The following is a 111,305-nucleotide window of genomic DNA, read 5'->3' as shown; positions in this document are numbered from 1 at the left end:
ACAGCACCGTCACCGGCAGTTTCTGCGGATCGGTGGTGGCAAGCAGGAACTTGACGTGGGGCGGCGGCTCTTCCAGCGTCTTCAGCAGCGCGTTGAAGCTGTGAGTCGAGAGCATGTGTACCTCATCGATGAGATACACCTTGAAACGCCCCTGGGTCGGCGCGTATTGCACGTTGTCGAGTAGCTCGCGGGTGTCCTCGACCTTGGTGCGCGAGGCGGCGTCGACCTCGATCAGATCGACGAAGCGGCCGCTGTCGATAGCGCGGCAGGTCTGGCATTCACCGCACGGCTTGGAAGTCACGCCCTGTTCGCAATTCAGGCACTTGGCCAGGATCCGCGCCAGCGTGGTCTTGCCAACGCCACGGGTACCGGTGAACAGATAGGCGTGATGCAGCCGCCCTTGATCGAGCGCATTGACCAGTGCACGGCTGACATGTTCCTGACCGACCAATTCATGGAAGGTACGCGGGCGCCATTTACGGGCCAGAACCTGATAACTCATGCGGCGCGGCACTCCTCGCAAATAGGCTCGCGGCTGAACTTGATCGATGGCTCCCGGCACGCGCTTGGACGAGACGACCGGAGCGGCAAGACCATAATGATCGGACCATTCTAGCAGGGTCGGGAGAAAGGTGACGAGGCAGAAAGCGGCGATCTCGGCCACCCGACGCTGGAATGTAGAGGGGAAAGGCCAAGAAGGTCAGAGATCAGTCTACAATCTCGCGAGCTAGAGCCAAACGAGGCGAAAACACTTGAGAAAGCGGAGTTTACATGGAGTTAAATGAGCATTCCGAAAATGTTTTCAACAAAGTTTTGCCGACGCGCAGCAGATCGTAGACGGGTTCTGAAATGGAGGCGGCCCTCACCAGCCACATCCCGGCACACGCGGCCACCACTACCGTTGCTCCCTTCCGGGCCTGGCGGGGTTTGCGGTTTAGCGTTGCGGGAGGACCGGCAAGGGCCACCATAAACGCGACATGTCATCGTCAGGCGACATATCGGCTTGCCGACAAAGTCCGTGCCATCAAGGCGTTGTCGAGCGAGGCGGCACTATACCAATGTCACCGAAGCCGGGCAACCGGCGTATCGGCAGAAAGACACAAAACGAGAGGTGCGGCGGCAAACGGCCCTGCCGACGTCCAGGCCCCTCACGATGTGCTCGGGAATCCGTCAAATCGGAGGCGAAACCTGCCGGCTCGGCATCAGCAAGACAGGCAGTCGTGCCGAGAAGAGAGTCCCCAAGCAGCACACACCACGCACCATTTTCCGGGAACTAGCTCTTGTCCTTGGTGCCGAAGAACTGCGCGCTGACCTTTTCCGGATCGGGGCCGCCGCGCTCGCCCGTGTCCAGGGCAGAGATGGCCGCCACCTCGTCGGCGGAGAGGCTGAAGTCGAAGATGTCGACGTTCTCGGCGATGCGCGCCGGCTTGACCGACTTGGGAATGGCGGAAACGCCGAGTTCGATGTGCCAGCGCAGCACGATCTGCGCCGGGGTCTTGGCGTACTTCTGCGCCAGCGCGGTGATCACCGGATGGCTCAGCGGCTCCTGCCGCACTTGCTCGCCCTTCCAGTAGCGGCGAATGCTACCGATGGGCGACCAGGCCTGGGTCACGATGCCGCGTTCCGCATCGACCTGGCGCAGTTGCGGCTGCGCGAAGAACGGGTGCAGCTCGATCTGGTTCACCGCTGGCACCACCGTCGCCCGCGCGGCAAGTCGCTCCAGATGGCTCGGACTGAAGTTGCTGACGCCGATGGCGTGCGCACGCCCTTCAGACAGCAGTTTCTCCAGCGCCCGCCAGGCCGCGACGGTGTCGTCGAAGGCGCTGGGAACCGGCCAATGCAGCAGGTACAGGTCCAGGTATTCCAGGCCGAGCAGCGTCAGGCTCTGCTCGAAGGCACGCAGCGCCGCGTCGTAGCCGTAGTCGGTGAACCACAACTTGGTGGTGACGAAGACCTGGCTGCGATCGATGCCACTGCGGCGGATGCCCTCGCCCACTTCGCGCTCGTTGGCATATCTGGCTGCGGTGTCGATCAGGCGATAACCGTCGGCAATGGCCGTAGAGACCGCGCCAGTGGTTTCCTCGGGAGAACTCTGGAAAACGCCGAGCCCCAGAGCTGGCATCTGCACGCCGTTATTCAGGGTATAGGACGGACTTTGACTCATATCTATCGCTCCGAATGTTTGTCTGTGGATCGACAGCCGTTGCATCGATCCCCTCGGGGAGTTCATTTTATTGACGAATCGAGATGCGATATATGCGGAAAAAATCGCAACAGAGTTGACTCCAATTCGTCAGTAGGTGCCCATGAATACGACAGATCCTTTCCGCGGCATCGCCATCTTCCTGCAGGTCGTCCAGGCCGGCAGCTTCACGCACGCGGCCGAACGGCTGGACATGAGCAAATCGGGCGTCGCCAAGAGCATTAGCTGCCTGGAAGACAGACTGGGGATTCAACTGTTCCAACGTACCACACGCCGGCTGAGCCTGACCGACGAAGGCCACCGATTCAGCGATGGTTGCCTGCGGGCCTTGGCGGAGCTGGAAGGCGCGCAGGCACAGATGACGACTCAGCGGCATGAGTTGGCCGGGCGTCTGCGCATCGCTCTGCCGATGGTCTTCGGCCGACGCTGGGTACTGCCAGCGTTGCTGGACATTGCCTCGATGCATCCCAGGCTCGAGCTGGACGTCAACCTGACCGACCGCCATAGCGATCTCGTCGAGGATGGTATCGATCTGGTGATCCGTATCGGACCGCTACAAGACAGCGCCACCCTGGTCGCCAAACCCTTGGGCGTGCAGCAGACGGTACTGGTCGCCCATCCGGACTACTTGACCCGGCACGGCGCGCCACACACCCAGGACGACCTGCAACGGCACGCTTGCATCACCCTCGGCAGCGGCGGACAGGCTCGCCCCTGGTACTTCCGCGATCGCCACGGCCGCAGTCAGCCGCTGGCGGTACGTGGGCGCCTGGGCCTGAATCACAGCGAGGCCATCCTGGACGCGGCGCTGGCCGGGCACGGGATCGCGCTACTACCGGACTGGCTGGTCGCCAAACATTTGAGTTCAGGGCATCTGAAACGTGTGCTGCCCAGGATCAGAACACAGGGATTTCCCATCTATGCGGTGTGGCAGAAGAACCAACACCTGTCGGCCAAGATCCGGCATGTCGTCGACCTGCTCACCGAGCGGTTCGTGCCGAAAGCTCCGTGGGATCAGTAAAGCGTGGTAGATGATCGGAATGCCCGGACACCATACGTTAGGCAGACACCATCTTCTGGTTCCAACTGACGCGTTGGGTTGCCAGGCCGGGGGCCGTGGCCAACTCGTGGAAGAGTACGAAGGTCAAGCCGCCAAAGGGAGGCAAGACAAACCAAGCGCCCGGCCCAATGATCGTCGAAGCGGGAACGGGAATATCGTTGTAGTTGATCGGATCGTAGAACAGGCTCTGCAGGCGATCCCTTTCCTCGGCCTTCCAGTTCACAAAATCACCGTCGTCCCAATTTGCTGAGCAGCTAAGGCAAGCCAGAACACCGCGTAGAGCCCCAGAACAGCGAGCTTAATCTCACCCCGGTCCGCTGCTGCACTGTGCAGCGGTTCCAGTGTTGCTTCAGTTGCTCGGGTAGATAGGCCCAATGTTTCAATCTATTGGCCGTTCGAGAAAATCGGCAGGTCTGAGTATCTCGATCCCATGGAAGGGATGCAGTTCCAGCAGATCCTGATCTCCCGCCAGGAGAAGTTGTGCTTCGCCGTTCAGAGCGACATCGAGGAATTTGTCGTCCTTCGGGTCCCGACACGCGGAGATTCGCTGCGTGATCGGGATGAGTCTGACGATGCCTCCTAGCAATCGCAGGAAGTTTTGCCTGTCGTCGCGGGAAACATAGCGGTCGAACTTGGGCCGGGACAGCACGTCGCTCAATTCTGTCAGCGTCTCCTCGGACAACAGCGCAATACCCCACGTCAAGCCATGATCCACAGCCCTGGCCGCTGGCCCATACGGCACCAACAGACGGCTGATCCAGAGGTTGGTGTCGATCACCAGCTTGCGATCAGTCCTCACTGGAGAGCAATCCTTCCAGCACCTCTTCAGTCATGCCTGTTTCTTGCGCCTTGGCTCCGACGCGGTTGCAGAAGCGCTGGAACTCCGCCACATTCAGATTGACCAGGCGCTCGTATTCATCCATCGACATGACAACCGCCACGTCTCGCCGTTGCCGCTGGATGACGACGGGTTCGTGCCGAGCTGCCTCCAGCACTTCTGCCCAGCCTTGCCGTGCCTCGCTTGCTGACACAGTACGCATACGCGCCTCAATGTACGTTTTGTACGAATTGTACTCATAAACCTGTGACAGCCCTATCCCCTCGAATAGACAGTCTAGAAGCGGTTCCTCCGCGCAGGTCAGGCATGCCCACGCCTTGCGCGGATGAGTATCCGAATGGCCGATATCCCACCTTGATGAGATCCGTGCCCCGATAGCCGCGTGGGCACCAGCTCCGTGCCCGACCTATGCGATCAGCAGCCCGATGGATATCGCATAGACCAGCGCGCCACCAACTTCGGCGCAACCTGCTCTGGCTGCTGTTCACCGACCCGGCGCTGCACGCCCGCATGGATGCCTGGGAAGAACAAGCCCCACTGATGCTGTCGAGTTTCCGCCGCGACTTCGCCCGCGCCACGCAGGAAGCCGACATTCACACACTGGTGGACGAGCTGGAACGGGTGTCGCCGGAGTTCAAGGCATGATGTCGACGGCACGACGTGCATGCGCCCTGCAACGGCGTGCGCAAGCTGGTCATCGACGGCCAGGCCGAGCCGTTCGAACACACCTCGTTGACCCTCGACGGCGACCGCCACCTGCGGCTGGAGGTGTATGCGCGGTGGCAGAATAGCGCCAACCTGGAGCGGTAATCGGAACGGTCGTGGCCCGTGAATATGAAACGTCATGCTGAAAACTGGACAAATAGTGGTTCATATCGCTAATCACCTGCCGGAAGCCGGTTGGAGCGCAGGATCAGCAGCCCCAAGGTTGCCAGTGCCGCCCCAACCCAAAGCAAGGCCACGAACGGCGTTATCGCTGTCAGCAAACCGCCGACCATCGCTCCAGCACCAATGCCAATGTTGAAAGCCGCGACATAGAACGCGGACGCCATGTCCGCATGGTCTGGCACGCTGTCGATGGCCGCGCCCTGCAGGCCGACGACCAGCGCGGCGCTCGATGCTCCCCACAATGCAAGGATGGGCCCCAGTGTTGGCATCCATCCGCCAGCAAAGCCGAAGCACGCCTGGCTCACTGCGATTCCCGCCGTTGCCGCCATCGCCAAACGGATGGCCGGCCAGGATAGCCAACCCGATAGCAACACGCCGAGAGCGCCCGCCATGCCGAACACGAAAAGGAGCGCCGGCATCCACCTGCCCGGCATGCCTGCTGTCTGCTCGAGCAGCGGCACGATGTAGGTATAGGCGCAGAAATGGCCTGCCACGACGATCGTCGTGGCAGCCACGACCCGGCGCAGACGCTGATCGCGCAGAGACGCAATGGGCGGCTGTTCATCCATGCGCCGGGAAGGCACGCCTGGAAGCGCGAGGAGGCCAGCCAGCGACAGCGCCGCTGCCATGGAGGCAAAGCCGGCGAAAGCCCAGCGCCATCCCACCGTCTGCGCGATGAAGGCGCAAAGTGGCACCCCGGCCACGCCCGCCAGCGAGATGCCGGCGAAGACAACGGCCAGCACTTGCGTTCTTGGCATGCGGGGCGCCAGGCGGACGGCGAGGACCGCCAGCATCGCCCAGAAAACGCCGTGCGCGAGCGCCATGAGTACGCGCGAAGCGGCTAACAGTTCATAACTTGGCGCCACCGCACCGAGGCTACCGGCTACGGCTATGGTGCCAAGCAAGGACAGGAACAGGGTCTTGCGATCCCACCGTGCCGTCAGCATCGTCAACGGCGTCGCGGACAACGCTGCGATCCAGGCATAGCCGGTGACGAGACCACCGACGGCCGCTTCCGATATCGACAGGTCATCCTGGATCGCAGGCATGACGCTGATCGGCAGATACTCGCTGGTCTGGGCAACGAAGGCACCTACGGAGAGCAGAACCAAACGCCACATCACCGTTCCTGCGCTCGCGCCTGCTCGCGCAAGAACGGGACGATCAGATTCATGAACGCCTGCGGTTGTTCCATTGGCGCCAGGTGGCCCGTCGGCAGTTCTACATAGCGCGCGGAAGGGATTGCCGCCGCCAATGCCTTCGCGTGCGAGGGCGGTACCATCTGGTCGTGCGTGCAGCCAATGACCAGCGTCGGCGCGGCGATGCGGGCGATACTCTCGGTCACATCGATCGACAGATCCAATTCGACCTGTCGCGCCATGCCCTCCCAATCGGTACCCGTGAGCGTCCCTGCCATCGCTTGCCTGACGCCTTCGGTGCCGAGCACCACCAGCGCGTCCGGGCTGAACCCCGTCAACAGGATCAGGCGGGCCATCGCGTTCCGATCCATGGCGATTAGGTCACGCCACAGCTCGAACTGGAGCTTCTGACGTGGGTCCTTCGAGGAGGCGAAGCCTGCCATCAGAATCAGCGAGCGCACGCACTCAGGGTAATCGCCCGCAATCTTGGCGGCCAGCGCCGCACCGAGCGAGAAACCCAGAAGGTGAAAAGTCTGTGCACCCGCCGCATCGGCGGCTGCAAGAATCTGCCTGGTCAGGTCCTCAGCGGCAAGCGCATGACCATCGTCCGTGGTCGCCCCGGAACCCGAATAGTCGGGCCGGATCAGCGTCCATTCCCGCCCAAGCGGTTCGACGAATGCGCCCCAATTCGATTCCGCATCGCCCCCTGTGCCATGTACCAACACCAGTGGCGACCCGCTTCCATCGACCTTGTACGCAACCCTTGCCTCTTGAAGATCGGCATATGGCATTCGGCAACTCCTTACTGTTCCAACCGTTGCCACATGCTAAAGTCTGACAGCACTGTCAGAGTCAAGGATCAGGACATGCGAATTGGCGAACTCTCGAAACGCACCGGCGTCAGCGTACGCATGCTGCGCTACTACGAGCAGGAGGGGCTGCTGCATCCGCCGCGCAGCGAATCCGGCTACCGCGACTACCGCGAAGCCGAGGTTCAGGCCGCCGGACGCATCCGCATGCTGAGCGCGGCGGGGCTGAAGATCGACACCATCCGCATCCTGCTGCCTTGTATCCTCGACAACCAGCCACGCTTTCATCCCTGCCGGGAAGTCCGAGCCGCCTTGCGGCGGGAAGTCGAGAAGCTGGACGAAAAGCTGCACGACCTGGGCGAGAGCCGGAGAATCGTCGCCGGTTTTCTGGATGGCGTCGATGGCGATCGCACCGGCGCTTGACGGTTCGGAACCAGGAGCGCACCGCGTAAATCACGGTCATCGCCGCGTACCGTGGCGGCGAGTTGCCCCAGCTTCGGTCCGATTACCGGCTTCCACGGCACCAGCGAGAACCCCATGCCGTCATCGAGCATCGCGTAGCGCCCACTGGCGAGCATGACGCTGTGCAGGTAGATCGGCCCGTCCGTGACGGGCCGATGGGCCAGTCCGGTTTCGGCGGCAATGTCCTTGGCGACCTGCGGATGGGCTTTGCCACAATGCCGAACAGGAATCATCGTAAGATACAAAAAAAGATGCCCCGTCAGGCCGATAAAGACCCGACGAGGCATTCGTCGCCACCATCGGTTCCTAGCCAACCTTCTCCTTGGCCGCCTGCATTCGACGTCGCAGGATCGGCCCCACGATCACCGGCAACACCAGTCCGATGATCGCCACCAACCATAGACCGATCGACAGCGGGCTGCTCCACAGGATCGACCAGTCGCCGTCGGAGATCTGCATCGCATGGCGCAGGTTCTTCTCCATCTCCGGCCCCAGCAGCAGTCCGAGAATCACCGGTACCAGCGGAATCTCCAGCTTGCGTAGGATGTACCCGGCAACCCCGAAGGCGATCATGAAGTCAAGATCGAAGGTCGAGTGGCTGATCGAGTAGATGCCCACGAACGCGACCATGGTCACGATCGGCAGCAGATACATCGGTGGTACCGAGAGGATCTTCACGAACACCCCGACCAGTGGGATGTTGAGCAGCAGAAGGATGAAATTACCGACCAGCAGTGCGGCGATCACGCCCCACACCAGTTCGGCGTTCTGGGTGAACATCAGCGGTCCGGGGGTGATGTTGAGCGACACCAGCATTGCCAGCAGCACCGCCGTGGTGCCACTACCCGGCACACCCAGCGTCAGCATCGGCACCAGTGCCCCGCTGGAAGCCCCGTTGTTGCCGGACTCCGGCGCGGCGACACCGCGCGGATCACCCTCGCCGAAATAGCCCTTCTGGCCGACGATCTTCTTCTCCAGCGTGTAGGTGATGAAACTACCCAGTGATGCCCCGGCCCCCGGCAGGACGCCGGCGATGAACCCGAGCACGCCACCGCGGATCGAGGTCGGGAAGATCGACAGGATCTCGCGCCACTTCAGTTTGAGCGGATTGACCTTGATCATCTCGCGGCCCTTGCCTGCTTTCTCCTCGATGAAGAACAGCAGTTCCGACACCGCAAACAGGCCGACGATCGCAATAATGAAATCGACACCCTCGTAAAGCTCCAGCACGCCGAAGGTGTAGCGCTGCGTACCGGTGGAGAGATCGATGCCGACAGTCGCAATGATCAGGCCGATGGCCGCGGCCATCAGCGTCTTCATCGGATTCTTGCCGGTAATGCCACCCAGGGTGGCAAAGGCCAGCACGAACAACGCGAAATATTCCGCCGGACCGAAGGTCAGCGCGAACCGGGCCAGCAGCGGCGCCAGCAGAATCAGGCCGACGGTGGCGATCAAACTGCCCATGAAGGAGGCGATGGCGGAGATTGCCAGTGCCTCGGCGGCCTTGCCGTTGCGCGCCATGGGATAGCCGTCGAGGCAGGTCATCATCGCCGGCTCATCGCCGGGAATATTGAGCAGAATCGACGAGATACGCCCGCCATACATGGCGCCGGCATAGACGGCGGTCAGCATGATCAGCGCGGTTTCCGGCTTGAGCCCGAGGGTGAAGGCGAGCGGGATCAGAATCGCCACGCCATTGGCCGGTCCCAGGCCGGGCAGTGCGCCGATCAGCGTGCCGATGAAACAGCCCATCAGCGCGAACATCAGGTTCTCGGGCTGCAGCGCCACGCCGAAGCCGAGCGCAAGATAGTGAAGCGTTTCCATCAGCTCATCTCCAGCAGGCCGAGCGGCAGCGGCAATTCCAGGCCATAGGTGAACAGCACGAAGACCACGATGCCGCTGATCAAGCCGGTCAGATAGGCACGCAGCGGTTTCGCTCCCATGCGCCAGCACAGCGTGCCGATCGCCAGGGTGGTGGCGATGATGAAACCGAGCGGCTCGAGTAACAGTGCGTAGAGAATCAGCACGACGACCGCAACGCCCAGTTCGACGAAGGTTCGCGCCGCCGGCCAAGGATTGTCCGGGTCGGGTTTGACGATCATGTACAGACTGCAAATGGCCAGCACGACGCCAAGGATCTTGGGAAACGTCTCCGGCCCAACGGCTTCCGATCCCCCGAAGGGGACCGGAAACTGGGTGGCGCCATAGTAGTAGGCAACGGCCACCGCCAACATGACCAGGCCGAAGACGCGGTCATTGAGTTTGCTCATTGAATCAGCCCGATTTCCTGCGACAGTGAATGGATATCCTCGATCTGCTGCTGGACGAAGGCATCGAACTCACCGGATTCCGGATGGAACGGCATCAATCCGTTGCTCTTCATGACCTTCTTCCACTGGTCACTGTTATAGAGCTTGTCCATGGCGTCGACCCAGTATTGCTTGGCGTCGTCGTCGATGTCCGCCGGCATGTAGAAACCACGCCAGTTCGGGCCGACGGCGTCGATCCCTTGCTCCTTGGCGGTCGGGATGTCGGAGAGATCGCCAGGCAGACGCTCATCGGAGAGCACCGCCAGCACACGCAGATCGCCAGACTCCATGAAACCCTGGGCTTCGGAAATGTCGCCGGTAAACGCATCGACGTGACCGCCGATGACCTGGGTCATCGCTTCGCCACCGTTGTTGTAGGAAAGATAGGGGATGCGTGGTAGGTTCTCGACGCCAGCGGCCTTGGCAGCGATCAAGACTTTGAGATGATCCCAGCCGCCATTGGCGCTACCACCAGCGAACTTGACCGCGCGAGGATCGTCCTTCATCGCGTCCATCAGTTCGTTGAGATTGTGGTAGGGCGAATCCTTGGCGACACCGATGATGCCGTAGTCGGCACCGACGGCCCCGATCCAGTTGACCATGTCAGCATCCATGCCGGGGAACTGGTCCTGTGCCAGGCGTGTAGTGGTCGCCGTGGAAGCCGCCACCAGCAGTTGGTCATCACCGGCACGTTTGCTCACGGTATGCGCGAACGCCACCCCGCCACCGGCCCCCGCCATGTTGATGGTCTGAACGCTGGCCGGAACCAAATCCAACTCTTCCAGGACATTACCCACGCTACGGCAGGTAAAATCCCAGCCGCCGCCCGGATCGGAGGGCGCGATACACTCGACTTTGCCGGACGGCTCGAAGGCCATGGCACTCGATGCTGTCAGCGTTAGCGCTGCGGCGGCTACCCATTTCAGCGTCTTGGCGGAAATCATGGGTTTCTCCTTGTTGATCGAAGCAGGATGATCGAAGCTGACACCAACCTTACAGTTTCGTAAGGTAGAACTTTGTTCCTGTGTGCGGAAATTAGGGTTAGCGCCTGTAACGGTCAACGGCCCGAGCGCAAAAGTCGACTAAAGTTCAATGCGCCCGTATCGCTTTCGTTTACAATTCCCTGCCTCGCGATGATTGGAGCCTGCCGCAATGGGAACGAAGCTGCTGCTGGTCGAGGACGACCCCTTGCTGGCCAGTACTCTCACCGAGACGCTGACGCTCGAGAACCAGGTCGTCGAAGGTATCGGCGACGGCGGCGAGGCCGACAGCCGGCTGTCACAGGAACATGGCTATGATCTGATCCTGCTCGATCTCAACCTGCCCACCCGCAGCGGTCTCGACGTGTTGGCCACGCTGCGCGCTCATGATCGCCAAACCCCGGTGCTCATCCTGACCGCCCGCGCGGCGATCGAAGATCGCGTCAGGGGACTCGATTTCGGTGCCGACGACTATCTCGCCAAGCCCTTCGCGCTCGACGAACTGGAAGCCCGTGTGCGGGCGCTGCTGCGCCGGCGCCAGAACGACCGGGACGATCCGCTCTCGCTGGGTTCGCTACGCCTGGACCCACAGCGCCAACGCTTTACCCTGGGCAGCCAAACGCTGTCGCTGCCGCCGCGTGAACACCGCCTGCTGGCGTGCCTGATCCGTTATGCCAACGAGCCGGTCGACAAGGCACGCCTGCTCGACGAAGCCTTCGCCGGCGAAGCGATGGGCGACAACGCCATCGAAGTCTACGTCCATCGCCTGCGCCGGCGGCTGTCGGGCTCCGATGTCGGTTTGCGCACGGTGCGCGGCATTGGTTACCTGCTGGAGGCACAGTGAGCGTTGCGCGACGCCTGCGCCTATCGCATCTGAGCCTCTATCGGCGGCTGATGATCTGGCTGCTCTGTCCGCTGCTGATACTGGTGGCGATCATGCTGCTCCAGGCCTGGTTCGCCTCGCGCGAGGCCGCCGATCGCGCCTTCGACCGCCTGCTCGACGCCGCATCGCTGTCGATCGCCGAACAGGTTCGCTGGCAGCAGAGCCGGCTATGGATGGACCTGCCGCCTTCCGCCCTCGAGATGCTGGCCACCGACGCCCGGGAGCGCGTGTTCTATGCCCTTTACGATGCCCGGGGGCAATTCGTCACCGGCAATCGCTCGCTCCCTTCTCTGCCCCCCGGCGACAGCGGCCAGATGAGCTATGGCGATGTCGACTCCCGGGGCATGTCGGTACGCCTGGGCGTGCTGCGCTCGCGGCTCGAGGGCTGGGATCGCAGCGATCGCTTCGAAGTCCGGGTGGCGCAGACCCGGGAAGGTCGCGAGGCGCTGGCCAACCAGCTGTTCCTGTCCAGCTTCGTCAATATCGCGCTCATCGCCCTGCTCGCCATGGTCGTGGTGCTGCTGTCGGCACGTTTCGCCCTCGAACCGCTGACCCGACTGCGCCGGGCGATCCGTCAACGCGACCCGCGCACCTTGGCCCCGCTCGAGCTGAAGCTGCCGCGGGAACTCGCGGAATTGCGCCAGGCCCTCAACGAGTTGCTGGCACGCATGCGCCGCGTGCGCGCCAACCAGGAGCGCTTCATCGGCGATGCCTCCCACCAGTTGCGCACGCCGCTGGCCGGGCTGTCCGCGCGGGCCGAGCTGGCGCTGCGCCAGGACGACCCCAAGGCCTGGCGCGAAGCGCTCGACACCATGCATGACAGCGCGGCCAAGACCGCACGCCTGGCAGGTCAGCTGCTGTCGCTGACGCGCCTCAACAACCCGGAAGCGACGCCGGCCAGTCAGTCGGTGGATCTGGTCGCCCTCGCCCAGCGCTGCGTGCGCGAGGCGTTTTCCCGCTGCCACCGGCGCGGCATCGACCTGGGCGTGGAAGTGCCCGATGGCAACCTCCGGGTAGCGGCGACGGAGTGGCAACTGGAAGAGGCGCTAAACAATCTGATCGAGAATGCCTCGCTCTATGGCGCCAGCCGAATCACCGTGCGCGTGACCGCCGATCCGCTGTGCCTGATGGTCGAGGACGATGGCCCGGGCATTCCAGAATCCCAGCGCCTGCTGGTACTGCGCCCCTTCCATCGCGGCCAGGAAAGCGGCTCGGGCACCGGTCTCGGCCTGGCCATCGTCGATGGCATCGCCCGCGCCCACGATATTCGACTGAGTCTTCATGACACCCATCCCGATCATCCCGAGCGTCCCGGCCTATGCATCGTTCTGACGTTTCCCTCCGGCGGCTGAAAATGCCGCGTGCCGCTGGCACACTTGGCTTCGCGCTGTGGTCGCTGATCACGGGGCTACTGGCACTGATGCCGGTCGGCGCGAGCGCGACCACGCTGCATTTCGGGGCCCAGGGTGACACTGCACGCCCACTGAGCATTTACGGTGTGCTCGATCCGCCGCAGATGCGTCCGCTACTCGAGGACTTCCATCGTCGCAATCCGGATATCGCGATCGACTATCACAACCTCGAAACCCTCGCGCTGCATACCCGGGTGCTGCAGGAGCGCGACGCACCGCAAGCGGACGTGATCATGTCACCGGCCATGCCATGGCAGTACCAGTTGGCCAACGAAGGGCTCTCCGCGGGGGTGGATTCCGTGGCCGCCGAAGCCTGGCCGAGTTGGGCACGCTGGCGCCATGAACTCTTCGGCGTCACCTTCGAGCCGATCGTGATGGTCTACCGTCGTGATCTGGCCGAACGAATGGCGCCGCCGCAAAGCCACGCCGACCTGCTCGCCCGGTTGAACGACCATTCCGACACACTGCACGGCCGTGTAGTCACCTACGATCCCCGCTTGAGCGGTGCCGGCTATACCTATGCCATCGAGGATGCACGCATCTCGGCACGCTATTGGGATCTGGTCGAGGCGCTGGGGCGCAGCGACGCCGCCCTGGAGACCACGACACAGGCGATGCTCGAAGGGCTCAGCGACGGACGCTACTGGATCGGCTACAACCTGATCGGCTCTTATGTGCAGAATTACGTTGCCACCCACCCGGAACTCGTCATGGTGGTACCGCAGGATTACGCGTTGGTTCTCCAGCGCCTGGTCATGATGATGCGCAACGCCCCGCATCCGGACACCGCCGCACGCTTCATCGACTATCTGCTGAGCAGCGCGGCGCAAACGTTGCTGGCCACCCGGACAACGCTCGGTGCCGTGCACCCACGGGTCGACGGCGAAGGGACCGCCCAGGCGCTGCGAGCGCGCCTGGGCGATGCCATCCGTCCGGTCGAGATCGGCCCCGGGTTGCTGGCGACCCTGGACACGCTCAAGCGCCAGACCTTGCTCGAACAGTGGCAACAGGCGTTCGAGAACCGCGCAACCTTTTCCGACGGCCCGCTGGGTGATCCCGCACCTCTGCCGGCTCCCTTGCCCGCTTCGCCACAGGAACCTTCGAACCCATGAAACGCCTCGACCAACTGGTCGCCGCGCATGTGCGCTCGCGCACGCGCGCCCAACGCCTGATTCGCCAGGGTTATGTCCGTATCCGCGACGGCGAACGCTGGCGAGTCGCCAGCAAACCGGGAGAGAAACTGCCGGAAACGATCGAGCTCGATATCACCGAGGCGCCCGAGGAGCGCTACGTGTCCCGCGCCGGACTCAAGCTCGAGGCAATGCTCAGCGCACTGGAACGTCGTCTCGATGGGCGGGTCGTACTCGATATCGGACAATCCACCGGCGGTTTCACCGACTGCGCCCTGCGCTTCGGCGCCCGGCGAGTCATCGGCATCGAGGTGGGCCACGATCAGCTGGATGCGTCACTGCGCAAGGATGAGCGGGTCTGTTGTCTGGAAGGCGTGAACGCGCGCCAGCTGCCATATGCGCGATTCCAGGCGCTCACGCCCGACGGCATCGACGCGGTGGTGATGGATGTCTCGTTCATTTCGCAGACGCTGATTCTGCCCGAGATCGCCCGGCTGCTGCGTCCCGGCGGCGAGCTGTTTTCGCTGGTCAAGCCGCAGTTCGAGGTCGGCCCCGGCAAGGTCGATGCTCGCGGCATCGTCCGCGACAGCGCGCTCTACGACACCGTCGCCGACACGCTGCGGCAGACCTGCCAGTCGCTCGGCCTCGAAATCGACCACTGGCAGGAAAGCCCGATCCAGGGCGGCGACGGCAATCGCGAATTTCTGCTCCACGCGATCAGGCATTGAGTCGCTTTTTACAGCGCCCCGAAGCCGGCGCAAGGGCCGGTCAACGCCCGGCGTCTCCGCCACCGTCGCCGTCCGGCCCGGCGCCGCCCACGTCGCTGTCGCCCAGATGGCCGTCATCGCCGCTGCGGGCCTCGCGCGCGGACGGCGTACCCAACTCCACCGACCGGCCCGTCGACCGTTGCACCCGCGCCGACTGACCACTGTCGTTGTGCAGCCAGACATCCATCTGGTTGAACGCCACCCGAATGCCGTGTTCGCGGAACAACTGGTCCAGGCGGCGATTGATCTCGTCGCTGGCGTAGAGCCGGTCGAGCAGATCGTTGACGAAAATGCGCAGCTCGAAATTGAACGCCGTCGGGCCATAGCTGATGCAGAACACTTGCGGCTCGGGGTCGCGAAGCACGCGTCGATTTTCGTCGGCCGCCTGGCGTAGCAAGCGGTGGACCTCGTCGAGGTCGGAGCCGTGGGCGACGCCATAGGTCAACACCACCCGCGTCACATTGTCCGACAGCGACCAGTTGATCAGTTGATCGGTGACGAAGGTCTTGTTGGGGATGATGATCTCCTTGCGGTCGAAGTCGGTCACCGTGGTGGCACGGATACGGATCCGGCTGACCGAGCCGTGGAGCTGGCCCAGCGTGATGGTGTCGCCGATGCGCATCGGGCGCTCGAACAGGATGATCAGACCGGAGATGAAGTTGGCGAAGATCTCCTGCAGACCGAAGCCCAGCCCCACGCCGAGGGCCGCCACCAGCCATTGCAGCTTGTCCCACGACACCCCGAGCGTCCCCAGCGATACCACGATCCCGGTGCCGATGATGGTGTAGGAGAGCAGCGAAGAGATGGCGTAGGCACTGCCCTGCTTGAGCTTGAGCCGGGAGAGCACCATGACCTCGAGCAGGCCCGGCAGGTTGCGTGCCATCACCAGGGTCAGCGCCACGGTCACCAACGCAATGAGGACGTCGGCGATGGTGATCGGATCGAGGGTCATCGCCTCGCCCTGACCATGTTCGATCTCCCAGACGCTGACGTGATCGAGATACGAGAACACCTCGAGCAGGTCCGACCAGATCAGATAGAAGGTAAAGGTGAAGCCGATGAACAGAATCAGCTTGGACAGTCTCAGCGATTGCTGATTGACCTGCTCCATGTCGAGCGGCGGTTCCTCGATGACTTCGAGCCCGCCCTCGGCGCCCTCCTGAATCTGGGCTCGCCGACGCGCCACCGCACGCCGGTAGGCCAGCCGACGCTGAGCCACGGCGAGACCGCGAACCACAGTCGCCTCGACCAGAATCCACAGCCCGAACACGTATAGCGAGTTGATGAAGCGTCCGATCAGGCGCAACGCCGCGTACTCGTAGCCCAGCGCAATCAATCCGCCGAGGATCAGCGGCACCAGCGCCAGTCCGAGTCCCAGCAACAAACGAAACAGCTTGAGGCCGAAATAGGGAACATGCGCCAGGATCAGACGCACCAGAATCCAGCTCATCGCCAGCAGGCCCGCCAGCAACAGCAACATCGACAGCGGCCGGCTGGAGAGTTCGGCCTGGCTCCCCGGCGAGACACCGCTGATCAGGATGACCGGGATCAATGCAATACCGAGCCAGAACAGCAGCCGGCGCAACCGCGCCACATAGCCCATGGACCAGTGAAAATGGCGCGTCGCCACGCCATCCGGGACCAACAGCCGACGCGCCCAGCCCAGCACGCCCCAGGCCAGCGCCAATCGCAGCAGGGTGTCGCCGAACCGTTCGGCGAAATCGCCCTCTCCCAACCGCAGCAGACCGCCCACCACCGCCAGCAGTAGCGGCCCATGCGCCGCCAGCAGCGCATTGTAGAAAATCGCCCGCGGCGTGTGCATCTGGGTGTCGCGCTTGAGACGACCGATCTGCTCGTGCAGGTTGAGCAGCCGGACCTTGATCCGGCGCCTCAACAGCAGCAGCACCACCGGAATCAGGAGCCCCGGAATGACAGCCAGAGCGCGCAGGTCGGGCACCCGCCATAGACTCATCACGGCCCGCTGCCACGCACCGTCGCTGACCTGGTGCGCCAGGTTGACGGGCACGTCGCGCCACCAGCTCAGCGTCAGCGGCCGGGCACTGGCGACCCAGAACAGCTGCTCCTCGATGGCCGCGCGCAGCGACGTCGTGATCTCCGCCAGCTGCTCCTGATTGAGATGCAGATCGATCGCCACGGTCAGCAGGTTGCCGTACTCCTTGTCGAGCTGTTCGAGGATCTCGCTGCGCGACTGGAACAGCTTGACCAGCGCATCGACCAGCGACGGCGTCACCGCGATGTCGGTGTCGGCCAGGCTCTTCTCGGCGAGTTCGCGCGGATGACTCAGGGCGTCGCGCTGATCCACCAGATCGAACTGGCTCAGTCGCGTCTGGGCGATCTCTTCCTGCAGGCCTCCCAGCGTATCGAGTTCCGGCAGCGAACGGCGCTGCTCATTGAGAATTCGCGAGAACAGCGGGCTGCCGCGAACGGCCTCGATCTGCTCATCCAGGGTGCGTTTGATCTGGCGCACCTGGTCGAGTTGCGAGCGGGTATCGATCGCCTGACGAATCAGAACGTTGGTGCGGTCGGTGACTTCCAGCAAGCGGTCGCTCAACTCGCGATTGGTTTGCTGGATGTCGCGCAGCACCGGGTGCTCGGCAAGCGTCTCGGCGTCCTCCTTGCTGATGTCGGCGACGGCGCGCTCCGACTCAGCGCGCCGGGCGCGGTCGAGCGCCGCCTGCAGCGCATCGAGCTGGGCCTCTTCCATCGCCACCTGGCGCGCCAGCAAGTCGCGCCGCTGGACGTTGAGCTCACGCAGTTGGGTGTTGTTCGCCAACTCGCGACGATGGTATTCGGCCTGCAGTTCGGCCAACGCCAGCTCTAGCTGGTAGCGCGCCTGCTCGGGATCGAAGGTCGCGCTGTCGTCCTCGCTGGGAGATTGCAACCGGGAGCGGGCCTGCTCGGCCCGTGTCATGGCGTCGGCCATGGCCGACTGCGCGCGCTCCGGAAGCGTCTCGGCGCTGATCAGGCGGGCGTTGACGGAAGCGAGCTGATTCTGCAACGTCTCCAGCTGATCGAGCGACTCGCTGGTGCGCTTGGCCAGCGTCTCGACCGAGAGCCGGTCGAGGGCATCGGCTTCGGGAGGATGCTCGTCACTCAGCGCCGCCAGCTGGCGCTCGAGCTCGCGAATCTGCTGCGGAGCCTGCTGCACGTTGCGTTCGAGCGCCTGCAGGTCCTTGCGGGTCGCCTCGAGCGTGTCCATCGTCTGTAGCGCGATCCTGAGTTGCTCGAGATCGGACTGCTGTTGCTCATCGGGCGAATCGATCTGCTCGAGCTTCTCCTGCTCGGCCTGAAGCGTGCCGCGGCTGGGGAGTTCGTCCTGCGACTGCGCCAGTGCCAGGGCGCTTGTCATCAGTATGCACAATGCCAATGCAGGGAAAATGATACGCTGAGCCACTTTGCCAAGGGTCGTGCCGAGGACCACATCATTCAATGATTGCAACACCCCGCGAAATCGTGGACCTTGCTGCCCGAAAGGCGTTTCCCCGGCCGGGTAATCCGACATGCAGACTCCTCGTTACTGTATCCATCCACACGGCTGCTGCCTTTCGGAGCGGCGCGATTCCCTATCGGCTTCGGAGTTTACCGCCGGAGCGAACGGATTCCGAGTTGTCGCCTATCGGCCGGCTCAGGCATCCGCCGACGCCTTGGCCTCAGTTTGATTTAATCCGACGACATGCTAGAAATCGTCGCTAACTCATCGGAAACCTGTCGCACCGAGTCCGACCCGGTTTCCCACTACAGGATCATTCCGACAGGATAGTCTTATGACGCCAACTCGTTCGCTGCGCTATATCGGCCTTTCACTGCTTGGAATGTTCACCATACCCGTGGCAACCGCGCAGTCGACCACTGACGATAACGATCCCGTACAGAAGGCGAACGAGCAGGCGGAAGTGCGTCGCGATCTCGAAGCGGAGACGGTGGAGAATCCTCTCGCCATCACTGCCTATCGTCGCAATTACCTCATGCCGTGGACCTACAATACCGATCCGGACGAAGCCGACTTCCGTGAAATCTCCTCGGAAGGCGATGTCGACAATGCCGAGATGAAATTCCAGATCAGCTTCAAGGTGAAGCTGATCGAGGACATCTTCGGCGACAATGGCGATCTCTTTTTTGCCTACACCCAGCGCAGCTGGTGGCAGGCCTACAATTCGGAAGCCTCCTCGCCCTTCCGCGAGACCAACTATGAACCGGAAGCCTTCGTCAGTTTCGACAACAACCGGACGCTGTGGGGCTGGATCAACACCATCAACCGGGTCGGCTTCGCGCATCAATCCAACGGCCGCTCGGATCCGCTGTCACGCAGCTGGAACCGGATATATGCCGAGTCGATCTTTCAGCGTGGAGACTGGGCGTTCAGCATCATGCCGCACTGGCGCATTCCGGAAAACGATGAAGACGACGACAACCCCGATCTGGAAAATTACATCGGCTATGGCGATCTGACCTTGGTGCGCGCATTCGGTGACCAGGAAGTCTCGTTGATGGTACGCGGCAATCCGGGCAAGGCCCATTACGGCGGTCAGCTCGACTACTCCTTTCCGCTGTTCGGCAAGGTCCGCGGTTATGTGCAGTATTACAAGGGCTATGGCGAAAGCCTGATCGATTACGACCACGACGTTCAGCGCATCGGGCTGGGCTTCAGCATCAACACCTTTCTCGCCGGCATTCCCGGCACGCGTTGATCCCTGCAGATAGCCTGTCTATGCTGATTCATGTTAATTGACTGTCAAAGGAAGACACCATGACCATGCAACCCGTCGGTGACAATCACTCCGAGCGCGAGCGCGAAGCCTCGACCGAGCAGCTCAAGGAAGACCTTCGCAACCTGTCGCATACGGTGGAGGAGCTGATTCAAGCCACTGCGGACGACTCCCGCGGCAATGTCGCAGAGATGCGCAAGCGAGCCCAGCAGCGTCTGCAGGCGACACGGGAGCGCTTCGAAGCGCGCGGTGAAAAGCTCTATGCCAGCGCCAGGGAGCAGATGGATGCCACCGACCGCTATGTACATGAAAACCCGTGGGCCAGTATCGGCATCGGTGCGGCTGTCGGCGTCGTGTTGGGGCTGCTGCTGGGGCGTCGTTGATGGCGGGGCCGGCGGAAAATGTGATCAACGCCGCGCGGCGCCTGATCGCCAATCTCATTGCCAGCGGCGAGACGCGTTTGCGTCTCGCCGTGGTGGAATGGGAAGCGGAACGCGACCGCATGCTGACGCTGCTGCTGCTGGCCGGCGCAGGGCTGATCATGCTCTCCTTCGCCGTCGGCATGTTGTTGTTGCTGATCGTGGTGGTGTATTGGGAGCAGCACCGTCTCCAGGCGATTGCCATCTGCTCGGGGATCCTGTTCGTGGTATCGGCCATTCTGCTGCTGGCAGCCAAGCGCATCGCCAAGCGCCGCAAACTGATGGCCGCCACGCTGCATCATCTCGAGCGTGATCGCCAGGCCCTGGAGCCGTCCCATGACTGAGCGCAGCCGCCAACAGCAGATCGACGACCTCGAAGACGAGATCCTGCAGCAGCGTCTGGACATGACGGCGGCGATGCGGGAGTGGCGCGAGGCCACGGCCCCGATCGACGCGGGATGGAACAAGCTGATGCAGTGGCGCATTCCATTGATGGCCGTCGGCGGCCTCTTCGCTATGCGCGGCGCGCGCAAGCCGCGTTCGACCGGGCGCTGGCTCAAGCGCGCCCTCACCGGCCTGATGATGGTCAACCGCGGGAAAGCGCTCTATCGCGCGATGCGCGGGCGCTGATCTTCGCACAGGCCACCGATCGGTGGCCTGTGCTCGATGGCGAACTTCATTTGCCGGACGCAGCCGTGGGAACTTTACAGATCTTTTACCAACCGCAGCGAATCATAGATCGCCGCATGCGTGTTTCTATGAGAAATCGCATCGCCGACTCTGAATAACTGAAACTTGCCGTCCGGGTTGGTATCGAGCGATTGCGGGCTGCCGACGATCAGGTTGTCGTAGTCGACCGCGCCCAGATTGCTCGATAACGGCTTCAGCTCTTCGTAGAGGTCCGCCATGGGCAGAGTGCCGAAGTTCACGATCACTTGATCGACTCGCCGTTCCTTCTCGACCTGGGTGTAGTCGCTGCTGACTGAGGCCACCAGATCGTTACCATCGCGGCGAATGCCCTTTAACCGGAAGGTGGGCGTGAAGGTAACGTCTCGCACCTGCAGAGAGCGCATGTACGGCACCAGATTCATGGCCATGACTTCCGACGCCAGCGTCCGGTCAGCGGTCATGTACTCGACCTTCCCGCCCGCCTTGGCGACGATTTCCGCCGCCTGCAGTGCGGTATGATCGCCGGCGTCATCGTAAACGAGCACGTTGCTGCCCGGTTTAGCGTGACCGGAGAGAATATCCCAGCCCGTCACCGCCAGTTCGTTGCCTTCCGCCAGCGCCTGCTCGTTGGGCAGGCCGCCGGTCGCCACGATGACGACATCCGGCGATTCCGCGAGCACCTCGTCCTGTTCCGCGAAGACATTGAAATGGAAGGTAACGCCCATCTTCTGGCAGCGCTCGTAACGCCAGTCGACGATACCCATCATTTCACGACGACGTTCGCTCTGTGCCGTCAGGCGAATCTGGCCACCGGGCGCGTCGGCGGCTTCGAATACGACCACTTCGTGTCCGCGCTCGGCCGCCACTCGCGCCGCTTCCAGGCCGCCAGGCCCGGTGCCGATCACCACGACTTTCCGCCGGGTGTCGGCCGGTACAATGGTATGCGGCATGGTGGTCTCGCGGCCGGTCGCCGCGTTGTGGATGCAGTAGGCCGCCCCGCCCTGGTAGATGCGGTCGAGACAGTAGTTGGCACCGACACAGGGGCGAATTTCCTCTTCGCGCCCCTCCATGACCCTCTTCATCAGGTGCGGGTCGGCCATATGGGCACGCGTCATGCCGATCATGTCCACCTTGCCGGAGGCGATCGCGTGACGCGCCGTGGCGACATCCTGAATCTTGGCGCCGTGGAAGGTGGGAAAGTCGACTTCGCGCTTGATCTCGCCGGCGAAATCCAGATGCGGCGCACTGGGCATGCCCTGGATCGGAATGACATCCGTCAGGCCCGGGTCGGTATCGATATGTCCCTTCACGACGTTGAGGAAATCCACCAGGCCGCTGTCCTTCAGCCGGTGCGATATCTCCATGCCATCGCGCGCGTCGAAGCCTCCCGGCAGGCATTCGTCGCCGGTGTAGCGCACGCCCAGCAGGAACCTCTCGCCGACCCGCTCGCGGATGCTCGCCAGCACCTCGAAGGTAAAGCGCAGCCGATTTTCCAGACTGCCGCCGTAAGGCCCGTCGAGTTCATTGGTCAGCGGCGACCAGAACTGATCCATCAGATGCCCATAGGCCTGGATCTCGAGTCCATCCAGGCCGGCGGCATGCATGCGCTCGGCGGCATCGGTGTAATCCCGGATCAGGCGCTCGATATCCCAGAGTTCCGCCTTCTTGGGGTAGGCGCGGTGGGCGGCCTCACGGTGATTCGAAGCCGAAATGACCGGCAACCAATCCGCTTTGTCCCAGCGGGTGCGGCGCCCCAGGTGTGTCAGCTGGATCATGACCGCCGTGCCGTGCTCATGACAGGCTTCGGTCAGCTCACGCATCCACGGCACCACCTCGTCCTTGTAGGCGAGAATGTTGTTGAAGACCGGTGGGCTGTCCTTGGAGACCGATGCGGAGCCCGCAGTCATGGTCAACGCCACGCCGGCCTTGGCACGCTCGACATGATAGGCCCGGTACAGCGCCTTGGGCATGCCGTCTTCCGGGTAGGCAGGTTCGTGCGAGGTAAGCATGACCCGATTTTTCAGCGTCAGGTGCTTGAGTTGCAGGGGCTGCAACAACGGATCGTTTTTCACGGTGAGACTCCCTTGTTGTTTTAGTGTTGACTCAAGCTAGCCTTCGCTGTACATCCTTGTCAATAAACATGACATCGATGTACAGAACGACGACAAGGCTTCCTGATATCATCCGCGTCGTGCCCAATGACTTAGAGAGAACTGCGTGAAAAATGACCATTCCAATATCAACCGGATGGCCTGGATCGATGCGGCATACGACCTGCTGATTAGCGCGGGTATCAGCGCGGTCAAGATCGTGCCGCTGGCCAAGAAGCTGGGGACGTCGCGCACCAGTTTCTACTGGTTGTTCAAGGACCGTGAAGAGGTGCTTGCAGCTCTACTGGAGCGCTGGGAAAGCCAGAATACCAACGCCTTGGTCCTGCAGACCGAAAAGTATGCTTCATCGATTGTTGAGGCCACACTGAATGTCTTCGACTGCTGGTTTGACTCCTCCCTTTTCGACTCGGAGTTCGAGTACGCCATTAGAAGTTGGAGCCTGCAGGATAGCGCGGTGGCCGAGCGGGTTCGCCGCGCCGATGAACGGCGCCTCGAAGCGCTAAGGGCGATGTTCATCCGTTACGGTTACGACATCCTGGAGGCTGACACTCGCGCCAGAACCGTCTATCTGCTTCAGATCGGCTACATCTCGATGCATACCCAGGAGACCAAGGACACCCGGATCAGCCGGGTTGCACAGTACGTCGATATATTCACCGGGCAACCTTGCACCCCCGCTGACCTGGAGCGTTTCGCCTCACGGCACGCGGCCAGTTCTCTTCCGAAGAACTGGCCGCTGCTCAACAGGAGATGACGAATGAAACAGGCTCCGCTGCTCGGCATCCTGGGTGGTCATAGCCCGTAGCCGCTTTTACAGCCCCTGAATCCGGCGCAAGTCCGTAGCTCAAACAGCCTGGCCGCAAGCCACGCCCGATGCCCAGGCCCATTGGAAGTTGAAACCGCCCAACTGGCCGGTGACATCCAATACTTCCCCGATGAAACGAAGCTGTGGCAACGCATTGACGGCAAACGTCTTCGAAGAAATTGCCGCCGTATCGACACCGCCCATGGTGACTTCGGCGGTACGCCAGCCCTCGGTGCCCGCCGGCTTGAACCGCCAGGCCTTCAGCACGGCTTCGATCGCGGCGATGTCCGAATTCGACAACTCGGCCAAGGGGCGATCCCGCCATTCCTGCCAGGTCATCAGCGCCTGAGCCAGCCGCTTGGGCAGATTCTCGCCCAGCCAGGTTGCCAGCCGCCGTTTGGGCGAAGCGCGGCGTAATGCCGTCAGCGTCTCGCCAACCGAGACCGCGGGCAGCCAGTCGATCTCCACCGCCATGCCCGGCTGCCAGTGACTGGAAGCCTGCAGCATCGCCGGTCCCGAGAGCCCCCGGTGGGTGAACAGCAGCGGCTCACGGTAGTGGCCATCGCCGCAGCTCACCGCCACCGGACAAGACAGCCCCGACAGCTCCGCCAGCGCCGCCTTCCATCGGGAGGTCACCGTAAACGGCACCAGCGCAGCGCGGGTCTCGGTCACCGCCAGCCCAAACTGGCGGGCCAGATCATAACCGAAGCCACTGGCGCCAAGGGTCGGGATCGACAATCCACCGCTGGCGACCACCACAACGCCGGCTTCGAGCCGACCGTCGGCCGTCGCCAATTGCATGCTCTCGCCCAACCGCTTGACGCCTGTCACCGGTGTGGAGAGCGAAACCTCCACACCGGCCCATTCACACTCCGTCAGCAGCATGGCGACGATCTCTTTGGCAGAGTGAGCGCAAAACAACTGCCCGGGCGCCTTCTCGACGTAATCGATCCCATGGCGTTCGACCAACTCGACGAAATGCTGGGGTGTATAACGCTTCAGGGCCGAGATCGCGAAGCGGGGATTGCCGGAAAAGAAGTGTGCGGGCGAAGTCGCCAGGTTAGTGAAATTGCAGCGGCCGCCGCCGGACATCAGGATCTTCTTCCCGGCTTTATTGGCATGATCGATGACGTGTACCCGTAGGCCGCGGTAGCCAGCGGTGAGCGCGCACATCAAGCCAGCCGCGCCGGCGCCGATAATAACGACGTCGTAGGTTTTCATGTCCGCCTCGACCCAGCCTTGGAAAGTGGCCGGGCATTCTAACAGAGCCGTTTATCCAGACGGTCTTTTCATTCATCCAACGTTCAGGTAGTAACGAATAGCCGGAGCCAACCCACCGTGACGCTGCCAAGACGCCAACTCGACCATGACAATGAAATCGGCCACCCGCTTATCGTTCACGATTCGGCTGCGACACTGCCTATCGGCGACAATCCGACTGGGTCTGTGCGTCCTCTCCCTGCTGCTGGGCGATGGCACCGCCGCAACCGCCCAGGAAGCCGCCCCCATTGCCGTCATTGGCGCCAGCGTCAAGCAATCGACATGGCAGGATCCGGTCGAGGCACTGGGAACGCTGCGGGCGGATGAGAGCGTCACGCTCTCGTCGACGCTGACCGCCACCATCGACGCCATCAATTTCGAAGACGGCGCCACGGTCGAGGCGGGCCAGTGGCTGATCCAACTCGACGACGATCAGGCCCAGGCGGAGCTACGCGCGGCCCAGGCGTTGCTCGGTCAGCGTCAGAGCGCGCTCGACCGGGCCCAGCAACTCCAGGACAGGAATCTCGGCGTGCGCGCCACGCTCGAGGACAACGCGGCGCTGGTCAAGCAAAGCGAGGCCGAGATCGACGCCATTCGGGCCAGTATCGCCGATCATCGCCTCACGGCGCCCTTTGCCGGCACCGTCGGCCTTCGCGAGATCAGCGTCGGCGCATTGGTCACCCCCGGCACCGAGCTGGTCACGCTCGACAAGCTCGACACGATGAAGCTCGACTTCACGGTACCGGCGACGCTGCTTTCCGTGCTGCATCCCGGCCTGACACTCAGCGCCACCACACCCAGCTACCCCGGCGAGACCTTCCGCGCCGAGGTCGCCACGCTGGGTACCCGCATCGATCCGGTGTCGCGCAGCCTGGTGGTACGCGCCAACCTCGACAATGCCGATGGCAGGCTGCTGTCGGGCATGTTGATGGAGGTACAGTTGAATCGACCGCCGCGCCATGCCCTGACGGTTCCGGAGAGCGCCCTGGTGCCCGATGGCGAGCGCCAGACGGTATGGCTGATCGAAGGCGACGAACCCGCTCGCGTGACCCAGCGCGAAGTGACGATAGGCGAGCGTCGCGAAGGCGAGGTCGAAGTCACGCAGGGGCTCGCCAGCGGCGACCGCATCGTCACCCACGGCACGCTCAAGGTTCGCGAGGGCGACACCGTCGAGCTGATCACCGAGAACGTCGGCGAAGGAGACATCGAAGGCGTTCTCGAGCGCCAGCGCAAAGCCACCCAGTCCCAGGCGGATGACTGATGCGGATTTCCGACCTTTCCATTCGCCGTCCGGTCTTCGCCACGGTCGTCTCGCTGCTGCTGATCGCTTTCGGCCTGCTCGCCATGGAGCGCCTGCCATTGCAGGAATACCCGGCGATCGATCCGCCGATCGTCAGCATCGAGACCAACTATCCGGGCGCCTCCGCCAACGTGGTCGAGACGCGCATCACCCAGTTGCTGGAGGACCGCATCGCCGGCATCGAAGGTATCGTCTCGATCGAGTCGAGCAGCGCCGACGGCGAATCGGAAATCGATGTCGAATTCTCGCTGGACCGCGACATCGACGGCGCCGCCAACGATATTCGCGACCGCATTTCGTCGGTGGCCGACAACTTGCCCGATCAGGCGGAGCCGCCGGAGATCGAGAAGAGCGATAGCAGCGACGATGTCATCATCTGGCTGTCGCTCTCCGGCGAGGGCTATACCATTCCCGAACTCACCGACTACGCCAACCGCTATCTGGTCGACCGCTTCTCGACCCAAAATGGCGTGGCCCGGGTCCGACTCAGCGGCGGCAAGGAGTATGCCATGCGGGTCTGGCTCGACCGCAACGCGCTGGCCGCGCGGCAACTGACCGTGGATGACGTCGCCGATGCCCTGGAGTCCGAGAACGTCGAGCTCCCGGCCGGTTTTCTGGAGTCCCGCGACCGCCAGTTCACGCTGCGCCTGCCACGCAGCTTCACCACCGCCGAAGACTTCCGGAACCTGGTCATCGCCCGCGGCAGCGACGGCTATCTGGTAAGACTCGCCGATGTCGCGCGAGTCGAAGTGGGCTCGGTGGAAGAGCGCTCGCTCTATCGCGGCAACGAAGTGCCCATGGTCGGCTTGGGCATGATCAAGCAGTCGACCGCCAGCGTGCTCGAAGTGGCCAATGGCGCCAAGGCGGAGATGGCGAGGCTGCAGTCGACGCTGCCCGACGGCATGCGGCTCTCGCTCAACTTCGACTCGTCGGTGTTCGTCTCCGGTGCGCTTCACGAAGTGGTATCGACGCTGTTCATCGCCATGGCGCTGGTGGTGATGGTGATCTTTCTGTTCCTCGGCAACTTCCGCACAACCCTGGTGCCGGCGGTGACGGTCCCCATTTCGCTGATCGGCACCTTCATCTTTCTGGCGCTGTTCGGTTTCACCCTCAATCTGCTGACCCTGCTGGCCCTGGTGCTGGCGATCGGGCTGGTGGTGGACGACGCCATCGTGGTGATCGAGAACGTCCACCGGCGCATGGTGGTCCATGCAGAGACGCCACTGGTCGCCGCCTTTCGCGGTACCCGGCAGATCGGTTTCGCCGTCATCGCCACGACCCTGGTACTGATCACCGTCTTCATCCCGCTGAGCTTGTTGCAGGGCGACATCGGGCGGCTGTTTTCCGAGTTCGCGCTGACGCTCGCTGCCGCGGTCGGTCTGTCGTGCCTCGTCGCCCTGTCGCTGGCCCCGATGCTGTGCTCCAAGCTGCTCAGCGCCCGAATGCACGAAAGCCGGATCAGCCATGGCGTGCACTGGCTGCTGGACCGATCCCAGGCGATCTATCGGCGCTGCCTGCTCGGCGCACTGCGCTGGCGCTGGGCCGTCGTCGGCCTGTTCGCGGCCATGCTGGCGCTGACCGCGTGGCTGTTCCAGCAGTTGCCCAACGAGTACACGCCCCAGGAGGATCGCGGCGCTTTCTTCGTGCTGATCGAGGGGCCGCCCGGTGCCACCTTCCGCTATATGCAGGATTACTACGACGAGATCGAAGCTCGCCTGATGACGCTGGTCGATGCCGGCGACATCAAGCAGGTCTCGATTCGAGGACCGCGCGGCTTCGGCAACGTCGAGAACTTCAACGACGGCATGGCCGTCGTCACCCTCAACGACTGGGGCGAGCGGCGCTCGGCCTGGGACATCATGGCCGATGTCAGGCGCGAGCTCTCGGACCTCCCCGGCGTGACCGCCACGCCGGTGATGCGCCAGGGCTTCGGCGGGCGGGTGGAGAAGCCGATCCAGTTCGTCATCGGCGGCAGCACCTACGAACAGCTGGTCGACTGGCGCGATCGCATGCTGACGCGCATTCGCGATGATGGCGATATCGGGCTCGAGGCCGTCGACAGCGACTACAAGGAGACGCAGCCACAGCTGCGCATCGAGATCGACTACAATCGCGCCGCCACGCTCGGCGTCACCGTCAGCACGATCGGCAATACCCTGGAGACACTGTTCGGTGGCCGCAATGTCACCACCTATGTCGACGAAGGCGAGGAGTACGACGTAGTCCTGGAAGGCGAGCGCGAGCGTCAGCGCAGCCCGAGCGCCTTGGACAACGTCCAGGTGCGCTCCGCCACCAGCGGGGCCTTGATTCCACTGGCAAGCCTGGTCTCGATCTCGGAATTCGCCGGCGCCAGCGAACTCAACCGCTTCAATCGAATGCGCGCGATCACGCTGGAGGCCAATCTCGCCGACGGCGTCGCAATCGGCGATGCCCTCGCCTACCTGCAGCGGATTGCCGACGAGGAACTCCCCAGCGAAGCGGTCATCGACTACAAGGGACCGTCGCGGGACTACCAGGAAGCCAGTGGCGCCACGACCTTTCTATTGCTCCTCGGCTTCGTCGTGGTGTTCCTGGTGCTGGCGGCCCAGTTCGAGAGCTTCGTGCATCCGTTGGTGATCATGCTGACGGTACCGCTGGCGATCAGCGGCGCCCTGCTCGGCCTCTGGGCCAGCGGACAGTCGCTCAACATCTACAGCCAGGTAGGCCTGGTCATGCTGGTCGGCCTCGCCGCCAAGAACGGGATACTGATCGTCGAATTCGCCAACCAGTTGCGCGACGAGGGCCATGACTTCCATACGGCGCTGGTCGACGCAGCCGTCACCCGGCTACGTCCGATACTGATGACCACGGTCACCACCATGGCGGGTGCCGTACCGTTGATCCTAGCGTTCGGTCCCGGCGCGGAGTCGCGCGTGGTGATCGGCACCGTGATCTTCTGCGGCGTCGCCATGGCGACGCTACTGACGCTATTCATCGTGCCGGTGGCCTACGATCTCATTGCCCGGCGCACCGGCTCTCCCGGTGACGTGAGCCGCCGCCTCGAGCATGAAATACGCCATAGCGACAACGCTGACGATGCGGCTCGCGAGTAACGGGAATACGGCTACACTGAAGAAATGACCTTCACCACGTCGAAGCCAATACAGGAGTGTGTGCCGTGAGTCTTTTTCATCGCGATGACAAGGAACCTCAGGTCAACCGCATCGACGAGGACATGGCGGCCGCGGCGGATGCCGGCAGCCGCTTGAGCGATGACGCCCCGGCCATTCCGTCCTCTTCCATGGAAGAACCGTTGGAGGAGAGCATCGATGAGCCGCCGGCGTACGCGACCCGCTACCTGGCACAGACGGATGACTGGGCCGCGCGCTCGCGCCGGCGCCTGAACGACCAGATCGCCGATACTTGCGAAAGCTGCGACGCTTTCGTACAACGCAAGCCATGGCAGAGCGTCGGTATCGCGGCGCTCGGCGGCGCCTTCCTGACGCTATTGCTGAGACGCCGTTGACACGCCATGTTGTCACCATCCATCTCGTTCAACACCATCACCTCGATTAAGGATGATCCATGAGCCGAAACTATCGAGACGACGCCCGTCATTATTATCGGGATGCCAAACGCCGTGGCAGCCGGAGCTTCAAGCGCGCACGCCAGCGCGCCGACGATGTCGGTCAGGATCTGGTGGAACAGGCCGAGGAAGCGTGGCGCGAAACCGATGACTACGTCCACCGTAATGCCTGGAGCGGCATGGGTATTGCCGCGTTGGCCGGATTTGCCATTGGCTTTCTCGTCGGCCGGCGTTGATATCGCTCCCACGCACGACATCGGCCCCGCCATCGAGCGGGGCCGATGTCGTATAGCGTTGTGCTAGAGAGAATCGCTTCGGTAAGCGTCATACGCGGACGGCAATTAGCTCGGATCGCGGTCGCTACCCAGTTGGCCTCCCCTGGCCCAGTCTTCCTTCGAGGTTTCCTGGAAGAAGATCTGCACCGAATCCGGCGCCGCGCCATAGGCCTCGACGAAGGCATCGGTTACCTTCTCGGCGAGAAGGCGCTTCTGTTCGAGGCTGCGCGGAAATTGCTGAATGGTGACGATAGGCATGGAAGCACTCGCTACGGTGTGTGGGATGGAATGGCGGCCTGTTCGCCGAGAACTTCCCGCAAGCGCCGCATTGATTGGGCATCGCTGCTGTCCGGCCAGAGCCAGATGCGGCGGCCATCGATCTCGATGGCCGAAAGCTGCGGCGCCAGCCGCACCAGACGGCACGTCACGCCACGCCAGGTTCCGGCGTCTTCGGCAACTTCCCAGATTGCATGTTCGTTCTCGAAGCGACAGCGAAGATGCCAACGCCTGGGCGTCGCTCTGTGCTGCAACACGACCAGCACAAGGGTCGAGCAGACCAGGGCCACGGCGACCAGGAAGCTGACGAAGAACGCCGCATAGGCCGCCAGCCCGAAGGCGACGACCATCTGCGCGACGCAGGCCAGGCTAGAGCGCCTGACGACGACTGCGATCAGTGGTTTCGGCATGCTCGACGATCATCTTGACGATGCGACGCAATTCCGGATCCTCGGGCCACTCGCGACGCATCAGCCAGACGAATAGATCCTGATCCTCGCCGGCGATCAATTCGCGATAGCGAGCCTGATCCTCGACCGACAACTGGTCGTAACGGGCCTCGAGAAACGGCACCAGCAGCAGGTCCAGCTCCCACATCCCGCGACGGGAATGCCAGTAAAGACGTTTGCGCGCGATGGCTTCGTTGTCGGACACGGGCTTTCCTCGATTGGGGGCGTTGCGCGGCATTATAACCAAGGCGCTGAGCGGCCACTATTCACAATCCGCCTTCATCCGGCTAATGCGTTGTTTTCTCGAAAGTTGCGAAGTATGCTGAATCGACAACAACTGAGGTCGGACGTCAATTGCAGCGTCCCTCACCGCCAGGCTCTCGCCTCACGGAGAATGTCGATGACCAAGTCTGAACTGATCGAGCAGATTGCCACCCGCCGTCCCGAATTGTCGGCGAAAGAGGTCGAAGCTGCGGTGCGTGTCATTCTTGACGACATCACCAATGCGCTGGCCGGGGGCGGACGCGTGGAAATACGGGGCTTCGGCAGCTTTTCGCTGCACTTTCGCGAACCCCGTACCGGTCGCAATCCCAAAACCGGCGATCCCGTCGACCTCGACGGCAAGTACGTGCCGCATTTCAAGCCGGGAAAGGAGTTGCGCGAACAGGTCAATGCCAGCCGTGCGCTGGGTTATTGACCCCTCAGTCACCGTGCCTGGCGATCGTCGTTGGGCACACCGTCGGTAGGAACGGCTGAGGGAGTCGCCACCACGGTCCATCATCGGGAATTGCTATGCGCTGGTTAAAAGGCGTCATCCTCGCCATTATCTTGATCGTCGTGCTGCTACTCGGCATTTTGTTCGCAGTCAACAACCAGCAGCCGCTGCCATTGGATCTGATCTGGGTTGAACTGCCGCCCGCCTCGCTCTCCTTATGGCTGTTGGTAGCCCTCGCCTGTGGCGTGATTCTGGGCATGCTGGCCATGACCGGCATGTACTTGCGCCTGCGCACGCTGCTCACTCGTGCCCAGCGACACAATCAGCAACAGCGCAAGGAACTCGATCGTCTGCGGACGCAGGAGTTCAAGGAAAGCACCTGATATGACCGATGTTCTGCTACTGGCCTTGCTGGTGGCAGCCATCGCCATCGGCTGGTGGCTGGGACGCTGGGAGGGAAGCCGCCGCCGTACGCGCACTCACGGCGTTCCGGGCTCACTGCCTCGCGACTATTTCGTCGGCCTCAATTATCTGCTCAATGAGCAACCCGACCGAGCCATCGAGACTTTTACGCAAGCGCTCGAGGTCAACAGCGATACGGTGGAAACTCATATCGCGCTGGGCAATCTCTATCGTTCCCGCGGAGAGGCCGATCGCGCCGTTCGCATTCATCAGAACTTGCTGGCGCGCCCGGCACTGACCGCCGCCCAGAGCGGTCAGGTCCAACTCGAGCTGTCCCGAGACTTTCTCAACCTGGGATTGCTGGATCGTGCCGAGCGGCTGCTGCTGTCGCTGCAGAAAGCCAACGTCGACGATACGCAGAAATTGGCGGCAAAACGGCTATTGGTCGATCTGTTCCAGCGCGAGAAGGAGTGGGCTCGGGCTCTCGAAGTCGCCCAGCCGCACTTGGTTCGCCAGGATCCGGACATGCGCCGCGCCGCCGCCCACTGGCACTGCGAAATGGCGCTCATGCACCGCCGCAATGCGAGTCCATCGCTGGCACGCAAGGCACTGCGCCAAGCCCTTCACATCGATGAGCAGTGCGTCCGTGCCAACTGGATTCTTGGCCAGCTCGAATGGGACATTGGCCAGTATCGCGATGCGGCCCGCTACTGGGAGCGCATCCCGGAACAGGACGGGAGTTTCACCACGATCGTTCTCGAGCCCCTGCGCAACGCCTATCGGCTACTCGACGACGAGGCCGGTTGGTGGCAGTTTCTCGAAACGCAGCTTCAGCAAAATCCCCAAACCACCGTCGTCATCATGGCGGCGGATACGCTGAAACGACGCCAAGGCGCGGAGATCGCCTGCGCGTTCGTCAGCGATCAGCTGCGCGAGCATCCTAGCCTGCGCGGCGTCGACTACCTGATGGATCTCTATCTCGAAGACAGCGATCCCGGGGAGCGCGATCGCCTGGAACTGCTCAAGCAGCATACCCATCAGCTATTGAGCGTACGCCCTCGCTACCGCTGTCAGCGCTGCGGTTTCGGCGCCGAGCAGCTACATTGGCAGTGCCCCCGCTGCCACAGTTGGGGCACCAGCAAGCCGATCACCGGCCTCGAGGGCGAATGAGTCGCGCGCCTACTCGTCACGTCCCTGGGCAAGTGAATGTTCGATGGCCGCCAGCGCCGCCATCGGTTCCGGTGCCTGAGTCACCGCCCGCCCGACGACCAGATGGGTGCTGCCGGCGGCCATGGCGGCTTCGGGCGTCATCACCCGATGCTGATCGCCGACATCGGCCGCCGCCGGACGGATCCCAGGCGTCACCTTGAGAAAGGCATCCCCGCACAGTTCGCGTAGCCGAGCGCTCTCTCTCGCCGAGCACACCACGCCATCGAGTCCGCTCTCCTGGGTCAGGCGCGCCAGGCGCTCGACCTGGGTTGCGGCATTCGCGGCGACGCCGGTTTCCTGGAGCGCCGCATCCGACATGCTGGTCAGTACCGTCACTGCGATCAGATGGGTTTTCAGGCCGAGCTTGGCGAGGCGCTCGACGCTCGCCTCCATCATCCGCCGCCCCCCCGCAGCGTGGACGTTGACCATCCATACCCCTTGGTCGGCGGCCGCCTCGACGGCGCCGGCCACCGTGTTGGGAATGTCGTGGAATTTCAGATCGAGGAAGACCTCGAAGCCGCGACGATGCATTGCCTCGATCGCTGCTGGCCCCACTCGGGTAAACAGCTCCTTGCCGATCTTGACGCGACAACGGGTCGGATCCAGCGCATCGGCCAGCGCCAGTGCCGAGGACAGGTCGGCATAATCGAGAGCGATGATGAGCGGCGAGCGAGTGGCGGCCATGAGATGTCTCCGAGGTCGAGTTCGCGCCGGAGTATACCGAAGTTGTTCACACGACGGAGTCTTCGCCGGGGAAAATGCGTTCACGGCTATTGTAAGCTTTTTCCTACAATAATCGTCGCGTTTTTTCCAATCAACAGGGCGACTGACCCGCCGATAAAGATGCTGGAGGCCGAACAAGTCAACTCGGTCAAAAAACTCGACTCGTTGAGGAAACATCCATGCGCAGTATCATTCAAACAATCGCACTGCTCTCGATTCTGTTGATCACCCTGCCCGCCGTCGCCCAGGATCCGGTCAATATCAATAGCGCCTCGGCAGAAGAACTGACAACACTTCCTGGCATTGGCGAAGTGAAGGCGCAAGCGATCATCGACGACCGGGAGGCCAACGGACCCTATGCCAGCGTCGAAGACCTCACCCGTGTTGACGGCATCGGCGAGACCACCGTCGCCAACCTGGGCGATGACGCTACGTTGTAAACCAGCGCCCCGAAGTCGAAACCGGCTTCGGGGTAGCTGCTTGTAATCCCGTAAAACGTCTCCATCTTGCCTAGTCAGGCAGAGTGAACTATGGAGACGTCATGCCCCTGCTTTTTCTGCTGGCCCTATTCACGATCGCGGACTTCGCCATGCTGTTTGCGATCGGTGCCAAGATCGGCCTGCTAGCGACCCTGGTCTGGATGGTCGTCAGCGCCGCCTTCGGTCTGCACCTCATCCGCCGTGAAAGTTTCCTCACCTTGCAGCGTGCCCGCGAACGCTTGGCCCTTGGAGAGATTCCCTCCGACGAACTGATGGCCGGCGCTTCGTTCGTACTCGCTGGCGTGTTGTTGATGGCACCCGGTTTTCTCTCGGACATCGTTGGGCTATTGTGCCTGCTCCCGGGCAGCGGCCAGTTGATGCGTCGCTGGTTTGGTAATGGCTCTAAATCTCGTGTTTACGACGCTCGCGTCGCCGGCGAAGGCGCCGGGTGGCAGAGCAACCAACGCACCGCGGAACGCGCATCAACGGGTCATCAGCGTGGTCGTGGTGGCGACTCGCCTATCGAGGGCGATTATCTGGGCAAGGACGACAGCTACCGCCACTGAAAGTTGCTGGAGCGATTTTTAGCGCCGCGCAGCGGCGGCCGACAGCGATCCATCATGGATGGAAAATATAAAAAAAATTTTTCGCTAACCCCTTGAAACCGGCCCTCACGACCCAATCAAGGCAGCAGCGATAGCTTTAGGCCATCAGGCCCATTAACCGGAAGGCTTTAGCCTTCGCCCCTTGAGCCTCGCTCATGAGGGGAACGTGCATTTGCAACATGCAACCATCAGGAGAACGTGAGCAATGAAAATCCGTCCCTTGCACGATCGCGTCATCGTACGTCGCAAAGAAGAAGAGCAGAAAACTGCCGGCGGCATCGTGCTTCCGGGCAACGCCCAGGAAAAGCCGACTCGCGGTGAAGTCTTGGCAGTGGGCAACGGCCGAATCCTCGACAGCGGCGAAGTGCGCGCCTTGGATGTCAAGGTCGGCGATACCGTCATCTTCAAGGAAGGCTTCGGCGTCGAGAAGCAGAAAGTCGACGGCGAAGAGGTCCTGATCATGAGCGAGAGCGACATCCTGGCCGTCGTCGAAGGCTGAGTCGCTTAAGTACGCACAGATCCATCACGTTTCCACGCATTAGATTAGGAAGATCGGACAATGGCAGCTAAACAAGTCAAGTTCTCTGATGATGCCCGCAAGCGCATGGCGCGCGGTGTTAACGTTCTCGCCGATGCCGTCAAGGCGACTCTGGGGCCGAAGGGCCGCAACGTCGTTCTCGAAAAGTCCTTCGGTTCACCGACCGTAACCAAGGACGGCGTATCCGTCGCCAAGGAAATCGAACTGAAGGACAAGTTCGAAAACATGGGCGCGCAAATGGTCAAGGAAGTCGCATCCAAGACTTCCGACGCCGCCGGTGACGGCACCACTACCGCTACCGTTCTGGCACAGTCCATCGTCAACGAAGGCCTGAAAGGCGTTGCCGCCGGCATGAACCCGATGGATCTGAAGCGCGGCATCGATAAGGCCGTCGCCGAAGCCGTCAAGCATATCCAGGCCCTTTCCGTACCGTGCACCGACTCCAAGGCTATCGCGCAGGTCGGCACCATCTCCGCCAACGGCGACGCACGCATCGGTGAAATCATCGCCGAAGCGATGGAGAAAGTCGGCAAGGAAGGCGTCATCACCGTCGACGAAGGTCGCGGTTTCGAAGACGAACTGGAAGTCGTCGAAGGCATGCAGTTCGATCGCGGCTACCTGTCTCCTTACTTCGTCACCAACCAGGACACCATGGCGGTCGAACTCGAAGACCCCTACCTGCTGCTGGTCGACAAGAAGGTCTCCAACATTCGCGAACTGCTGCCGGTGCTGGAAGCCGTCGCGAAAGCCGGCAAGCCGCTGGTGATCATCGCCGAAGACATCGAAGGCGAAGCGCTGGCGACCCTGGTCGTCAACAACATGCGCGGTATCGTCAAGGTCGCGTCCGCCAAGGCGCCTGGCTTCGGTGACCGCCGCAAGGCCATGCTGCAGGATATCGCCATCCTCACCGGCGGTACCGTGATCTCCGAAGAGGTCGGTCTGACCCTCGAGCAGGCCAACCTGGACCACCTGGGAAGCGCCAAGCGCGTCACCATGTCCAAGGAAAACACCACCATCATCGATGGTGCCGGCGTCGAGTCCGACATCGAAGCGCGCGTCAACCAGATCCGCGCCCAGATCGAAGAGACCTCTTCCGACTACGACCGCGAGAAGCTGCAGGAGCGCGTCGCCAAACTGGCCGGCGGCGTGGCCGTCATCCGTGTCGGTGCTGCCACCGAAGTCGAGATGAAGGAGAAGAAGGCCCGCGTCGAAGATGCGCTGCATTCTACCCGTGCAGCCGTCGAAGAAGGCGTCGTCCCCGGCGGCGGCACCGCTCTGGTCCGCGTGCTGACCATGGTCAGCGGTCTGACCGGCGACAACGAAGATCAGACCCACGGTATCGCCATCGCGCTGCGTGCCATGGAATCTCCGTTGCGCCAGATCGTCACCAACGCCGGTGAAGAGGCTTCGGTCATCATCAACCGCGTGAAGGAAGGCGAAGGCAACTTCGGCTACAACGCGCAGACCGGCGAGTACGGCGATCTGTTCGAAATGGGCGTGCTCGATCCGGCCAAGGTGACCCGTACTGCGCTGCAGTCCGCCGCTTCCGTGGGTGGCCTGATGATCACCACCGAAGCGATGGTCGCCGAGGATCCGGAAGAGAAACCGGCTGGCGGCGCTCCGGACATGGGTGGCATGGGCGGCATGGGCGGTATGATGTGATAGCCCCCGCCATCACCTGATTTTTTTCAGACTATCGAAAGGTTCAGGTATCATGGAAAGCCCCGCCATTGGCGGGGCTTTTTTTGTGATCGTCACGATGGTCACCGCCGCCGCGCGGCGACAAAATCGTTCCGGACGATTGATTGTTTGCATCTGGATGGCATCGCTTCCAGGCTTTTTCATTTCTGCTACAGGCGACGCTCACCGTCATGACCGTTACCATCCGCCCCGCCGAACGCCCTGATGCTCCTTTGTTGCTCGATTTCATTCAGCAACTGGCCGACTACGAGAAGGCCAGCGACCAGGTCGAGGCCACATTAGCCGACATTCATCAGACACTCTTTGCCGATCGCCCTCAGGTACATGCCCTGATCGCCGAACAGGCAGGCAAGCCGGTCGGTTTTGCCGCCTATTTCTTCAATTACTCGACCTGGCTGGGTCGCCATGGCATCTATCTCGAGGATCTGTTCGTCGAGCCTCAAGCTCGCGGTGCCGGTGCCGGCCTGGCCCTGCTGCGCGGCGTGGCCAGAGTCGCCATTGCCAAGGGTTGCCGACGCGTCGATTGGCAGGTGCTCGACTGGAACCAGCCGGCGATCGATTTCTATCGTTCGCTCGGCGCCCGGCATCAGGAGACCTGGCTACCCTATCGATTGGAGGGCGAGGCGCTCGAGCGCTTCGCCGGGGAGAGTTGAGCATGCTGGATCGACTTCGTATTGTGCTGGTCCAGACCTTTCATCCCGGCAACATTGGCGCCAGCGCCCGGGCAATGAAAACCATGGGCTTGAGCGATCTGGTACTGGTATCGCCACGCCGGTTTCCCGATGAGGAGGCGACACGCCTCGCCGCAGGGGCCAGCGATCTCGTCGAGAACTGTCGCGTCGTGGACTCGCTGCCCGACGCAATCGGCGATTGTGTCCAGGTGATCGGCGCCAGCGCCCGCCTGCGCAGCCTGCCGCTGCCCTGCTATCACGCTCCCGATGTCATGCTCCGGGAGGCATGGAAACGCCTGCCCGACGGCCCGGTAGCAATCGTCTTCGGCCGTGAGCGCTACGGCCTCACCAACGAGGAGATCGGCCACTGCACCCATCAGTTGCAGATTCCGGCCAATCCCGAATATGGCGTGCTCAATCTCTCCCAAGCCGTCCAGATCGTGGCTTACGAGGCGTTCCGACAATCTCGTCGGCCCCTGGAGCCAATGCCCAGGGCAAGCGCGCCCTATCCGACCGTCGAACAGCTCGAGCATTTCTATGCGCACCTGCACCGTGCGCTCGACAGCGCCGGTTTCCTGACCCAACCGCATGCCAAGACCGAAGCCCACCTGCGCGCCCTGTTCGCCCGCGCCGAACCCAGCCGCAAGGAGTTATCGATTCTACGTGGCGTACTCAACGCCCTGAAAAACCCAGACTTGGAAACCCAAAGGCACGACGGCTAGTTCCGCGAGCCAGACCCGAGACGGTTTGACCTCGAAGCGGTTTTGACAAAGCACAGCGCAGGAAAGAGAATGGGAATCTCTCTCATCAAAGGAGTCGAGACCGGTGACTTCGGAGCGCTCGCAACTCTATTACACCTGCGTTTTTCTACACGTCTCTTTTCAGGCCGTGCAGAACTCGATCCCCACTGTCTCACCCACCGCGACCAGTCCCTGCTGGCTGGATGCACGGATGCTGAAAATGCTGCTGCGTGAGCTCAAGCGCTGCCGGCAGGTCGCTTCGCCTTTCGCCGATGTCCACGCCGCGCTCGATACCGCCACCTACCATTGCGGCCTGCTCATGGCGCAATGTCCGGGAGCATTGGATTGCCAGCTCTGCCACTATCATCTGGAAGCGATCATTCTGCCGTTGCGCGAGGCCGTCGCACGGCTGTCCGGGCATGAGCCCGCCACGGCACCTCCCAGCTCGGCGGGCCGGCGCTTGAGAAACTGGTTCAGACGTTGAATTTCCTTCGCTGATGCCGGGAACGATCAACGTCATATTTCATATCAGAAGGTAGATGGATATAAAAAAACAACGCCCGGAGGCGCTGTTTTTCATAGGGAGAAGAAGATCTTATAGAATCAGATCACTCTTGGCCCATCTGCTGCTTGATCAGATCACCAATGGTGGTCGGACCGCTGGTCTCGACTTCCTGCTCGCGCAGCTTGTTCAGGTTGCGGCGCGTATCGCCCTGCTCCTTGGCCTTGATGGAGAGGTTGATGGCACGGCTCTTGCGATCGACGTTGACGATCTTGGCTTCGACGCTATCGCCTTCGTTCAGCACGTTACGCGCGTCTTCGACACGGTCGGCACTGATTTCGGAGGCCTTGAGCACGCCGATGACATCGGTCGCCAGCTCGACGTGAGCTTCCTTGGCGTCGACTTCGACGACGCGACCGGTAACGATCGAACCCTTGTCGTTGACCGCCAGGAACTCGGAAACCGGGTCGGTTTCGAGCTGCTTGATACCCAGCGAGATACGCTCGCGCTCGGGGTCGATCGACAGGATGACGGCTTCCGCTTCGTCGCCCTTCTTGAACTGGCGCACGGCCTCTTCGCCGGTTTCGCTCCAGGAGATGTCCGAGAGGTGAACCAGTCCGTCGATGCCGCCTTCCAGACCGATGAAGATACCGAAATCAGTGATCGACTTGATGGTGCCGGAAACGCGATCGCCCTTGTTGTAGCGTGCGCTGAAGTCTTCCCACGGGTTGGTGGTGCACTGCTTGATACCCAGGGAGATACGACGACGCTCTTCGTCGATGTCGAGAACCATGACTTCGACTTCGTCACCGACCTGAACCACCTTGGACGGATGGATATTCTTGTTGGTCCAGTCCATTTCGGAGACGTGAACCAGACCTTCGACACCCTCTTCCAGCTCGGCGAAGCAGCCGTAGTCGGTCAGATTGGTAACGCGGGCCTTGACCTTGGTGCCTTCCGGATAACGGTCGACGATGTTGACCCACGGGTCTTCGCCCAACTGCTTCAGGCCCAGAGAGACGCGGTTGCGCTCGCGGTCGAACTTGAGCACCTTGACGTTGATCTCGTCGCCAACGGCCACGATCTCGCTCGGATGCTTGATGCGCTTCCAGGCCATGTCGGTGATGTGCAGCAGGCCGTCGACGCCACCGAGGTCGACGAAGGCACCGTAGTCGGTCAGGTTCTTGACGATACCGTTGATCTGCTGGCCTTCCTGCAGGGTGGCGAGCAGCGCTTCACGCTCGGCGCTGTTCTCGGCTTCGAGCACGGCACGACGGGAAACGACGACGTTGTTGCGCTTCGGATCGAGCTTGATGACCTTGAAGTCGAGTTCTTTGTGCTCCAGGTGCGCGGTATCGCGAACCGGGCGCACGTCGACCAGGGAGCCCGGCAGGAAGGCACGAATGGAGGAAACGTCGACGGTAAAGCCGCCCTTGACCTTGCCGTTGATCACGCCCTTGACGATCTCGTCCTTCTCGAAGGCCGCTTCCAGTTCCTTCCACGCTTCGGCGCGCTTGGCCTTCTCGCGTGACAGGCGGGTTTCGCCGAAACCATCTTCGACGGCCTCCAGCGCGACCTTGACTTCGTCACCGACCGCGATGGTCATTTCACCGTTATCGTCGCGGAACTGCGCCGCGGGGATCTGCCCTTCGGACTTCAGGCCGGCGTTGACGGTAATCCAGTCGCCTTCGATGTCGACCACGGTTGCCATGACGATGGCACCGGGCTCCATGTTGATGTCCTGGAGAGATTGTTCAAACAGTTCAGCAAAGCTTTCGCTCATGTGATTCCTACGTGATCAACGTTGATGACGGTCGGACCGCCTTCCTCCGCACCACCAGCGAGTGCGGGCCTTATCGACATATCCCTGGGGATGTTGGCGCTGGTTCGACCTGCAACGACTAGCCAGTCGGGTCATCGCACGTCATGACATCTTGCCAGGGGCCCCGGGAGCGGAAGTGTGTCGTCGGCCAGTGCCGTGAACCGGGCCTCAGGCCAGGTTGCGCTCGGCGAGCAGCGTTTCGATACGCTCCACGACTTCCGGTATATCCAACTGCGTGGTGTCCAGCTCGATGGCATCTTCAGCCGGTTTGAGCGGGGCCACGGCACGCTGCATATCGCGCGCATCGCGCGCTTGGATTTCTTCCAAAAGGGTCGAAAGTCTAGCATCTTCGCCCCCTTGACGCAATTGTAGCTGCCGACGCTTCGCCCGTTCCTCGGCCGAGGCGGTCAGATAGATCTTGAGCGGCGCCTCGGGGAAGACGACCGTTCCCATGTCGCGGCCATCGGCGACCAGGCCCGGCGAGCGGCAGAAGTCGCGCTGGCGCTGCAGCAACGCATCGCGTACCGGCGGTAGCGCCGCCACCTGGGAAGCGGCGTTGCCGACCGCCTCGCGACGAATCGCGGCGGTCACGTCATCGCCCTCGAGCAGGATGCGCGCCGTGCCGTCGTCGACCGCGAACACCACGTCCAGCGTCTGCGCCTGCTTCGAGAGCGCCTCGGCATCGTCGATCGCCACGCCCTTGCGCAACGCCGCCAGTGCCGTCAGCCGATAGAGTGCGCCGGAATCCAGCAGGTGCCAACCGAGACGTTCGGCGATCATCCGGCTGATGGTGCCCTTGCCGGCCCCACCGGGGCCATCGATGGTCAGAATCGGCGCTGTCCGGCTCATATCGAGGTCTCCATCAGCTCGAGCCCCACCTTGTTGGCCAGCGCGACAAAACCCGGGAAGGATGTCGCCACGTTGGCGCAGTCATCGATCACGATCGGCTCGCGTGCGCGCAGCGCCGCCACCGCGAAGGCCATGGCGATACGGTGATCGCCCAGACTATCGACCTGACCGCCCGCATAGCTCGTGGCACGATTCTGTGTATCGTTCGGTTCGCCGCCACCGCGCCCCACCACATCGATACCGTCGTCGTAGACGGTAGTCTCGACGCCGAGCACGCTCAGGCCATCGGCCATCGCCTGGATGCGGTCGGACTCCTTGACCCGCAGCTCCTCCGCCCCGCGCAGACGCGTCGTGCCCTCGGCGTTGGCGGCGGCGACGAACAATACCGGGAATTCATCGATCGCCAGCGGTACCTGGTCGATGGGAATGTCGATGCCCTTGAGCGGCGCGTAACGGATGTGCAGATCGGCGACCGGTTCTCCACCGACTTCGCGCGAATTCTCCAAGCGCAGATCGGCCCCCATCGCCTTGAGGATATTGATCACGCCGATGCGCGTCGGGTTGACGCCGACATGCTCCAGCACCAGGTCCGAGCCCGGCGTGATCGCCGCGGCGACCAGGAAGAAGGCGGCCGAGGAGATATCGGAGGGCACGTCGATCGGCGCGCTGGTCAACTTGCCGCCGCCCCGCAGGCGTGCCACGTCGCCGTCGCGCTCGACCGCGTAGCCGAAGCCGTTGAGCATGCGCTCGGTATGGTCGCGGGTCGGCGCCGGCTCGCGAACACGGGTTTCACCTTCGGCGTAGAGCCCGGCCAACAACAGGCAGGACTTGACCTGAGCGCTGGCCATCGGCATGTCGTAGTCGATGCCCTTGAGCTTCTGGCCGCCATGCATCCTGAGCGGCGGACGTCCGCCCTCGGCGGTGTCGATCCTCGCGCCCATCAATCTCAGCGGATCGGCCACCCGCGCCATGGGCCGCTTGGTCAACGACGCGTCGCCGGTCAGTTCGGTATCGAACGCCTGCCCCGCCAGCAGGCCGGCGAACAACCGCATCGCCGTCCCGGAATTACCCACGTAAAGCGGTCCAGCCGGCTTCTTCAGTCCATGCAAGCCGACGCCATGGATCGTCACCCGGCCCTGGTACGGGCCCTCGATCGCCACGCCCATGTCGCGAAACGCCTGCAGTGTCGCCAGACTGTCCTCGCCCTCGAGAAAGCCCTTGACCTCAGTAACGCCGTCGGCAAGCGCGCCGAGCATGATCGAGCGATGCGAGATGGACTTGTCGCCGGGCACGCGAATCCGGCCACTGACCGAACCGCCGGGCGATACCCGGTACTGAACCTGTCGTGCTTCCATGGTTTGATAACTCGTCTGATTCAACAACGTTTCGAAATAGTGTCGCGCGTGGCTGGCACGATCGAAAGTCCCCAGCATGGCGTCGCTATCGCCCTTCGCCACCGCAGCCCGCAGCCGCGCCAGCCCGTTTTCGAAATCATCCAACGCCGCCAGCAGTGCATCGCGATTGGCGGTGAAGATGTCACGCCACATCACCGGATCGCTGCCGGCGATGCGGGTGAAATCGCGAAAACCGCCAGCGGCGTAGCGAAAGATCTCCAGGCGTTCGTCCTGACGCGCCAGTGTGTCGACCAGCGAGAACGCCAGCAGATGCGGCAGATGACTGGTACGCGCCAGCACCTGATCGTGACGATCCACCGGCATCTCGAGCACTTCCGCGCCGCAGCGCTGCCAGAGCGCCCGCACCCGGCCGAGTGCGCCAGGGTCGGTATCAGCCTCGGGGGTGAGAATGACCTTATGATGACGGAAAAGCGCCGGATTGGCGGCAGCCACGCCGCTCTTTTCGGAGCCGGCGATCGGATGGCCGGGCACGAAATTCGCCGGCATGCGCCCGAAGGCCGCACGCGCCGCGTCGCAGACCACGCGCTTGGTGCTGCCCACATCGGTCAGGACGCGTTCGCCGACCAACGGCGCCAACTGCTTGAGCACCGGCTCCATTGCCAGCACCGGCACCGCCAGCACGACGACATCGCTGCGCTCGACCAGCGGTGCCATCTCGCGGCCCCCTTCGTCGATCAGCCCCATTTCGAGGCCGGTGGCGATCTCGTCGGCGTCGCGGTCGCACCCCAGGATGCGCCCGCCGTAGCCACCGGCCTTGAGCGCGGCGGCCAACGAGCCGCCGATCATGCCGAGCCCGACGATCAACAGGGTCGAATCCCGATCCGGGTTCTGGCTCACTCCCATCTCAGAGCACACCCACCGGATAGGAGCCCAGCACCTTCATGTCGGAGGCGTGCCCGCGGACCTCTTCGAGCACGCTGGCGATCTCCGGCTGGTCGATGTGGCCCTTGAAGTCGATGAAGAACACGTAGTTCCAGGCACCGGTGCGCGACGGACGCGTCTCGAGACGCGTCAGGTCGATGTGATGACGATGAAACGGCTCGAGCAGATCGTGCAGCACCCCGGGCTGATTGCGCATGGCAACCACGATCGAGGTCTTGTCGGTACCCGATGGCGGCACCGATTCGTTGCCGATGATCAGAAAGCGCGTCGAGTTGTCGGGGCGGTCCTCGATCTTCTCCGCCACGCGGTCGAGTCCGTAGAGCTGGGCCGCCATGTCGCCGGCGATGGCGGCGCTGTGCCACTCGGTCTTGACCAGTCGCGCCGCCTCGGCGTTGGAGGAGACCGCCACCCGCTCGGCGTGCGGATAGTGGGCGTCGAGCCACTTGCGACACTGGGCGAAGGATTGCGGATGCGAGTAGATCCGCGAAATCTTGTCCTGGCGCGTGATGTGGGAAATCAGCAGGTGATGATGGATACGCAGTACCACCTCGCCGCTGATGTGCAGCCCCGAGTCCATGAACGAATCGAGGGTATGATTGACCACGCCCTCGGTGGAATTCTCCACCGGCACCACGCCATAGTTGACCGCGCCCGCCTCGACTTCGCGGAAGACTTCGTCGATCGCGGCCATCGGCAGGCTGATCGCGCTATGGCCGAAATGCTTGAGCGCCGCCTGTTGCGTGAAGGTTCCTTCCGGGCCGAGATAGGCCACCTTGATCGGCTTCTCCAGCGCCAGGCAGGCCGACATGATCTCGCGGAACAGCCGCGCCACTTCTTCGCTGTGGAGCGGCCCGGGGTTGTTCTCCATCACCCGGCGCAACACTTGGGCCTCGCGTTCCGGGCGATAGAAGACGGCATTCGGATCGTCGGCCGTCTTGACATGGGCAACCTGCTGCGCGCAGTCGGCGCGTTCGCTGATCAGGCGCAGCAGTTCGCTGTCGATGGTATCGATGCGTTGACGCAGGGCGGCGAGATCCTGCGGCGGCTTGGAAGTATCACTCATGAGCGTTTCCTGGCTGCATGATGGCCGGCGCCACGCTTAGCCGCGACGGCGCTCGAAGTCTTGCATGAAAGTGATCAGGGCCTGCACGTCGGCCTCGCTGACCGCGTTGTAAAGGCTCGCGCGCATACCGCCGACGCTGCGATGCCCCTTGAGGTTGAGCAGCCCCGCCGATTCCGCCTCGTCGAGGAAGGTCGCATTGAGCGACTCGTCGGCCAGCGTGAACGGCACGTTCATGATCGAACGGTTGGCCGGCTCGATCGGATTGGCATAGAAGTCGCTCGAGTCGATCGCGGCGTAGAGCGCCTCGCACTTGCGCCGGTTGATCGCTTCCATCTCCGCCAGCCCGCCGATGTCGTGCTTGAGCCACTCGAACACCAGCCCTGCCAGATACCAGGCGTAGGTCGGCGGTGTGTTGATCATCGAGTCGTTGTCGGCGTAAACCTTCCAGCCCAGCAACGAAGGGGTTTGCGGCATCGCGCGATCGAGCAGGTCGTCGCGCACGATGACCACGGTGATGCCCGCCGGACCGATGTTCTTCTGCGCGCCGGCATAGATCACGCCATAGCGGCTGACATCCAGCGGCGTCGACAGGATCGACGACGACATGTCGCACACCAGAGGTACGTCGGCTTCGGGAACACGTACTTCCGGAACACGTACTTCCGGAACATAGTCGTAGGCCAGGCCGCCGATGGTCTCGTTGTGGCAGTAATGGAGGTAGGCGGCATCGTCGGAAAGCGAGACTTCGTCCGGACGCGGCACGTGGACGTAGCCGCTGTCGCGCGTGGAACCCGCAATGTGCGCGTTAGCCAAAGGAGAATCGACAGTAGCCAGATGCTGCGCTTCCTTGATCGCCTTGGTCGACCAGATGCCGGTATCCAGATAGTTGGGCGTACCGCCGTTGCCCAGCAGATTGAGCGGCACGCAGGCGAACTGCATGGTGGCGCCGCCCTGCATGAACAACACGCGGTAGTTATCGGGAATCGCCAGCAACTCGCGCAGATCCTGCTCGGCCTTGGCGGCGATCGCCTCGAACGTTGGACTGCGGTGACTCATTTCCATCACCGACAGGCCGCGCCCCTGATAGTCGAGCAGTTCCTCGCGGGCGCGCTCCAGAACCGCCGTCGGCATCGCCGCCGGACCGGCACAGAAGTTGTGCAGACGTGTCATTGTCAGGATTTCCTATGAACTTCCCAAAAGCACGCCCCGGAGAGTTTCCGGGGCGTTGCCATCTCACTCGCGATCATCGCCGGCCCCACCGGCGTCGTCTTCCTCGGTCGCGCCCGGCGGTGGCGTGTCAGTCGCGTCCTCTAGCGTGGCGTCGCCCTCCAGCACCTCTTCGTCCTGAGGCTCGTCGACGCGTACGGTCTTGACCAGGCGTTCGCCCTCGCCGGTACGGATCAAGGTCACGCCCTGGGTATTGCGCGAGCTGATCGAGACTTCGGAAACACGCGTACGCACCAGCGTACCGCGATCGGTGATCAGCATCATTTCGTCACTGCCGCGCACCTGCATCGCCGCTACCAACGCGCCGTTGCGAGCGGTGGTCTGCATCGCGATCACGCCCTGACCACCGCGGCCGCGGATCGGGAACTCCTCGAGCCGGGTACGCTTGCCGTAACCGTTCTCGGAGGCGGTCAGAATATAGATCTGCTCGTCACCCTCGTTGGCGCCTTCGGTGTCCTCGGTATCGTTGTCGGCATCGGCGTCGATGGTCTGGCTCTGGGGAATGATCAGACTGATCACCTCGGCCCCTTCGAGCAGGCGCATGCCACGCACACCGCGAGCGGTGCGGCCCATCGGGCGTACGTCGCTCTCCTCGAAGCGGATCGCCTTGCCGTTCGAGGAGAGCAGCATGACGTGATCGCTACCGGAAGTGATCGCCGCACCGATCAGGCGGTCGCCCTCGTCGAGATCCAGCGCGATCAGGCCGACGCTGCGCGGCCGCGAGAACTGGTCCAGCGTGGTACGTTTGACGGTGCCCTTGGCGGTGGCGAAGAAGATGTAGCTGTCCGGGTTGTACTCACGCACTGGCAGGATGGCATTGATCGATTCGCCGCTGTCCAGCGGCAGCAGGTTGACCAGCGGCTTGCCGCGCGAACCCCGGCTGGCGTTGGGCATCTCGTAGGTCTTGAGCCAGTAGACCTTGCCGCGGTTGGAGAACAGCAGCATGGTGTCGTGGGTCGAGGCCACCACCAGATGCTCGATCACGTCCTCGTCTTTCATGCTGGTCGCCGACTTGCCGCGTCCGCCGCGCTTCTGCGCCTGGTAGTCGGAGATCGGCTGGGTCTTGGCATAGCCGCCGCGCGAGAGCGTGACCACCATGTCCTCCTCGGCGATCAGGTCCTCCATGGTCAGATCGAGGCGGCTGGTGTGGATCTCGGTGCGACGCGCGTCGCCGTACTGGTCGCGGATCGCTTCCAGCTCTTCACGGATCACCTCGAGCAGGCGATCGGGCGAAGCGAGGATGTGGTTGAGTTCGGCGATCTTCTCGAGAATGCTCAGATACTCGTCGAGCAGCTTCTCGGTCTCGAGCCCGGTCAAACGGTGCAGACGCAGTTCGAGGATCGCCTGCGCCTGGGCCGGCGACAAGCGATACATAGCGCGATCGTCGGTGAGACCGTAGCCTTCCTCGAGGTCCTCCGGCTTGCACGAGGTCGCGCCGGCGCGCTCGAGCATGCCTGTGACCTGGCCTGGCTGCCAGTCGCGGGCAATCAGCTTCTCCTTCGCCTCGGCGGCGTTGGGCGAGGCCTTGATCAGCTCGATCACCTCGTCGATGTTGGAGATCGCGACCGCCAGGCCTTCCAGGATATGACCGCGCTCGCGGGCCTTCTTGAGTTCGAACAGGGTGCGCCGGGTGACCACCTCGCGGCGATGGCGGACGAAGGCTTCGAGCAGTTCCTTGAGGTTGAGCGTCTTGGGCTGGCCGTCGTCGAGGGCGACGATATTGATGCCGAACACGTTCTCCAACTGCGTCTGGGCGAACAGATTGTTGACCACCACGTCGCCGGACTCGCCACGCTTGATCTCGATCACCACGCGCAGGCCTTCCTTGTCGGACTCGTCGCGCAGTTCGGCGATGCCCTCGATACGCTTTTCCTTGACCAGCTCGGCGATCTTCTCGATCAAGCGCGCCTTATTGACCTGGTAAGGCAGCTCGGTGATGACGATATGGTCGCGCCCGCTCTTCTTGTCGAACTCGACGGTGTGCTTGGCCCGTACGTAGATGCGTCCGCGACCGGTGCGATAGGCTTCGAGAATACCGGCGCGACCGTTGATGATGCCGGCGGTCGGGAAGTCGGGGCCCGGGATGTACTCCATCAGGTCGTCGACCGACAGGGTGTAATCCTCGATCAGTGCCAGACAGCCGTTGATCACCTCGACCATGTTGTGCGGCGGGATGTTGGTCGCCATGCCGACGGCGATACCGGAGGCCCCGTTGATCAACAGGTTCGGCACCTTGGTCGGCAGCACCTCGGGAATCCGTTCGGTGCCGTCGTAGTTGTCGACCCAATCGACGGTGTCCTTCTCGAGATCGGCCAGCAGCTCATGCGAGAGGCGCGCCATGCGCACCTCGGTGTAACGCATGGCAGCGGCATTGTCGCCGTCGATGGAACCGAAGTTGCCCTGGCCGTCGACCAGCACATGGCGCATCGAAAAGTGCTGCGCCATGCGCACGATGGTGTCGTAGACCGCGCTGTCACCGTGGGGGTGATATTTACCGATCACGTCGCCGACCACGCGGGCCGACTTCTTGTACGGCTTGTTCCAGTCGTTGCCGAGCTCGTGCATGGCATAGAGCACACGACGATGGACCGGTTTCAGACCATCGCGGACGTCAGGCAACGCACGTCCGATGATGACGCTCATGGCATAGTCCAGGTAGGACTGCTTGAGCTCATCCTCGATGTTGACTGGCAGAATTTCTCTGGCGATATCACCCATGGGTCGTCAAATCCTTTGCACCGCTGCCATGACCCAAAGCGGCCACGGCAACGTTAATAAAGCCCGACAACGTGGCTGCCTGATGCAGCCGCGCAATCACGGGATCATACCATTTCAGGGCTTCCAAAGGCAGGCATTGACGCGCTTTGAATGGGTTTTCTACGCCGCGTCGGGGTCTTCCACCACCAGCGGCGCCAGGCGTTCATGCCACTCGCCTGCCAACGGGATCACCTGGCCGCTTTTCTGGTCGAGCAGCACGAAGGTCAGCGAGGCCGCCACGACCCGCTCGCCGCTGGCGCGGTGAGTGACGCGATGGCCGACCACACCGCTGCGACCGCCGAGGCGGGTCAGATAGGTCTCGATATCGAGATCGTCATTCACTACCGCCGCGCGGCGGTAGTCGATGTTGAGATTGACCACGACAAAGGCCGCGCCCTGGGCCAGCCCGGAGGCGAACTCGGCATGGTCGTCGAAATAGGCCCAGCGCCCCTCCTCCAGGAACTCCAGGTAGCGGGCATGATTGACGTGGCCGTATCCATCCAGGTGAAAGCCACGAACGCGAATCTGGGTCAGAGTGATGCGCGAATCCATGAAAACCTCCGATCAAGCGTGAAGTCATAGACCGCGAGCCGCGAAGGCGAGCATCGGCCGGCATATGAAATCCACAATCCCTTCGCCCGAAGCCCGAAGCCCGAAGCCCGAAGCCCGAAGCCCGAAGCCCGTCAAAAACATACGCTCGTTTGAAACAATCACGCAACTATCGATGGTCGACCTCGGTGGTAACGCCTGGGTCGTTTCGCCATAATGTGCCTCCTTTCAAACGGAACGGGCGTATGTGGTTCAAGCATTGTCATCTTTACCGCTGCCATGACGTCGAGGTCCTCCCGCTCGAGGATCTGGAAATCGCGTTGGCAGAATTTGCGTTTCGCCCCGTCTCTCCGCGCGAGGCCAAGCGCGTCGGCTGGAGTGCCCCGGCCGGTCGTCGCAGCGAACGACGCGTGCATGAAATCCAGGGCCACCGGCTGCTGTCGATGCTGCGCCAGGAGCGCCTGCTGCCCGCCGCCGTGGTCAATGAAGAGGTCAACGAGCGTCGCGAGGCGCGCGAGCAGGCCGAGGGCCAGCCATTGTCGCGTCGCGAACGTCAACTGCTAAAGGAGCAGGTGCTCGAGGAGCTGCTGCCGCAGGCGTTCACCCGCACGCAGCGCGTGGAACTATGGTGGGATACCCGCAATCGTCTGATCGGCATCAACGCCTCGAGCCGCAAGCGCGCCGAAGAAGTCCTGGACCTGCTGCGCCAATCGCTGGGCTCGCTCAAGGTCACGCCGCTGGCGACACGCACACCACCGGCGCGCGGCATGACGCAATGGTTGAGCGACCCGGCCAGCCGCCCCGCCAGCCTGCTGCTCGGCGACCAGGTAGAACTGCGCGCCGCCGAGGACGAGGGCGTACTGCGCGCCCGCCAGGTCGATCTCGACAGCGAGGAAATCCAGTCGCTGCTCGAGGGCGGCCGCCAGGCCAGTCGTTTGAGCCTCGGCAGCGAAGGACAGCTGCGTACCGTGCTCCATGACGATCTGGCACTCAAGTCGCTGCAATTCGACGACGCCCTGCTGGACGAAGCCAGTCAGAGCGATGATGGCGACGACCCGGTCGTACGCCTGGAAACGGACTTCGCGCTCATGTCGCAAACGCTGGCCACCTTCATCGCACAACTGATCGACTGGCTGGGCGGCGAGGCCGACCCGTCAGTGCCGACACCATGACGCCCCGTTCCGTGACCGACGACAGCTCAGCACCCGTGAATTCCAATAACGCAGAAGCGGCGATCGATCTCGACCGCTTCGCCGACATTCGCCCGTATCACGACGACGAAGTCGCGACCGTGCTCGCCAGGCTGGCCCACGACAGCGAACTGCTCAACGCCATCACGCGCTACCGCCTGCCGCGCCTGGCCCGTCTCGCCCCGCCGCTGGCCCGCGCCATCGCCAGTTTCCGGCTGCAGCGCGAAATGCGCGGCGTCGCCACGATCAGAGACTTCCAGCTACGTATCGCCGACTACATGGCACACATGATCAGCCGGACGACGCAGGGCTTCAGCGTCGAGGGCCTGGACCGGCTGTCGCCCAACGAAGCGTATCTGTTCATCGGCAACCATCGCGATATCGCCCTCGATCCGGCCTTCGTCAATTACGCGCTCTATGTCAAAGGCCACGACACCGTGCGTATCGCCATCGGCGACAACCTGCTGCAGAAGCCCTTCGTCACCGACCTGATGCGCCTCAACAAGAGCTTCATCGTGCCCCGCTCGGTGAAGGGCAAGCGGGCCATGCTCGCGGCTTACCAGTCGCTGTCGGGCTATATTCGCCACTCGATCACCGACGACAACCACTCGGTGTGGCTGGCTCAGCGCGAAGGCCGCGCCAAGGACGGGGTCGACCGTACCGACAGCGCCATCGTCAAGATGCTGTGCATGGCACGCCGGATCGAGGAGGGCGACAGCGACATCGGCAACGCCGTACGCGAACTCAAGATCGTGCCGGTTTCGATCAGCTACGAGTACGATCCCTGCGCCATCAACAAGGCGCGGGAACTGCACGCCAGGGAAACCGACGGCAGTTATCAGAAGGTCGAGTTCGAGGATATTCTTTCCATCGTCGCCGGCATCACCGGCGACAAGGGGCGCGTCAAGCTGGTCTTCGGTACGCCTTTGAGCGCAGCGCCCGAAAGCGCGGCGTTCGACACGCCCGATGCGGTGGCCAACGAAATCGATCGCCAGGTACTCGAGAACTACCCCCTCTTTCCCAGCCATCAGCTCGCGCTGGCCGAGACCGGGCTGGCACCGGATCTGGTCGATCTTGCCGCAGTGACGCCGGAAGATCGTGAGCGCTTCCAGGCACGCCTGGCCGAGGTTCCCGAAGGCCTGCAGCACTGGTGGCTGATGCAGTATGCCAACCCCATCCTCAATCGTGCCGGAAGAGCCCAGCCCCGCGACGATTGAGCAATACGCAAGCCTCGCCTGCTTCATTGGCCTCGCCGATGGCTCCATCGGCATTCCTCCCGCCCATTGCCTCTCCGGGTCGGCTTGCCGACTCGGGGGACTGGCGCCGTGAACAATGTTTCCTTAAAATAAACTTAAATATAGTATGCTAATTAGTTTGTTTATAATTTTCCGGTATTGTCATGGACTCACTACCCCTACTCGAGAATCCGCAGGGCGTCGTGACAGGCAACTTCGCCAATCCCCTGTCACCGCCCGTCACCCTGCAGCACGGCCACGGTCTGCTCAAAGCGGATGTCCTACTCACCATCCATGCCGGCGAGCCCGTCATCTGCAAGGATTATCAACGCTATGCCGGCACCTGGCTGGCCCTGCCGGCGCGTCTGTTGCTGCGACACGAGGCAAGCATTCTGAAGCGGCTGCATCATTGGCCCCACGCCCCGCGTGTGATCGGCCAGCTAGGCAAGCTCACATTGTTGCTGGAATACATTCCCGGCGAGATGCTCAGCGAAGCGGCGAATCCCGCCAACCCAGTCTATTTTGCCCAGTTGATGGCGGCACTGGCCTCGCTCCACGGCGCCTCGATCGTGCATAACGACATACGTGGTTCCAACGTGATACTGAGCCGTGGCCGGGTAGTGCTGATCGATTTCGCCTCGGCGTTTTACCTCCCCGGCGGCCGCTTGCTGCGCTTTCTGCTGCGCCCGATGCGGCGCAGCGATCTCGCCGGCGGGCTCAAGTTCAAGACCCGGCTGACCGGAGAGGCGCTGACACCTGAGGAAATCCGCCTGCGACGCAAGCCGGCTTGGCAGCAGTCGCTACAGCGCACCTGGAAGCGACGTCTGTTGCCACGCCTGAAGCGACGCCTGGCCTCGATGCCCGAGCGCAAGGATTCATGACGCAATGCGCTTAGAGGGTGTTTACAAAATAGGCGAACGAAGGCAAGACAAGGCGAAATCGAACGAAAAAGCGGAGTTTACACGGGGTAAATGAGCATTTTGAGGATGATTGACTCGCTTCGCTCTCCCTACGGGCCAGCCTCCGGCTGTTGTCTCCGCGGAGCTCCGACTCAACGCCGTATTGCCAAGTGCAGCCCTTTTGTAAATACCCTCTTACTTGCGCCAGAAGAACGGCATAAGTAACAACAACACAGTCAGGATCTCCAGACGCCCCATCAGCATGCCGACACATAGCAGCCACTTGGCGGCGGCCGGCAGACTGAGGAAGTTGCCGGCCGGACCGATAGTCTCGCCGAGGCCGGGCCCGACGTTGGCCAATGCGGTGGCCGCGCCGGTAATGGCGGTGACCATGTCGAGTCCCATCGCGGCCAGCGCCAATGCCAGTACCGCAAACGTCAGGAAGAAGAAGAACGAGAAAGCGATGACCGCCCGCACCACCTCGTCATTGAGCGGCCGGCCGTTATAGCGCTGAGCGAAGACACCGCTGGGATGGACCAGATAGCGCAGCTGGTTGAGCAACATCAACCCGCCGATCTGGAAGCGGAAGATCTTCATCCCGCCGCTGGTCGAACCGCTACAACCACCGATGAAGGTAATGAAGAAGAAAGTCGTCACCGCCAGCGGGCCCCACAGACTGTAATCCTCGCTGGAATAGCCGGTGGTGGTGACCACCGAAATCACGTTGAACGCCACCGCCGTCAGCGCCGCGAACGGTACCTCGCCGAAAGCCAGCATGCGGTAGAGCGTCAATACGCCGATCACGATGGCCAACACCATGACCAGGCCGCGCACCTGCTGGTCCTGCCACAGCGCACCGCGACTGTCGCGTACCAGGCGGATGTAGAGCACGAACGGCAACGCCCCGGCAAGCATGAACAGGCACCCGAGCCACAGAATCACCGGCCGATCCCGATAGATGCCGAAGGAGGCGTCATAGTTGGCGAAGCCACCGGTGGAGACAGAGCTCATGGCATGGACGATCGCGTCCAACGTGCCCATGCCGGCAAGCCGGTAGCACAAGATCGCGGCCAGCGTGAAGCCGAGATAGATCACCGTCGACGCCTTGGCGATCCCGCCCGCCCGGGGCAGCACCTTATCCGACCAGTCCGAGGATTCGGTCTGGAACAGGCGCATTCCCCCCACCTTCAAAAACGGCAGAATGGCGATCGCCATGACGATGATGCCGATGCCGCCCAGCCACTGCATCAGTCCACGCCACAGCTTGAGCCCGTCGGAAAGCAGTTCGATCTTCGTCAGCACCGTGGAGCCGGTGGTGGTGATTGCCGAGACCGATTCGAATACCGCGTCGGTGAACGAAAGCTGCGGCGCGCCGAGAATCAGCGGCAGGCTGGCGAAGGCGCTGATCGACACCCAGCTCAAGGTGGTAAGCACGAACATGTCCCGGGTCTTCAGCTCGACCGGTGTACGCCAGGTCCAGACCAGCAACCCCACCGAGACCGTTGCCACCAACGCCAGCGATTTGAGAAACGCCCACAGATCGGGGTCGCTCTCCAGCCCCAACAGCACGATCGGCGGAATCATGAACGCCGCCAGCACGACCAGCAACAGCGCCAGAACTTTGAGAATCGGTTTGGCGTCCAGCAAAGTCTCTCTCCCTTTCGCGCCCATCCGGCGCCCCTTTCCCTTCGAAGCGAGAGAGGCGACGAGGGGCGATCATAGGCCAATCGCGAGCCCGAGGACACCACCAGCGCGTCTCAACGCTTGCCTCGGGCGCGCCACGCCCGCCCTGTGATATCGTGGCGCCAATATCTCGCCGCGCCGACGGCTAGCAACGAGAGCGGCGAGGCCGAGAACGCGATCCGTCTATGAAAAGCAGGAGAGTCACATGAGTTCCGCTTCGGAAATGCAGAAGGTCCGCGTAATTCAGGAACTGCGCGCCTTCATCAAGAAACTGCTGCAGGAGCCCGGCATTCTGGAAACCTCGCTGGCCATCGCCAAGCACCATTCGGACGGCAGCAACGACCCCAGGGCCTGGGCGGCGATCGCCAACGAGATCTCCGCCACCACCAGCGTGCATATCCCCGAAGATCCGGCCGAGCATTCGGATGCGGACAAGCTGTTTCTGGAGGTACTGCGGGAGGTCGTGGGGGAAGAGAAGGCGCTTTATTAAGCGGTAAGCTTTAAGCTGTAAGTTATAAGAAGGAAGAGAGAAGGAAGAGAGAAGAAAGAGAAAGGCCGGCGAGTGCCGGCCCGAGAAATTTATTCAGTACCGTTGTTCGTTGAGTCACAGCCTTTTGGCGTGTAATCGTCGAGAATATCGGTCGAACAGCTCCAGTTACCATCGCCGTCGCGCGAATAGGTTATGACCTTGTTTTGCAGATCGGGGCTCACCCCAGCGGCTTTGTAAGTAAATTTCAGAGTCGCCTCGCCATCTTCACCCACTACGCCGGATTCTGGTGTTCGTGAGATCGTGCCAAGACTATTTGCGTCATCTTTAATTCCGAGCGTACCAGTTCCTGATTCGTCGTTAAACGTCAGCTCATTGCCGCTTAGAATCGCGTTCTCGGCGCTAGTTTGAATTCCTCTGAGCGTAGCCAGCCCCGAAGCAGCTTCTGAACGCGCTACGTAGGCCTGATACTGCGGGATCGCAATCGCGGCGAGGATGCCGATGATGGCGACGACGATCATCAGTTCGATCAGGGTGAAGCCGCCCTGCCGGTATGCCTGGTAATGAGATTTCTGCTGTTGCATGGATGTTCCCTGCCTTGCCGATGTTGAGCCGGCCGTCATGGCGCCGCTTGCCAGTCCGTCCGAATGCCTTCCCCTCTGCGCACCGTCTTCGTCAGCGTTGATTCCGGTACGAATAGATACGCATAGTTACCTTATATTACACTCCACGTGACTTATCGGCAGCTGCGGAAGGTCCCTTAAGAAAAAATCGCACTCGCCGATAGCCAGGGTATGCGCGCCGACGGTGCGGCGTTCATTTCTATCACCAGGCGGTAGCCCTCGATGCCGGAAGCCATGACCCAGCGGGCGCAGAGCGGCCTTGCCCAGCGCTTTATCGATCATCACCTGATCACTGCCGAGGCGTGCGATCGGGCGTTGAAGGATGCCGCCGAGGCGCAGCAGACCCTGATCGAGTTCCTGGTCCGCAACGGCCGGGTCGATGCTCGCGAGGCGGGGGTGCTCGCCGCCCGCGAATATGGCTTGCCCTTCCTCGACCTCCAGCATGTCGACTGGGACAAACTGCCGATCATCGAACCGGTGGCCGACAAGGTCATTCGCCGCTTTCAGGTCCTGCCGCTGGCCCGCGACGACCGCCGCCTCACCGTAGCGATCGCCTTTCCCTCGACCCTGGCCAAACTCGATGAGCTGCAGTTCACCACCGGACTGACGATCGAGGGCGTATTGGTCGCTTTCGATCAGTTGGAGCGGGCGCTGATCAAACGCTACCAGCGTCAGGAAACCTCCGGCATGCTGGAGGCACTGGACGAAGCCAGCGATGCGGTGACGCTGGATACCAGCGAGATCGATCTCGAGCGTGAGGCGGCGGCGTTCGACAATCGTGCCGAGAATGACGAACCGATCGTGCGCTTCGTCAACAAGATCCTGCGCGACGCCATTCACCGCGGCGCTTCCGACGTTCACTTCGAGCCCTACGAATCGAGCTACCGGGTTCGCTTCCGCATCGACGGCATGCTCCTGGAGATTGCGCGCCCGCCGCTCAACCTGCGCACCCGGCTGGCGGCGCGGCTCAAGGTCATGGCACGCCTCGATATCTCCGAACGTCGCCTGCCGCAGGATGGCTCGATGAAGCTTCGCCTCGATGCCAAGCGCGCCGTCGATTTTCGCGTCAGCACCCTGCCGACGGTCTTCGGCGAGAAGATCGTGCTGCGACTGCTGGATGCCCAGAGCGCCAGCTGGGGTATCGACGCGCTGGGTTTCACGCCGGATCAACGCAAGCTGTTCGAGGCGGTGCTGGCCGAACCCCAGGGCATGATTCTGGTCACCGGCCCCACCGGTAGCGGCAAGACGGTCACGCTCTATACCGGCATCAACCTGCTCAATACCGAAGAGCGCAACATCTCCACCGCCGAGGATCCGGTCGAACTCAAGATGCCCGGTATCAACCAGGTCAACGTGCAGCCACGCATCGGCCTGGATTTCGCCAGCGCCCTGCGCGCCTTTCTGCGCCAGGACCCGGATGTGGTGATGGTCGGCGAGATCCGCGATCTGGAAACCGCCGAGATCGCGGTGAAGGCGGCCCAGACCGGCCACCTGGTGCTGTCGACGCTGCACACCAATTCGGCCGCCGAAACCCTGACACGCCTGCGCAACATGGGCGTCGCCAGCTTCAATGTCGCCAGTTCCGTGTCGCTGATCATCGCCCAGCGACTGGCGCGCCTGCTCTGCCCTCGCTGCAAGACGCCGGCGGAAATTCCCGACGAGGTGCTGCTGCAGGAAGGCGTTTCCCGCGAGCGCCTGGCCGAGGCCACGCTCTACCGCGCCGTTGGCTGCGATCACTGCACCCTCGGCTACAAGGGGCGCATCGGCATCTATGAAGTGGTACCCGTGAGCGATGCCATGAGCCAGTTGATCATGAACGGCAGCCACGCCCTGGAACTCGCCCGGCTGGCCCGCGAAGAGGGCTACCCCGGCTTGCGTCAGAGCGGCATCGACAAGGTGCTTCAAGGCCTGACCAATCTCGAGGAGATCAACCGGGTCACCACGGATTGATGTGCGGTCGTGCAGAGGCCGATGAGATAACACCGCACCGACGCCCGCCGAACTTCCAGGAAATACTATGGCTACCACGCTCAAGCCACCCAAGCGTCTCGTCATGCACCGCTGGCACTGGCGCGGCAAGAATCTTCGCGGCGAGATGGTCAGCGGCGAGCTGATCGCCGGCGACATCGGCGAGGTTCGCCAGGAGCTTGCCCGGCAGAAGATCATCGTCAAGCGCATTAGCCGCAAGTCCGGCCTGTTCGGCCTCGGGCGCATCCGCTCCCGCGACGTGACCCTATTCGCCCGCCAGCTGGCGACGATGATCCGTGCCGGCGTCCCGTTGTTGCAGGGCTGCAAGGTGGTCGGCGAGACGCTCAAGAATCCGGCCATGCGCAACCTTGTCGAAACCCTCGCCAACGACATCAGCGCCGGAGCGAGTTTCTCGGAAGCGCTGGCCAAGCATCCGACGAGGTTCGATCGGATGTTCGTCAACATGGTGGCGGCCGGCGAACAGTCCGGTGCGCTGGACAAGATGCTGGAGCGCGTCGCCAGCTATCGCGAGAAGGTCGAAACCCTCAAGGGACGGGTCAAGAAAGCGCTCTATTATCCCGCCGCCGTCATCCTGGTGGGCCTGGGAGTGACTGCGCTACTGCTGGTCAAGGTCGTGCCCCAGTTCGAAAGTCTGTTCGCGGGCTTCGGCGCTGAATTGCCGGCGTTCACGCGTTTCACCATTCATCTCTCCGAACTGACCCAGGCTTACTGGTGGCAGGCGATCCTGGCGGTGGCGCTGCTCGTGTTCGGCATGCGTCAGGCGGCGGCTCGCTCGCCGGGCTTCGCATACCGCCTGCATCAGTTGATGCTCAAGCTGCCAGTGCTCGGCAATATCGTCGACAAGGGATCGATCGCACGCTTCTCGCGCACCCTGGCGACCACCTTCAATGCCGGCATCCCGCTGGTGGAAGCGCTCGAAACCGCCGCCGGAGCCACCGGCAATCGGGTGCATCAACGCGCGATCGCCGCCGTTCGCGAAGACGTGGATAGCGGTCAGCAGCTCAATTTCGCCATGCGACGTACCAAGGTCTTCCCACTCATGGCGGTGCAGATGGTCAGCATCGGCGAGGAGTCCGGCGAACTCGACGTCATGCTCGACAAGGTCGCTGAATTTTATGAGGAGGAGGTCGACAATCAGGTCGATGCGCTCACCTCGCTGCTGGAGCCATTCATCATCGTGGTATTGGGCGTGATGGTGGGAGGGCTGGTGGCGTCGATGTATTTGCCGATCTTCCAGATGGGCTCCGCGATCTGAAGAACGAAGGGTAGAGAACCGCGGCTACGCCGCTAGAAGAAGGAAGAACGGTGCTTCGCACCTTGAAGATATGAGAAAATTTCTTCCCTCTTACGTCTTCCTTCTTATCTCTTCCCTCTTCATTCTTACCCCTTTCTTCTTGTCACGCTCTTCTTGCCCCTGGAGTTCGTCTTGTCCGCTCTGTCCCCTTCGATTATTTGGCCATTGGCGTTCGTATTCGGCGCGGTGCTGGGCAGTTTTCTCAATGTGGTCATCGTGCGGCTGCCGGTGATGCTGATGCAACGTTGGCGAGCGGAAGCACGGGCGGCGCTGGAACTGGAAGCGGAGCCGCAGCCCCGCTACAACCTGGCGACGCCGCGATCCCACTGCCCGGCCTGTGGCAATTTCATTGCCTGGCATGACAACGTTCCGCTGGTCGGATGGCTGAAGCGCCGTGGTCGCTGCGCGGCGTGCGGAACGCCCATCAGCGTTCAGTACCCGCTCGTCGAACTGGTCTCGGCGCTGCTGGCCGTCGCCGTGATCGCGCTACATGGAGCGGGCTGGCAGAGCCTGTGGCTGATCGGCGCCTGTCTGACCTTGTTGGCGTTGGCGGTCATCGACTGGCGCACGCAATTGTTGCCGGACGCGCTGACGTTACCGCTGCTATGGGCGGGCCTGCTCTATCAGTGGTTGTTCGAACCGCTGATGCTCGAAAGCGCCGTGCTCGGCGCCATTGCCGGCTATGTATCGCTGTGGACGGTCTACTGGCTGTTCAAGTTGACCACCGGCAAGGAAGGCATGGGCTATGGTGATTTCAAGTTGATGGCCGCGCTCGGCGCTTGGCTCGGCTGGCAGAATCTACCGTTGTTGCTGCTGCTTTCCGCCGGCGTCGGTGCAATCGTAGGCATCGTTCTGGTAGCCTTGCGGCGCCACGCACGCGATCAGCCGATGCCGTTCGGTCCCTACATTGCGCTGGCTGGCTGGGTCGCCCTGTTGGTCGGCAAGCCGTTGATGGCAAGCTATCAGGCGCTGCTTCTCGGAGGATGGTGATGAATGCACGGATACCCGGCAAGGACAGCGCGCTCGTCATCGGCGTGACCGGCGGCATCGGTTCCGGCAAGAGCGCCGTCGCCGAGGCCTTCGGCGAACTCGGCATCGATTGGGTCGATGCCGATCACCTTGCCCGCGAAGTGGTCATGCCCGGGGAACCGGCACTCGCCGCCATCGCCGAGCGCTACGGCCCCTCGATACTGCAGCCCGACGGCACACTCGATCGCCGCGCGCTGCGTTCGCGCATTTTCGACGACGCCGCCGAGCGCCGCTGGCTGGAGGCAGAAACCCACCCGCGCATTCGCCAGCGCCTCGAGCAACGCCTCGCGCGCCTACGGCGGACGGGTGCGCCCTACTGCCTGCTGGTGTCACCGCTGTTGATCGAATCGGGACAGCACGAACTGGTCGACCGGATTCTGGTGGTGGACGTCCCCGAAGCCGTTCAGATCCAGCGCACCCTGGCACGCGATGGCGTGGAGCATCGTCAGGTCGAGGCGATCATCGAAGCGCAGAGTCCGCGGGCGCGCCGCCTTGCAGCGGCGGATGACGTCATCGACAATAGTGGCAACAGGCAAAGCCTGCACGATCAGGTCGCCCGACTGGACGCCTTCTACCGCCAGTTGGCCTCATCACCGAACCGACACGATACGCCACCATGAACCGAGGCAAGGATCAATGCAACGACCGGGACGACGTACTGACCGTGCGTTGTCCTCAGTGCCAGACGCCGATCGCCTGGACCACCGACAACCCCTATCGCCCGTTCTGTTCGAAGCGCTGCAAGCTGCTCGATCTCGGCGCCTGGGCCGACGGCTCGCACCGCATTCCGGGCGAGCCTCACATGGACGAAACCGAGCTCGACGAACTCATCGACCGTCTCGAACGGGGACAGGAATAACGGAAGAAGGAAGAGATAAGGACGAAGAAATAAGAAGGAAGGAGTAAGAGAGAAGTGAAACTATGCGTTTATCTTCTATCTTAAGGCGCGTAGCGCCGTACTTCCTTCTTCTAGCCGCAAAGCGGCGCTTAACCCTTATCTCTCCGGGCGAAGCCCGGTGGCTCAGGCATCATCGCGCCAAAAATCCCGGATCGAGGCGATTCCCTGGGCGCCGACAGCGCGGGCCTGGTTGGCGTGGTAACGCGTCATGCCACCGAGGGCGAACACCGGCATCGCGGCGGTCTCGACCATCTGCTGAAAATCGTGCCAGCCGATGGTCACCGCATCCGGGTGCGATGGCGTCGGCGCCAGCGGTGATAGCGTGACGAAGTCGCAATCGATACGTCCGGCCTGCGCCAGCTGCGCGTCGTCATGGGTGGAGGCGCCCAGCCACTTGTGGCTCGGAATCGGCCGCCGCTTGAGTTCCATCAAGCGGGCACTGGTGAGATGGATGCCGTCGGCGTCGACACGATCCAGCCAGGCCGGGTCGGCATTGAGCAACAGCTTGGCCGAATAACGATGGCACAGGGCCAGCGTCTTCTCGGCCCGAGCCTGGTAGGCTGCCTCGTCGAGGGTCTTTGCCCGCAGCTGCACCAGGCGGATGCGATCCTCCTTCAGTGCGCGCTCGAGCCGCTGCAGGAAAACCGCGTCGTCCGGCTCCTCGGCGGTAATCAGGTATTCCTGCGGTAGCGCCACCGCACGCAGGATCGGCAGGTTGGCCGCCGGGAACGGATAGTTCGGCAGGTCGTCCACTTCGACCCAACGCACTGGCTGCCCTTCGCGGCCGTAAGGGTCGCCTTCGTAATCGTGCACTTGCCAAACGTCCAGCAGAATGTGCTTGTCGGGATATTCGTGGTGCACGCGGATCAATGGCTGAGCGCGCCGAATCTGAATGCCCAGCTCCTCGCCCAGCTCCCGCTTGAGCGCTTCGAAGCCGGTTTCATAAGGCGCCAGCTTGCCGCCGGGAAACTCCCATAGACCGCCCTGGTCAACGGTAGCCGGTCGTCTGGCGATCAGCACCCGCCCATCGCCGCGAATGACGGCGGCGGCCGCTACGTGGACCCGTCTCTTGATCATCTTGCTATGTCTCTCGCACCATTTGGGTGTTGCTCGCTGGGGTATTGACTGCCGTTACGGCGTCAACTGCGGTAATCCGCGTTGATCGATACGTAATCGTGGGACAGATCCGATGTCCAGATCGTGGCGGCTTCCTCGCCGCGGCCAAGCTGAATGCGGATGGTGATCTCGTCTTGCGCCATCACCCGGCTGCCGGCCTCTTCGGTGTAGCTCCCAGCACGGCCGCCCTGTTCGACCAGGCGCACGTCACCCAGGTCGATGACGATGCGATCGACATCCAGGTCATCGACCGGCGCCCGGCCAACCGCCGCCAGAATTCGCCCCCAGTTGGCATCGGAGGCATAGAGCGCGGTCTTGACCAACGGCGAATGAGCGACGGTAAACGCCACCGCCCGCGCCTCGATGACGCTGGCCGCCTGCTCGACCTGCAGCGTGACGAACTTGGTGGCGCCTTCGGCGTCGCGAATGATCGCCTGCGCCAACTCGGTGAGCACTTCGGTCAGCGCTTCGCAAAAGCGCCGTTCGTCATCGGCGGATACTACCGCCGGACCTCGTCCGGTGGCAATCAGGGTACAGGCATCGTTGGTGGAGGTATCGGAATCCACCGTGATCGAATTGAACGAGACCTGGACCGCCTCGCGCAACCATTGGGTGAGCCGTGCCGGTTCGACAGCGGCGTCGCAGGCGACGAAACCCAGCATGGTGGCCATATTGGGATGGATCATGCCCGACCCCTTGCTGATGCCGTTGATCGTCACCCGGCCACTGCTCAGCTCGACCTGCCGCGATGCGCCCTTGATACGCGTATCGGTGGTCATGATCCCTTCGGCTGCCGCCGCCCAGTTATCGGCATCCAGCGACTCCAGCGCATGCGGTAGACCCGCGGCGATGCGCTCGACCGGCAACGGCTCGCCGATGACACCGGTCGAGAACGGCAGCACCTGGTGCGAGACGACACCGGCCAGGTCGGCCAGCGCGGTGCAGCAGCTCTCGGCGTCCTCGATACCGCGCGCGCCGGTACCGGCATTGGCGTTACCGGTATTGATCAGGAGATAACGCGGCGTGGCGTGTTCGAGATGCGCCTTGGCAACATGAACGGGGGCGGCGCAAAACGCATTGCGCGTGAATGTCGCCGCCACCGCGGCGCCCTCCGGCACCTCGATGATCACCAGGTCGCGACGCTCGGGTTTCTTGATGCCCGCCATCGCCGTTCCCAAGCGCACACCGTCGATCGCCGGCATACGGGGAAATATTGACTGCCCTACAGCCATCTCGTCTCTCCTCGAGGGCACGCGGTGCTCGTGCCCGGCCTTGTCAGTTCAGCTTGCCGTGGCACTGCTTGTATTTCTTGCCGGAGCCGCAGGGGCACGGATCGTTGCGACCGACCTTCGGTCCTTCACGACGTACCGGCTGGGCACTGTCGTCCCCGTTCTCACTGCCAGCAGCGGGCGCCTCACCTTCGGCCGTCTGCCGGGCGGCGGCGACCGCGCCTTCATGGACCGACTGGCTGGTCGCCTTTTCACGCTCCAGCGCTTCGCGGCGCTGACGCTCGAGCTCTTCGACCTCTTCCTGGCGGCGTACCTGGACGTGGCTCAGGATACGCGTCACGTCGTGCTTGATGTTGTACAAAAGCGACTGGAACAGCTCGAAGGCCTCGCGCTTGTACTCCTGCTTCGGGTTCTTCTGCGCATAGCCGCGCAGATGGATGCCCCGGCGCAGGTGATCCATCGACTGCAGATGTTCCTTCCAACGGGTGTCCAGCACCTGCAGCATGACCTGCTTCTCGAAGCGACGCATCATGTCCTGGCCGATCGCCTCGACCTTGGCCAGGTACTGACCGCGATGCTGATCCTGCAGACGCTGGCGCAGCAGCTCCTCGTTGAAATGCTCGTCTTCCTCGGCCCACTGCACCACCGGCACATCGAGGTTGAATTCCTGTTTGAGCTGATCCTGCAGCCCGGCCAGTTCCCACTGCTCCGGCAGGCTCTGCGGCGGCACGTATTCGGAGATCGTCTGGTCGAGCACTTCATCGCGGATGCTGGCGATGTTGTCGGAAATGTCGTCGGCGCTGAGGATCTCGTCGCGCTGGTCGTAGATCACCCGGCGCTGGTCGTTGGCGACGTCGTCGTATTCGAGCAGTTGCTTGCGAATATCGAAGTTACGCCCCTCGACTTTCTTCTGGGCGCGTTCGACCGCATTCGACACCATCTTGTGCTCGATCGCCTCGCCACGTTCGAGCCCCAGCGCCCCCATCAGCCGCTGCACCCGTTCGGAGCCGAACAGACGCATCAGGTTGTCTTCCAGCGACAGGAAGAAACGCGTCGAGCCCGGATCGCCCTGACGCCCCGCGCGGCCCCGCAACTGATTGTCGATGCGCCGTGACTCGTGACGTTCCGAGCCGATCACATGCAGGCCACCGGCTTCGAGCACGGCGTCGTGGCGCTTCTGCCAGTCCGCCTTGATCGCCGCGATCTGTTCCTCGCTGGGATTTTCCAGCTTGGCGACCTCGGCCTCCCAGTTGCCGCCGAGCAGGATGTCGGTACCACGACCGGCCATGTTGGTGGCGATGGTCACCGCTCCCGGGCGCCCGGCCTGGGCGATGATCTCCGCTTCGCTGTCATGCTGCTTGGCGTTGAGCACATTGTGCGGGATCTTCTGCGCCTGCATCAGTTTGGAGAGGTACTCCGAGTTTTCGATCGAGGCGGTGCCCACCAGCACCGGGCGGTTGGCCTCGCGCTGGGTCTTGACGTCCTCGATGATCGCCTCGAACTTCTCCTCCGCCGTCATGTAGACCAGGTCGTTGAGATCCTGGCGCGCCAAAGGGCGGTTGGTGGGGATCACCAATACGTCGAGGCCGTAGATGTGATTGAACTCGAAGGCTTCGGTGTCGGCGGTGCCGGTCATGCCCGCGAGCTTTTCGTAGAGGCGGAAATAGTTCTGGAAAGTGGTGGAGGCCAGCGTCTGGCTCTCGCGCTGGATCGGCACGCCTTCCTTGGCTTCCACCGCCTGGTGCAGGCCTTCCGACCAGCGACGGCCGGGCATGGTGCGTCCGGTGTGCTCGTCGACGATCACCACGTTGCCGTCGGAGACGATGTAGTCGACGTCACGATGATAGAGGCAGCGCGCCCGCAGCGCCGAATGGATATGTTGCAACAATCCTAGGTTCTGGACCGCATAGAGCGAATCATCGCCCTTCAGCAGCCCCGCCTCGCGCATCAGTTGTTCGACCTTCTGGTGGCCTTCCTCGGTCAGTTCGACCTGCTTCTGCTTCTCGTCGATGAGGAAATCGCCGGTGCTCGGATCCTCTTCATCGGTGCACTGTACGAGCTGCTTGGAGAGCGCCTGGATGGTGCGGTATAGCTCGACGTTCTCTTCCACCGGGCCGGAGATGATCAGCGGCGTACGCGCCTCGTCGATCAGGATCGAGTCGACCTCGTCGATGATCGCGTAGTAGAGCGGGCGCTGGACCTTGTCCTGCAGCGAGAATGCCATGTTGTCGCGCAGATAGTCGAAGCCGTACTCGTTGTTGGTGCCGTAGGTGATGTCGCAGGCGTAGGCCTGGCGCTTCTCTTCGTTGGGCTGGCCGGACGCGATCACGCCGACGCTCATGCCGAGAAACTCATACAGCGGGCGCATCCAATTGGCGTCACGGCTGGCCAGGTAGTCATTGACCGTGACCACATGCACGCCCTTGCCGAGCAGCGCGTTGAAATAGACCGCCAGGGTACCGACGAGCGTCTTGCCTTCGCCGGTCTTCATTTCGGCGATACGCCCTTCGTGCAGCGCCATACCGCCGATCAGCTGGACGTCGAAATGGCGCATGCCCAGCACACGCTTGCTCGCCTCGCGCACGACGGCGAAAGCTTCCGGCAGCAACGCGTCATGCTTCTCGCCGTCGGCAAGCCGCTGACGGAATTCCGCCGTCTTGGCGGCCAGCGCCGCGTCATCCAGTGCTGCGATGCTCTCTTCCAGGCCGTTGATCACCGCGACCTGCTTGTGCATGCGTTTGACGTCACGGTCGTTCTTGGAACCGACCAGTTTGCGTACCAATACGTTCAACATGATGATTTTCCTGCATGATCCTGTGACAGCGTGGCGATCGACAAGGATGCCCGCCATCGGTGACTTGAAACGCCGAGCAAGAATCAGACAGAAACTGGCGGTCCGCGACGAGAGAACGCATCGAGCGCCGCGCTGGCCACCACGACCGGTGCGGTGTATGCCGCGAACGAGGCCAGCGGCATGACCGCGCGTGGCTGGGGATGCGTCGTGGGAGCGCGAGCCATGCGGCGGGATTCGGCGCGGATGGCCTCCGGCGCCATAAGGTAGACCTGGGTCAGGCGTTCGGCGAGACGCATGGCCTCGGCATGCACGAGACCGGCGGGCAGCAGGCAGCCGACCAGCACGCTGGCCAGCCACCAATGGGCTCGCTGCCGGGGACGCCAGACGTTAGCGCGATGGCCGGACTGCGAATGGGCCGATGTCATGCTGTCGACGAACTCCGCGTCGTGATAGGTTTAGCGGGTCATTTCCCACTGTGTGCAGGCCGATGAGTATAAAGGCTAAGCGTTTTCGCGCCCAGTCCGTTTCCCACCTGCTCGACCAACCGGGGGGCCTGGGCGACGTGATGCGGATGGCGACGCTGATCGAGCGTGCCCAGCGTCACCTTCGCCGCCACCTGCCGGCCGAGATTGCGGAGCACGTCTACGTTGGCGGCTATCGCAACGGCGTGCTGACGCTGATCACCGACCGTGCGGCCTGGCTCACCTGGCTGCGCTACGAGCAGCCCCGCCTGCTCGAGCTGCTGCATCAGTTGCCAGGCTTCGAGGCGGTAATGAAGTTCTCGCTCAAGGTCCGGCCGATTCGACCGCTCAAGGCCAAGCCGCGGCAGACGCGTCGAATGACGCCGGCTGGCGCCGAGGCGTTGTCTCACTGCGCCGAGGGTCTCGATGACTCTCCACTCAAACGCGCCCTGACCCGCCTGGCCTCGCACGCGCGAACGGACAATCGCGACTCTTGAGAACCGCCAGCCGAGCCGGCAACCGTCCTACCTTCAACCGGCTCTAAATGCGACGACGCCGATCCGGGGCGGGATCGGCGTCGTCAGTTGACATTCAATCGCTTGGACGATGGGTTCAAGCCATGGCGGGTGCCGCATAAGAGATCGGAGCAGCCTGCGTCGCTTCTTCGAAGGTCACGATTTCATAAGCTTCGGGATGCGCCAGCAATTCACGACAGAGCTGATTGTTGAGGCCATGACCCGACTTGTAGCCCTTGAACTCGCCAATCAAACTATGGCCGAGCTGGTACAGATCGCCAATGGCGTCCAGCATCTTGTGCTTGACGAATTCATCATCGTAGCGCAGACCGTCCTGGTTCACGATACGGTAATCATCGACGACAATCGCATTGTCGAGACTACCGCCAAGCGCCAGATTCTGTGAGCGCAGGAATTCCAGATCCCGCATGAAACCGAAGGTGCGAGCACGAGACACCTCCTTGACGAAGGAGGTCGTCGAGAAATCGACGCTGGCAGTCTGCTTCTGCTGTTCGAAAACGGGATGATCGAAGTCGATCGCGAAGCTGACCTTGAAGCCGTTATGCGGCAGAAACGCCGCCTGCTTGCCATCATCGTTGACGCTCACTTCGCGCTTGATGCGAATGAACTGCTTCGCTGTCGCCTGCTCGGCGATACCTGCCGACTGAATCAGAAAGACGAACGGGCCGGCGCTGCCGTCCATGATCGGCACTTCCGGTGCGCTCAGCTCGACGTAGACGTTATCGATGCCCAAACCGGCGAAAGCCGACATCAAATGCTCGACCGTGGCGACCTTGACGCCATCTTTGGACAGCGCGGTGCAAAGGTTGGTGTCGGTGACGCTTTCAGCATGGGCCGGAATGTGCACCACCGGGTCGAGATCGGTACGCACGAACACGATGCCGGTATTGGGCAGCGCAGGACGCAGCGTCAGATACACTTTCTCTCCGGAGTGGAGCCCCACGCCAGTGGCGCGGATCGTGTTCTGCAACGTTCGTTGTTTGATCATGGCATCGACCTGACAGTCAAATAGTTTGGAAACGGTGTTCACTATAACACCAAACAACCGTTCCGCCAAACAGTCCGACGTTACAGAATGATGGCAGGCAGACTAAAAACCTATCAATCCGCCTGACGACGCAAGAATGCCGGGATGTCCAGATAATCATCCATGTCCGAGGTCTTGCGCTTCTCCTGCTGCGATTTTTTCGCAGCCGCTTCCTGCTCGGCACGCGCGGCTTGCTGACGCATCACCGCCGGCTGCTGGAGCTTGCGATAATCGGTCGTCTCCGGGCGAGAGGCAACGCTTTCGCGCGGAACCGCCTTCTCTTTCTGGGCATCCAGCCCCGCAGCAACGACGGTGACTCGCAGCTCGTCGGACATTTCCATGTCGATGGAAGTCCCCACCACGATGGTGGCGTCCTGGGAGGCGAATTCCTGAACCGTCGCCCCCACGTCGTTGAACTCACCGATGGAGAGATCCGGGCCAGCCGTGATATTGACCAGAATACCACGCGCCCCGTGCAGATCGATGTCTTCGAGCAACGGGCTGCGAATGGCCTTCTCTGCGGCTTCGCGAGCGCGATTCTCACCGGTCGCAGCGCCGGTTCCCATCATTGCCATGCCCATTTCCGACATCACCGTACGCACGTCGGCGAAGTCGACGTTGATGATGCCCGGACTGGTGATCAGCTCGGCAATGCCTTGCACGGCACCTAACAGCACATCGTTGGCAGCGCTGAAAGCGGTCAACAGGCTGGCGTTCTTGCCCAGTACCGAAAGCAGCTTCTCGTTAGGAATGGTGATCAGCGAGTCGACGTATTCGGACAGCGCCTTCATGCCCTCTTCCGCCGCGCGCATCCGCTTGGGCCCCTCGAACGGGAACGGACGAGTGACGACGGCGACAGTCAGGATGCCCAGTTCCTTGGCTACCTGGGCGACGACGGGCGCGCCACCGGTACCGGTACCGCCACCCATGCCGGCGGTAATGAAGATCATGTCCGCGCCTTGCAGCATTTCGGCGATGCGCTCGCGATCTTCCATCGCCGCCTGACGGCCGACATCGGGATTCGCCCCGGCGCCCAGCCCCTTGGTGATCTCGCCACCCAGTTGAAGAACGGTCTTGGCCGCCACGCGCTTGAGCGCCTGGGCATCGGTGTTGGCGCAGATGAATTCGACGCCTTCGATGTTACTCTCGACCATGTGGTTGACGGCGTTGCCGCCGCCGCCGCCGACACCGATGACTTTGATGACTGCACTACTAGAAGGTGCATTATCTACTAGTTCGAACATTGCCCCGTCTCCAAGACCGCTTGCGGCCTGTCAGAAATTTCCTTTAAACCAGCCTTTGAGTCGCTCCAGCGTCGAAACCTCGTCCCTGGTTGCGCGCCGGGGAAAAGAGTCTTCCCGTTGAGGCTGGGCTGATGCTGCGCGAGAGTGCTTGGCGTCCTTCATTCCGTAGAGTAGCAAACCTACCCCCGTCGAATAAATCGGGTTACGCACTACATCCGCCAAGCCGCGAACATTGTATGGGCAGGCGACGCGAACCGGCATGTGGAATATCTCCTCCGCCAGCTCCACGACCCCCTCCATGCGGGACGTGCCGCCCGTCAGTACGACCCCGGCCGCCACCAGGTCCTCGTAGCCACTGCGGCGCAATTCTTCGCGCACCAGAGTGAAGAGTTCCTCGTAACGGGGTTCTACCACTTCCGCCAACGCCTGGCGGGAGAGATCCCGCGCCGGCCGATCGCCGACGCTCGGAACCTTGATCATTTCATCGCTGCTCGCCAGTTGCGTCAGCGCACAGGCGTACTTGACCTTGATGTCTTCGGCATACTGGGTCGGCGTGCGTAGCGCCATGGCGATATCGTTGGTCACCTGATCACCGGCAATCGGGATCACTGCCGTGTGGCGAATCGCCCCCTCGGTGAACACGGCAATATCCGTCGTGCCACCACCAATATCGACCATGCAGACGCCCAGTTCACGCTCATCCTCGGTCAATACCGCGTGACTGGAAGCGAGTTGTTCGAGGATGATGTCGTCGACCTCCAGGCCGCAACGCCGCACACACTTCTCGATGTTCTGGACGGCGTTCATCGCCGCCGTCACCAGGTGCACTCGTGCCTCCAGACGTACACCGGACATACCCAGGGGCTCGCGAATGCCTTCCTGGGTGTCGATCGCGAACTCCTGCGGTATGACGTGGAGGACGCGCTGGCCTTCGGAGATGGCGCGGGCACGGGCGGAATCGATGACACGCTCGATATCGGCCTGCCCGACTTCACGCTCCTTGATCGCCACGACACCATCGGAATTCATGGAGCTGATGTGGCTGCCGGCAATGCCGACATACACCGAATGAATGTCGCAGCCGGCCATCAGCTCGGCCTCTTCCACGGCACGCTGAATCGATTGAACGGTTGATTCGATATTGATCACGACACCCTTCTTCATACCACGCGAAGGATGTGAACCAATCCCGGCGATTTCCAACCCACCATCGTCAGTGGGTTGCCCCACGATGGCGACCACCTTGGATGTTCCGATATCCAGCCCGACCACCATATTGGAAGCGTTGGATTGTCCTGCCATAGGTCGGGGTCGCTCCTCAAACTTCACCGATAAAATCCGATAAAAAAGGGCCAATAAAGACTCGCGCTTATTATAGGAACAAGACAGCCTTTTTCACCAGCCTATTGTTGAGACAAAAGTCACATTAAGCGCTTTTTCTTTAAAAGGGAAATGGGAATCGAGTCGAAGGGTTTTTAGGTCGTGAGTGTTGCGAGTCGGCAACGTCACTCTTGGTCGATTCATCCGGCCTCGGAAATCGCACCAGCAACATTCAAGTCGGCCCTAGACGATGAGCATACGTAAGTCGACTGCGAGGCCACTCGCGGGCTTGCGATGAGTCTCGCACTTCCGTGAACGAATCACTCTTTCCCCGAGGCGGCTGCCGTTTCGCCATGCCAGGCGACCGAAACCCCGTTCGGATAACGCAAGTCGATGTAGCGCATCTGCGACGCTTGTTCCCCCAACTGTCGCCGCCATGCCGCAATAAAGCGTGCCAGTCGTGCGTCCAGATCGGTTCGTCCCAGAATCACCCAGACACCGTCATTGATCTGAAAGCGCCATGCACCGCGAGGTTCCAATCGCAGCTGCGTGATCGTAAGGCCCAGGTCCGAAAGTGTCTGGCGCAGAGAATCGTAGTAGGCCAAAACCTCGTGACCGCTACCTTCCGGCCCCCCCAGATCCGGCAAGCGGCGACCAAAATCGCTGACCGGTCCCGGTAGAAACGGCTGGCCACGGCTGTTCAGCAGGGCATCATCGTTCCATCGCGCGACAGGGTCCTGCTCATAGAGTTCGAAGCGCAGCGCATTGGGCCATTCCCGTGACACCTTGACCTCGCGCAGCCATTGTATGTGGCGAGCCTGATCACGCAGTGACGGAAGATCCAGCGACAACCAGGTATGACCTCTTACCAGCGGCGCCAGTTCCCGCTGCAGATAGCTGGCACTGACGTAATTCAGGTCGCCACTGATGGAGACGCGCGCGATCGGTTTATCCAGCCACAGCCACAGGGCCCTGCCGCCGGCGCCGAGGAGCGCAACGATCATGAGCAGGCCGAGGAGCGTTCCACGTGCGCTGGAATTCATGACACACCATCCTGTCGTCTCACCGCGCTCAAAGCGTCACCTCATCGAGATCGAGCCCACTTTTCGCCAGCCGTAGGGCGATACTGCCGACGTCACCGGCTCCCTGCGTGATGAGAATGTCGCCAGGATGCAACACGCGTGACAGCATCTCCGGTAGCGCAGCCTTCTCCTCGACGAACAGCGGGTCGACCTGTCCGCGTTGACGAATCGATCCCGCCAGCGTCTTGCCTTCCGCGCCCGGTATCGGTGCCTCGCCGGCACTGTAGACGTCCAGCAGCAGTAAAGTATCGACACTGGAAAGCACGCGAACGAAGTCCTCGTACAGATCGCGCGTACGGGTGTAGCGGTGAGGCTGGTAGACCATCACCAACCGCCGCTCGGGCCATCCCCCGCGTACGGCACGAATGACCATCTCGACTTCGCGGGGGTGATGGCCGTAGTCGTCGACCAACATGACTTCGCCGCCGGACTTGAGCGGGTAATCGCCATGTACCTGGAAGCGCCGGCCCACGCCGCCGAAGGTCGCGAGCCCCCTGACGATGTCGTCATCGGAGATGCCGGCGTCGGTGGCCACGGCAATAGCTGCCAGCGCGTTGAGCGCATTGTGCGCGCCGGGCATCGACAACCGGATATCCAGGTCTTCAAAACCCTCCGGCCGTTCGGCAACGAAACGAATCTCGCCCGCCTGCTGGCGAAACTTCCGCACCCGGTAGTCGGCATCATCGCTGAAGCCGTACGTCACGAAATGACGCTGCACCTGGGGCAGCAATTCGCGCACGTTGTCGTCGTCGAGGCACAACACTGCCCGCCCATAGAAAGGCAGATTGTGCAGGAATTCGACGAAGGTCGTCTTCAGTCGCGAGAAGTCGCCATCGTAGGTCGCCATGTGGTCGGCATCGATATTGGTGACGATCGCCGTCATCGGCTGTAGGTGCAGGAAAGAAGCATCGGATTCGTCGGCCTCGGCGACCAGGAAATCCCCCGCTCCCAGGCGGGCATTGGTACCGGCACTGGTCAATTTACCGCCGATCACGAAGGTAGGATCGAGCCCCGCCTCGGCGAACAGCGTCGACAACAGGCTCGTGGTGGTGGTCTTGCCGTGCGTCCCGGCAACCGCAATGCCATGACGGAAGCGCATCAATTCCGCGAGCATCTCCGCCCGGCGCACCACCGGTATCCGATGTTCTCGCGCCCATCGAAGTTCCGGATTCGCCGGATCGACGGCCGTCGACACCACGACCACATCGGCCCCCTCGGCATTATGGGAAGCGTGGCCGATCGCCACGCGGATACCGCAGTCACGCAGATGGTGAGTGACTGCCGATTCACGGAGATCACTTCCGCTGACTTCGTAGCCTTCGTTGGCGAGGACTTCGGCGATACCGCACATCCCGGCTCCGCCGATACCGACGAAATGAATGCCCCGAATGCGCCGCATGCCGAGGTGCGACGGCGTCGGGCGCGTTTGAATGCTATCGCTCAAAACCGATCTCCATGCAGCCGTCGACCAAGCGCTCGACGGCATCCAGATGGGCCACCCGACGCGCCTGAACGGCCATGTGCGCGAGCACGTCGGGGCGCAGTAGTGACTCGAGCGCCACCGTGAGTCGCTCCGGGGTGAGCTCGGCCTGCTGTATCAATTCCGCGCCACCGGCCTCGACCAGATGACGCGCGTTGTGCGTCTGGTGATCGTCGACCGCGTGCGGGAACGGCACCAGCAGCGACGGCTTGGCCGCCGCGGTCAACTCCGCGATGGTCAAGGCACCGGCCCGGCAGACGATGACATCCGCCCAATCGTACGCCTCGGCCATGTCGTCGATAAAGGCGCTGACATCGGCCTCGACAGCGGCCGCGCGATAGGCCTCGCGCGTGGTGTCATCCTTGTCCCGCCCGGCCTGATGGCGCACCCGGGGCCGCCGCGCGGGATCCAATTGTGCCAACGCCAGCGGCAACTTTTCGTTGAGCGATTGCGCACCGAGGGAGCCGCCGAGCACCAGCAACTGCAAGGGCCGATCGCGCATCTGCTGCGCGCTCTTCGGATGCTCTCCCAGAGCGGCGATATCGTCACGCACCGGGTTGCCGACGACCTCGGCCCTGCCTCCGGGAAAGGCTCCCGGAAAAGCGGCGTAGACCCGCGTCGCCAGCCGCGCCAGCGAACGATTGGTCAGGCCAGCGATAGCGTTCTGTTCGTGCACGATCAGCGGCTTGCCGCTCAAACGGGCAGCGAGGCCGCCCGGCCCGCTGGCGAAACCGCCCAGACCGACGACCAACTGCGGTTCGAAGCGCCGGATCACCCGATGCGATTGCCAGATGGCGCGGCTCAGACGCCACGGCACCGCCAGCCAACCGGCGAGACCGTTGCCCCGCAGCCCCGACACGTCGATGCGGTGCAACGGGATGCCCGCGGCCGGCACCAGCCGGTTTTCGATGCCACGAGGGCTACCGAGCCATTCGACTTCGACACCGCGCTCGCCCAACGCCTTGGCCAGGGACAGCGCCGGTACCACGTGACCGCCGGTACCACCGGCCATGATCAACACCCGTCGGGATCGACTCACGATGCAGCCTCCGCCGGCTCGGGCCTGGCCGTTGGCGCCGAGCGTCGCTGGCGCCGCCGCACTTCGGCGTCGACGCGAAACAGGATGGCGACCATGATGCCGCTAATGACCAGGCTCGAGCCGCCGTAACTCAACAGCGGCAGCGTCAACCCCTTGGTCGGCAGCATGCCGGCGCTGACCGAGATGTTGATGAAGGCCTGGGCACCGATGACCAGCGCAATGCCGTAACAGAGATAGGCAGCGAACGGAATGCCGGCCAGCTCGGCCTTGCGCCCGATGCGGAAGGCGCGAAAGACCAGCAGCGCAAACAGCAGGATCACGCCGACCGCGCCGAAGAGTCCCAATTCCTCGGCCAATACCGCGAACACGAAGTCGGTATGCGCCTCCGGCAGGTAAAAGAGCTTCTGCACGCTATTGCCGAGGCCAAGACCGAACCAGTGGCCACGCCCGAAGGCGATCAGCGCCTGCGTCAGCTGATAGCCGGTGTTGTACTGGTCGGCCCAGGGATTGGCGAAGCTGGTGATACGCTGCAGGCGGTAGGGCTCGGCCACCGCGAGCATCACGGCACCGGAACCGACGATGACCAGGATCAACAAAAAACGCCACAGCGGTGCGCCCGACAGCAGCAGCATGCCCATCACGCAGCCGGTCAGTACCACCACCGCACCATAGTCCGGCTCGAGGATCAGCAGGAAGCCGATCAATGCCATCACCGCCAATGGCCGCAGAAAGGCGCCCCAGGTCCGGCGCACTTCCGGCAGGTAGCGCTCGAGATAGCCGGCGATATAGACGATCAGAAACAGCTTGGCGACTTCGGATGCCTGAACGTTGACGATTCCGAGCGGAATCCAGCGTCGACTGCCGTTGATCTCGCGACCGACGAACAGCACCACGAACAGCAGCAGCAAACCGACGATCAGCAGCATCGGCCCCTTTTCGCGCCACCAGTCCAGCGGTAGCCGTACCGTCACCAGGGCGATGCCGATCGAGGCAAGCACGAAAACGCCATGACGAATGCTGAAATAGTACGGATTGCCGGTGAGGCTCGCGGCGATCTCGGTCGATGCCGAGGTCACCATGACCCAACCGATCAGCATCAACGACAGCGCCGACAGCAGCAGCCAGCCATCGAAAGCCTGGTATCGCGTGGTAAATCTCTCTTCTAGCGCCTTCAGCATGCGGCTTCCTGCCCTTGCTCGAGGATCTCGCGAAAGGTCTCTCCGCGAACCAGATAATTCGGAAATTGATCGAGACTGGCACAGGCCGGCGACAACAGCACGCAGTCGCCCGGCCGGGCGATCGACGCCGCTCGCCGCATCGCCTGCTGGAGCGTGTCGACGCGTCGGGTCGGAACCCTGGCGGCGAGCGCGTCCACCAGTTGGTCGGCATCCCGGCCAAAGACGATGGCCTCCCGCGCATGGCGCGACAGCGGCTCGGCCAACGGAGAGAAGTCGGCCCCTTTGCCTACGCCCCCGCCCAGCCAGATCAGGCGCCCGCTCAGCGTCTCGCCAAGACCGGCGATGGCCGCCAGCGTCGCGCCGACGTTGGTCCCCTTGGAGTCGTTGATCCAGCGCACGCCATTGCGCTCCGCGACGATCTCGCCGCGATGCGGGAGTCCCGGAAAACGCGCAAGCACCCGGCGTATCGCCGACCAGGGCAACCCCATGACATCGGCGATGGCGGCTGCCGCCAGCGCATTGGCCTGATTGTGACGACCGGCCAGGCGCAATTCGGCGACCGGCATCAGCCCCTGATCGCCGCGACACAACCAGGCCTCGCGATCGGCGGAGACGGCAGCGATGCCCCACTCGTCCGGTGCCGGCGCGCGGGTGGTGAAGCGCGTGAGCAGCGGTGCAGGCTCCTCGGGACCAAAACCCTCATGCCCAAAATTTCCGGGCCAAGTCGCCGTATCCTCGGCATTCACCACGGCGTGCTCGGCGCCAGCGAAGATGCGCGCCTTGGCAAGCCGATAGCTCTCCATGTCGCCGTGGCGGTCGAGGTGGTCGGCCGATAGATTGAGGAAGGCGGCACAGGTCGCGCCCAGATGCTCGATAGTCTCGAGCTGGAAACTCGAAAGCTCCAGCACGAACAGCTCGGCGTCGGGCTTGTCGAGCAACAGATCCAGTGCCGCGTCACCCAGATTGCCACCGACCGCGACCTTGCGGCCCGCTTCCCGGGCTATTTCCCCCACCAGCGTGGTCACCGTGGATTTGGCGTTCGACCCGGTGATGGCGACGAGGGGCGCACGGCAGTATCGGGCGAAGAGCGCGATCTCCCCGACTACCCGGTGGCGCATCGGCAGGAGACCCGCGCGCTCGAGATCGATGCCGGGGCTGACGACGATCTCCGCGAACGACTCGAGATCCAGCGCCGCCAGCGTGCCGAGATGCAGTTCGACCCCGGAGTAGCGTTGACGAAACGCCTCCACGCCGGGAGGTTCGGCGCGAGTGTCCGCCATCACGAAGGACTCGCCCCGCGCGGACAGGAAACGGGCGATGGCCCGGCCGGAAATGCCCAGCCCGACCACCAGCCGGCGACCGACCGGCGCCTCGTCGTCGCAACGCGCCACATCCGTGGCAGTCATGCTGTTTCCCGAACGTCTTTCATCCATGACGTTAGCGCAGTTTGAGTGTCGCCAGCCCCAGCAGGACCAGCATCACGGTGACGATCCAGAAACGCACGATGACGCGGGGTTCGGGCCATCCCTTGAGCTCGAAATGGTGATGCAGCGGCGCCATGCGAAAGATTCGCCGCCCGGTGAGCTTGTAGGAACCGACCTGCAGGATGACCGACACCGTCTCCATCACGAACACCCCGCCCATGATGAACAGCACGATCTCCTGACGCACGATCACCGCCACCACGCCCAGCGCCGCGCCCAGGGCCAGCGCGCCGACATCGCCCATGAACACCTGGGCGGGATAGGTGTTGAACCACAGAAAACCGAGACCGGCCCCGGCGATGGTGCCGCAGAACACCGCCAATTCGCCCGCCCCCGGCACTTCGGGGATATGCAGATAGTTGGCGAACACCGCGTTCCCGCTGGCATAGGCGAACACCGCCAGCCCCATCGATACCAGTACGGTCGGCATGATCGCCAGCCCATCCAGACCGTCGGTGAGATTGACCGCATTGGAGCTGCCGACGATCACCAGGTAACTGAGCACGATATAGAACGCCCCCAGCGGAATCACCACGTCCTTGAACAGCGGCACGATCAGGCTGATCTCGACCGGACTCGCGGCGGTGAAATAGAGCACCAGCGACACACCGAGCCCGATCACCGACTGCCAGAAGTACTTCCAGCGCGCCGGCAGACCACGTGGGTTCTTCTCGACCACCTTGCGGAAGTCGTCGACCCAGCCGATCGCCCCGAAGCCCAGCGTCACCACCAGCACCAGCCACACGTAGTGGTTGGTCAGATCGCCCCACAGCAAGGTACTGACCGCAATCGAGATCAGGATCATCGCCCCGCCCATGGTCGGCGTTCCCGCCTTGGAGAGATGCGATTGCGGGCCATCGTCGCGAACCGCCTGGCCGATCTGGCGCTCGACCAGCCGGCGGATCATTTGCGGCCCCATCCACAGGCTCAGAAACAGCGCCGTCAACGTTCCCAGGATCACCCGCAGGGTCAGATATCCGAAGACGTTGAAAGCGCTTTGAAAATGCGTCAGCAGTTCAGCCAGGAAAAGCAGCATGAGTCAGTTTCACCTTGAAGCATCAGCACGCAGCGCGGCGACGAGTCGCTCCATACCGGCGCTGCGTGATCCCTTGACCAGCACGCTGGCCCGGGAAGGAAGCTGGTCGCGGGCGAAACGCTCGAGCGCCGCCCAGTCGTCGAAATGGCGGCCTTCGTCGCCGAAGGCCTCGGCCGCGGCCCGTGCGGCGTCACCGTGCGTGCCCAGAAAATCGATGCCGAGCGCGCGCGCCATACGCCCGACCTCGGCGTGCAGTCGCTCGGCGTCGCTCCCCAACTCGCCCATGGGCCCGAGGAAACACCAGCGCGGCGCCGGCATTGTCGCCAGCACTTCCAACGCCGAGCGCATCGCGCCGGGATTGGCATTGTAAGTGTCGTCGATCAGGCGGCTATCGCGAATGCCGGCCAGTACCTGCATGCGCCCGGCCAGCGCCTGAACGGCTTCGAGCCCGGCGACGATTTCCGCGGGCGTGAAGCCGAGCGCATGGGTTGCCGCCGCCGCCGCCAACGCATTGCGCACGTTGTGTCGCCCGATCAGCGCAAGCGCCACTCGCACCGAGGTTTCGCCGGGCAGCGACAGCGTGAAAGCATAACGTCCACCGCTGTCGCAGGCCAGATCGCCGGCGGTCACGCTGGCCGGCGTCTCGATGGCGAAATCGACGACCCGGCTACGTCCCGCCAACGTCCGCCAGACCGGAAAATAGCGCTCTTCCCGATCGAGTACGGCACAACCGTCGGTGGGCAGGCCGGCGAGGATTTCGCCCTTGGCCTGGGCGATCTGCCCCATGCCGCCGAACTCGCCGACGTGGGCACCGGTGACGTTGGTGATGATCGCGACCTGGGGCTTGGCCAGCGCCGTGGTCCAGGCGATCTCTCCCAAGTGGTTGGCGCCCAGCTCGATCGCCGCGTAGCGCTGGCTCGACGTCAGTTCCAGCAGCGTCAGCGGCGCGCCGATGTCGTTGTTGAGATTGCCGCGGGTCGCCAGCGTCGGTGCCCGTTGCGACAGAATCGACGCTAACAGCTCCTTGACCGTGGTCTTGCCGCTGTTGCCGGTCACCGCCACCAGTTGCCCATGCCACGCCAGACGGTGCGCGCGAGCCAGCAGCCCCAGCGCCAGGCGCGTATCGGGCACCACGATCTGCGCCAGCGGATCCTGCAGCGGACGCGATACCACGGCCCCAACGGCGCCCTTTTCACGCGCCTGGGCAATGAAGTCATGAGCATCGAAACGCTCGCCCGCGAGCGCCACCAACAGATCCCCGGCTTGCAGGCTCCGGGTATCGGTGACGATCCGGGAAGCCCGGGCATCGGGGCCATTCAGGGAACCGCCGAGGCGCGCGGCGATCGCGCTCAATGTTTCGTTCATGCCGACGCTCCCCGATCGCGGCCGGTTCGTTCACGACAAGCCCGGGCGGCCACCGCGAGATCGCTGAACGGATATCGCACGCCGGCGATCTCCTGATAATCCTCGTGCCCCTTGCCGGCGATCAGCACGATGTCGTCCGCGCCGGCCTGGGCGATGACCCGTTCGATCGCCTCGCGCCGGCCGTCGATCGACCAGGCGCGCTCCCGTGCCGCCGGCGTCAATCCGGCCAGGATCTGATCACGAATCTCCGCGGCGTCTTCGCCGCGCGGGTTGTCGTCGGTGATCACGACCCGGTCGGCGAGCCTTTCGGCCACGGCGGCCATCAGCGGACGCTTGCCGCTATCGCGATCGCCGCCACAGCCGAACACGCACCAGAGCTGGCCACCGGCTCGTGCCGGCAGATGCTCGCGCAGGGCCGACAGCGCATTGTCCAGCGCATCCGGCGTGTGGGCGTAGTCGATGACCACCACGGGCGTCGAGTCGCCAGCTTCCCTGGACAGGCGCTGCATACGCCCCGGCACCGGCTGCAGGCGCGCCGCCGCCGGCCAGAGTTCGGCGAGCGAATATCCGAGACCGTAGAGGGTGGTCATCGCCAGCAGTGCGTTGTCGAGATTGAAGCGCCCCATCAGCGGCAGCTCCAGTATGTGCTCGTCCTCGGGCGACGCAATGACCGCTCTCACTCCCCCGGGCAGCGCCTCGCAAGCGATCACGCGGAGCGTCGTGGCTTCCCCGGCGCCGGTGGCCAGCACCCGCACGCCTTCGGGAAGCCCCGCCAGCATCAGCCGGGCCAAGGGGTCGTCGCCATTGACCACGGCCAGTTGCAGGCCCGCGCGGCGGAACAGCCTGGCCTTGGCCGCAGCGTAGGCGGCCATGCTGCCGTGGTAATCCAGATGGTCGCGACTCAGGTTGGTAAACACTGCCACCTGGACACGGCTGTCGCCCAGGCGCTCCTGCTCCAGGGCATGGGATGACACTTCCATGGCGACGGTGCCGACCGACACCCGCGCCATCTCTCCCAGCATCCGCTGCAGTTCCAGCGGACCGGGCGTGGTCTGCAACGCCGGACTCAATTCGCCGGGACGGCCATAACCGAGCGTCCCGATCACGCCTGCCGGCTGACCCAACGACTCCAGCAACGCGGCGATATAGTGAGTCACCGAGCTCTTGCCGTTGGTACCGGTGACACCGATCAACCTCATCGATTCGGGCACCGCGAACAGCGCCCGCCCCAGCTCGGCGAGTCTTGTCACGAGCCCCGATAGCGCAATGATGCGATCATCACGCTTCCACGCGGCATCCAGCCCCTGTGCTTCGCAGAGCACACCGGCGGCACCGGCTTCCAGCGCCTGGACGATATAGTCGCGACCGTCGACATGCACGCCGGGAACGGCGAGAAACAGCTCTCCCTGTCGCAGGTTGCGACTGTCGAGCGCGAGCCCTATCTCGGCCGCGTCGTCGAACCACGCCTGCAGCCGTGCCGCGTCCAGCTGTTCGGGCCAGCCGGCCGCCAATGCGTCCACCAAGCGTGAAGTGTCGACTTTCATGGCGATGTCTCCTCCACCGGCTGGTCCGGCGGCACATCGAGCAGCCGCAGGGCGCTGCCGACGACCCTACTGAACACCGGCGCCGCCACCAGGCCGCCGTAATAATCGCCCTTCTTGGGATTGTCGATCATCACCACGGTGACGATGCGTGGGTCCGACGCCGGCGCGATACCCGCGAATAGTCCGCGATACTCGGTTTCCTGATATCCCTGGCTGGTCACCTTGCGCACCGTCCCGGTCTTGCCGGCGATGCGGTAGCCGGGAACCATCGCCAGGTGGCCGCCGGCATTGGGCTTGACGATCTGCTCCAGCATCTCCAGCAGTTCATGCGCGACCTTGGGCGACATCACCTGCTCGCTGTCCGGCTGGCCGTCGACCTTGAGCAGCGACGGCGGCAGCCGGCGACCATCGTTGGCGATCGCCGTATAGGCGCTGGCCAGCTGCAGCGGCGTCACCGCGATGCCATAACCGTAAGCCATGGCGGCCTGGGAACTGCGTGCGAGGTTGGCCAATGACGGCAGGCTGCCGCCGTTCTCGCCCGGAAACCCCGTTCCCGGCGACTGCCCCAGGCCCAGCTCGCGATAGCGATTCCAGATGGTGTCCTTGGGCAGTTTGAGTGCGATATGCGACATGCCGATGTTCGAAGAGTGCAGCAAGATCCCGGCGGGCGTGAGTTTACCGTAGTTGCGGAAGTCACGAATGGTATAGCCATCGACCACCATCCAGCCGGGCGATGTATCGATGATCGTGTCCGGGGTTATCTCGCCGCTGGCCAACGCCGCCGACATCGCCAGCGGCTTCATCACCGAGCCCGGCTCGATGGCATCGGTAATCGCCTGATTGCGCAATCCGCGTACGTCGACATCGGAACGATTGTTGGGGTTGTAGGAGGGCAGATTGGCCATCGCCAGCACTTCGCCGGTACGCGCGTCCAGCATCACCAGCGAGCCGCCGTCGGCATCGTTCTCGCGAACCCCGGCGGCCAGCTCGCGATAGGCCATGTACTGCAGGCGCAGGTCGATCGACAGCGTCAGATCGCCGCCCGGCTTGGCTGCCTCGATCAGGTGCAGGTCGCGCACCAGCCGCCCCTTACGATCCTGGAGCACGCGGCGCTTGCCGGGCTGGCCGGTGAGGTAGCGATTGTAGGCGAGCTCGAGACCTTCCTGGCCCTGATCGTCGACATTGGTGACGCCGACCAGCTGGGCCGCGACCTCTCCCGCCGGGTAGTAGCGCTTGTATTCGTCGCGCGCATAGACCCCCGCCATCTGCAGGTCGAGCACCGGCTTGGCCTCGGCGGGCGTCAGCTGGCGCCGGAGGTACATGAACTCGTGCTTCGAGTAGCGCTCGATACGCTCGCGCAATTGCTGCGGATTCACTTTCAGCGCCTGCGCCAACAGCGTCTGCTGAATCGGATCCTGCGGCAACTCCTGCGGATTGGCCCACAGCGTGACCACCGGCGTGGAAATCGCCAGCGGATCGCCGTTGCGATCGCTGATCATGCCGCGATGGGCACCGATCGTCTCGACCCGCAGCGTGCGCGCATCCCCCTGGTTCTGCAAAAAGCTGCGATCGATCACCTGCAGATAGACGACGCGACCGACCAGCGCCGACAACGCGACCAGAATGATCAACAGCATGAACCAGTAGCGACCGGCTCCCAGTGGCGCATCCGGCGCCCGTGTCTTGGGCGTCGCCGAGCGGCGCGATGCACTCATGGACGGATCACCTTGACTTCGTCGACGCTCGGTACGCGCATGTCCAGACGCTGGCTGGCGAGCGACTCGATCCGAGCCGGCGACGACCAGGTGCTCTCTTCGAGCAGCAGACGCCCCCACTCCGTCTGCAAGGCGTCGCGCTGGTTCTCGAGCTTCTGTAGACGAGCGTACTGCAGGCGGGTCAGGTGGGACGTGCTGATGATCGCCAAGGCGGTGATCAGGATGGCAACCACCAGGATACTCAACAGGAACGAACGCGAGCCCGCACGGCGGGCAAATGGCCAGTCGCCGATTCCCAGCGGACTGCGTCTTCCTTGAACGGCCATGTGACTCCTTTACACCAACTTCTCGGCGATGCGCATCACCGCGCTACGCGCGCGGGGATTGGCATCGACTTCGCTCGCACCGGGGCGCAGCGCCTTGCCCACCGGCTTGAGCCGCTTGTTGAGCTGATCCTCGCGTATCGGCATGCCCCGGGGCAAGTGAGTGTCGCCGCGAGACTGATCGCGGATGAAACGCTTGACCAGCCGATCCTCCAGCGAGTGGAAGCTGATCACCACCAGCCTGCCACCGGGAGCCAGGGCATTCAGTGCAGCGGTCAACGCTCGCTCGAGCTGGCCGAGTTCGTCGTTGAGATGGATGCGAATGGCCTGAAACACTCGTGTCGCCGGATGCTTGCCTTTTTCCCACGCGGGATGCGCGGCCTTGACGATCTCGGCGAACGGATGGGTATGGGTAATCGGCGCTTCGCGCCGGGCAGCGACGATGGCCCGGGCGATGCGCTTGGCGAAGCGTTCCTCGCCATAGGTCTTGAACACCCGCGCCATCTCCTGCTCGTCGCTGCGCGCGAGCCATTCGGCGGCGCTGATGCCCGAAGCGGGATCCATGCGCATGTCCAGCGGGCCGTTGCGAAGAAAGCTGAAACCGCGCTCGGGGTCATCCAGTTGCGGTGACGAAACGCCGACATCGAGAAGCACGCCGTCGAGCCGTCCCTCGAGCCCTTCGGCAGCCGCGTGGCGGTCGAGTTCGGCGAACACGCCGCGGCGGATGATAAAGCGCGGGTCGTCGATCTGGGCGGCGGCCTCGAGCGCCGCCGGGTCGCGGTCGATGGCCAACAATCGCCCGCTGGCGTCCAGACGCTGAAGGATCGCGCGCGAATGACCGCCGCGACCGAAGGTGCCGTCGAGATAGGCGCCCGCCGGCGACTGCACCAGGGCGTCCACGGCACCGTCGAGCAGAACGCTGGTGTGGCGGAAGTCCGGTAGACCGGCCGTACCGCTTGCGGGTGCCTGTGGAGCGTTGTCGCGGTGCAGCATGGGGTTCTCGGTTACGGACGGCGAAAAATCGAAGAGGGAGTCGGCCGATAAGCCGGGTTCTGTCGAGGACAGTCATTCATCTAGGAGACGCGTCACCGCGCCTCTCGAGCAACCTACCCGGATCCAGCGCGGGCCGCGCCAAAGGATCCCTATTTGGTCTTGCTCCAGGTGGGGTTTACCGTGCCACGCTCTGTTGCCAGGCGCGCGGTGCGCTCTTACCGCACCCTTTCACCCTTACCGGCAGCGAATCGCTGCTTAGGCGGTCTACTCTCTGTTGCACTGGCCGTCGGCTTGCGCCGCCCAGGCGTTACCTGGCACCTTGCCCTGTGGAGCCCGGACTTTCCTCCCCCGGACTGGCCGGCGGCGACTGTCTGGCCGACTCCCAAGCGCGCAAGAATACCAGCCCCCCGAGGCCCTCTCAAGGCTGCCGTGGTGCGTTGCCCGATTGATTGTCGAGCCCCTCGAAAGCGTCGCCCGACGGCGACAATTTCCGGCTCGAATGCGCCCGTTCAGTCTGGCTCGCCATCCGCCTTGAGCCGCAGCGCGAGTTGATACCACTGTTTGCGGCGCCCGCCCAGCATCCGGGTCGCCACGGCCGCAGCGCTCTTCACCGCCACCCCTTCGTCGAGCAGCGCCTGGATCAGCGCCTCTCCCTCACTGTCATCCGTCGTCGTATCGGCCGGCGGCGCTCCTGCCAGCATCACCACGAACTCGCCGCGCGCCTGGTCGGGATCGGCCTCCATCCGCTGCAACAATTCCGCCGCCGTGCCGTCCAGCAGGGTCTCGAACGTCTTGGTCAGCTCCCGCGCCAACACCACCTGGCGCTCGCCCAGGGTCTGTTCGATGTCGCCGAGCAGATCGCGAATGCGATGCGGCGACTCATAGAAGACGCGCGTCTCTGCGCGCATGGCTCCCATCTCCAGCTGACGCCGGCGCGAGGCCGACTTGGCGGGCAGAAACCCCTCGAAGGTGAAACGATCGGTGGGCAGACCCGCCACGCTGAGTGCGGCAATCAGCGCACTAGGGCCGGGAACCGGCACCACCCGGCAGCCGGCACGCCGCAACTCCCGCACCAGCACGAAGCCGGGATCGGAAATCAGCGGCGTCCCCGCATCGCTGACCAGGGCTAGTTGGCCCCCGGCCTCGAGCCGCTCGCGCAGACGCGCAACCCGCGCCGCTTCGTTATGTTCGTGCAGCGAAATCAATGGACGCTCGATACCGAGGTGCTGGAGCAGCCGCAGCGTGTGGCGGGTATCTTCCGCGGCGATGGCATCCACTTGCGCGAGCGTGCGCGCCGCCCGGGCGCTCATGTCTTCGAGATTCCCAATCGGCGTAGCGACCACGTACAATACGCCTTCCTTTGTCTCGCTCATTCGATACCATCCCGGATAGAGGTGCATTCAGACATTACGCCTGCCGAGCAGGCGCCACTTGTCAGTTCAAGGAACCGTCCAAAGGGATTGGACTGTCGGCCGACGACACCGCCGACTCTCATGGCTCGTCCGGCGGAACAAGGAACGGGGCCAGCCATGTCGATCACCGCGATCGGCCGCAAGACCGCCAGGCCTCTCAACACGTAAAGGGAAAGACACTATGCGTTACGCGCTGCGGCGATTTCTCCTGCCATTGATGGCAACACTGATTCTGGCAGGCTGTGCCGGCCAGGGCATGATGCAGAGCATCACCGGCCCGAGCGCCGAGGAGCTGCTCGAGCAAGCCAACCAGCAGAGCGGACAGCAGGCTGCGGCGACCCGTCTCGAAGCGGCCGACATGCTAGCACGCCAGAGCGACTCGGCGCAGGCACTGCAGATCGCCGGGCAGATCGACAGCGCTCAGCTCGACGCCTCCCAGCGGGTGCGCTGGGCCATGGTGCTTTCCGATGCGGGGCTCGCCGAGGAGGATGGCTGGAGCGTCATCCGCGCCACCGACATCCTGAACAGCACGACCCCCATCGCCCAGGACGACGCCCAGACGCTACGCTACCGTCGCGGCATCGCTCTGAACATGATCGGAGAACCCGAGGCGGCGTCGCGCCTGCTGATCGGTCTGCAGCGCGACAATGCGCCCTATGAGCTCAACGACGAGATCTGGAAGCCGCTGTCGCGCCTGAGCCCCACCGCGCTCGATGCCCTGGCCGCCATCAGCGACGACCCGATCACTCAGGGCTGGGTCGATCTGGCCCGGCTCTATCGTACCAGCGGCGGCGACGTCTCCGGCCTCTTCGACCGCCTGGATCAGTGGCGCAGCCGTTATCCGGACCACCCCGCCAATCGCCGCCTGCCCCAGGACCTGACGGCGCTGCGCCAGGTCGAGGGCAACGAGATCGACCAGATCGCGGTGTTGCTGCCGGAGAGCGGACCGCTGGCCAGCATCGCTTCGGCCATCCGTCAAGGGCTCGAAACCCGCGCTGACGACGCCAGGGCGCAAGGCGAGAACACGCCGCGGCTGACGTTCATCGACTCCAGCCAGCAGAACATCGACGCGCTGTACGCCCAGGCGACGATGAGCGGCGCCCAGGCGGTCATCGGCCCCCTGGACAAGGACAAGGTGAGCGAGCTGGAAAGCCGGGACAACGTCCCCCTGCCGACACTGGCGCTGAATTATGGCGAGCATTCGCGCAACAACGCCACCAACCTGTTCCAGTACGGACTGTCCGCCGAGGACGAGGCCCGCCAGGTCGCGCATCGCGCCCATCTCGACGGCCATCGCCGCGCCGGCATCATGGTGCCCGACAACGAATGGGGCTCGCGCATCCTGGCCGCTTTCCGCAAACGCTGGGAGGACGAAGGCGGCCGTGTCGCCTCGGTGGTCAGCTACGACCCTTCGGGTTCCGTGGCGAGCGCCGTACGCAACCTGCTCAACAGCGATCCTTCGAGCATGGACATGCTGTTTCTGCTCGCGCTACCCACTTACGCCCGGCAAGTGCCACCCACGCTGGATTTCTACTACGCCGCGGATCTGCCGATCTACGCAACGTCGCACCTTTACGAAGGCACGCCGCAACCGCGAGCCGACCATGACCTCAACGACGTCCAGTTCGTCGATATCCCGTGGATGATCCCCGACGCCGCCGTCGGCGGTGTCGACGCCCTGCCTTTCGTTTCCACCTACCGCCAACTGGTAGGCCAGGACGATCCGGGGCTACTCAAGCTGAACGCCATGGGCGTCGATGCGTTCGAACTCGCCCGCCGCCTGCCGTTGATCCAGGCACTGCCCAATACCCAGGTTTTCGGTGCCACCGGCAATCTGCAAGCACGCGATGACGGACGCATCCAGCGCACGCTGCCCTGGGCGCAGTTCCAGTCGGGGATTCCGCAGCCGCTGTTGATCGCACCGGCATCCCCCTCCGATGCCAGCGGATCGCCTGCCGATCTCGATGAACCGTCAACGGACACTGACACGACGGCCTCCGGCCAGGAACTCAACGGCGCGGCGCTGGATGACGGTGACAGCGTGCACGGCAACGACGATGGCAATTCGCTCTAATCCCCGCCAGCGCGGTCAGCTGGTCGAGCAGGCTACCGCTCGCTGGCTGGCTGAGCGCGGCTTGACGCTGGTGGCCAGCAATCGGCACGCCAAGGGCGGCGAGATCGACCTGATCATGCGCGATGGAGAGACACTGGTGTTCGTCGAGGTGCGTCATCGCCAGCGCCAGGACTACGGCCATCCGCTGGAAACCGTCACCGCCGCCAAGCAGCGACGCATCATCAAGGCGGCGCGTTTTTATCTACACACGCAGCGGCTATCATGTCCCTGCCGCTTCGACGTCGTCGGCGTGACCGGCAGCCACTCCGAACTCGAATTCGACTGGATTCGCGCCGCCTTCGACGCCTATTGATCCCGAACAGGTCGCCCATGGATTTTCAAGCACGCATACTCGACCACTTCAACGCCAGCATCGACACCAAGACCTACGCCAGCGAGGTCCTGCCCCCGTTCATCGAAGTCGCCAGCCAGATGATGGTTCAGTGCCTGGTCAGCGAGGGCAAGATTCTCGCCTGCGGCAACGGTGGCAGCGCCGGCGACAGCCAGCACTTCTCTTCCGAGCTGCTCAATCGTTTCGAACGCGAACGCCCCAGTCTGCCGGCGCTGGCGCTGACCACCGACACCTCGACGCTGACCTCGATCGCCAACGACTACAGCTACAACGATGTCTTCTCCAAGCAGATTCGGGCCCTCGGCCAGCCCGGGGACATCCTGCTGGCGATCTCCACCAGCGGCAATTCGGCCAATGTCGTCCAGGCGATCCAGGCCGCCCACGATCGAGAAATGAGCGTAGTCGCCCTGACCGGCCGCGATGGCGGCGACATGGCCTCGCTACTCGGTCAGGAAGATTGCGAGATCCGTGTCCCCGCGACGTCCACGGCACGCATTCAGGAAGTTCATCTCTTGGTCATTCACTGTTTATGTGATCTGATCGACCAACAGCTTTTTGGCAGCAACGAGTGAGCCTTATGAAGAAGACCCTGATCGTTTCCTCCTGCCTGATCGCCCTGCTCACATTGGGCGGCTGCGCCAGCAACGGTTCACAGGAAAACTACGCCGAGCGCACCCCGGGGGCGAAAGTCGAGGACAGTACCATTCAGAAAAAGATCTACCAGGATCTGACAGCAGCGGATGCCCGCTATGGTGATGCCCATGTCAACGTCGACAGTTATAACAGCAACGTGCTGCTGACCGGCCAGGTTCCTAGCGACGAACTGAAGCAGCGTGCCGGCGAGATCGCCCGTAACGTGCGCAGCGTACGCCAAGTGCATAACGAACTGACGGTCTCGGCCAATACGCCGATCAGCCAACGCATGACCGACACCTGGATCACCGGCCGCATCAAGGCCAATCTGGCCGCCAACGAAAACGTGGACGCCAACCTGATCCGCGTGATCACCGAAAATGGCACCGTCTATCTGATGGGCATGGTCACCCAGGAGCAAGCCAGCGAAGTGGTCGGCGCCGCATCCGGCGTGGGCGGCGTACAGCGTATCGTCAAGGTATTCGAATACCTGAACTGAGGACGACCCATTTCCAGGCATTGAAAAAGCCGCCGCCGGAAGATTTCCGACGGCGGCTGTTTAGCCACTTGGCAATGCGCTCTATTTGACGATGCGCAGCGAGGGCTTGCCTTTCTCAGGCCGGCCCGATGACTCGCCATCCTTGTCGGCGGCGGGCTCGGCAGGCGCTTCGTCCGACCGCCCCTCGATACCTTCCAGCGACGGGCGCTCTTCGCCTTCCAACGCCGCCTCCTCTTCGCTGGAGTAAGCGGGCATGACCGGCTCCTGACCAAACACCATGCCGACCCCGTTCTCACGGGCATAGATGGCGATCAGAGCGTCGGTCGGTACGACTACCTGCATCGGCTGACCGCTGAAACGCGCGCCGAAGGTGATGGCGGCATTGTCGATGGCCAGGTCGCGAACGGCAGCCGGTGCGATATTCAATACGATCTGGCCGTTCTGCACGAACTGCTGCGGAACCCTGACGCCCGCCTTCCCGGCGTCGACGACGATGTAAGGCGTCTGGTCGTTATCGAGCAACCACTCGTACAGGGCTCTTGCCAGATAGGGACGGCTCGTCAGCATTGTCATCTCCCCTCGGGCAGCTTACGACGAATGCCGTATCAGCTACGCATCTCACGTTCGGATTCGGACAGCGACACCTTGAATGCATCGCGCGCAAAGACACGCTCCATGTAACTCATGAGCGGCTTGACCTGCTTCTCGGGCAATTCCACGCCCAGTATCGGCAAACGCCAAAGGATCGGCGCGATACAACAGTCGACCAGCGTAAACTCTTCGCTCATGAAGTACGGCATGTCCTCGAAGATCGGCGAAATGCCCGTCAGGCTCTCGCGCAACTCCTTGCGTGCCTTGTCGGCGTCTTTCTTGGCACCCTGCTGGATCTGCTCGACCAGCGGACACCACTCGCGCTCGATGCGATGCATCCATAGACGGCTCTGGGCCCGCGCGACCGGATATACCGGAAGCAGCGGCGGATGCGGGAAACGCTCATCGAGATACTCCATCATGACCTTGGACTCGTAGAGCACCAGGTCGCGATCAAGCAACGTGGGGACGCTGTTGTACGGATTCAAGTCGGCCAATTCGGCATTGTGCTCGTCGGCCGAGACATCCAGGATATCGACGGCCACGCCCTTCTCGGCCAGCACGATTCTCACGCGATGACTGAAATGGTCATCGCTGCCGGAGTAGAAGGTCATCGACGATCGCTTGGCCACTACACCCATGAAACTTTCCTCGCATTGATTCAACAGCCAATGATAACACGTCAGGCAACTGGCCAGGGCGAACACCACCGATCGTGAAGAGACCGATGCCCATGGCGCCACTTCCAACAGCAAAAACGCCCGACTGTGGGAAGTCGGGCGTCGAGCGCGGAAGCGATCCCGAAAGGATCAGCGCTTGGAGAACTGCGGGCGACGGCGGGCTTTGCGCAGGCCCACTTTCTTACGCTCGACCTCGCGCGCATCGCGGGTCACGTAGCCGGCAGCGCGCAGCGGCTTGCGCAGCTCTTCGTTGTAGTCCATCAGCGCACGGGTGATGCCGTGACGAATGGCGCCGGCCTGAGCGGAACCGCCGCCACCCTTGACGGTGACATAGACGTCGAACTGCTCGGTGGTTTCGGTCAGTTCGAGCGGCTGACGCACGACCATCTGCGCGGTCACGCGGCCGAAATATTCGCCCAGCTCACGGTCGTTGACGGAGATCTTGCCGGTGCCCGGCTTGAGAAACACGCGAGCGGTGGAGGTCTTGCGACGCCCGGTGCCGTAGTACTGTTGTGCCATAGCGGTCTACCCTCAGATGTTCAGTTCTTGCGGCTGCTGCGCGGCGTGCGGATGCTCGGTACCGGCATACACCTTGAGCTTGGTGTACATGGCGCGACCCAGCGGTCCTTTCGGCAGCATGCCCTTGACGGCGGTCTCGATCACACGTTCCGGCGCATGGTCGATCAGCTTCTCGAACGACATGGAACGCAGACCGCCCGGGTAACCGGTATGACGGTAATAATTCTTGGCTTGCGCCTTGTTGCCGGTGACACGCACTTTCTCGGCATTGACGACGACGATGTAATCGCCGGTGTCGACATGCGGGGTGTATTCCGGCTTGTGTTTGCCACGCAGGCGACGAGCGATTTCCGTCGCCAGACGACCGAGCGTCTTGCCCGATGCATCGACGACATACCAGTCGCGCTGCACGGTTTGCGGCTTGGCACTGAACGTCTTCATGAGTGTTTCACCAAATAAGCGTATTTGGGCGTCGAAGCGAAGCGCTTCTCGGCCATCCCTATTTTTCTTGGGTTACCCGCTTCGCCAGCCAGCCAGTGATTACGGCTTCCCAAGGGGTAACGGAACAAAGAGCGCGCATTGTACACGAGCCGATCAAGGGGCGAAAGCCCCATGCGCTTTCCGCCCCATCTGCTCAAGGCTTGTGTGGCAGCGCCAGATAATCGCGAGACTGCATCTCCTGCAAGCGCGACAAGGTACGTTCGAACTCGAAGCTCAGATTACCGCCCGAATAGAGCGACTCGACTTCGGTTTCCGCCGATAGCAGCAACTTGACGGCGCGATCGTAGAACTCGTCGACCATGCTGATGAAGCGCCTTGCCTGGTCGTCGGTCGCGGCGCCCAGGCGCGGCACGTTCGACACCAGCACGGTGTGGAACTCCCGCGACAGCTCGATGTAGTCATTCTGGCTACGCGGACCGTCGCAGAGCATCTTGAAGTCGAACCAGACCACGCCCTCGTGCAGCCGACGCGCGGTCAGCTCGCGATGGTTGATCGTCAGCCTGACGTTCTCGCGGCCTTCGCTTCCGGCCACCGAACGAAAGCTCTTTTCCAGTAGCCTTTCGGCCTCTTCATCCAGCGGTGAGTGGAAGATCTCGACCTGCTCCAGCGCACGCAGACGATAGTCGACGCCGGAATCGACATTGACCACCTCGCAGTGGCGCTTGATCAGATCGATCGCCGGCAGGAACCGCGCACGCTGCAGGCCATCCTTGTAGAGCTCGTCCGGCACGATGTTGGAAGTCGCCACCAGTACCACGCCCTGGGCGAACAGTGCCTCCATCAGGTTGCCCAGAATCATCGCATCGGTGATGTCCTTGACGTAGAACTCATCGAAGCAGATGACACGCGCCTCGCGGGCGAACTGGGCGGCGATCTGCGTCAGTGGATTCTTCTCGCCCTTGTGGGCATCCAGCTCACGGTGCACGCGCTGCATGAAGCGGTTGAAGTGCGTGCGCATCTTGCGCTCGAACGGCAGCGACTCATAAAAGACATCGACCAGATAGGTCTTGCCGCGGCCGACACCGCCCCAGAAGTAGAGCCCCATGACCTGTGGCCGGGCCGGCGCGGCGGGCGCGACCACCTTGCGCTTGCCGAACAGCCCCGCCACCTTGGACAGCTTGGACTCGCCGGTCGAAGCCGACGGCTTCGGCGCCGGCGTGCGCTGCAGGTCGTCGTAAAGACGCTGCAGGTGTTTGACGGCATTCTCCTGGGCGGCGTCATAACTGAAATCCTCGCGCTCGAGATCGGCGCGGTAGCGCGTCATCGGGGTCATGGCGCCATTCATCGCACCAGGGGCGGACGTCGCGGAGCGAGGAGAATTCATGTCGGTGTCGTGACCTCGGGTCGAAACATGTGGCGGGGATTATACCGTTCGACGAAAGTCTTGACAGTGCCTAGCACGCGCGGAAGGTTTGACCCGGTCACCAAGCGGGTCGATATAATGGCCCTGTACCGATCTACAGGACTGGTCGTGCCGGGGCACGACGACAAGGAGCGCATTGTGAACGAAAGCAATATCGATTGGATTCTGGCCATCGCCTGCTTCCTGGCGGGCATCGGTATCGGCGCCCTTTGCTATCATCTGCTGAATGCCAATGTGGCGCGTAATCAGAAAGTTCGGCAGCGGCTGGCCGAAACCGAGCTGGAATTGAATCAGGTCAAGGATGCGCTGAACGATCATTTCGCCAAGGCGGCCGACCTGGCATCGAGTATTCAGCGTCAGAGTCATGAGCTCGAACATCATTTGGCTCAAGGCGCGGATCGCCTGGTCGACGATCTGCAACTCAAGCGTCGCCTGCATGGCAACAATGACGAAGACGCCGAGGAAATCGATGTACCCCAGGTCCCTCGGGATTACGCCGACGGCAACCAGGGAACGCTGGCCGAGGACTATGGTATTCGTAAACGCAAGGACGAACAGGAAAGCGTGACGCCACCGCCCCGCTACTGATCCACCAGCCAGTCAGCCCCGCCGGCCTGCAAGTTCGACGATTTGCGGCCGGCGGTATTCATTTCAAGCCGGGTTGTCGATGTCGACGAACTGATGCTCGACGCCCAGACGTTCGACCAGCCACTCCCCCAGAGCCCGAATACCGTCGCGTTCGGTGGCATGGTGACCCGCCGCGATATAGGTCACGCCCATTTCCCGCGCCATGTGTGTGGTGCGCTCGGAAATCTCGCCGGAGATGAACGCATCGGCGCCCGCCTCGGCCGCCAACGGCAGCATGTCCTGCGCGCCGCCGGTACACCAGGCGATCTTGCCCAGTTCGCGCTGATGCCCCTCGATCAACGTCGGCCGCCGCCCCAGTGCCGACTCGACCCGCGCCGCCAGCGCCCGACTGTCGATCGCTTCGTCTGGCGAGCCCATCCACAACAGCCCCTGCCCCAACTCACCGTCGAGACAGCGCTCGACCTCGAGCCCCAGGCGCCGTCCGAGACAAGCGTTGTTGCCGAGCGCGGCGTGCGCATCCAGCGGCAGGTGATAGGCAAGCAGGTTCAGGTCGTGCTTGAGCAGCGTGGCGAAGCGCTTCCGTTTCATGCCGGTAACGCTCACCGGCTCGTTCTTCCAGAAATAGCCATGATGGACCAACAGCGCATCCGCACCCCACTCCACGGCCTCGTCGAGCAACGCCTGACAGGCCGTCACTCCGGTCATGATGCGGCCGACCGTCTCTCTCCCCTCGACCTGCAAGCCATTGACCGTGTAGTCCTTGAATGCGTCGATGCGCAGCTCGGTGTCGATCGTGCGTTGAAGCGTGTGCCGCGAAATCATCTCGCCTCCAGCGAACCGTGTCGTTGAATGTTACACTGGCGCCCCGCGCCAAACGGCCTTAGTTTAAGGATTCCGCGCATGCGCCGTCACCTTGCCGCTTATTTCTGGCCCATCCTCTGCGGCATTCTGCTTGCCATCGTGCTGTTATACGCCTTTCCGTCGTTGCTCGGCCGCGATGGCAGCGAGCAACCAGCCTCTCGTCCCGGCAACAACGGCACCACCACGGCGTCCATCGATGCCCCGCCCGAGCGTGAAGCCCCCGAAGTCGTCGATGCGCCGACGCTCGATCGGCAGGAAGGTCCGGTCAGTTATTCCCAGGCCGTCAACCGCGCGGCCCCGGCGGTCGTCAACGTCTACTCCTCGCGCATCGTCGACATCAACCAGCATCCGCTGATGTCGGACCCGTTCTTCCGCCAGTTCTATGGCAAGAACATGCCCCAGCGTCAGCGCATGCTGTCGAGCCTGGGCTCGGGCGTCATCGTCAGCGAGGACGGTTATATCCTGACCAACAATCATGTCATCAACGATGCCGACCAGATCCAGGTCGCCCTGCGTGACGGCCGCGAGGCCATCGCTCAGGTGATCGGCACCGACCCCGAGAGCGATCTGGCAGTGCTCAAGATCGACATGGACGACATCCCGGTGATCAAGCTCAGCAATTCCGAGGATGTCGCCATCGGCGACGTCACCCTGGCGATCGGCAATCCATTCGGGGTCGGCCAGACCGTGACCATGGGGATCATCAGCGCGACGGGGCGCGACCATCTCGGGCTCAATGCCTACGAGGACTTCATCCAGACCGACGCCGCCATCAACCCCGGCAACTCGGGCGGCGCGCTGGTCGACGCCAACGGCTCGCTGATCGGCATCAATACCGCCATTTTTTCCCGCTCGGGCGGCTCCCAGGGCATCGGTTTCGCCATTCCCGCCAACCTGGCGCGCAGCATCCTCAACGACATCGTCACGCATGGCCGCGTCATCCGCGGCTGGCTGGGCATCGACGCCCAGCAGATGACGCCCGATCTGGCGGCGTCTTTCGGACTCAAGACGTTGAGCGGCGTCATCGTCGCCAATGTGGTGAGCGGCGGGCCGGGCGACGATGCCGGGCTGCGCCCGGGCGACATCCTGCTGGCGATCGATGGCAAGCCGATTCTCGACCCGCGCGACACCATGGTCGACATCGCCGAGATAACCCCGGGCACGCGCTTGCCGCTGACCATCGTGCGGGGCGGAGAGAAGCGCGAGGTCACGTTGACCGTGGGCGAGCGCCCGGAACCGCGTGGCAGCAATGCCGCCCAGACGCCGGACGGCACCACGCCGCCACGCGACAGCGAAAATGGCACCAGCCAGGGCGGTAACGATACGAATGGCAGCGGCGGCGCGAATGGCAGCGATGACGGCACCGGCACCGCCCCGTAGCGCCCATCAACGAGATCGCCGCCCGAGGGCGGCGATGATGGTATGGAAGTGACGAAACCGGCGCTCAGCGCTTGAGCCGGTTCTCGGCCGAGCGTGCGTGGGCGGTCAGCGACTCGCCCCGTGCCAGTACCGCGGCAGTCCGCCCCAGCACATCGGCGCCCTCCGGCGAGCACTGGATCAGTGAAGAGCGCTTCTGGAAGTCGTAGACGCCCAGCGGCGAAGAGAAACGCGCGGTACCGGAGGTCGGCAGCACATGATTGGGGCCGGCACAATAATCCCCCAGAACTTCCGCTGTGTAGCGGCCCATGAAGATGGCGCCGGCGTGACGTACCGCCTGCGCCATCTCCTCGGGAGCCTCCACCGACAGTTCCAGATGCTCGGGAGCGATACGGTCGACCAGCGCGACCGCCTGTTCGCGCCCTTCGCACAGGATCAACGCCCCGCGCCGCGACAGCGATTCGCGAATGATCGCCTCGCGCTCCATGCTCGGCAGCAGACGCTCGATGGCTTGCGCCACGGCTTCCAGGTGTTCGGCGTCCCAGGTCACCAGGATCGCCTGGGCATCCTCGTCGTGCTCGGCCTGGGAGAACAGATCCATCGCCAGCCACTCGGGGTCGGTGCCACCATCGGAAACGACCAGAATCTCCGAAGGCCCGGCGATCATGTCGATCCCGACCTGGCCGAACACCGCACGCTTGGCGGTCGCTACATAGATGTTGCCCGGCCCGACGATCTTGTCGACCCGAGGCACGCTCCCGGTGCCGTAGGCCAGCGCCGCAATCGCCTGGGCACCGCCGACGGTGAACACCCGCTCGACGCCGGAGAGATGCGCCGCCGCCAGTACCAGCTCGTTGACCACACCATCGGGCGTCGGCACCACCATGATGATTTCACGCACCCCGGCCACATCGGCGGGAATGGCGTTCATCAATACCGATGAAGGGTAAGCGGCCTTGCCGCCGGGCACGTAGATGCCGACACGCTCGATCGGCGTCACTTTCTGCCCCAGCACGGTACCGTCGGCTTCCTCGTACTGCCACGAGCTCGGCTTCTGTCGTTCATGGTAGGCACGGATACGCTGGGCGGCGTGCTCGAGCGCCACGCGCTGTTCCTGCGGCAGACCGTCGAATGCCGCCTGGAGACGCCCGGCGGTCAGCGTCAGCGCTTCGACGTCGTCGGCGCTCAACCGGTCAAAGCGGTTGGTGTACTCGACCAGGGCGGCATCGCCACGCTGCCGGATAGCGGCGATGATCTCGTCGACGCGGGCCACAACCTGCTGATCGGAAACGCCCTCCCAGGCCAGCAGCGTCTCCAGGCGTGTATCGAAATCGGCATCCCGCGTCGTCAGGCGGGCAATGGTTGACGTTTGGCTCATCTGGCTACTCTCTTTAAAGACTGCCGGCTCTGCAATCTGCCGATCGGACTCAAGCGCTTTCGCGACGCTTACTGACGGCCCCGCGCAGGCGCTCGATCAACGGTTTCAAATGCGCGTGCTTCATCGTCATCGATGCCTTGTTGACCACCAGCCGGGTAGTGATGTTCTCGATCAGCTCGCGCGGCTCCATGCCGTTGGCACGCAGGGTATTGCCGGTGTCGACGATATCGACGATCTCATCGGCCAGATTCATCAGCGGCGCCAGCTCCATTGCCCCGTAGAGCTTGATCACTTCGGCCTGAATGCCCTGCTCGGCATAGTAGCGCCGCGCCACGTTGACGAACTTGGTCGCCACGCGGCGCTTGGCGCGGGCCGGCTGGGCACCGACGATGCCCGCGGTCATCAAGCGACAGCGTGAAATCTCGAGATCGAGCGGTTCGTAGAGCCCCTCGGCGCCGTGCTCGAGCAGCACATCCTTTCCGGCGACACCGAGGTCGGCCGCACCCAACTGCACATAGGTGGGCACGTCGACGGCACGAATCACCACCAGCTTGACGTTGGCCAGGTTGGTATCGAACAGCAGCTTGCGGCTCTTGCCGAAATCGTCCGCCGGCACGATGCCGGCATCCGCCAGCAACGGTAGCGTCCCCTCGAGAATACGCCCTTTGGAAAGCGCGAGAATCAATTGATCACTCATGGTCATCGTTACCTAAATCGTCGCCTGGAATCTGTTTACGATCTCGCGAGCTAGAGCCAAACGAGGCGGAAACACTTGAGGAAAGGACCGGGCTCGCGTACGAGTTTACATGGGGCTAAATGAGCATTCCGAAAGTGTTTTCAACAATGTTTGGCCGACGCGCAGCAGATCGTAGACAGGTTCTTAGCCCGGCACGCGCCGAATACGTGCACCCAGCAGTTGCAATTTCTCTTCGATGCACTCGTAGCCGCGGTCGATATGATAGATGCGGTCGACCAGGGTCTCTCCCTGAGCGATCATGCCGGCGACCACCAGGCTGGCCGAGGCGCGCAGATCGGTCGCCATCACCGGCGCTCCGGACAGGCGCTCGACGCCGGTGACCACCGCCGTGTTGCCTTCTAGCGCGATATGCGCCCCCATCCGGTTGAGTTCCTGCACGTGCATGAAGCGGTTTTCGAAGATGGTTTCGACCACCGTGCCGGTTCCCTCGGCGACCGCATTCAGCGCCACGAACTGCGCCTGCATGTCGGTCGGGAATGCCGGATACGGCGCCGTGCGCACGTTGACCGCCCTGGGCCGGCGCCCTTGCATGTCGAGCTCGATCCAGCCGTCACCGCTGGTGATCGTGGCCCCGGCTTCCTCCAGCTTGCTGAGCACGGCTTCCATGATGTCGGCGCGCGCATTGCGAACCCGGACGCGGCCGCCGGTGGCCGCCGCCGCGACCAGGAAGGTCCCGGTCTCGATGCGGTCCGGCATCACGTCGTAGTGGCAACCGTGCAGACGTTCGACGCCTTCGATGGTGATGGTGTCGGTGCCATGACCGCGAATGTCGGCGCCCATGGCGATCAGGCATTCGGCGAGATCGACCACCTCCGGCTCGCGGGCGGCATTCTCGAGCACCGTGGTGCCTTCCGCCAGGGTCGCCGCCATCAGCAGGTTTTCGGTGCCGGTCACGGTGACGGTATCGAAGAAGATGGTCGCGCCTTTCAGGCGATCGTCGACACGGGCACGGATGTAGCCGCCCTCGACCCGAATATCGGCGCCCATCGCCTCCAGCCCACGGATATGCAGATCCACCGGGCGCGAGCCGATGGCGCAGCCGCCAGGCAGCGAGACATCGGCGGCACCGAAGTGAGCCAGCAGCGGCCCGAGCACCAGAATCGAAGCACGCATCTTCTTGACCAGCTCGTAGGGTGCGTGGCTGTCGCGCACCTGGGAGCCGTCGATCTGTATGCTCATCTTCTCGCCCATCACCGGCTCGATGCCCATGCGCCCGAGCAGCTCGAGGGTGGTGGTAATATCCTGCAGGTGCGGCAGGTTGCCGATGGTGACGGGCTCCTCGGCGAGTAATGTTGCGGCTAGAATCGGTAGCGCGGAGTTCTTGGCGCCGCTGGCCCAGACCTCGCCGTCGAGTGGCCCGTTACCGGTGATGATCAGCTTGTCCATGAAGGTTCGCTATACAATCGAATAGAGAGGGTCGCGCGGGCGAGCACGAGCCGGCGCGATCGGAATCCCTCGGAGGATGCCGAGAAACGTGGCGAGCGACGCCCAGGCAAGGCGAAATTCGTCGAACAAGCGCAGTTTACAAGCAGTAAATGAGCATTGTGAGGCGAATTTGAACGCAGCATGGGCTAGCGCAGCCGTTTCTCAGTGTTCTCCCACGTTCTCCGGGGCACTCCGCCACTGTGCCGGCGTAAAGGTCTTGATGCTGATGGCATGCAGCGCGCCGGAGGCGATCTCCGCGGCAAGCGCGCCGTAGATCAACTGCTGGCTCTTGACCTTGCTCAAGCCATCGAAGACTTCGCCCACGGCGATCACCTGAAAGTTGCAGCCTTCGCCCTGGATATGAAATTCGCAGCCGTCGATTCGTTCCTCGAGGCGGCTTTTGACGTCGCTGGGTTGCATGTCAATCGGCTCCCTTATGACTGCTGCGCCGGATGCGCAGGGAAAGCGCCACATGGTAGCGGAAAGCGCCCTATCTTGGCGATGTCGCCGGCATGCAAAAACGTCGCAAGCCGGCGATCGAGAGGCGAGAACGCCTTGGCGGGTCTAGCGGGAAGAATCCGCCAGTTCGCTGCAGGTGGTTTCCTTGGCCGGTAGCAGCGGTGCGAGCTCGGTGATGTCCATCAGCCGCTGCAACGGCGGCGATAGCGAGACGCGCTGCAGACGCAGCGAATGTTTCTGGACGCTGCGCACCCATACCAGCAATACGCTGAGCACGGCACTACTGGCGATCCTGACCTCGGTCAGATCGAACGAGACTTCGGTCTCGGCGCCTTGATCCGCCAGCCAGTGCCGGCCCGCCCGAGCGAGCGGTCCGGCACTGTCGAAGTCCGCCTCGCCGCGGATCGTCAACACGTGATCGTCGACGATCTCGAGCGTGGCATCTTCACGCTGGAGCAATATAGTCACGCGTCGCCGCCCTGCTCGAGCTCTTCGGTGCCGACTTGCGGCGCCCAGTTGTCGATGACCGCATCAATGTCGCGGTCGTGGTCACGCATCGACTGATCGAACTGATTGCGGAAGGTCAGACCGAGGTTGATGCCATTGACGATGACATTGACCACTTTCCACTGGCCATCGCTCTGGCGCAGCGTGAAATTGACCGGATAGGTCTTGCCGTCGGTGGAGACGACTTCCATCGGCACGGAGGCCTGATCCTCGTAGCGGCCGGCGCTCTCGCTATCCAAGACACGCAGCGTCTGGTAGTCGAAGGTCACCAATCCTTTGGCATAGGTATCGATCAGGGTCTTGCGGAAGACATCGACGAAGCGCGTACGCTGCTCCGGCGTCGCCCCCCGGAAATAGCGCCCCATCACACTGGCGCCGATATAACGGAAATCGGCCACCTTTTCCATATTGCTATCGACAAGCTGCGCCAGTTCGCCCTCGTGCTGGGCGTAGTAATCCTTCTTGCCTTCGAGTTCCGACATCAACGAATCGACGCTCTGTCGGATCACCTCGGTCGGTGTCTGCTGCGCTTGCGCCGTAGTGGCGAACGTAGTGGCAAAAAAGGCGAGGAATGCCGCCAGCAACAGGATAGCCGCGCCCAGCCCATCCTGGCGGTAACGCTTGAAGGTCGTTTTCATCACTGACTCCTTGTCTTCGATCACTTGGCCATGTTCGACACGAACTGCTGGATGAGCTCCTCCAGCACCAGCGCCTGCTGGGTGTCGTGGATGACGTCGCCATCATGCAGCATATCCGGAGATCCGCCGACGGTCAGGCCGATGTACTGCTCTCCCAGCAGCCCGGAAGTCAGGATCGCCGCCGTGGTATCGTCGGACAGCTTGCCGTCGTATTCCGCGTCCAGCTGCATGGTGACCTTGGCATCGAACCATTTGGGGTCGAGCTCGATGTCGGTGACCCTGCCGACGCGCACGCCGGACATGGTGACCTTGGCTTGTGGCCGCAGACCGCCGATGTTGGCGAAGTTGGCGGTCAGGGTGAAAGTGTCGTTGGGTACGCCGACGCCGAGACCACTGACCCGCAGCCCGAGAAAGACCAGGCCCAGGATGCCCGCCAGCATGAAAATGCCGACACCCAGTTCGAGTACGCTGTTGCGCTTCATCCCAAATCTCCAAACATCAATGCGGTAAGCACGAAGTCGAGCCCCAATACCGCCAGCGAGGCATACACCACCGTGCGAGTGGTCGCGCGCGAAATCCCTTCCGAGGTGGGAATCAGGTCGTAGCCCTGGAACACCGCGATCCAGGTGACGACCAGCCCGAACACCAGACTCTTGACCATGCCGTTGAGCACATCGTCGACGAAATCGACGCTGTCCTGCATGTTGCTCCAGTACGAACCCTCGTAGACGCCGAGCCAGTCCACGCCGACCAGATAGCCGCCCCAGATCCCGACCACGCCGAAGATCACGGTCAGGATCGGCAACGAAACGAAGCCGGCCCACAGGCGTGGAGCGACGATACGGCGCAGCGGATCGACGCCGATCATTTCCATGCTGGTCAACTGCTCCGTCGCCTTCATCAGGCCGATCTCGGCCGTGAGCGCCGAGCCGGCGCGCCCGGCAAACAGCAGCGCGGCGACCACCGGCGCCAGCTCCCGCACCAGCGACAGCGCCACCATCTGCCCCAGCGCCTCATCGGCGCCGAAGCCCACCAGAATGGTATACCCCTGCAGCGCCAGCACCATGCCGATGAACAGCCCCGATACCAACACGATCGCCACCGACATCACGCCGACGAAGTGCATCTGCCGCACCCAAAGATAGAAGCCTTCGCGCGAGGGCAGGCAGAAGATGGACTGCACCAGGAAGAGCCCGGCACGGCCAATGGCACTCAGCGTGTCGAGCGTGGCGCGGCCGAGCAAGGCAATATGATCGATCATGAGAACTGCCCCGCCGGCGCCAGAATGTCGTCAAAGAAATCCGGCGCCGGATAGTGAAACGGCACCGGCCCGTCAGGCTCGCCATGCACGAACTGCTTGACGTGGGCGTCGTCGTCGACATCGAGCGTCTGCGGCGTGCCATGGGCCATGACCTTGCCATCGGCGATGATGTAGACGTAGTCGGCGATCGACAGCGTCTCCTTGATGTCGTGGGAGACCACGATCGCGGTCAGCCCAAGCGCCTGGTTGACCTTCTTGATCAACTGCACCAGCACGCCCATCGAGATCGGGTCCTGACCGACGAAAGGTTCGTCGTAGAGCACCAGATCGGGATCCAGCGCCACCGCGCGCGCCAACGCCACCCGCCGCGCCATGCCGCCGGAAAGCTCGGAAGGCATCAGGTGGCGCGCGCCACGCAGGCCGACCGCCTGCAGCTTCATCAGCACGATGTCGCGAATCATCGCGTTCGGCAGTTCAGTATGCACGCGCAACGGGAACGCCACATTCTCGAACACATCCAGATCCGAGAACAGCGCGCCGCTTTGGAACAGCATGCCCATGCGCCGACGCAACTTGAACAGCGAGCGCCGCGACAGTTTGTGAACGTCCTGGCCATCGATCAGGATCTGCCCTTGATCAGGCACCAGCTGTCCGCCGATAAGCTTCAACAACGTGGTCTTGCCGGTGCCGCTCGGCCCCATGATGGCGGTTATCTTGCCAAGCGGAATCTGCAGATCGACACCGCGGAATATCTCTGTATTGCCGCGGGAAAAATGCAGATTCTCGACCTCGACCATGATCGGGTCATCCATGCGCCATCCACCACTCTGATCCGATAGATTATCGAACATTGTATCCTAACCTTGCCGACAGCGACCAGCCGACACGCTGTCGCCACCGCTCGGCAACGACCGGTAGCCACTACGACAGAAGACGAAACACAGTGCGATCAAAGGTATACTCGTCCGCATTGTGAAAAAGTGGCGTTGCCCACCGACCTCCTTCAGGCCGCCGCCCTACCGTTCAGGGAAACCCGGACCCACGACATGAGCGATTCAGACATTCTCGATTTTCGCGCCAGCGCCAGACGCACCTTGACCCTCGAGCAGCAAGCCATCTTTGAGCTGATCGACAAGCTCGACGCCAGTTTCGACCACGCCTGTCGACTGCTGTTCGATTGCCGCGGGCGAATCATCGTCACCGGCATGGGCAAGTCGGGCCATATCGCGCGCAAGATGGCGGCGACCTTCGCTAGTACCGGCTCGCCGGCTTTCTACGTCCATCCTGGCGAGGCCAGCCACGGCGACCTCGGCATGATCACCGGCGAAGACGTGGTGGTGGCGCTGTCGAACTCCGGCGAGACCCAGGAGATCACCGGCCTGCTACCGCTGTTCAAGCGCCTCGGATCGCCCTTGGTCAGTCTCACCGGACGCCCTCACTCCACGCTGGCGCGCTACAGCGACGTGCATATCGACGTCGGCGTTTCGCGTGAAGCTTGCCCGCACGATCTGGCGCCCACCTCTTCGACCACCGCCGCCCTGGCGATGGGCGACGCGCTGGCGCTGGCGCTGCTCGAGGCACGCGGTTTCAGCGCCGAGGACTTTGCGCTCTCCCATCCGGGAGGCACCCTGGGCAAGCGCCTGCTGCTGCGCGTCGCCGACCTGATGCACGGCGGCGAGCGCCTGCCCAGCGTGCCCGCCGGCAGCCCACTGCGCGAGGCACTGCTGGAGATGACCCGCAAAGGCATGGGCTTTACCTGCGTGGTCGATGAACGGGGCAGGCTCATCGGTGTCTATACCGACGGCGACTTGCGCCGGACCCTGGATCAGCGCGGCGATTTCGCCATGCTGCGCGTCGACGACGTCATGACCCGCGGCGGCAAGACCGTCTCCCCGGAGATGCTGGCCGCCGAAGCGGTACGGATCATGGAAGACAACCGGATCACCGCCCTGGCCGTGGTCGAGGACGGTTATCCCATCGGCGCGCTACATATGCATGATCTGCTCAGAAGCGGTGTCATCTGATGGCCGTCGTCAACCGTCCAAAGGAGAGCGTGTGAGCCTTCAATCCCCCTGGTGGCGTCGACTCGGTCTGACCGTCCTGCTGTTGCTGCTGGGCGGCGGTCTCGCCTATCTCGATCAGCTCGGCGAACGCCAGCCCGAGCCCGTCCCTAGCGATCCGGCGGGCGAACCGGATTACTACCTGGAGGACGCCAGCATGACCCGTTTCGACCAGCAGGGCCGCGCCTATCAGCGGCTCGACACGCCACGCCTGGTGCATACGCCGGCGGACGACATCATCCGTGCCCAGGCGCCTCACGGCTATTTGATCGACGACCGACAGCGCCAATGGCAGGTGACCAGCGACACGGGGGTAATGGATCGCAGCGGCGAGCAGTTGACCCTGGAGGGCAATGCGCGCCTGATACAACCGGAGCAGGCGTGGAGCCTGGAAACGCAGACACTGCATTACGATAATCGCGAAGCCCATGCCTGGAGTGACACGCCCGCCGTGTTGCGTCAGCATGACCAGCGCATGCGTGGTGATCACTTCGATGCCTGGATCAACGAAGACCGTATGCGCCTGACCGACAACGTGCAGGGGCACCTGCCACAGCAACCCCAATCACAGCAATCCCAGTCACAGCAATCTGAGGATCAAGGATCATGAGGCGAGAACTCGGCCAACTCCTGGTGCTTACCGCGCTGGGCTTCACCAGCCTTCCGACCATGGCACTGGAAAGCGATGCCAGCGCGCCGATCGAGATCGCCGCCGATCAGTTCGAGCTCGACGACCGCCAGGGCACTGCCGTCTACACCGGCAATGTCGACATGCAACAAGGCAGCATGAAACTGAAGGCTGCACGCGTCGACATCCAGCGGGGTAACAACGGCGAGGTCAACCAGGTCACCGCCAAAGGTGGGGGCGGAGAGCGCGCCTACCTCGAACAGAAACCGGCGCCCGACGAAGCGATCGTCAAGGGCTGGGGCAACACCGTCGTCTATCACGCCGCCGAGCGCCGCGTGGAACTCGTGGGCCATGCCGAGTTGCATCAGGCCGGCGACACCTTCGACGGCGCCTACGTCGAATATTATCTCGAATCCCGCCGCATCAATGCGCGCTCCAGCACCGATGGCACCGGCGATGGCCGCGTGCGCATGACGCTGACGCCGCGTCAGCAAGAGCAGCCGGACCAACAACAGCAATAGTCGCGCGACCTCGAAAGGAAGGCATCGATGAGAACGCTAACGGCCGCCAATCTGGCCAAGAGCTACAAGGGGCGTCGCGTCGTCCATGATTTCAGCCTGACCCTGCGCCAGGGCAGCATCGTCGGCCTGCTGGGCCCCAACGGCGCCGGCAAGACCACCTCGTTCTACATGATCGTCGGCCTGGTGAAAGCCGACGCCGGCAGCGTGCATATCGACGAGCGCGACCTCAGCCGCGCGCCGATGCACGAGCGCGCACGCGCCGGGATCGGTTACCTGCCCCAGGAGGCCTCGATCTTCCGCAAGCTCAGCGTCGCCGACAACATCATGGCGATTCTGGAGACGCGCAAGGACCTCGACCGCGCCGGCCGCCGTGAGCGTCTCGAGCAGCTGCTCAACGACTTCCACGTCGATCATATCCGCGACAATCTCGGCATGTCGCTCTCCGGCGGCGAACGTCGGCGCGTCGAGATCGCCCGGGCCTTGGCGACAGAACCGGCCTTCGTGCTGCTCGACGAACCGTTCGCCGGGGTCGACCCGATCTCCGTCGGCGATATCAAGAGCATCATCCGCCAGTTGCGCGATCGTGAAATCGGCGTGTTGATCACCGACCACAACGTGCGCGAGACCCTGGACATCTGCGACAACGCCTACATCGTCGGCGACGGCCAGATCATTGCAGAAGGCCGCCCGGAGGCGATTCTGGACAATCAACGGGTGCGCGATGTCTACCTCGGGCACGAATTCCGTTTATAATCCTTCTGTCCGGAGCGGCACGGCGGTCCCGGGCCTCTCCCTCCCGCACGTACCGGCATTACCTCTCGCTAAAGCTTGTGGCATGTTTCTTGCATAAACTTATCGCACAAAGCATTGCAAGTCGTCGACGCAATCAGTAACGTGATCTCTCCTTGTTGATTGTGACGCCCGCTTTCCATGTCCATGAAACCTTCGCTGCAACTCAGAGTCGGCACACAGTTGACGATGACGCCTCAACTTCAGCAGGCGATCCAGTTGTTGCAGTTGTCGACGCTCGATCTACGTCAGGAAATCCAACAGGCGCTCGAAGCCAACCCCATGCTCGAGCTGGAAGAACCGTACGCCGAACAGGACGTCGTCGAGGCTCCGGAGGACGATTGGGCGAGCGACATTCCCGAGGAACTCGCCCTCGACAGCGACTGGAGCGACACCTATCAGGATGCCGGCGGCGGTAGCGAGGAAGCGCCCGACTTCGAACGCAACGCAGCCGGTACCAGCCTGCACGATCACCTGCTTTGGCAGTTGGCGATGGGACAGTTCGACGAGCGTGAGCGGGCCTTGGGCGAGTGCCTGATCGATGCCATCAACGATGACGGCTATCTCGTCGGCCCATTGGACGAACTCGCCGCCAGCCTGCGCGAACAACGTGGCGACAGCGTCAGCACGGCCGATCTCGAGCACGTACTGATGCGGCTGCAGCAGTTCGACCCCACCGGTGTCGGCGCCCGTGATCTGCGCGAATGCCTGCTGCTGCAACTCGGCAGTCTCGACGACGACACGCCGCTGCTGCCGCAGGCCAAACGTCTGGTGCGCCAGTTTTTGGAGGCATTGGCAGGCAACGACCGGCGTCTGCTCAAGCGTCGCCTGCGCCTGGAAGACAGCGAACTCGATACCGTCATCGCGTTGATCCGCACACTCGACCCGCGCCCGGGCCAGGCTTTCGACAATAGCCGCCATGACTACGTGATCCCGGACCTGGTCGCCAAGCTCACCCGTGACGGCTGGCGTATCGAGCTCAACGCCGAGGCCCTGCCCCGGCTGCGCATCCAACCCGACTATGCGGCATTGATCAAACGCGCCGACAAGAGCGACGACAACACCTTCCTGCGCCAGCATCTGCAGGAGGCGCGCTGGCTGCTCAAGAGCCTGTCCAGTCGCAACGACACCCTGCTGCGCGTCGGCCGCGAGATCATGTCGCGGCAGGTCGCCTTCCTGGAGCGCGGCGAGGAGGCGATGAAACCGCTGATCCTGGCCGACATCGCGCGCAGCGTCGACATGCACGAATCGACGATCTCGCGGGTGACCACCCAGAAGTTCATTCATACCCCGCGTGGCGTGTTCGAGCTCAAATACTTCTTCTCGAGCCAGGTCGGCGGCCAGCGCGGCGACGGTGACAGCTATTCGAGCACCGCCATTCGTGCCCGGCTGAAAAAGCTGATCGGCGAGGAGTCGCCGCGCAAACCGCTATCCGACAGCAAGCTGGTGGAGCTGCTGGCGCAATCCGACATCTGCGTGGCCAGACGCACCGTAGCCAAGTATCGTGAGGCCATGGGCATTCCGTCATCCAGCGAGCGCAAGCGTCTATCTTGATGCCGCCGTCAGACCCTTACAATCGTTTCCCGATCGGTTGCGATGCCTTTGCAGAACCCGGAAAAGGGTTACAATCAAAGGTGCCATTTGCCGCAACAGGAGTGCGCCATGCAAGTGAACGTCACAGGCCATCATGTAGAACTGACTGACGCCCTTCGAGACTATGTCGACGAGAAACTCACGCGTCTGGAGCGTCACTACGACAACATCACTACCGTTCAGGTCATCCTGAGTATCGAAAAGGAGCGTCAGCAGGCAGCCTGTACCTTGCATGCGGCAGGCGGTGATCTACACGCCGAAGCCAGTGACAACGACATGTACGCGGCCATCGATGCGCTGGCCGACAAACTCGACCGCCAACTGGTCAAACACAAAGAGAAGGCACAAGCCCGCGCCCAAGGCGCCGGCGCCCGTTAACGCCTGATGATGACATTGGAAACCATTCTGCCCCCCGAGCGCACCCTTTACGGGGTCACGGGGGGCAGTAAAAAACGCCTGCTGGAATTCTTCAGCACCTTCATCGCCCAAAACACTCCCAGCCTGGATAGCCAGGAAGTCTTCAGCCGCTTGATCGGCCGCGAGCGCCTGGGCAGCACCGGCATCGGCAACGGCGTGGCCATCCCCCATGCGCGCAGCCCTCACTGCAAGGTGCCGGTCGCCGGCTTCATGCGGCTCGAGGACGCGATCGACTTCGACGCGATCGATGGCGATCCGGTGGACCTGGTATTCGTGCTGCTGGTGCCGGAAGAGGCCGACGATGCCCATCTGTCGCTGCTGGCCGAAGTCGCCGGCATCATGAACCAGAGCAGCGTGCGTCAGCAGCTGCGCCAGGCCGACTCCCAGCGCGCTCTGTACGATGCCCTGATCGACGCCATCCGCCACCATCGGGACAGCGAAGACGGCTAACCAGGACGGACAAGCCATGCAACTCGTCATCATCAGCGGCCGCTCCGGTTCAGGCAAGTCCATCGCCCTGCAGGCGCTGGAGGATCTCGGCTACTATGCCATCGACAACTTGCCGGCCAATCTGCTGGCGCCGCTGATCGACGAACTGGGCAGCGCGCCGCCCTCCCGGTCCAACGTGGCCGTGAGTATCGACGCCCGCAACCTCCCCGAATCGCTGGAACGCTTCCCGCTGCTGCTGGAAGCGGTCCGCGAGCGCGGCATCGACGTTCAGGTGGTCTACCTCACCGCCGATGCCAAGATTCTGCTGGAGCGCTACTCGGCGACGCGGCGTCGCCACCCGCTGACGCGGGGCAACGACATGACGCTGGCCGAGGCCATCGACCACGAGCAGGAGTATCTGGCGCCGATTCGCCGCGTGGCCGATCTGGTCATCGATACCCGTGGCCTGTCGGTCCACGATCTGCGTGGACGTATCGCGGAACAGGTGGCCAAGCACACCGGCGGCCGGCTGACCCTGACCTTCGAATCGTTCGGCTTCAAACGTGGCGTACCGCTGGATGCCGACATGGTGTTCGATGTGCGTTGCCTGCCCAACCCGTTCTGGGATCCCGAACTGCGCGGTTTCGACGGCCGCGACGCCAAGATCGTCGAATTCCTCGAAGCCTACCCGGACGTCCATGCCATGGCCGGCGATATCCATGCCTGGCTGAGCCGCTGGCTACCGGCCTATCTCGACAGCCGTCGCAGCTACCTGACCGTCGCGGTCGGCTGCACGGGTGGTCACCATCGCTCCGTCTATCTGATCGAGCGTCTGGCGCGGCACTTCCATCACGAAGGCGTCGACATTCGGCTTCGCCACCGCGAACTCGGCATCCACACTGCGCTGCTACAAGATACCCAGACGCGAGACAGCAATGCCGACGCGTGAACTTCGCCTGACCAATCGCCGTGGCCTGCATGCCCGGGCTGCTACCAAACTCGTTCAGTGCTGCCATCCCTTTCAGGCCCGGGTCTCGGTTCGGCACGGTGACCGCGAGGCCGATGCCGCCAATATCATGTCGCTGCTGATGCTGGCCGCACCGTGCGGCACACCGCTGACGATCGTCACCGAGGGCGAGGAAGCGGAGTCTGCGATGGAGGCGGTCGTCGCGCTTTTCGAGGCTCGCTTCCACGAGGACGAATGAGCACCGCCTATTCGTGAACAGCGTTTTCAATCCTCGTCATTCGCCTCGACGATGGTAGAATGCGAACCCTACCGCCAGTCGTTCAAGGATGACGTTCAGGATGAGCCATAATCCCGAAAGGCTGCAGCCCCGGCTGGCCAAACTCAACGAAGCCCTCGAAAGCGGCGCCCTGGATCAGGCTCGGCGCATGCTCAATCGTGGCCTGGCCCCGGTGGACGTCGCCCATCTGCTGGAATCGACGCCGCCGAAAGAGCGCGAAATCCTGTGGGGTCTGCTCGACCCCGAACTGCACGGCGATGTGCTGCAGTATCTGGGCGACGACGTCCAGATCGAGTTCCTCAACCGCATGGATGCGGAGCAGCTACTGACGGCCACCGAAGGTCTCGACGTCGACGATCTCGCCGACCTGCTGCAACAGCTGCCGAACACGGTCATCCAGGAAGTCCTCCAGTCGATGGAGGCACAGGAGCGCCAGCGGGTCGAAGAGGTGCTCTCCTACCCGGAGGACACCGCCGGCGGCCTGATGAACCCGGATGCCATCACCATCCGCCCGGATATCACCCTCGATGTGGTGATGCGCTATCTGCGCCGTCACGAACGCCTGCCGGACGCCACCGATACCCTGCTGGTGGTCACCCGCCGCGATGAACTGATCGGCATCCTGCCGATCAATCGGCTGCTGGTGTCGGACCTGTCGATGCTGGTGCGCGAGGTGATGGAGACCAGTTTCCACTCGATCCAGGCCACCGCCTCGGATAGCGATGTCGCCAACTTGTTCCAGAAGCATGACCTGATCTCGGCTCCCGTGGTCAGCGTCGACGGCAAGTTGCTCGGGCGTATCACCATCGACGACGTCGTCGACGTCATTCGAGAAGACGCCGAACATCAGGTCATGAGCATGGCCGGTCTCGACGAGGACGAAGACACCTTCGCCCCGGCGCTGCGGACCAGCCGTCGCCGGGCGGTATGGCTCGGCATCAACCTGGTGGCCGCTACCATCGTCTCGCTGGCGATCGGCGTGTTCGAGGACACCATTCAGCAGATCACCGCGCTGGCCGTGCTGATGCCGATCGTCTCGAGCATGGGCGGTATCGCCGGCTCCCAGACCCTGACCGTGCTGATCCGCGGCATCGCGCTGGGGCATGTATCCGGCGCCAACGTACGCTGGCTGGTAGTACGTGAACTGCTCGTCGGCATGACCAACGGCCTGATCTGGGCCGTGGTGGTAGGCGCCATGTCGATACTCCGTTTCGACGACATCCGCCTTGGCGAAATCATTGCCATGGCGATGGTCATCAACCTGACCATCGCCACGCTCGCGGGAACCGTCATTCCCGTACTGCTGAAAAAACTCAAGATCGATCCCGCGCTTTCCGGCGGCGTGCTGCTGACGACGATTACCGATGTGGTGGGGTTCGTCGCCTTTCTGGGGCTGGCGACCACGCTCTATCTCTAAGCTCTGTCTGAAAAATCGACGAGCGATGGCCAGACAAGGCAAAAAGCGGCGAAAAAGCGGAGTTTACGAGGGTGGTAAATGAGCATTTTATTCGCTTCGCTCACCCTTCGGGCCGCCCTGCGGGCGTTCTGACCAGAGGTCAGTGAGCCGATTTTTAACGCAGTATGGGCGAGCGCAGGCATTTTTCAGGCAAAGCGTAGGAGGGGAAGATGAATTTCCATACACGCAAGTGGATCAAGCCCGAAGACCTCAATCCCAACGGCTCGTTGTTCGGCGGCAGCCTGCTGCGCTGGATCGACGAGGAGGCGGCAATCTACGCCATCATCCAGCTCGGCAATGCCAAGGTGGTCACCAAGTACATCTCGGAGATCAATTTCGTCTCCAGCGCGCGTCAGGGCGACATCATCGAACTGGG

115 protein-coding genes, 2 other RNA genes and 1 pseudogene (1 of these 118 running past the window's edge) are annotated in these 111,305 nt (G+C 62.9%); 54 read left to right on the top strand and 64 right to left on the bottom strand.

The features are described 5' to 3' along the window. From dnaX to DOM57_RS16985, 3 genes are all read right to left on the bottom strand, one after another. Positions 1-502, bottom strand: partial view of a DNA polymerase III subunit gamma/tau gene (dnaX, locus tag DOM57_RS16995; protein ID WP_110650375.1) — the 5' end (the start) only. Its footprint begins 1,658 nt before the window's first position; 502 of the gene's 2,160 nt are visible here — the first part of the coding sequence; its start codon is at positions 500-502; the stop codon falls past the left edge of the window. Between the two features lie 358 nt (positions 503-860). Continuing rightward, positions 861-957, bottom strand: an RNA gene (gene ffs / locus DOM57_RS16990) — signal recognition particle sRNA small type. Between the two features lie 316 nt (positions 958-1,273). Continuing rightward, positions 1,274-2,164 carry an aldo/keto reductase gene (locus DOM57_RS16985; protein ID WP_110650374.1) on the bottom strand — a complete coding sequence of 297 codons (891 nt, stop codon included), beginning with the start codon at positions 2,162-2,164 and terminating at the stop codon, positions 1,274-1,276. A 142-nt stretch (positions 2,165-2,306) separates the two neighbouring features. Between DOM57_RS16985 and DOM57_RS16980 the strand changes: the two genes are divergently transcribed. Continuing rightward, positions 2,307-3,224: a LysR family transcriptional regulator gene (locus tag DOM57_RS16980; protein WP_110650373.1), complete on the top strand. Its 918-nt coding sequence runs from the start codon at positions 2,307-2,309 to the stop codon at positions 3,222-3,224. A gap of 37 nt (positions 3,225-3,261) precedes the next feature. On the opposite strand, the gene DOM57_RS16975 is transcribed toward DOM57_RS16980, so the two are convergent. From DOM57_RS16975 to DOM57_RS16965, 3 genes are all read right to left on the bottom strand, one after another. After that, positions 3,262-3,486, bottom strand: coding sequence for a hypothetical protein (locus tag DOM57_RS16975; protein WP_110650372.1), 225 nt, complete (start codon positions 3,484-3,486; stop codon positions 3,262-3,264). A 156-nt stretch (positions 3,487-3,642) separates the two neighbouring features. Beyond that, positions 3,643-4,041: a putative toxin-antitoxin system toxin component, PIN family gene (locus tag DOM57_RS16970; protein WP_204353011.1), complete on the bottom strand. Its 399-nt coding sequence runs from the start codon at positions 4,039-4,041 to the stop codon at positions 3,643-3,645. A 10-nt stretch (positions 4,042-4,051) separates the two neighbouring features. Further along, entirely contained in the window at positions 4,052-4,303 is a 252-nt protein-coding gene (locus DOM57_RS16965) for a type II toxin-antitoxin system Phd/YefM family antitoxin (RefSeq protein WP_110650370.1), read from the bottom strand. Between the two features lie 206 nt (positions 4,304-4,509). Here DOM57_RS16965 and DOM57_RS22430 point away from each other — a divergent pair, with 206 nt between their 5' ends. Together DOM57_RS22430 and DOM57_RS22425 are read left to right on the top strand one after the other, a co-directional pair. Continuing rightward, positions 4,510-4,746: an MmyB family transcriptional regulator gene (locus tag DOM57_RS22430; RefSeq protein ID WP_239496292.1), complete on the top strand. Its 237-nt coding sequence runs from the start codon at positions 4,510-4,512 to the stop codon at positions 4,744-4,746. A gap of 15 nt (positions 4,747-4,761) precedes the next feature. Beyond that, complete coding sequence (locus tag DOM57_RS22425) at positions 4,762-4,911, top strand: hypothetical protein (protein ID WP_239496291.1); 150 nt, start codon at positions 4,762-4,764, stop codon at positions 4,909-4,911. Positions 4,912-4,979: 68 nt separating this feature from the next. Here the strand turns inward: DOM57_RS22425 and DOM57_RS16955 are convergent, their stop codons facing one another. Continuing rightward, the gene (locus DOM57_RS16955; protein WP_110650369.1) at positions 4,980-6,110 is read right to left on the bottom strand and encodes an MFS transporter; all 1,131 of its coding nucleotides are present in this window, start codon (positions 6,108-6,110) and stop codon (positions 4,980-4,982) included. Then, positions 6,110-6,919 carry an alpha/beta fold hydrolase gene (locus DOM57_RS16950; RefSeq protein WP_110650368.1) on the bottom strand — a complete coding sequence of 270 codons (810 nt, stop codon included), beginning with the start codon at positions 6,917-6,919 and terminating at the stop codon, positions 6,110-6,112. Before DOM57_RS16950 ends, DOM57_RS16955 begins: the two co-directional genes overlap by 1 nt. 75 nt (positions 6,920-6,994) lie before the next feature. Here DOM57_RS16950 and DOM57_RS22420 point away from each other — a divergent pair, with 75 nt between their 5' ends. Next, on the top strand, positions 6,995-7,360 hold the full coding sequence (locus DOM57_RS22420) for a MerR family transcriptional regulator (protein ID WP_110650367.1): 366 nt from the start codon (positions 6,995-6,997) through the stop codon (positions 7,358-7,360). A 50-nt stretch (positions 7,361-7,410) separates the two neighbouring features. Here the strand turns inward: DOM57_RS22420 and DOM57_RS22415 are convergent. The 4 genes and pseudogenes from DOM57_RS22415 to DOM57_RS16925 all read right to left on the bottom strand — a co-directional run. Beyond that, positions 7,411-7,632: pseudogene (locus DOM57_RS22415) on the bottom strand (DUF3363 domain-containing protein); the annotation flags it as partial. Positions 7,633-7,705: 73 nt separating this feature from the next. Then, a complete protein-coding gene (locus tag DOM57_RS16935) occupies positions 7,706-9,223 on the bottom strand; it encodes a tripartite tricarboxylate transporter permease (protein WP_110650366.1) in 1,518 nt (505 codons plus the stop codon). Continuing rightward, entirely contained in the window at positions 9,223-9,669 is a 447-nt protein-coding gene (locus tag DOM57_RS16930; RefSeq protein ID WP_110650365.1) for a tripartite tricarboxylate transporter TctB family protein, read from the bottom strand. The genes DOM57_RS16935 and DOM57_RS16930 overlap by 1 nt, the downstream gene beginning before the upstream one ends. Further along, on the bottom strand, positions 9,666-10,652 hold the full coding sequence (locus tag DOM57_RS16925) for a Bug family tripartite tricarboxylate transporter substrate binding protein (RefSeq protein ID WP_110650364.1): 987 nt from the start codon (positions 10,650-10,652) through the stop codon (positions 9,666-9,668). Before DOM57_RS16925 ends, DOM57_RS16930 begins: the two co-directional genes overlap by 4 nt. Positions 10,653-10,860: 208 nt before the next feature. Between DOM57_RS16925 and DOM57_RS16920 the strand changes: the two genes are divergently transcribed. The 4 genes from DOM57_RS16920 to DOM57_RS16905 are packed head-to-tail and all read left to right on the top strand — an operon-like array spanning position 10,861 to position 14,841. Further along, complete coding sequence (locus DOM57_RS16920; protein WP_110650363.1) at positions 10,861-11,532, top strand: response regulator; 672 nt, start codon at positions 10,861-10,863, stop codon at positions 11,530-11,532. Further along, positions 11,529-12,923, top strand: a complete 1,395-nt coding sequence (locus DOM57_RS16915) for a sensor histidine kinase (RefSeq protein WP_239496290.1) — start codon at positions 11,529-11,531, stop codon at positions 12,921-12,923. The genes DOM57_RS16920 and DOM57_RS16915 overlap by 4 nt, the downstream gene beginning before the upstream one ends. A 2-nt stretch (positions 12,924-12,925) precedes the next feature. Continuing rightward, positions 12,926-14,095, top strand: coding sequence for an ABC transporter substrate-binding protein (locus DOM57_RS16910; RefSeq protein ID WP_110650362.1), 1,170 nt, complete (start codon positions 12,926-12,928; stop codon positions 14,093-14,095). Continuing rightward, positions 14,092-14,841: a TlyA family RNA methyltransferase gene (locus DOM57_RS16905; protein WP_110650361.1), complete on the top strand. Its 750-nt coding sequence runs from the start codon at positions 14,092-14,094 to the stop codon at positions 14,839-14,841. The genes DOM57_RS16910 and DOM57_RS16905 overlap by 4 nt, the downstream gene beginning before the upstream one ends. Before the next feature lie 40 nt (positions 14,842-14,881). Here DOM57_RS16905 and mscK read toward each other — a convergent pair whose 3' ends face one another. Next, positions 14,882-18,403 (bottom strand): mechanosensitive channel MscK, encoded by a 3,522-nt coding sequence (mscK, locus tag DOM57_RS16900; protein WP_110650360.1) that lies wholly within the window; start codon positions 18,401-18,403, stop codon positions 14,882-14,884. A gap of 262 nt (positions 18,404-18,665) precedes the next feature. On the opposite strand from mscK, the gene DOM57_RS16895 reads away from it, so the two are divergent. Genes DOM57_RS16895 through DOM57_RS16880 form a run of 4 tightly spaced genes read left to right on the top strand, consistent with a single transcriptional unit; the run spans position 18,666 to position 20,656 of the window. After that, on the top strand, positions 18,666-19,589 hold the full coding sequence (locus DOM57_RS16895) for a phospholipase A (protein WP_110650359.1): 924 nt from the start codon (positions 18,666-18,668) through the stop codon (positions 19,587-19,589). A 59-nt stretch (positions 19,590-19,648) separates the two neighbouring features. Then, positions 19,649-19,990, top strand: a complete 342-nt coding sequence (locus tag DOM57_RS16890; protein ID WP_110650358.1) for an ElaB/YgaM/YqjD family protein — start codon at positions 19,649-19,651, stop codon at positions 19,988-19,990. Further along, positions 19,990-20,370 (top strand): phage holin family protein, encoded by a 381-nt coding sequence (locus DOM57_RS16885; RefSeq protein WP_110650357.1) that lies wholly within the window; start codon positions 19,990-19,992, stop codon positions 20,368-20,370. Before DOM57_RS16890 ends, DOM57_RS16885 begins: the two co-directional genes overlap by 1 nt. Continuing rightward, positions 20,363-20,656, top strand: a complete 294-nt coding sequence (locus tag DOM57_RS16880) for a YqjK-like family protein (RefSeq protein WP_110650356.1) — start codon at positions 20,363-20,365, stop codon at positions 20,654-20,656. Before DOM57_RS16885 ends, DOM57_RS16880 begins: the two co-directional genes overlap by 8 nt. Before the next feature lie 74 nt (positions 20,657-20,730). On the opposite strand, the gene DOM57_RS16875 is transcribed toward DOM57_RS16880, so the two are convergent. Then, positions 20,731-22,767 carry an NADH:flavin oxidoreductase gene (locus tag DOM57_RS16875; protein ID WP_110650355.1) on the bottom strand — a complete coding sequence of 679 codons (2,037 nt, stop codon included), beginning with the start codon at positions 22,765-22,767 and terminating at the stop codon, positions 20,731-20,733. A gap of 145 nt (positions 22,768-22,912) precedes the next feature. Here DOM57_RS16875 and DOM57_RS16870 point away from each other — a divergent pair, with 145 nt between their 5' ends. Then, the gene (locus DOM57_RS16870; RefSeq protein ID WP_239496288.1) at positions 22,913-23,560 is read left to right on the top strand and encodes a TetR/AcrR family transcriptional regulator; all 648 of its coding nucleotides are present in this window, start codon (positions 22,913-22,915) and stop codon (positions 23,558-23,560) included. A 90-nt stretch (positions 23,561-23,650) separates the two neighbouring features. Here DOM57_RS16870 and DOM57_RS16865 read toward each other — a convergent pair whose 3' ends face one another. Further along, a complete protein-coding gene (locus tag DOM57_RS16865) occupies positions 23,651-24,832 on the bottom strand; it encodes a BaiN/RdsA family NAD(P)/FAD-dependent oxidoreductase (RefSeq protein WP_110650354.1) in 1,182 nt (393 codons plus the stop codon). Between the two features lie 151 nt (positions 24,833-24,983). Between DOM57_RS16865 and DOM57_RS16860 the strand changes: the two genes are divergently transcribed. The 4 genes from DOM57_RS16860 (at position 24,984) to DOM57_RS16845 (ending at position 29,972) form a co-directional block, all read left to right on the top strand. Continuing rightward, positions 24,984-26,132 carry an efflux RND transporter periplasmic adaptor subunit gene (locus DOM57_RS16860; protein WP_110650353.1) on the top strand — a complete coding sequence of 383 codons (1,149 nt, stop codon included), beginning with the start codon at positions 24,984-24,986 and terminating at the stop codon, positions 26,130-26,132. After that, positions 26,132-29,263, top strand: a complete 3,132-nt coding sequence (locus DOM57_RS16855; protein ID WP_110650352.1) for an efflux RND transporter permease subunit — start codon at positions 26,132-26,134, stop codon at positions 29,261-29,263. Before DOM57_RS16860 ends, DOM57_RS16855 begins: the two co-directional genes overlap by 1 nt. A 65-nt stretch (positions 29,264-29,328) precedes the next feature. Beyond that, a complete protein-coding gene (locus tag DOM57_RS16850) occupies positions 29,329-29,676 on the top strand; it encodes an ElaB/YgaM/YqjD family protein (RefSeq protein ID WP_110650351.1) in 348 nt (115 codons plus the stop codon). A gap of 59 nt (positions 29,677-29,735) precedes the next feature. Further along, positions 29,736-29,972, top strand: coding sequence for an ElaB/YgaM/YqjD family protein (locus DOM57_RS16845; protein WP_110650350.1), 237 nt, complete (start codon positions 29,736-29,738; stop codon positions 29,970-29,972). 105 nt (positions 29,973-30,077) lie between these two features. Here DOM57_RS16845 and DOM57_RS16840 read toward each other — a convergent pair whose 3' ends face one another. From DOM57_RS16840 to DOM57_RS16830, 3 genes are read right to left on the bottom strand one after another with little or no spacing between them, the layout of a single operon-like run. Beyond that, positions 30,078-30,269 carry a tautomerase family protein gene (locus DOM57_RS16840; protein ID WP_110650349.1) on the bottom strand — a complete coding sequence of 64 codons (192 nt, stop codon included), beginning with the start codon at positions 30,267-30,269 and terminating at the stop codon, positions 30,078-30,080. 11 nt (positions 30,270-30,280) lie between these two features. After that, positions 30,281-30,697, bottom strand: coding sequence for a hypothetical protein (locus DOM57_RS16835; RefSeq protein WP_162619574.1), 417 nt, complete (start codon positions 30,695-30,697; stop codon positions 30,281-30,283). Further along, positions 30,657-30,884: an FAD assembly factor SdhE gene (locus tag DOM57_RS16830; protein WP_420820238.1), complete on the bottom strand. Its 228-nt coding sequence runs from the start codon at positions 30,882-30,884 to the stop codon at positions 30,657-30,659. Before DOM57_RS16830 ends, DOM57_RS16835 begins: the two co-directional genes overlap by 41 nt. Positions 30,885-31,130: 246 nt before the next feature. Between DOM57_RS16830 and ihfB the strand changes: the two genes are divergently transcribed. From ihfB to lapB, 3 genes are all read left to right on the top strand, one after another. Further along, positions 31,131-31,433 (top strand): integration host factor subunit beta, encoded by a 303-nt coding sequence (gene ihfB / locus DOM57_RS16825; RefSeq protein ID WP_275425984.1) that lies wholly within the window; start codon positions 31,131-31,133, stop codon positions 31,431-31,433. A 95-nt stretch (positions 31,434-31,528) separates the two neighbouring features. Next, positions 31,529-31,834, top strand: coding sequence for a LapA family protein (locus DOM57_RS16820; protein WP_110650345.1), 306 nt, complete (start codon positions 31,529-31,531; stop codon positions 31,832-31,834). Between the two features lies 1 nt (position 31,835). Further along, positions 31,836-33,023: a lipopolysaccharide assembly protein LapB gene (gene lapB / locus DOM57_RS16815; protein WP_110650344.1), complete on the top strand. Its 1,188-nt coding sequence runs from the start codon at positions 31,836-31,838 to the stop codon at positions 33,021-33,023. Positions 33,024-33,032: 9 nt separating this feature from the next. Here lapB and pyrF read toward each other — a convergent pair whose 3' ends face one another. Further along, positions 33,033-33,746 (bottom strand): orotidine-5'-phosphate decarboxylase, encoded by a 714-nt coding sequence (gene pyrF, locus DOM57_RS16810; protein ID WP_110650343.1) that lies wholly within the window; start codon positions 33,744-33,746, stop codon positions 33,033-33,035. Positions 33,747-33,964: 218 nt separating this feature from the next. Here pyrF and DOM57_RS16805 point away from each other — a divergent pair, with 218 nt between their 5' ends. From DOM57_RS16805 to groL, 4 genes are all read left to right on the top strand, one after another. Beyond that, the gene (locus DOM57_RS16805; RefSeq protein ID WP_110650342.1) at positions 33,965-34,225 is read left to right on the top strand and encodes a ComEA family DNA-binding protein; all 261 of its coding nucleotides are present in this window, start codon (positions 33,965-33,967) and stop codon (positions 34,223-34,225) included. 101 nt (positions 34,226-34,326) lie between these two features. Then, positions 34,327-34,830: an FxsA family protein gene (locus DOM57_RS16800; RefSeq protein WP_110650341.1), complete on the top strand. Its 504-nt coding sequence runs from the start codon at positions 34,327-34,329 to the stop codon at positions 34,828-34,830. A 244-nt stretch (positions 34,831-35,074) separates the two neighbouring features. Continuing rightward, a complete protein-coding gene (locus tag DOM57_RS16795) occupies positions 35,075-35,368 on the top strand; it encodes a co-chaperone GroES (protein WP_110650340.1) in 294 nt (97 codons plus the stop codon). A gap of 60 nt (positions 35,369-35,428) precedes the next feature. After that, on the top strand, positions 35,429-37,069 hold the full coding sequence (groL, locus tag DOM57_RS16790; RefSeq protein ID WP_110650339.1) for a chaperonin GroEL: 1,641 nt from the start codon (positions 35,429-35,431) through the stop codon (positions 37,067-37,069). A 12-nt stretch (positions 37,070-37,081) separates the two neighbouring features. On the opposite strand, the gene DOM57_RS21850 is transcribed toward groL, so the two are convergent. Further along, the gene (locus DOM57_RS21850; protein ID WP_162619573.1) at positions 37,082-37,252 is read right to left on the bottom strand and encodes a hypothetical protein; all 171 of its coding nucleotides are present in this window, start codon (positions 37,250-37,252) and stop codon (positions 37,082-37,084) included. A 26-nt stretch (positions 37,253-37,278) separates the two neighbouring features. Here DOM57_RS21850 and DOM57_RS16785 point away from each other — a divergent pair, with 26 nt between their 5' ends. The 3 genes from DOM57_RS16785 (at position 37,279) to DOM57_RS16775 (ending at position 39,003) form a co-directional block, all read left to right on the top strand. Then, positions 37,279-37,761 carry a GNAT family N-acetyltransferase gene (locus DOM57_RS16785; RefSeq protein WP_110650338.1) on the top strand — a complete coding sequence of 161 codons (483 nt, stop codon included), beginning with the start codon at positions 37,279-37,281 and terminating at the stop codon, positions 37,759-37,761. 2 nt (positions 37,762-37,763) lie between these two features. Further along, on the top strand, positions 37,764-38,501 hold the full coding sequence (locus tag DOM57_RS16780) for an RNA methyltransferase (protein ID WP_110650337.1): 738 nt from the start codon (positions 37,764-37,766) through the stop codon (positions 38,499-38,501). 103 nt (positions 38,502-38,604) lie between these two features. Then, the gene (locus tag DOM57_RS16775; protein WP_110650336.1) at positions 38,605-39,003 is read left to right on the top strand and encodes a hypothetical protein; all 399 of its coding nucleotides are present in this window, start codon (positions 38,605-38,607) and stop codon (positions 39,001-39,003) included. 124 nt (positions 39,004-39,127) lie between these two features. Here the strand turns inward: DOM57_RS16775 and rpsA are convergent, their stop codons facing one another. The 7 genes from rpsA to DOM57_RS16740 all read right to left on the bottom strand — a co-directional run bounded on the left by rpsA (position 39,128) and on the right by DOM57_RS16740 (position 49,588). Next, positions 39,128-40,804, bottom strand: coding sequence for a 30S ribosomal protein S1 (gene rpsA, locus DOM57_RS16770; RefSeq protein ID WP_110650335.1), 1,677 nt, complete (start codon positions 40,802-40,804; stop codon positions 39,128-39,130). A 207-nt stretch (positions 40,805-41,011) separates the two neighbouring features. Beyond that, positions 41,012-41,692 carry a (d)CMP kinase gene (cmk, locus tag DOM57_RS16765; protein WP_110650334.1) on the bottom strand — a complete coding sequence of 227 codons (681 nt, stop codon included), beginning with the start codon at positions 41,690-41,692 and terminating at the stop codon, positions 41,012-41,014. Continuing rightward, on the bottom strand, positions 41,689-43,950 hold the full coding sequence (locus DOM57_RS16760) for a bifunctional prephenate dehydrogenase/3-phosphoshikimate 1-carboxyvinyltransferase (protein WP_110650333.1): 2,262 nt from the start codon (positions 43,948-43,950) through the stop codon (positions 41,689-41,691). The genes cmk and DOM57_RS16760 overlap by 4 nt, the downstream gene beginning before the upstream one ends. A 1-nt stretch (position 43,951) precedes the next feature. Beyond that, the gene (gene pheA, locus DOM57_RS16755) at positions 43,952-45,052 is read right to left on the bottom strand and encodes a prephenate dehydratase (RefSeq protein ID WP_110650332.1); all 1,101 of its coding nucleotides are present in this window, start codon (positions 45,050-45,052) and stop codon (positions 43,952-43,954) included. Between the two features lie 36 nt (positions 45,053-45,088). After that, positions 45,089-46,222 carry a 3-phosphoserine/phosphohydroxythreonine transaminase gene (gene serC / locus DOM57_RS16750; RefSeq protein WP_110650331.1) on the bottom strand — a complete coding sequence of 378 codons (1,134 nt, stop codon included), beginning with the start codon at positions 46,220-46,222 and terminating at the stop codon, positions 45,089-45,091. 63 nt (positions 46,223-46,285) lie between these two features. Further along, on the bottom strand, positions 46,286-48,997 hold the full coding sequence (gyrA, locus tag DOM57_RS16745; protein WP_110650330.1) for a DNA gyrase subunit A: 2,712 nt from the start codon (positions 48,995-48,997) through the stop codon (positions 46,286-46,288). Between the two features lie 159 nt (positions 48,998-49,156). Continuing rightward, positions 49,157-49,588 carry an acyl-CoA thioesterase gene (locus DOM57_RS16740; RefSeq protein WP_110650329.1) on the bottom strand — a complete coding sequence of 144 codons (432 nt, stop codon included), beginning with the start codon at positions 49,586-49,588 and terminating at the stop codon, positions 49,157-49,159. 242 nt (positions 49,589-49,830) lie between these two features. Between DOM57_RS16740 and DOM57_RS16735 the strand changes: the two genes are divergently transcribed. From DOM57_RS16735 to DOM57_RS16725, 3 genes are all read left to right on the top strand, one after another. Continuing rightward, positions 49,831-50,757 carry a recombination-associated protein RdgC gene (locus tag DOM57_RS16735; RefSeq protein ID WP_110650328.1) on the top strand — a complete coding sequence of 309 codons (927 nt, stop codon included), beginning with the start codon at positions 49,831-49,833 and terminating at the stop codon, positions 50,755-50,757. Continuing rightward, entirely contained in the window at positions 50,754-51,992 is a 1,239-nt protein-coding gene (locus DOM57_RS16730) for a 1-acyl-sn-glycerol-3-phosphate acyltransferase (protein WP_110650327.1), read from the top strand. The genes DOM57_RS16735 and DOM57_RS16730 overlap by 4 nt, the downstream gene beginning before the upstream one ends. 182 nt (positions 51,993-52,174) lie before the next feature. After that, positions 52,175-52,891 (top strand): RIO1 family regulatory kinase/ATPase domain-containing protein, encoded by a 717-nt coding sequence (locus DOM57_RS16725; protein ID WP_110650326.1) that lies wholly within the window; start codon positions 52,175-52,177, stop codon positions 52,889-52,891. Between the two features lie 213 nt (positions 52,892-53,104). Here DOM57_RS16725 and DOM57_RS16720 read toward each other — a convergent pair whose 3' ends face one another. After that, positions 53,105-54,580 carry a TrkH family potassium uptake protein gene (locus DOM57_RS16720; protein WP_110650325.1) on the bottom strand — a complete coding sequence of 492 codons (1,476 nt, stop codon included), beginning with the start codon at positions 54,578-54,580 and terminating at the stop codon, positions 53,105-53,107. A 217-nt stretch (positions 54,581-54,797) separates the two neighbouring features. Here DOM57_RS16720 and DOM57_RS16715 point away from each other — a divergent pair, with 217 nt between their 5' ends. Continuing rightward, positions 54,798-55,082 (top strand): hypothetical protein, encoded by a 285-nt coding sequence (locus tag DOM57_RS16715; protein WP_110650324.1) that lies wholly within the window; start codon positions 54,798-54,800, stop codon positions 55,080-55,082. Positions 55,083-55,171: 89 nt separating this feature from the next. Here the strand turns inward: DOM57_RS16715 and DOM57_RS16710 are convergent, their stop codons facing one another. Next, positions 55,172-55,663: a pilin gene (locus tag DOM57_RS16710; protein WP_110650323.1), complete on the bottom strand. Its 492-nt coding sequence runs from the start codon at positions 55,661-55,663 to the stop codon at positions 55,172-55,174. 261 nt (positions 55,664-55,924) lie between these two features. Here DOM57_RS16710 and pilB point away from each other — a divergent pair, with 261 nt between their 5' ends. The 5 genes from pilB to yacG all read left to right on the top strand — a co-directional run bounded on the left by pilB (position 55,925) and on the right by yacG (position 60,873). Beyond that, on the top strand, positions 55,925-57,652 hold the full coding sequence (gene pilB, locus DOM57_RS16705; protein ID WP_110650322.1) for a type IV-A pilus assembly ATPase PilB: 1,728 nt from the start codon (positions 55,925-55,927) through the stop codon (positions 57,650-57,652). 67 nt (positions 57,653-57,719) lie between these two features. Then, positions 57,720-58,946 carry a type II secretion system F family protein gene (locus tag DOM57_RS16700; protein ID WP_110650321.1) on the top strand — a complete coding sequence of 409 codons (1,227 nt, stop codon included), beginning with the start codon at positions 57,720-57,722 and terminating at the stop codon, positions 58,944-58,946. 180 nt (positions 58,947-59,126) lie between these two features. Next, positions 59,127-59,975, top strand: a complete 849-nt coding sequence (locus DOM57_RS16695; RefSeq protein WP_110650406.1) for a prepilin peptidase — start codon at positions 59,127-59,129, stop codon at positions 59,973-59,975. Then, entirely contained in the window at positions 59,975-60,634 is a 660-nt protein-coding gene (coaE, locus tag DOM57_RS16690) for a dephospho-CoA kinase (protein ID WP_110650320.1), read from the top strand. Before DOM57_RS16695 ends, coaE begins: the two co-directional genes overlap by 1 nt. Further along, the gene (yacG, locus tag DOM57_RS16685) at positions 60,631-60,873 is read left to right on the top strand and encodes a DNA gyrase inhibitor YacG (RefSeq protein WP_110650319.1); all 243 of its coding nucleotides are present in this window, start codon (positions 60,631-60,633) and stop codon (positions 60,871-60,873) included. The genes coaE and yacG overlap by 4 nt, the downstream gene beginning before the upstream one ends. 162 nt (positions 60,874-61,035) lie before the next feature. On the opposite strand, the gene DOM57_RS16680 is transcribed toward yacG, so the two are convergent. From DOM57_RS16680 to DOM57_RS22410, 4 genes are all read right to left on the bottom strand, one after another. After that, on the bottom strand, positions 61,036-61,989 hold the full coding sequence (locus DOM57_RS16680) for a Nudix family hydrolase (RefSeq protein WP_110650318.1): 954 nt from the start codon (positions 61,987-61,989) through the stop codon (positions 61,036-61,038). Positions 61,990-62,051: 62 nt separating this feature from the next. Further along, positions 62,052-63,260: a bifunctional glutamate N-acetyltransferase/amino-acid acetyltransferase ArgJ gene (gene argJ, locus DOM57_RS16675; RefSeq protein WP_110650317.1), complete on the bottom strand. Its 1,209-nt coding sequence runs from the start codon at positions 63,258-63,260 to the stop codon at positions 62,052-62,054. A gap of 43 nt (positions 63,261-63,303) precedes the next feature. Next, positions 63,304-66,051: a preprotein translocase subunit SecA gene (gene secA, locus DOM57_RS16670; protein WP_110650316.1), complete on the bottom strand. Its 2,748-nt coding sequence runs from the start codon at positions 66,049-66,051 to the stop codon at positions 63,304-63,306. Between the two features lie 83 nt (positions 66,052-66,134). Next, positions 66,135-66,476, bottom strand: a complete 342-nt coding sequence (locus DOM57_RS22410) for a hypothetical protein (protein ID WP_239496285.1) — start codon at positions 66,474-66,476, stop codon at positions 66,135-66,137. A gap of 62 nt (positions 66,477-66,538) precedes the next feature. Between DOM57_RS22410 and DOM57_RS16660 the strand changes: the two genes are divergently transcribed. Beyond that, complete coding sequence (locus DOM57_RS16660) at positions 66,539-67,009, top strand: DUF721 domain-containing protein (protein WP_110650315.1); 471 nt, start codon at positions 66,539-66,541, stop codon at positions 67,007-67,009. A gap of 115 nt (positions 67,010-67,124) precedes the next feature. On the opposite strand, the gene lpxC is transcribed toward DOM57_RS16660, so the two are convergent. The 16 genes from lpxC to rsmI form a co-directional block, all read right to left on the bottom strand. Beyond that, complete coding sequence (lpxC, locus tag DOM57_RS16655) at positions 67,125-68,036, bottom strand: UDP-3-O-acyl-N-acetylglucosamine deacetylase (RefSeq protein WP_110650314.1); 912 nt, start codon at positions 68,034-68,036, stop codon at positions 67,125-67,127. A 113-nt stretch (positions 68,037-68,149) separates the two neighbouring features. Beyond that, on the bottom strand, positions 68,150-69,319 hold the full coding sequence (ftsZ, locus tag DOM57_RS16650) for a cell division protein FtsZ (protein ID WP_110650313.1): 1,170 nt from the start codon (positions 69,317-69,319) through the stop codon (positions 68,150-68,152). A 30-nt stretch (positions 69,320-69,349) separates the two neighbouring features. Next, positions 69,350-70,621, bottom strand: a complete 1,272-nt coding sequence (gene ftsA / locus DOM57_RS16645) for a cell division protein FtsA (RefSeq protein WP_110650312.1) — start codon at positions 70,619-70,621, stop codon at positions 69,350-69,352. 338 nt (positions 70,622-70,959) lie between these two features. Beyond that, positions 70,960-71,682 carry a cell division protein FtsQ/DivIB gene (locus tag DOM57_RS16640; protein WP_110650311.1) on the bottom strand — a complete coding sequence of 241 codons (723 nt, stop codon included), beginning with the start codon at positions 71,680-71,682 and terminating at the stop codon, positions 70,960-70,962. Positions 71,683-71,710: 28 nt separating this feature from the next. Beyond that, positions 71,711-73,120 carry a UDP-N-acetylmuramate--L-alanine ligase gene (gene murC, locus DOM57_RS16635; RefSeq protein WP_239496295.1) on the bottom strand — a complete coding sequence of 470 codons (1,410 nt, stop codon included), beginning with the start codon at positions 73,118-73,120 and terminating at the stop codon, positions 71,711-71,713. Between the two features lie 34 nt (positions 73,121-73,154). Beyond that, a complete protein-coding gene (murG, locus tag DOM57_RS16630; protein ID WP_239496294.1) occupies positions 73,155-74,213 on the bottom strand; it encodes an undecaprenyldiphospho-muramoylpentapeptide beta-N-acetylglucosaminyltransferase in 1,059 nt (352 codons plus the stop codon). A gap of 23 nt (positions 74,214-74,236) precedes the next feature. Further along, positions 74,237-75,418 (bottom strand): putative lipid II flippase FtsW, encoded by a 1,182-nt coding sequence (gene ftsW / locus DOM57_RS16625; RefSeq protein ID WP_110650309.1) that lies wholly within the window; start codon positions 75,416-75,418, stop codon positions 74,237-74,239. Further along, positions 75,412-76,824, bottom strand: coding sequence for a UDP-N-acetylmuramoyl-L-alanine--D-glutamate ligase (gene murD / locus DOM57_RS16620; RefSeq protein ID WP_110650308.1), 1,413 nt, complete (start codon positions 76,822-76,824; stop codon positions 75,412-75,414). The genes ftsW and murD overlap by 7 nt, the downstream gene beginning before the upstream one ends. A 31-nt stretch (positions 76,825-76,855) precedes the next feature. Further along, a complete protein-coding gene (mraY, locus tag DOM57_RS16615) occupies positions 76,856-77,938 on the bottom strand; it encodes a phospho-N-acetylmuramoyl-pentapeptide-transferase (RefSeq protein WP_110650307.1) in 1,083 nt (360 codons plus the stop codon). Positions 77,939-77,947: 9 nt separating this feature from the next. Next, complete coding sequence (locus DOM57_RS16610; protein ID WP_110650306.1) at positions 77,948-79,303, bottom strand: UDP-N-acetylmuramoyl-tripeptide--D-alanyl-D-alanine ligase; 1,356 nt, start codon at positions 79,301-79,303, stop codon at positions 77,948-77,950. Next, a complete protein-coding gene (locus DOM57_RS16605) occupies positions 79,300-80,847 on the bottom strand; it encodes a UDP-N-acetylmuramoyl-L-alanyl-D-glutamate--2,6-diaminopimelate ligase (RefSeq protein WP_110650305.1) in 1,548 nt (515 codons plus the stop codon). The genes DOM57_RS16610 and DOM57_RS16605 overlap by 4 nt, the downstream gene beginning before the upstream one ends. Then, positions 80,844-82,562 (bottom strand): peptidoglycan D,D-transpeptidase FtsI family protein, encoded by a 1,719-nt coding sequence (locus tag DOM57_RS16600; protein WP_110650304.1) that lies wholly within the window; start codon positions 82,560-82,562, stop codon positions 80,844-80,846. The genes DOM57_RS16605 and DOM57_RS16600 overlap by 4 nt, the downstream gene beginning before the upstream one ends. After that, entirely contained in the window at positions 82,559-82,888 is a 330-nt protein-coding gene (gene ftsL / locus DOM57_RS16595) for a cell division protein FtsL (RefSeq protein WP_110650303.1), read from the bottom strand. Before ftsL ends, DOM57_RS16600 begins: the two co-directional genes overlap by 4 nt. A 9-nt stretch (positions 82,889-82,897) precedes the next feature. Beyond that, positions 82,898-83,878 (bottom strand): 16S rRNA (cytosine(1402)-N(4))-methyltransferase RsmH, encoded by a 981-nt coding sequence (gene rsmH / locus DOM57_RS16590; protein ID WP_110650404.1) that lies wholly within the window; start codon positions 83,876-83,878, stop codon positions 82,898-82,900. Between the two features lie 32 nt (positions 83,879-83,910). Beyond that, an RNA gene (gene rnpB, locus DOM57_RS16585) (RNase P RNA component class A) lies at positions 83,911-84,261 on the bottom strand. A gap of 126 nt (positions 84,262-84,387) precedes the next feature. Beyond that, positions 84,388-85,251, bottom strand: coding sequence for a 16S rRNA (cytidine(1402)-2'-O)-methyltransferase (rsmI, locus tag DOM57_RS16580; protein WP_110650302.1), 864 nt, complete (start codon positions 85,249-85,251; stop codon positions 84,388-84,390). A gap of 220 nt (positions 85,252-85,471) precedes the next feature. Here rsmI and DOM57_RS16575 point away from each other — a divergent pair, with 220 nt between their 5' ends. Genes DOM57_RS16575 through DOM57_RS16560 form a run of 4 tightly spaced genes read left to right on the top strand, consistent with a single transcriptional unit; the run spans position 85,472 to position 88,887 of the window. Then, positions 85,472-87,364 (top strand): penicillin-binding protein activator, encoded by a 1,893-nt coding sequence (locus DOM57_RS16575; RefSeq protein ID WP_110650301.1) that lies wholly within the window; start codon positions 85,472-85,474, stop codon positions 87,362-87,364. Continuing rightward, entirely contained in the window at positions 87,348-87,716 is a 369-nt protein-coding gene (locus DOM57_RS16570; RefSeq protein WP_110650300.1) for a YraN family protein, read from the top strand. Before DOM57_RS16575 ends, DOM57_RS16570 begins: the two co-directional genes overlap by 17 nt. Before the next feature lie 17 nt (positions 87,717-87,733). Next, a complete protein-coding gene (locus DOM57_RS16565; RefSeq protein WP_035473784.1) occupies positions 87,734-88,327 on the top strand; it encodes a phosphoheptose isomerase in 594 nt (197 codons plus the stop codon). Between the two features lie 5 nt (positions 88,328-88,332). Then, on the top strand, positions 88,333-88,887 hold the full coding sequence (locus tag DOM57_RS16560; RefSeq protein WP_110650299.1) for a BON domain-containing protein: 555 nt from the start codon (positions 88,333-88,335) through the stop codon (positions 88,885-88,887). Between the two features lie 81 nt (positions 88,888-88,968). On the opposite strand, the gene DOM57_RS16555 is transcribed toward DOM57_RS16560, so the two are convergent. The 5 genes from DOM57_RS16555 to zapE form a co-directional block, all read right to left on the bottom strand. After that, on the bottom strand, positions 88,969-89,454 hold the full coding sequence (locus DOM57_RS16555) for a ClpXP protease specificity-enhancing factor (protein WP_110650298.1): 486 nt from the start codon (positions 89,452-89,454) through the stop codon (positions 88,969-88,971). 38 nt (positions 89,455-89,492) lie between these two features. Beyond that, a complete protein-coding gene (gene sspA / locus DOM57_RS16550; protein WP_110650297.1) occupies positions 89,493-90,119 on the bottom strand; it encodes a stringent starvation protein SspA in 627 nt (208 codons plus the stop codon). Positions 90,120-90,287: 168 nt separating this feature from the next. Then, positions 90,288-90,677: a 30S ribosomal protein S9 gene (rpsI, locus tag DOM57_RS16545; protein ID WP_110650296.1), complete on the bottom strand. Its 390-nt coding sequence runs from the start codon at positions 90,675-90,677 to the stop codon at positions 90,288-90,290. 12 nt (positions 90,678-90,689) lie between these two features. Further along, on the bottom strand, positions 90,690-91,118 hold the full coding sequence (gene rplM / locus DOM57_RS16540) for a 50S ribosomal protein L13 (protein WP_110650295.1): 429 nt from the start codon (positions 91,116-91,118) through the stop codon (positions 90,690-90,692). A gap of 193 nt (positions 91,119-91,311) precedes the next feature. Then, complete coding sequence (zapE, locus tag DOM57_RS16535; protein WP_239496284.1) at positions 91,312-92,451, bottom strand: cell division protein ZapE; 1,140 nt, start codon at positions 92,449-92,451, stop codon at positions 91,312-91,314. Between the two features lie 228 nt (positions 92,452-92,679). Here zapE and DOM57_RS16530 point away from each other — a divergent pair, with 228 nt between their 5' ends. Beyond that, positions 92,680-93,129, top strand: coding sequence for a Z-ring associated ZapG family protein (locus DOM57_RS16530; protein WP_162619572.1), 450 nt, complete (start codon positions 92,680-92,682; stop codon positions 93,127-93,129). A 63-nt stretch (positions 93,130-93,192) separates the two neighbouring features. On the opposite strand, the gene DOM57_RS16525 is transcribed toward DOM57_RS16530, so the two are convergent. Continuing rightward, positions 93,193-93,951: a Nif3-like dinuclear metal center hexameric protein gene (locus DOM57_RS16525; protein ID WP_110650292.1), complete on the bottom strand. Its 759-nt coding sequence runs from the start codon at positions 93,949-93,951 to the stop codon at positions 93,193-93,195. A gap of 78 nt (positions 93,952-94,029) precedes the next feature. Here DOM57_RS16525 and DOM57_RS16520 point away from each other — a divergent pair, with 78 nt between their 5' ends. Further along, positions 94,030-95,370 carry a Do family serine endopeptidase gene (locus DOM57_RS16520; protein WP_110650291.1) on the top strand — a complete coding sequence of 447 codons (1,341 nt, stop codon included), beginning with the start codon at positions 94,030-94,032 and terminating at the stop codon, positions 95,368-95,370. 64 nt (positions 95,371-95,434) lie between these two features. Here the strand turns inward: DOM57_RS16520 and hisD are convergent, their stop codons facing one another. The 9 genes from hisD to DOM57_RS16475 all read right to left on the bottom strand — a co-directional run bounded on the left by hisD (position 95,435) and on the right by DOM57_RS16475 (position 102,604). Continuing rightward, complete coding sequence (gene hisD / locus DOM57_RS16515; protein WP_110650290.1) at positions 95,435-96,745, bottom strand: histidinol dehydrogenase; 1,311 nt, start codon at positions 96,743-96,745, stop codon at positions 95,435-95,437. Between the two features lie 49 nt (positions 96,746-96,794). Next, complete coding sequence (gene hisG / locus DOM57_RS16510) at positions 96,795-97,442, bottom strand: ATP phosphoribosyltransferase (protein ID WP_110650403.1); 648 nt, start codon at positions 97,440-97,442, stop codon at positions 96,795-96,797. Positions 97,443-97,625: 183 nt separating this feature from the next. After that, the gene (murA, locus tag DOM57_RS16505) at positions 97,626-98,888 is read right to left on the bottom strand and encodes a UDP-N-acetylglucosamine 1-carboxyvinyltransferase (protein ID WP_110650289.1); all 1,263 of its coding nucleotides are present in this window, start codon (positions 98,886-98,888) and stop codon (positions 97,626-97,628) included. A gap of 201 nt (positions 98,889-99,089) precedes the next feature. Continuing rightward, entirely contained in the window at positions 99,090-99,347 is a 258-nt protein-coding gene (locus tag DOM57_RS16500; protein ID WP_110650288.1) for a BolA family protein, read from the bottom strand. A gap of 144 nt (positions 99,348-99,491) precedes the next feature. Beyond that, entirely contained in the window at positions 99,492-99,854 is a 363-nt protein-coding gene (locus DOM57_RS16495; RefSeq protein ID WP_110650287.1) for an STAS domain-containing protein, read from the bottom strand. Continuing rightward, a complete protein-coding gene (locus DOM57_RS16490) occupies positions 99,851-100,531 on the bottom strand; it encodes an MlaC/ttg2D family ABC transporter substrate-binding protein (protein WP_110650286.1) in 681 nt (226 codons plus the stop codon). Before DOM57_RS16490 ends, DOM57_RS16495 begins: the two co-directional genes overlap by 4 nt. 20 nt (positions 100,532-100,551) lie before the next feature. Beyond that, positions 100,552-101,013 (bottom strand): outer membrane lipid asymmetry maintenance protein MlaD, encoded by a 462-nt coding sequence (gene mlaD / locus DOM57_RS16485; protein ID WP_110650285.1) that lies wholly within the window; start codon positions 101,011-101,013, stop codon positions 100,552-100,554. Then, positions 101,010-101,792, bottom strand: coding sequence for a lipid asymmetry maintenance ABC transporter permease subunit MlaE (gene mlaE / locus DOM57_RS16480; protein WP_110650284.1), 783 nt, complete (start codon positions 101,790-101,792; stop codon positions 101,010-101,012). Before mlaE ends, mlaD begins: the two co-directional genes overlap by 4 nt. After that, positions 101,789-102,604 carry an ABC transporter ATP-binding protein gene (locus DOM57_RS16475; RefSeq protein ID WP_110650283.1) on the bottom strand — a complete coding sequence of 272 codons (816 nt, stop codon included), beginning with the start codon at positions 102,602-102,604 and terminating at the stop codon, positions 101,789-101,791. The genes mlaE and DOM57_RS16475 overlap by 4 nt, the downstream gene beginning before the upstream one ends. A 234-nt stretch (positions 102,605-102,838) precedes the next feature. Between DOM57_RS16475 and DOM57_RS16470 the strand changes: the two genes are divergently transcribed. The 11 genes from DOM57_RS16470 to DOM57_RS16420 form a co-directional block, all read left to right on the top strand. Further along, positions 102,839-103,816, top strand: a complete 978-nt coding sequence (locus tag DOM57_RS16470; protein WP_110650282.1) for a KpsF/GutQ family sugar-phosphate isomerase — start codon at positions 102,839-102,841, stop codon at positions 103,814-103,816. A 31-nt stretch (positions 103,817-103,847) separates the two neighbouring features. Further along, complete coding sequence (gene lptC, locus DOM57_RS16465) at positions 103,848-104,462, top strand: LPS export ABC transporter periplasmic protein LptC (RefSeq protein WP_239496283.1); 615 nt, start codon at positions 103,848-103,850, stop codon at positions 104,460-104,462. Beyond that, positions 104,459-105,001, top strand: coding sequence for a lipopolysaccharide transport periplasmic protein LptA (lptA, locus tag DOM57_RS16460; RefSeq protein WP_110650280.1), 543 nt, complete (start codon positions 104,459-104,461; stop codon positions 104,999-105,001). Before lptC ends, lptA begins: the two co-directional genes overlap by 4 nt. A gap of 27 nt (positions 105,002-105,028) precedes the next feature. After that, on the top strand, positions 105,029-105,754 hold the full coding sequence (gene lptB / locus DOM57_RS16455; RefSeq protein WP_110650279.1) for an LPS export ABC transporter ATP-binding protein: 726 nt from the start codon (positions 105,029-105,031) through the stop codon (positions 105,752-105,754). A 177-nt stretch (positions 105,755-105,931) separates the two neighbouring features. Beyond that, the gene (locus tag DOM57_RS16450) at positions 105,932-107,344 is read left to right on the top strand and encodes an RNA polymerase factor sigma-54 (RefSeq protein ID WP_110650278.1); all 1,413 of its coding nucleotides are present in this window, start codon (positions 105,932-105,934) and stop codon (positions 107,342-107,344) included. Between the two features lie 108 nt (positions 107,345-107,452). After that, on the top strand, positions 107,453-107,761 hold the full coding sequence (hpf, locus tag DOM57_RS16445; RefSeq protein ID WP_110650277.1) for a ribosome hibernation-promoting factor, HPF/YfiA family: 309 nt from the start codon (positions 107,453-107,455) through the stop codon (positions 107,759-107,761). 9 nt (positions 107,762-107,770) lie between these two features. After that, entirely contained in the window at positions 107,771-108,250 is a 480-nt protein-coding gene (ptsN, locus tag DOM57_RS16440) for a PTS IIA-like nitrogen regulatory protein PtsN (protein WP_110650402.1), read from the top strand. A 16-nt stretch (positions 108,251-108,266) separates the two neighbouring features. Beyond that, positions 108,267-109,178, top strand: coding sequence for an RNase adapter RapZ (gene rapZ / locus DOM57_RS16435; protein ID WP_110650276.1), 912 nt, complete (start codon positions 108,267-108,269; stop codon positions 109,176-109,178). After that, a complete protein-coding gene (locus DOM57_RS16430) occupies positions 109,165-109,434 on the top strand; it encodes an HPr family phosphocarrier protein (RefSeq protein WP_110650275.1) in 270 nt (89 codons plus the stop codon). The genes rapZ and DOM57_RS16430 overlap by 14 nt, the downstream gene beginning before the upstream one ends. Positions 109,435-109,534: 100 nt before the next feature. Continuing rightward, positions 109,535-110,890 carry a magnesium transporter gene (gene mgtE, locus DOM57_RS16425; protein ID WP_110650274.1) on the top strand — a complete coding sequence of 452 codons (1,356 nt, stop codon included), beginning with the start codon at positions 109,535-109,537 and terminating at the stop codon, positions 110,888-110,890. 209 nt (positions 110,891-111,099) lie between these two features. Next, on the top strand, positions 111,100-111,305 hold a 206-nt coding region (locus tag DOM57_RS16420), incomplete at its 3' end, for an acyl-CoA thioesterase (RefSeq protein WP_275425982.1).

It is taken from the genome of Salinicola peritrichatus (genome assembly GCF_003206715.1).
Lineage (GTDB): Bacteria > Pseudomonadota > Gammaproteobacteria > Pseudomonadales > Halomonadaceae > Salinicola > Salinicola peritrichatus.
The sequence above is the reverse complement of the archived record's forward strand: the minus strand, read 5'-3'. Positions and strand labels throughout refer to the sequence as shown.

What these genes read in the sequence shown, in the direction of transcription:
- DOM57_RS16985 (WP_110650374.1), bottom strand. Translation starts at nt 2,164, where the DNA reads ATGAGTCAAAGTCCGTCCTATACCCTGAATAACGGCGTGCAGATGCCA.
- DOM57_RS16980 (WP_110650373.1), top strand. Translation starts at nt 2,307, where the DNA reads ATGAATACGACAGATCCTTTCCGCGGCATCGCCATCTTCCTGCAGGTC.
- DOM57_RS16965 (WP_110650370.1), bottom strand. Translation starts at nt 4,303, where the DNA reads ATGCGTACTGTGTCAGCAAGCGAGGCACGGCAAGGCTGGGCAGAAGTG.
- DOM57_RS22430 (WP_239496292.1), top strand. Translation starts at nt 4,510, where the DNA reads ATGCGATCAGCAGCCCGATGGATATCGCATAGACCAGCGCGCCACCAA.
- DOM57_RS16955 (WP_110650369.1), bottom strand. Translation starts at nt 6,110, where the DNA reads ATGTGGCGTTTGGTTCTGCTCTCCGTAGGTGCCTTCGTTGCCCAGACC.
- DOM57_RS16950 (WP_110650368.1), bottom strand. Translation starts at nt 6,919, where the DNA reads ATGCCATATGCCGATCTTCAAGAGGCAAGGGTTGCGTACAAGGTCGAT.
- DOM57_RS22420 (WP_110650367.1), top strand. Translation starts at nt 6,995, where the DNA reads ATGCGAATTGGCGAACTCTCGAAACGCACCGGCGTCAGCGTACGCATG.
- DOM57_RS16935 (WP_110650366.1), bottom strand. Translation starts at nt 9,223, where the DNA reads ATGGAAACGCTTCACTATCTTGCGCTCGGCTTCGGCGTGGCGCTGCAG.
- DOM57_RS16930 (WP_110650365.1), bottom strand. Translation starts at nt 9,669, where the DNA reads ATGAGCAAACTCAATGACCGCGTCTTCGGCCTGGTCATGTTGGCGGTG.
- DOM57_RS16925 (WP_110650364.1), bottom strand. Translation starts at nt 10,652, where the DNA reads ATGATTTCCGCCAAGACGCTGAAATGGGTAGCCGCCGCAGCGCTAACG.
- DOM57_RS16920 (WP_110650363.1), top strand. Translation starts at nt 10,861, where the DNA reads ATGGGAACGAAGCTGCTGCTGGTCGAGGACGACCCCTTGCTGGCCAGT.
- DOM57_RS16910 (WP_110650362.1), top strand. Translation starts at nt 12,926, where the DNA reads ATGCCGCGTGCCGCTGGCACACTTGGCTTCGCGCTGTGGTCGCTGATC.
- DOM57_RS16905 (WP_110650361.1), top strand. Translation starts at nt 14,092, where the DNA reads ATGAAACGCCTCGACCAACTGGTCGCCGCGCATGTGCGCTCGCGCACG.
- mscK (WP_110650360.1), bottom strand. Translation starts at nt 18,403, where the DNA reads ATGTCGGATTACCCGGCCGGGGAAACGCCTTTCGGGCAGCAAGGTCCA.
- DOM57_RS16895 (WP_110650359.1), top strand. Translation starts at nt 18,666, where the DNA reads ATGACGCCAACTCGTTCGCTGCGCTATATCGGCCTTTCACTGCTTGGA.
- DOM57_RS16890 (WP_110650358.1), top strand. Translation starts at nt 19,649, where the DNA reads ATGACCATGCAACCCGTCGGTGACAATCACTCCGAGCGCGAGCGCGAA.
- DOM57_RS16885 (WP_110650357.1), top strand. Translation starts at nt 19,990, where the DNA reads ATGGCGGGGCCGGCGGAAAATGTGATCAACGCCGCGCGGCGCCTGATC.
- DOM57_RS16880 (WP_110650356.1), top strand. Translation starts at nt 20,363, where the DNA reads ATGACTGAGCGCAGCCGCCAACAGCAGATCGACGACCTCGAAGACGAG.
- DOM57_RS16865 (WP_110650354.1), bottom strand. Translation starts at nt 24,832, where the DNA reads ATGAAAACCTACGACGTCGTTATTATCGGCGCCGGCGCGGCTGGCTTG.
- DOM57_RS16860 (WP_110650353.1), top strand. Translation starts at nt 24,984, where the DNA reads ATGAAATCGGCCACCCGCTTATCGTTCACGATTCGGCTGCGACACTGC.
- DOM57_RS16855 (WP_110650352.1), top strand. Translation starts at nt 26,132, where the DNA reads ATGCGGATTTCCGACCTTTCCATTCGCCGTCCGGTCTTCGCCACGGTC.
- DOM57_RS16845 (WP_110650350.1), top strand. Translation starts at nt 29,736, where the DNA reads ATGAGCCGAAACTATCGAGACGACGCCCGTCATTATTATCGGGATGCC.
- DOM57_RS16840 (WP_110650349.1), bottom strand. Translation starts at nt 30,269, where the DNA reads ATGCCTATCGTCACCATTCAGCAATTTCCGCGCAGCCTCGAACAGAAG.
- DOM57_RS16835 (WP_162619574.1), bottom strand. Translation starts at nt 30,697, where the DNA reads ATGCCGAAACCACTGATCGCAGTCGTCGTCAGGCGCTCTAGCCTGGCC.
- DOM57_RS16830 (WP_420820238.1), bottom strand. Translation starts at nt 30,884, where the DNA reads ATGTGGGAGCTGGACCTGCTGCTGGTGCCGTTTCTCGAGGCCCGTTAC.
- ihfB (WP_275425984.1), top strand. Translation starts at nt 31,131, where the DNA reads ATGTCGATGACCAAGTCTGAACTGATCGAGCAGATTGCCACCCGCCGT.
- DOM57_RS16820 (WP_110650345.1), top strand. Translation starts at nt 31,529, where the DNA reads ATGCGCTGGTTAAAAGGCGTCATCCTCGCCATTATCTTGATCGTCGTG.
- lapB (WP_110650344.1), top strand. Translation starts at nt 31,836, where the DNA reads ATGACCGATGTTCTGCTACTGGCCTTGCTGGTGGCAGCCATCGCCATC.
- pyrF (WP_110650343.1), bottom strand. Translation starts at nt 33,746, where the DNA reads ATGGCCGCCACTCGCTCGCCGCTCATCATCGCTCTCGATTATGCCGAC.
- DOM57_RS16805 (WP_110650342.1), top strand. Translation starts at nt 33,965, where the DNA reads ATGCGCAGTATCATTCAAACAATCGCACTGCTCTCGATTCTGTTGATC.
- DOM57_RS16800 (WP_110650341.1), top strand. Translation starts at nt 34,327, where the DNA reads ATGCCCCTGCTTTTTCTGCTGGCCCTATTCACGATCGCGGACTTCGCC.
- DOM57_RS16795 (WP_110650340.1), top strand. Translation starts at nt 35,075, where the DNA reads ATGAAAATCCGTCCCTTGCACGATCGCGTCATCGTACGTCGCAAAGAA.
- groL (WP_110650339.1), top strand. Translation starts at nt 35,429, where the DNA reads ATGGCAGCTAAACAAGTCAAGTTCTCTGATGATGCCCGCAAGCGCATG.
- DOM57_RS21850 (WP_162619573.1), bottom strand. Translation starts at nt 37,252, where the DNA reads ATGAAAAAGCCTGGAAGCGATGCCATCCAGATGCAAACAATCAATCGT.
- DOM57_RS16785 (WP_110650338.1), top strand. Translation starts at nt 37,279, where the DNA reads ATGACCGTTACCATCCGCCCCGCCGAACGCCCTGATGCTCCTTTGTTG.
- DOM57_RS16780 (WP_110650337.1), top strand. Translation starts at nt 37,764, where the DNA reads ATGCTGGATCGACTTCGTATTGTGCTGGTCCAGACCTTTCATCCCGGC.
- rpsA (WP_110650335.1), bottom strand. Translation starts at nt 40,804, where the DNA reads ATGAGCGAAAGCTTTGCTGAACTGTTTGAACAATCTCTCCAGGACATC.
- cmk (WP_110650334.1), bottom strand. Translation starts at nt 41,692, where the DNA reads ATGAGCCGGACAGCGCCGATTCTGACCATCGATGGCCCCGGTGGGGCC.
- DOM57_RS16760 (WP_110650333.1), bottom strand. Translation starts at nt 43,950, where the DNA reads ATGGGAGTGAGCCAGAACCCGGATCGGGATTCGACCCTGTTGATCGTC.
- pheA (WP_110650332.1), bottom strand. Translation starts at nt 45,052, where the DNA reads ATGAGTGATACTTCCAAGCCGCCGCAGGATCTCGCCGCCCTGCGTCAA.
- serC (WP_110650331.1), bottom strand. Translation starts at nt 46,222, where the DNA reads ATGACACGTCTGCACAACTTCTGTGCCGGTCCGGCGGCGATGCCGACG.
- gyrA (WP_110650330.1), bottom strand. Translation starts at nt 48,997, where the DNA reads ATGGGTGATATCGCCAGAGAAATTCTGCCAGTCAACATCGAGGATGAG.
- DOM57_RS16740 (WP_110650329.1), bottom strand. Translation starts at nt 49,588, where the DNA reads ATGGATTCGCGCATCACTCTGACCCAGATTCGCGTTCGTGGCTTTCAC.
- DOM57_RS16735 (WP_110650328.1), top strand. Translation starts at nt 49,831, where the DNA reads ATGTGGTTCAAGCATTGTCATCTTTACCGCTGCCATGACGTCGAGGTC.
- DOM57_RS16730 (WP_110650327.1), top strand. Translation starts at nt 50,754, where the DNA reads ATGACGCCCCGTTCCGTGACCGACGACAGCTCAGCACCCGTGAATTCC.
- DOM57_RS16725 (WP_110650326.1), top strand. Translation starts at nt 52,175, where the DNA reads ATGGACTCACTACCCCTACTCGAGAATCCGCAGGGCGTCGTGACAGGC.
- DOM57_RS16720 (WP_110650325.1), bottom strand. Translation starts at nt 54,580, where the DNA reads ATGGGCGCGAAAGGGAGAGAGACTTTGCTGGACGCCAAACCGATTCTC.
- DOM57_RS16715 (WP_110650324.1), top strand. Translation starts at nt 54,798, where the DNA reads ATGAGTTCCGCTTCGGAAATGCAGAAGGTCCGCGTAATTCAGGAACTG.
- DOM57_RS16710 (WP_110650323.1), bottom strand. Translation starts at nt 55,663, where the DNA reads ATGCAACAGCAGAAATCTCATTACCAGGCATACCGGCAGGGCGGCTTC.
- pilB (WP_110650322.1), top strand. Translation starts at nt 55,925, where the DNA reads ATGCCGGAAGCCATGACCCAGCGGGCGCAGAGCGGCCTTGCCCAGCGC.
- DOM57_RS16700 (WP_110650321.1), top strand. Translation starts at nt 57,720, where the DNA reads ATGGCTACCACGCTCAAGCCACCCAAGCGTCTCGTCATGCACCGCTGG.
- coaE (WP_110650320.1), top strand. Translation starts at nt 59,975, where the DNA reads ATGAATGCACGGATACCCGGCAAGGACAGCGCGCTCGTCATCGGCGTG.
- yacG (WP_110650319.1), top strand. Translation starts at nt 60,631, where the DNA reads ATGAACCGAGGCAAGGATCAATGCAACGACCGGGACGACGTACTGACC.
- DOM57_RS16680 (WP_110650318.1), bottom strand. Translation starts at nt 61,989, where the DNA reads ATGATCAAGAGACGGGTCCACGTAGCGGCCGCCGCCGTCATTCGCGGC.
- argJ (WP_110650317.1), bottom strand. Translation starts at nt 63,260, where the DNA reads ATGGCTGTAGGGCAGTCAATATTTCCCCGTATGCCGGCGATCGACGGT.
- secA (WP_110650316.1), bottom strand. Translation starts at nt 66,051, where the DNA reads ATGTTGAACGTATTGGTACGCAAACTGGTCGGTTCCAAGAACGACCGT.
- DOM57_RS22410 (WP_239496285.1), bottom strand. Translation starts at nt 66,476, where the DNA reads ATGACATCGGCCCATTCGCAGTCCGGCCATCGCGCTAACGTCTGGCGT.
- DOM57_RS16660 (WP_110650315.1), top strand. Translation starts at nt 66,539, where the DNA reads ATGAGTATAAAGGCTAAGCGTTTTCGCGCCCAGTCCGTTTCCCACCTG.
- lpxC (WP_110650314.1), bottom strand. Translation starts at nt 68,036, where the DNA reads ATGATCAAACAACGAACGTTGCAGAACACGATCCGCGCCACTGGCGTG.
- ftsZ (WP_110650313.1), bottom strand. Translation starts at nt 69,319, where the DNA reads ATGTTCGAACTAGTAGATAATGCACCTTCTAGTAGTGCAGTCATCAAA.
- ftsA (WP_110650312.1), bottom strand. Translation starts at nt 70,621, where the DNA reads ATGGCAGGACAATCCAACGCTTCCAATATGGTGGTCGGGCTGGATATC.
- DOM57_RS16640 (WP_110650311.1), bottom strand. Translation starts at nt 71,682, where the DNA reads ATGAATTCCAGCGCACGTGGAACGCTCCTCGGCCTGCTCATGATCGTT.
- murC (WP_239496295.1), bottom strand. Translation starts at nt 73,120, where the DNA reads ATGCGGCGCATTCGGGGCATTCATTTCGTCGGTATCGGCGGAGCCGGG.
- murG (WP_239496294.1), bottom strand. Translation starts at nt 74,213, where the DNA reads ATGGCCGGTGGTACCGGCGGTCACGTGGTACCGGCGCTGTCCCTGGCC.
- ftsW (WP_110650309.1), bottom strand. Translation starts at nt 75,418, where the DNA reads ATGCTGAAGGCGCTAGAAGAGAGATTTACCACGCGATACCAGGCTTTC.
- murD (WP_110650308.1), bottom strand. Translation starts at nt 76,824, where the DNA reads ATGACTGCCACGGATGTGGCGCGTTGCGACGACGAGGCGCCGGTCGGT.
- mraY (WP_110650307.1), bottom strand. Translation starts at nt 77,938, where the DNA reads ATGCTGCTTTTCCTGGCTGAACTGCTGACGCATTTTCAAAGCGCTTTC.
- DOM57_RS16610 (WP_110650306.1), bottom strand. Translation starts at nt 79,303, where the DNA reads ATGAACGAAACATTGAGCGCGATCGCCGCGCGCCTCGGCGGTTCCCTG.
- DOM57_RS16605 (WP_110650305.1), bottom strand. Translation starts at nt 80,847, where the DNA reads ATGAAAGTCGACACTTCACGCTTGGTGGACGCATTGGCGGCCGGCTGG.
- DOM57_RS16600 (WP_110650304.1), bottom strand. Translation starts at nt 82,562, where the DNA reads ATGAGTGCATCGCGCCGCTCGGCGACGCCCAAGACACGGGCGCCGGAT.
- ftsL (WP_110650303.1), bottom strand. Translation starts at nt 82,888, where the DNA reads ATGGCCGTTCAAGGAAGACGCAGTCCGCTGGGAATCGGCGACTGGCCA.
- rsmH (WP_110650404.1), bottom strand. Translation starts at nt 83,878, where the DNA reads ATGCTGCACCGCGACAACGCTCCACAGGCACCCGCAAGCGGTACGGCC.
- rsmI (WP_110650302.1), bottom strand. Translation starts at nt 85,251, where the DNA reads ATGAGCGAGACAAAGGAAGGCGTATTGTACGTGGTCGCTACGCCGATT.
- DOM57_RS16575 (WP_110650301.1), top strand. Translation starts at nt 85,472, where the DNA reads ATGCGTTACGCGCTGCGGCGATTTCTCCTGCCATTGATGGCAACACTG.
- DOM57_RS16570 (WP_110650300.1), top strand. Translation starts at nt 87,348, where the DNA reads ATGGCAATTCGCTCTAATCCCCGCCAGCGCGGTCAGCTGGTCGAGCAG.
- DOM57_RS16565 (WP_035473784.1), top strand. Translation starts at nt 87,734, where the DNA reads ATGGATTTTCAAGCACGCATACTCGACCACTTCAACGCCAGCATCGAC.
- DOM57_RS16560 (WP_110650299.1), top strand. Translation starts at nt 88,333, where the DNA reads ATGAAGAAGACCCTGATCGTTTCCTCCTGCCTGATCGCCCTGCTCACA.
- DOM57_RS16555 (WP_110650298.1), bottom strand. Translation starts at nt 89,454, where the DNA reads ATGCTGACGAGCCGTCCCTATCTGGCAAGAGCCCTGTACGAGTGGTTG.
- sspA (WP_110650297.1), bottom strand. Translation starts at nt 90,119, where the DNA reads ATGGGTGTAGTGGCCAAGCGATCGTCGATGACCTTCTACTCCGGCAGC.
- rpsI (WP_110650296.1), bottom strand. Translation starts at nt 90,677, where the DNA reads ATGGCACAACAGTACTACGGCACCGGGCGTCGCAAGACCTCCACCGCT.
- rplM (WP_110650295.1), bottom strand. Translation starts at nt 91,118, where the DNA reads ATGAAGACGTTCAGTGCCAAGCCGCAAACCGTGCAGCGCGACTGGTAT.
- zapE (WP_239496284.1), bottom strand. Translation starts at nt 92,451, where the DNA reads ATGACCCCGATGACGCGCTACCGCGCCGATCTCGAGCGCGAGGATTTC.
- DOM57_RS16525 (WP_110650292.1), bottom strand. Translation starts at nt 93,951, where the DNA reads ATGATTTCGCGGCACACGCTTCAACGCACGATCGACACCGAGCTGCGC.
- DOM57_RS16520 (WP_110650291.1), top strand. Translation starts at nt 94,030, where the DNA reads ATGCGCCGTCACCTTGCCGCTTATTTCTGGCCCATCCTCTGCGGCATT.
- hisD (WP_110650290.1), bottom strand. Translation starts at nt 96,745, where the DNA reads ATGAGCCAAACGTCAACCATTGCCCGCCTGACGACGCGGGATGCCGAT.
- hisG (WP_110650403.1), bottom strand. Translation starts at nt 97,442, where the DNA reads ATGAGTGATCAATTGATTCTCGCGCTTTCCAAAGGGCGTATTCTCGAG.
- murA (WP_110650289.1), bottom strand. Translation starts at nt 98,888, where the DNA reads ATGGACAAGCTGATCATCACCGGTAACGGGCCACTCGACGGCGAGGTC.
- DOM57_RS16500 (WP_110650288.1), bottom strand. Translation starts at nt 99,347, where the DNA reads ATGCAACCCAGCGACGTCAAAAGCCGCCTCGAGGAACGAATCGACGGC.
- DOM57_RS16490 (WP_110650286.1), bottom strand. Translation starts at nt 100,531, where the DNA reads ATGAAAACGACCTTCAAGCGTTACCGCCAGGATGGGCTGGGCGCGGCT.
- mlaD (WP_110650285.1), bottom strand. Translation starts at nt 101,013, where the DNA reads ATGAAGCGCAACAGCGTACTCGAACTGGGTGTCGGCATTTTCATGCTG.
- mlaE (WP_110650284.1), bottom strand. Translation starts at nt 101,792, where the DNA reads ATGATCGATCATATTGCCTTGCTCGGCCGCGCCACGCTCGACACGCTG.
- DOM57_RS16475 (WP_110650283.1), bottom strand. Translation starts at nt 102,604, where the DNA reads ATGGATGACCCGATCATGGTCGAGGTCGAGAATCTGCATTTTTCCCGC.
- DOM57_RS16470 (WP_110650282.1), top strand. Translation starts at nt 102,839, where the DNA reads ATGAGCGATTCAGACATTCTCGATTTTCGCGCCAGCGCCAGACGCACC.
- lptA (WP_110650280.1), top strand. Translation starts at nt 104,459, where the DNA reads ATGAGGCGAGAACTCGGCCAACTCCTGGTGCTTACCGCGCTGGGCTTC.
- lptB (WP_110650279.1), top strand. Translation starts at nt 105,029, where the DNA reads ATGAGAACGCTAACGGCCGCCAATCTGGCCAAGAGCTACAAGGGGCGT.
- DOM57_RS16450 (WP_110650278.1), top strand. Translation starts at nt 105,932, where the DNA reads ATGTCCATGAAACCTTCGCTGCAACTCAGAGTCGGCACACAGTTGACG.
- hpf (WP_110650277.1), top strand. Translation starts at nt 107,453, where the DNA reads ATGCAAGTGAACGTCACAGGCCATCATGTAGAACTGACTGACGCCCTT.
- ptsN (WP_110650402.1), top strand. Translation starts at nt 107,771, where the DNA reads ATGACATTGGAAACCATTCTGCCCCCCGAGCGCACCCTTTACGGGGTC.
- rapZ (WP_110650276.1), top strand. Translation starts at nt 108,267, where the DNA reads ATGCAACTCGTCATCATCAGCGGCCGCTCCGGTTCAGGCAAGTCCATC.
- DOM57_RS16430 (WP_110650275.1), top strand. Translation starts at nt 109,165, where the DNA reads ATGCCGACGCGTGAACTTCGCCTGACCAATCGCCGTGGCCTGCATGCC.
- mgtE (WP_110650274.1), top strand. Translation starts at nt 109,535, where the DNA reads ATGAGCCATAATCCCGAAAGGCTGCAGCCCCGGCTGGCCAAACTCAAC.